General features: G+C 65.0%; 115 protein-coding genes and 1 pseudogene (2 of these 116 cut by a window edge). 95 read left to right on the top strand and 21 right to left on the bottom strand.

Features of this window, described 5'->3' with window-relative positions; all coding sequences use genetic code 11:
- The 7 genes from AOP77_RS01120 to AOP77_RS01090 form a co-directional block, all read left to right on the top strand.
- A protein-coding gene (locus tag AOP77_RS01120; protein ID WP_152649720.1) for a DUF7927 domain-containing protein crosses the window boundary here: on the top strand, window positions 1–226 show its final stretch. It extends 16763 nt beyond the left edge of the window; the window shows 226 of its 16989 coding nt (coding positions 16764–16989); its start codon lies beyond the left edge, outside the window; the stop codon is at window positions 224–226.
- Window positions 227–263: 37 nt separating this feature from the next.
- A complete protein-coding gene (locus AOP77_RS01115; RefSeq protein ID WP_062208218.1) occupies window positions 264–1094 on the top strand; it encodes a patatin-like phospholipase family protein in 831 nt (276 codons plus the stop codon).
- A gap of 50 nt (window positions 1095–1144) precedes the next feature.
- The gene (locus AOP77_RS01110; RefSeq protein WP_084622097.1) at window positions 1145–2299 is read left to right on the top strand and encodes a 1-acyl-sn-glycerol-3-phosphate acyltransferase; all 1155 of its coding nucleotides are present in this window, start codon (window positions 1145–1147) and stop codon (window positions 2297–2299) included.
- A gap of 36 nt (window positions 2300–2335) precedes the next feature.
- Entirely contained in the window at window positions 2336–2806 is a 471-nt protein-coding gene (locus AOP77_RS01105; RefSeq protein WP_084622095.1) for a methyltransferase family protein, read from the top strand.
- Window positions 2807–2886: 80 nt separating this feature from the next.
- Window positions 2887–3270 (top strand): hypothetical protein, encoded by a 384-nt coding sequence (locus AOP77_RS01100; RefSeq protein ID WP_062208212.1) that lies wholly within the window; start codon window positions 2887–2889, stop codon window positions 3268–3270.
- Complete coding sequence (locus tag AOP77_RS01095; RefSeq protein WP_062208208.1) at window positions 3267–3638, top strand: DUF952 domain-containing protein; 372 nt, start codon at window positions 3267–3269, stop codon at window positions 3636–3638. The genes AOP77_RS01100 and AOP77_RS01095 overlap by 4 nt, the downstream gene beginning before the upstream one ends.
- 17 nt (window positions 3639–3655) lie before the next feature.
- Window positions 3656–4399 (top strand): SDR family oxidoreductase, encoded by a 744-nt coding sequence (locus AOP77_RS01090; RefSeq protein WP_062208205.1) that lies wholly within the window; start codon window positions 3656–3658, stop codon window positions 4397–4399.
- A 57-nt stretch (window positions 4400–4456) separates the two neighbouring features.
- Here AOP77_RS01090 and AOP77_RS01085 read toward each other — a convergent pair whose 3' ends face one another.
- Complete coding sequence (locus AOP77_RS01085; RefSeq protein WP_152649719.1) at window positions 4457–5674, bottom strand: PQQ-dependent sugar dehydrogenase; 1218 nt, start codon at window positions 5672–5674, stop codon at window positions 4457–4459.
- Between the two features lie 197 nt (window positions 5675–5871).
- Here AOP77_RS01085 and AOP77_RS01080 point away from each other — a divergent pair, with 197 nt between their 5' ends.
- The gene (locus tag AOP77_RS01080) at window positions 5872–6159 is read left to right on the top strand and encodes a hypothetical protein (protein ID WP_062208199.1); all 288 of its coding nucleotides are present in this window, start codon (window positions 5872–5874) and stop codon (window positions 6157–6159) included.
- An 11-nt stretch (window positions 6160–6170) separates the two neighbouring features.
- Here AOP77_RS01080 and AOP77_RS01075 read toward each other — a convergent pair whose 3' ends face one another.
- Together AOP77_RS01075 and AOP77_RS01070 are read right to left on the bottom strand one after the other, a co-directional pair.
- Complete coding sequence (locus AOP77_RS01075; RefSeq protein ID WP_062208196.1) at window positions 6171–6560, bottom strand: VOC family protein; 390 nt, start codon at window positions 6558–6560, stop codon at window positions 6171–6173.
- Between the two features lie 43 nt (window positions 6561–6603).
- Window positions 6604–8337: an MFS transporter gene (locus tag AOP77_RS01070; protein ID WP_062208193.1), complete on the bottom strand. Its 1734-nt coding sequence runs from the start codon at window positions 8335–8337 to the stop codon at window positions 6604–6606.
- Window positions 8338–8956: 619 nt separating this feature from the next.
- On the opposite strand from AOP77_RS01070, the gene ileS reads away from it, so the two are divergent.
- Window positions 8957–12280 carry an isoleucine--tRNA ligase gene (gene ileS / locus AOP77_RS01065; protein ID WP_236685728.1) on the top strand — a complete coding sequence of 1108 codons (3324 nt, stop codon included), beginning with the start codon at window positions 8957–8959 and terminating at the stop codon, window positions 12278–12280.
- Window positions 12281–12293: 13 nt separating this feature from the next.
- Complete coding sequence (gene cysM, locus AOP77_RS01060) at window positions 12294–13220, top strand: cysteine synthase CysM (RefSeq protein ID WP_062208190.1); 927 nt, start codon at window positions 12294–12296, stop codon at window positions 13218–13220.
- A gap of 52 nt (window positions 13221–13272) precedes the next feature.
- Here the strand turns inward: cysM and AOP77_RS01055 are convergent, their stop codons facing one another.
- Window positions 13273–13878, bottom strand: a complete 606-nt coding sequence (locus tag AOP77_RS01055; protein WP_062208187.1) for a hypothetical protein — start codon at window positions 13876–13878, stop codon at window positions 13273–13275.
- A 141-nt stretch (window positions 13879–14019) separates the two neighbouring features.
- A pseudogene (locus tag AOP77_RS12475) lies at window positions 14020–14127 on the bottom strand (DUF2510 domain-containing protein); the annotation flags it as partial.
- Window positions 14128–14277: 150 nt separating this feature from the next.
- Between AOP77_RS12475 and AOP77_RS01050 the strand changes: the two are divergent.
- Entirely contained in the window at window positions 14278–14769 is a 492-nt protein-coding gene (locus AOP77_RS01050; protein WP_062208184.1) for a hypothetical protein, read from the top strand.
- Window position 14770: 1 nt separating this feature from the next.
- On the opposite strand, the gene AOP77_RS01045 is transcribed toward AOP77_RS01050, so the two are convergent.
- Complete coding sequence (locus AOP77_RS01045; RefSeq protein ID WP_062208181.1) at window positions 14771–15181, bottom strand: DUF2510 domain-containing protein; 411 nt, start codon at window positions 15179–15181, stop codon at window positions 14771–14773.
- Between the two features lie 194 nt (window positions 15182–15375).
- Between AOP77_RS01045 and AOP77_RS01040 the strand changes: the two genes are divergently transcribed.
- On the top strand, window positions 15376–16887 hold the full coding sequence (locus AOP77_RS01040; RefSeq protein ID WP_084622091.1) for a bifunctional folylpolyglutamate synthase/dihydrofolate synthase: 1512 nt from the start codon (window positions 15376–15378) through the stop codon (window positions 16885–16887).
- Between the two features lie 45 nt (window positions 16888–16932).
- On the opposite strand, the gene AOP77_RS01035 is transcribed toward AOP77_RS01040, so the two are convergent.
- Complete coding sequence (locus AOP77_RS01035) at window positions 16933–17586, bottom strand: cyclase family protein (protein ID WP_062208178.1); 654 nt, start codon at window positions 17584–17586, stop codon at window positions 16933–16935.
- 135 nt (window positions 17587–17721) lie between these two features.
- Between AOP77_RS01035 and AOP77_RS01030 the strand changes: the two genes are divergently transcribed.
- The 4 genes from AOP77_RS01030 to AOP77_RS01015 all read left to right on the top strand — a co-directional run bounded on the left by AOP77_RS01030 (window position 17722) and on the right by AOP77_RS01015 (window position 20984).
- Window positions 17722–18366 (top strand): hypothetical protein, encoded by a 645-nt coding sequence (locus AOP77_RS01030; RefSeq protein WP_062211269.1) that lies wholly within the window; start codon window positions 17722–17724, stop codon window positions 18364–18366.
- A 214-nt stretch (window positions 18367–18580) separates the two neighbouring features.
- Window positions 18581–19990, top strand: a complete 1410-nt coding sequence (locus AOP77_RS01025; RefSeq protein WP_062208175.1) for a bifunctional folylpolyglutamate synthase/dihydrofolate synthase — start codon at window positions 18581–18583, stop codon at window positions 19988–19990.
- Entirely contained in the window at window positions 19987–20505 is a 519-nt protein-coding gene (locus AOP77_RS01020) for a DUF4233 domain-containing protein (protein WP_062208172.1), read from the top strand. Before AOP77_RS01025 ends, AOP77_RS01020 begins: the two co-directional genes overlap by 4 nt.
- A gap of 2 nt (window positions 20506–20507) precedes the next feature.
- Window positions 20508–20984 carry a hypothetical protein gene (locus AOP77_RS01015; protein ID WP_062208167.1) on the top strand — a complete coding sequence of 159 codons (477 nt, stop codon included), beginning with the start codon at window positions 20508–20510 and terminating at the stop codon, window positions 20982–20984.
- A gap of 16 nt (window positions 20985–21000) precedes the next feature.
- Here AOP77_RS01015 and AOP77_RS01010 read toward each other — a convergent pair whose 3' ends face one another.
- On the bottom strand, window positions 21001–21507 hold the full coding sequence (locus AOP77_RS01010) for an adenine phosphoribosyltransferase (RefSeq protein ID WP_201774071.1): 507 nt from the start codon (window positions 21505–21507) through the stop codon (window positions 21001–21003).
- 150 nt (window positions 21508–21657) lie between these two features.
- On the opposite strand from AOP77_RS01010, the gene ndk reads away from it, so the two are divergent.
- The 15 genes from ndk to AOP77_RS00935 all read left to right on the top strand — a co-directional run bounded on the left by ndk (window position 21658) and on the right by AOP77_RS00935 (window position 38936).
- Window positions 21658–22077, top strand: a complete 420-nt coding sequence (gene ndk / locus AOP77_RS01005; RefSeq protein ID WP_062208162.1) for a nucleoside-diphosphate kinase — start codon at window positions 21658–21660, stop codon at window positions 22075–22077.
- A gap of 177 nt (window positions 22078–22254) precedes the next feature.
- Window positions 22255–25848 (top strand): chromosome segregation protein SMC, encoded by a 3594-nt coding sequence (smc, locus tag AOP77_RS01000; protein WP_062208159.1) that lies wholly within the window; start codon window positions 22255–22257, stop codon window positions 25846–25848.
- A gap of 460 nt (window positions 25849–26308) precedes the next feature.
- Complete coding sequence (locus AOP77_RS00995; protein WP_062208155.1) at window positions 26309–26605, top strand: hypothetical protein; 297 nt, start codon at window positions 26309–26311, stop codon at window positions 26603–26605.
- A 44-nt stretch (window positions 26606–26649) separates the two neighbouring features.
- Window positions 26650–27810, top strand: a complete 1161-nt coding sequence (ftsY, locus tag AOP77_RS00990) for a signal recognition particle-docking protein FtsY (RefSeq protein WP_062208152.1) — start codon at window positions 26650–26652, stop codon at window positions 27808–27810.
- 9 nt (window positions 27811–27819) lie between these two features.
- Window positions 27820–28710 (top strand): DUF2510 domain-containing protein, encoded by an 891-nt coding sequence (locus AOP77_RS12470; RefSeq protein ID WP_062208150.1) that lies wholly within the window; start codon window positions 27820–27822, stop codon window positions 28708–28710.
- Window positions 28711–28899: 189 nt separating this feature from the next.
- Window positions 28900–30132: an ammonium transporter gene (locus AOP77_RS00980; protein ID WP_062208147.1), complete on the top strand. Its 1233-nt coding sequence runs from the start codon at window positions 28900–28902 to the stop codon at window positions 30130–30132.
- A gap of 2 nt (window positions 30133–30134) precedes the next feature.
- Window positions 30135–30473 (top strand): P-II family nitrogen regulator, encoded by a 339-nt coding sequence (locus AOP77_RS00975; RefSeq protein ID WP_062208144.1) that lies wholly within the window; start codon window positions 30135–30137, stop codon window positions 30471–30473.
- A 24-nt stretch (window positions 30474–30497) separates the two neighbouring features.
- Window positions 30498–32390 (top strand): [protein-PII] uridylyltransferase family protein, encoded by a 1893-nt coding sequence (locus AOP77_RS00970; protein ID WP_084622089.1) that lies wholly within the window; start codon window positions 30498–30500, stop codon window positions 32388–32390.
- Window positions 32391–32418: 28 nt separating this feature from the next.
- The gene (gene ffh / locus AOP77_RS00965; RefSeq protein WP_062208141.1) at window positions 32419–34014 is read left to right on the top strand and encodes a signal recognition particle protein; all 1596 of its coding nucleotides are present in this window, start codon (window positions 32419–32421) and stop codon (window positions 34012–34014) included.
- 8 nt (window positions 34015–34022) lie between these two features.
- Window positions 34023–35156, top strand: coding sequence for an amidohydrolase family protein (locus tag AOP77_RS00960; protein WP_062208138.1), 1134 nt, complete (start codon window positions 34023–34025; stop codon window positions 35154–35156).
- A gap of 61 nt (window positions 35157–35217) precedes the next feature.
- Complete coding sequence (locus tag AOP77_RS00955) at window positions 35218–36576, top strand: ferredoxin reductase family protein (RefSeq protein WP_062208135.1); 1359 nt, start codon at window positions 35218–35220, stop codon at window positions 36574–36576.
- 2 nt (window positions 36577–36578) lie between these two features.
- Window positions 36579–37076, top strand: coding sequence for an FMN-binding protein (locus AOP77_RS00950; protein ID WP_152649718.1), 498 nt, complete (start codon window positions 36579–36581; stop codon window positions 37074–37076).
- Between the two features lie 3 nt (window positions 37077–37079).
- Complete coding sequence (locus AOP77_RS00945; protein WP_084622087.1) at window positions 37080–37865, top strand: FAD:protein FMN transferase; 786 nt, start codon at window positions 37080–37082, stop codon at window positions 37863–37865.
- Window positions 37866–38157: 292 nt separating this feature from the next.
- Window positions 38158–38697 carry a 30S ribosomal protein S16 gene (rpsP, locus tag AOP77_RS00940; RefSeq protein WP_062208126.1) on the top strand — a complete coding sequence of 180 codons (540 nt, stop codon included), beginning with the start codon at window positions 38158–38160 and terminating at the stop codon, window positions 38695–38697.
- A 2-nt stretch (window positions 38698–38699) separates the two neighbouring features.
- On the top strand, window positions 38700–38936 hold the full coding sequence (locus tag AOP77_RS00935; RefSeq protein ID WP_061964368.1) for a KH domain-containing protein: 237 nt from the start codon (window positions 38700–38702) through the stop codon (window positions 38934–38936).
- A gap of 241 nt (window positions 38937–39177) precedes the next feature.
- On the opposite strand, the gene AOP77_RS00930 is transcribed toward AOP77_RS00935, so the two are convergent.
- The gene (locus tag AOP77_RS00930; protein WP_062208122.1) at window positions 39178–39573 is read right to left on the bottom strand and encodes a hypothetical protein; all 396 of its coding nucleotides are present in this window, start codon (window positions 39571–39573) and stop codon (window positions 39178–39180) included.
- 86 nt (window positions 39574–39659) lie between these two features.
- Here AOP77_RS00930 and rimM point away from each other — a divergent pair, with 86 nt between their 5' ends.
- From rimM to AOP77_RS00860, 14 genes are all read left to right on the top strand, one after another.
- Window positions 39660–40217, top strand: coding sequence for a ribosome maturation factor RimM (rimM, locus tag AOP77_RS00925; protein ID WP_062208119.1), 558 nt, complete (start codon window positions 39660–39662; stop codon window positions 40215–40217).
- Window positions 40217–40906 (top strand): tRNA (guanosine(37)-N1)-methyltransferase TrmD, encoded by a 690-nt coding sequence (gene trmD, locus AOP77_RS00920; protein WP_062208116.1) that lies wholly within the window; start codon window positions 40217–40219, stop codon window positions 40904–40906. The genes rimM and trmD overlap by 1 nt, the downstream gene beginning before the upstream one ends.
- 80 nt (window positions 40907–40986) lie before the next feature.
- Entirely contained in the window at window positions 40987–42348 is a 1362-nt protein-coding gene (gene gdhA, locus AOP77_RS00915; protein WP_062208113.1) for an NADP-specific glutamate dehydrogenase, read from the top strand.
- A 176-nt stretch (window positions 42349–42524) separates the two neighbouring features.
- Complete coding sequence (gene rplS / locus AOP77_RS00910) at window positions 42525–42872, top strand: 50S ribosomal protein L19 (RefSeq protein WP_062208110.1); 348 nt, start codon at window positions 42525–42527, stop codon at window positions 42870–42872.
- A 59-nt stretch (window positions 42873–42931) separates the two neighbouring features.
- Window positions 42932–43627: a signal peptidase I gene (gene lepB / locus AOP77_RS00905; protein WP_062208108.1), complete on the top strand. Its 696-nt coding sequence runs from the start codon at window positions 42932–42934 to the stop codon at window positions 43625–43627.
- 4 nt (window positions 43628–43631) lie between these two features.
- The gene (gene rnhB, locus AOP77_RS00900) at window positions 43632–44315 is read left to right on the top strand and encodes a ribonuclease HII (protein WP_236685727.1); all 684 of its coding nucleotides are present in this window, start codon (window positions 43632–43634) and stop codon (window positions 44313–44315) included.
- A 67-nt stretch (window positions 44316–44382) separates the two neighbouring features.
- Entirely contained in the window at window positions 44383–44709 is a 327-nt protein-coding gene (locus AOP77_RS00895) for a DUF2469 domain-containing protein (protein WP_061964381.1), read from the top strand.
- 83 nt (window positions 44710–44792) lie between these two features.
- Window positions 44793–45431 (top strand): TetR/AcrR family transcriptional regulator, encoded by a 639-nt coding sequence (locus tag AOP77_RS00890; protein WP_062208102.1) that lies wholly within the window; start codon window positions 44793–44795, stop codon window positions 45429–45431.
- 12 nt (window positions 45432–45443) lie between these two features.
- On the top strand, window positions 45444–47117 hold the full coding sequence (locus AOP77_RS00885) for an MDR family MFS transporter (RefSeq protein WP_084622085.1): 1674 nt from the start codon (window positions 45444–45446) through the stop codon (window positions 47115–47117).
- 176 nt (window positions 47118–47293) lie between these two features.
- A complete protein-coding gene (locus AOP77_RS00880; RefSeq protein ID WP_062208100.1) occupies window positions 47294–47650 on the top strand; it encodes a YraN family protein in 357 nt (118 codons plus the stop codon).
- The gene (locus tag AOP77_RS00875) at window positions 47647–49164 is read left to right on the top strand and encodes a YifB family Mg chelatase-like AAA ATPase (RefSeq protein ID WP_062208097.1); all 1518 of its coding nucleotides are present in this window, start codon (window positions 47647–47649) and stop codon (window positions 49162–49164) included. The genes AOP77_RS00880 and AOP77_RS00875 overlap by 4 nt, the downstream gene beginning before the upstream one ends.
- Window positions 49161–50522 (top strand): DNA-processing protein DprA, encoded by a 1362-nt coding sequence (gene dprA / locus AOP77_RS00870; RefSeq protein WP_084622083.1) that lies wholly within the window; start codon window positions 49161–49163, stop codon window positions 50520–50522. The genes AOP77_RS00875 and dprA overlap by 4 nt, the downstream gene beginning before the upstream one ends.
- A 109-nt stretch (window positions 50523–50631) precedes the next feature.
- On the top strand, window positions 50632–51558 hold the full coding sequence (locus AOP77_RS00865; protein WP_062208091.1) for a tyrosine recombinase XerC: 927 nt from the start codon (window positions 50632–50634) through the stop codon (window positions 51556–51558).
- Between the two features lie 8 nt (window positions 51559–51566).
- On the top strand, window positions 51567–52409 hold the full coding sequence (locus tag AOP77_RS00860) for a FliA/WhiG family RNA polymerase sigma factor (RefSeq protein ID WP_201774070.1): 843 nt from the start codon (window positions 51567–51569) through the stop codon (window positions 52407–52409).
- A gap of 22 nt (window positions 52410–52431) precedes the next feature.
- Here AOP77_RS00860 and AOP77_RS00855 read toward each other — a convergent pair whose 3' ends face one another.
- Window positions 52432–53007, bottom strand: coding sequence for a peptidoglycan DD-metalloendopeptidase family protein (locus AOP77_RS00855; protein WP_084622081.1), 576 nt, complete (start codon window positions 53005–53007; stop codon window positions 52432–52434).
- Between the two features lie 382 nt (window positions 53008–53389).
- On the opposite strand from AOP77_RS00855, the gene rpsB reads away from it, so the two are divergent.
- Genes rpsB through AOP77_RS00810 form a run of 9 tightly spaced genes read left to right on the top strand, consistent with a single transcriptional unit; the run spans window position 53390 to window position 62029 of the window.
- Entirely contained in the window at window positions 53390–54436 is a 1047-nt protein-coding gene (gene rpsB, locus AOP77_RS00850) for a 30S ribosomal protein S2 (RefSeq protein WP_062208085.1), read from the top strand.
- An 11-nt stretch (window positions 54437–54447) separates the two neighbouring features.
- A complete protein-coding gene (gene tsf / locus AOP77_RS00845) occupies window positions 54448–55287 on the top strand; it encodes a translation elongation factor Ts (RefSeq protein ID WP_062208083.1) in 840 nt (279 codons plus the stop codon).
- Window positions 55288–55333: 46 nt separating this feature from the next.
- Complete coding sequence (gene pyrH / locus AOP77_RS00840; protein WP_062208080.1) at window positions 55334–56083, top strand: UMP kinase; 750 nt, start codon at window positions 55334–55336, stop codon at window positions 56081–56083.
- A 27-nt stretch (window positions 56084–56110) separates the two neighbouring features.
- On the top strand, window positions 56111–56668 hold the full coding sequence (gene frr, locus AOP77_RS00835) for a ribosome recycling factor (protein ID WP_062208078.1): 558 nt from the start codon (window positions 56111–56113) through the stop codon (window positions 56666–56668).
- A gap of 25 nt (window positions 56669–56693) precedes the next feature.
- The gene (locus AOP77_RS00830; RefSeq protein ID WP_084622079.1) at window positions 56694–57866 is read left to right on the top strand and encodes a phosphatidate cytidylyltransferase; all 1173 of its coding nucleotides are present in this window, start codon (window positions 56694–56696) and stop codon (window positions 57864–57866) included.
- A 10-nt stretch (window positions 57867–57876) separates the two neighbouring features.
- Window positions 57877–58992 carry a dual-specificity RNA methyltransferase RlmN gene (gene rlmN, locus AOP77_RS00825; RefSeq protein WP_062208071.1) on the top strand — a complete coding sequence of 372 codons (1116 nt, stop codon included), beginning with the start codon at window positions 57877–57879 and terminating at the stop codon, window positions 58990–58992.
- Window positions 58989–59552: a DivIVA domain-containing protein gene (locus AOP77_RS00820; RefSeq protein ID WP_062208067.1), complete on the top strand. Its 564-nt coding sequence runs from the start codon at window positions 58989–58991 to the stop codon at window positions 59550–59552. Before rlmN ends, AOP77_RS00820 begins: the two co-directional genes overlap by 4 nt.
- Window positions 59549–60703, top strand: coding sequence for a 1-deoxy-D-xylulose-5-phosphate reductoisomerase (gene dxr / locus AOP77_RS00815; protein WP_062208062.1), 1155 nt, complete (start codon window positions 59549–59551; stop codon window positions 60701–60703). The genes AOP77_RS00820 and dxr overlap by 4 nt, the downstream gene beginning before the upstream one ends.
- Before the next feature lie 15 nt (window positions 60704–60718).
- Window positions 60719–62029, top strand: a complete 1311-nt coding sequence (locus AOP77_RS00810; protein ID WP_062208059.1) for a M50 family metallopeptidase — start codon at window positions 60719–60721, stop codon at window positions 62027–62029.
- 23 nt (window positions 62030–62052) lie between these two features.
- Here the strand turns inward: AOP77_RS00810 and AOP77_RS00805 are convergent, their stop codons facing one another.
- A complete protein-coding gene (locus AOP77_RS00805; RefSeq protein ID WP_062208054.1) occupies window positions 62053–62733 on the bottom strand; it encodes an arsenate reductase ArsC in 681 nt (226 codons plus the stop codon).
- 4 nt (window positions 62734–62737) lie between these two features.
- Window positions 62738–63403, bottom strand: coding sequence for an arsenate reductase/protein-tyrosine-phosphatase family protein (locus AOP77_RS00800; RefSeq protein WP_062208051.1), 666 nt, complete (start codon window positions 63401–63403; stop codon window positions 62738–62740).
- Between the two features lie 95 nt (window positions 63404–63498).
- On the opposite strand from AOP77_RS00800, the gene ispG reads away from it, so the two are divergent.
- The 3 genes from ispG to AOP77_RS00785 are packed head-to-tail and all read left to right on the top strand — an operon-like array spanning window position 63499 to window position 67455.
- Window positions 63499–64653, top strand: coding sequence for a flavodoxin-dependent (E)-4-hydroxy-3-methylbut-2-enyl-diphosphate synthase (gene ispG / locus AOP77_RS00795; RefSeq protein WP_062208049.1), 1155 nt, complete (start codon window positions 63499–63501; stop codon window positions 64651–64653).
- Window positions 64650–65603: a GNAT family N-acetyltransferase gene (locus AOP77_RS00790; protein ID WP_062208047.1), complete on the top strand. Its 954-nt coding sequence runs from the start codon at window positions 64650–64652 to the stop codon at window positions 65601–65603. Before ispG ends, AOP77_RS00790 begins: the two co-directional genes overlap by 4 nt.
- Before the next feature lie 52 nt (window positions 65604–65655).
- A complete protein-coding gene (locus AOP77_RS00785) occupies window positions 65656–67455 on the top strand; it encodes a proline--tRNA ligase (protein WP_062211263.1) in 1800 nt (599 codons plus the stop codon).
- Window positions 67456–67556: 101 nt separating this feature from the next.
- On the opposite strand, the gene AOP77_RS00780 is transcribed toward AOP77_RS00785, so the two are convergent.
- Complete coding sequence (locus AOP77_RS00780; RefSeq protein WP_160300023.1) at window positions 67557–68678, bottom strand: hypothetical protein; 1122 nt, start codon at window positions 68676–68678, stop codon at window positions 67557–67559.
- 96 nt (window positions 68679–68774) lie between these two features.
- Here AOP77_RS00780 and rimP point away from each other — a divergent pair, with 96 nt between their 5' ends.
- The 16 genes from rimP to AOP77_RS00700 all read left to right on the top strand — a co-directional run bounded on the left by rimP (window position 68775) and on the right by AOP77_RS00700 (window position 85058).
- Entirely contained in the window at window positions 68775–69278 is a 504-nt protein-coding gene (gene rimP / locus AOP77_RS00775) for a ribosome maturation factor RimP (RefSeq protein WP_062208041.1), read from the top strand.
- Window positions 69268–70320 carry a transcription termination factor NusA gene (gene nusA / locus AOP77_RS00770; RefSeq protein WP_062208038.1) on the top strand — a complete coding sequence of 351 codons (1053 nt, stop codon included), beginning with the start codon at window positions 69268–69270 and terminating at the stop codon, window positions 70318–70320. The genes rimP and nusA overlap by 11 nt, the downstream gene beginning before the upstream one ends.
- 17 nt (window positions 70321–70337) lie before the next feature.
- Window positions 70338–70625 carry a YlxR family protein gene (locus AOP77_RS12560; protein WP_062208035.1) on the top strand — a complete coding sequence of 96 codons (288 nt, stop codon included), beginning with the start codon at window positions 70338–70340 and terminating at the stop codon, window positions 70623–70625.
- A 131-nt stretch (window positions 70626–70756) separates the two neighbouring features.
- On the top strand, window positions 70757–73438 hold the full coding sequence (gene infB, locus AOP77_RS00760; protein WP_062208032.1) for a translation initiation factor IF-2: 2682 nt from the start codon (window positions 70757–70759) through the stop codon (window positions 73436–73438).
- The gene (gene rbfA / locus AOP77_RS00755) at window positions 73438–73875 is read left to right on the top strand and encodes a 30S ribosome-binding factor RbfA (RefSeq protein WP_062208030.1); all 438 of its coding nucleotides are present in this window, start codon (window positions 73438–73440) and stop codon (window positions 73873–73875) included. The genes infB and rbfA overlap by 1 nt, the downstream gene beginning before the upstream one ends.
- Entirely contained in the window at window positions 73859–74866 is a 1008-nt protein-coding gene (gene truB / locus AOP77_RS00750; RefSeq protein WP_062208027.1) for a tRNA pseudouridine(55) synthase TruB, read from the top strand. The genes rbfA and truB overlap by 17 nt, the downstream gene beginning before the upstream one ends.
- Window position 74867: 1 nt before the next feature.
- Window positions 74868–75890: a bifunctional riboflavin kinase/FAD synthetase gene (locus AOP77_RS00745; RefSeq protein WP_236685725.1), complete on the top strand. Its 1023-nt coding sequence runs from the start codon at window positions 74868–74870 to the stop codon at window positions 75888–75890.
- Window positions 75891–75940: 50 nt separating this feature from the next.
- A complete protein-coding gene (locus AOP77_RS00740; RefSeq protein ID WP_439644692.1) occupies window positions 75941–76714 on the top strand; it encodes an amino acid ABC transporter ATP-binding protein in 774 nt (257 codons plus the stop codon).
- A gap of 68 nt (window positions 76715–76782) precedes the next feature.
- Window positions 76783–77649 (top strand): glutamate ABC transporter substrate-binding protein, encoded by an 867-nt coding sequence (locus AOP77_RS00735; RefSeq protein ID WP_062208024.1) that lies wholly within the window; start codon window positions 76783–76785, stop codon window positions 77647–77649.
- A gap of 102 nt (window positions 77650–77751) precedes the next feature.
- Entirely contained in the window at window positions 77752–78405 is a 654-nt protein-coding gene (locus AOP77_RS00730) for an amino acid ABC transporter permease (protein ID WP_062208021.1), read from the top strand.
- The gene (locus tag AOP77_RS00725; protein ID WP_084622075.1) at window positions 78402–79328 is read left to right on the top strand and encodes an amino acid ABC transporter permease; all 927 of its coding nucleotides are present in this window, start codon (window positions 78402–78404) and stop codon (window positions 79326–79328) included. The genes AOP77_RS00730 and AOP77_RS00725 overlap by 4 nt, the downstream gene beginning before the upstream one ends.
- A 127-nt stretch (window positions 79329–79455) precedes the next feature.
- On the top strand, window positions 79456–79725 hold the full coding sequence (rpsO, locus tag AOP77_RS00720; protein WP_084622073.1) for a 30S ribosomal protein S15: 270 nt from the start codon (window positions 79456–79458) through the stop codon (window positions 79723–79725).
- A gap of 393 nt (window positions 79726–80118) precedes the next feature.
- Window positions 80119–82335 (top strand): polyribonucleotide nucleotidyltransferase, encoded by a 2217-nt coding sequence (locus tag AOP77_RS00715; RefSeq protein WP_062208018.1) that lies wholly within the window; start codon window positions 80119–80121, stop codon window positions 82333–82335.
- A 146-nt stretch (window positions 82336–82481) separates the two neighbouring features.
- The gene (locus AOP77_RS00710; protein WP_062211251.1) at window positions 82482–83804 is read left to right on the top strand and encodes a M16 family metallopeptidase; all 1323 of its coding nucleotides are present in this window, start codon (window positions 82482–82484) and stop codon (window positions 83802–83804) included.
- A 28-nt stretch (window positions 83805–83832) separates the two neighbouring features.
- Window positions 83833–84576 carry a 4-hydroxy-tetrahydrodipicolinate reductase gene (dapB, locus tag AOP77_RS00705; protein ID WP_062208015.1) on the top strand — a complete coding sequence of 248 codons (744 nt, stop codon included), beginning with the start codon at window positions 83833–83835 and terminating at the stop codon, window positions 84574–84576.
- A 2-nt stretch (window positions 84577–84578) separates the two neighbouring features.
- The gene (locus AOP77_RS00700) at window positions 84579–85058 is read left to right on the top strand and encodes a hypothetical protein (protein ID WP_062208012.1); all 480 of its coding nucleotides are present in this window, start codon (window positions 84579–84581) and stop codon (window positions 85056–85058) included.
- A gap of 2 nt (window positions 85059–85060) precedes the next feature.
- Here the strand turns inward: AOP77_RS00700 and AOP77_RS00695 are convergent, their stop codons facing one another.
- Genes AOP77_RS00695 through AOP77_RS00680 form a run of 4 tightly spaced genes read right to left on the bottom strand, consistent with a single transcriptional unit; the run spans window position 85061 to window position 87256 of the window.
- A complete protein-coding gene (locus tag AOP77_RS00695; RefSeq protein WP_062208010.1) occupies window positions 85061–85549 on the bottom strand; it encodes a GNAT family N-acetyltransferase in 489 nt (162 codons plus the stop codon).
- 50 nt (window positions 85550–85599) lie between these two features.
- Complete coding sequence (locus AOP77_RS00690; RefSeq protein WP_062208007.1) at window positions 85600–85917, bottom strand: AzlD domain-containing protein; 318 nt, start codon at window positions 85915–85917, stop codon at window positions 85600–85602.
- A complete protein-coding gene (locus AOP77_RS00685; RefSeq protein ID WP_236685724.1) occupies window positions 85914–86633 on the bottom strand; it encodes an AzlC family ABC transporter permease in 720 nt (239 codons plus the stop codon). Before AOP77_RS00685 ends, AOP77_RS00690 begins: the two co-directional genes overlap by 4 nt.
- Complete coding sequence (locus tag AOP77_RS00680; protein WP_062208004.1) at window positions 86621–87256, bottom strand: GNAT family N-acetyltransferase; 636 nt, start codon at window positions 87254–87256, stop codon at window positions 86621–86623. Before AOP77_RS00680 ends, AOP77_RS00685 begins: the two co-directional genes overlap by 13 nt.
- A 225-nt stretch (window positions 87257–87481) precedes the next feature.
- Between AOP77_RS00680 and thyX the strand changes: the two genes are divergently transcribed.
- From thyX to AOP77_RS00645, 7 genes are all read left to right on the top strand, one after another.
- Entirely contained in the window at window positions 87482–88171 is a 690-nt protein-coding gene (thyX, locus tag AOP77_RS00675; protein ID WP_062211245.1) for an FAD-dependent thymidylate synthase, read from the top strand.
- A complete protein-coding gene (locus AOP77_RS00670; protein ID WP_062208001.1) occupies window positions 88168–88680 on the top strand; it encodes a hypothetical protein in 513 nt (170 codons plus the stop codon). Before thyX ends, AOP77_RS00670 begins: the two co-directional genes overlap by 4 nt.
- 79 nt (window positions 88681–88759) lie before the next feature.
- Complete coding sequence (locus tag AOP77_RS00665; protein ID WP_062207998.1) at window positions 88760–89095, top strand: cupin domain-containing protein; 336 nt, start codon at window positions 88760–88762, stop codon at window positions 89093–89095.
- A 71-nt stretch (window positions 89096–89166) separates the two neighbouring features.
- Window positions 89167–90063 carry a 4-hydroxy-tetrahydrodipicolinate synthase gene (gene dapA / locus AOP77_RS00660; protein ID WP_062207996.1) on the top strand — a complete coding sequence of 299 codons (897 nt, stop codon included), beginning with the start codon at window positions 89167–89169 and terminating at the stop codon, window positions 90061–90063.
- The gene (locus tag AOP77_RS00655) at window positions 90064–91746 is read left to right on the top strand and encodes a ribonuclease J (protein ID WP_062207994.1); all 1683 of its coding nucleotides are present in this window, start codon (window positions 90064–90066) and stop codon (window positions 91744–91746) included.
- A gap of 117 nt (window positions 91747–91863) precedes the next feature.
- Complete coding sequence (locus AOP77_RS00650) at window positions 91864–94596, top strand: FtsK/SpoIIIE family DNA translocase (protein WP_084622069.1); 2733 nt, start codon at window positions 91864–91866, stop codon at window positions 94594–94596.
- Window positions 94581–96848 (top strand): putative bifunctional diguanylate cyclase/phosphodiesterase, encoded by a 2268-nt coding sequence (locus tag AOP77_RS00645; RefSeq protein WP_084622067.1) that lies wholly within the window; start codon window positions 94581–94583, stop codon window positions 96846–96848. Before AOP77_RS00650 ends, AOP77_RS00645 begins: the two co-directional genes overlap by 16 nt.
- On the opposite strand, the gene AOP77_RS00640 is transcribed toward AOP77_RS00645, so the two are convergent.
- Entirely contained in the window at window positions 96845–98200 is a 1356-nt protein-coding gene (locus tag AOP77_RS00640) for a CapA family protein (RefSeq protein ID WP_236685723.1), read from the bottom strand. The genes AOP77_RS00645 and AOP77_RS00640 overlap by 4 nt on opposite strands.
- A 55-nt stretch (window positions 98201–98255) precedes the next feature.
- Here AOP77_RS00640 and pgsA point away from each other — a divergent pair, with 55 nt between their 5' ends.
- The 10 genes from pgsA (at window position 98256) to dapF (ending at window position 107013) form a co-directional block, all read left to right on the top strand.
- Window positions 98256–98849 carry a CDP-diacylglycerol--glycerol-3-phosphate 3-phosphatidyltransferase gene (gene pgsA, locus AOP77_RS00635; RefSeq protein WP_062207992.1) on the top strand — a complete coding sequence of 198 codons (594 nt, stop codon included), beginning with the start codon at window positions 98256–98258 and terminating at the stop codon, window positions 98847–98849.
- Entirely contained in the window at window positions 98836–99345 is a 510-nt protein-coding gene (locus tag AOP77_RS00630; protein ID WP_062207989.1) for a CinA family protein, read from the top strand. Before pgsA ends, AOP77_RS00630 begins: the two co-directional genes overlap by 14 nt.
- A gap of 117 nt (window positions 99346–99462) precedes the next feature.
- On the top strand, window positions 99463–99774 hold the full coding sequence (locus tag AOP77_RS00625; RefSeq protein WP_062211239.1) for a helix-turn-helix domain-containing protein: 312 nt from the start codon (window positions 99463–99465) through the stop codon (window positions 99772–99774).
- A gap of 33 nt (window positions 99775–99807) precedes the next feature.
- Window positions 99808–100041, top strand: coding sequence for a DUF3046 domain-containing protein (locus AOP77_RS00620; protein ID WP_062207986.1), 234 nt, complete (start codon window positions 99808–99810; stop codon window positions 100039–100041).
- A 290-nt stretch (window positions 100042–100331) separates the two neighbouring features.
- The gene (gene recA / locus AOP77_RS00615) at window positions 100332–101447 is read left to right on the top strand and encodes a recombinase RecA (protein ID WP_062207983.1); all 1116 of its coding nucleotides are present in this window, start codon (window positions 100332–100334) and stop codon (window positions 101445–101447) included.
- Window positions 101448–101449: 2 nt separating this feature from the next.
- Window positions 101450–101977: a regulatory protein RecX gene (locus AOP77_RS00610; protein WP_062207980.1), complete on the top strand. Its 528-nt coding sequence runs from the start codon at window positions 101450–101452 to the stop codon at window positions 101975–101977.
- Window positions 101978–102033: 56 nt separating this feature from the next.
- Complete coding sequence (rny, locus tag AOP77_RS00605; protein WP_062207977.1) at window positions 102034–103494, top strand: ribonuclease Y; 1461 nt, start codon at window positions 102034–102036, stop codon at window positions 103492–103494.
- 2 nt (window positions 103495–103496) lie between these two features.
- The gene (gene miaB, locus AOP77_RS00600; RefSeq protein WP_062207972.1) at window positions 103497–105086 is read left to right on the top strand and encodes a tRNA (N6-isopentenyl adenosine(37)-C2)-methylthiotransferase MiaB; all 1590 of its coding nucleotides are present in this window, start codon (window positions 103497–103499) and stop codon (window positions 105084–105086) included.
- The gene (gene miaA / locus AOP77_RS00595; protein ID WP_236685722.1) at window positions 105083–106066 is read left to right on the top strand and encodes a tRNA (adenosine(37)-N6)-dimethylallyltransferase MiaA; all 984 of its coding nucleotides are present in this window, start codon (window positions 105083–105085) and stop codon (window positions 106064–106066) included. Before miaB ends, miaA begins: the two co-directional genes overlap by 4 nt.
- A gap of 17 nt (window positions 106067–106083) precedes the next feature.
- Window positions 106084–107013, top strand: coding sequence for a diaminopimelate epimerase (gene dapF / locus AOP77_RS00590; RefSeq protein ID WP_084622065.1), 930 nt, complete (start codon window positions 106084–106086; stop codon window positions 107011–107013).
- Here the strand turns inward: dapF and AOP77_RS00585 are convergent.
- On the bottom strand, window positions 107010–107639 hold the full coding sequence (locus tag AOP77_RS00585; RefSeq protein ID WP_062207968.1) for a class I SAM-dependent methyltransferase: 630 nt from the start codon (window positions 107637–107639) through the stop codon (window positions 107010–107012). The genes dapF and AOP77_RS00585 overlap by 4 nt on opposite strands.
- 52 nt (window positions 107640–107691) lie before the next feature.
- On the opposite strand from AOP77_RS00585, the gene hflX reads away from it, so the two are divergent.
- From hflX to AOP77_RS00570, 3 genes are all read left to right on the top strand, one after another.
- Window positions 107692–109179 carry a GTPase HflX gene (hflX, locus tag AOP77_RS00580; protein ID WP_062207963.1) on the top strand — a complete coding sequence of 496 codons (1488 nt, stop codon included), beginning with the start codon at window positions 107692–107694 and terminating at the stop codon, window positions 109177–109179.
- Window positions 109176–111113, top strand: a complete 1938-nt coding sequence (locus tag AOP77_RS00575) for an ATP-dependent DNA helicase (protein ID WP_062211232.1) — start codon at window positions 109176–109178, stop codon at window positions 111111–111113. Before hflX ends, AOP77_RS00575 begins: the two co-directional genes overlap by 4 nt.
- 72 nt (window positions 111114–111185) lie before the next feature.
- Window positions 111186–111416 carry a hypothetical protein gene (locus AOP77_RS00570; protein WP_061964483.1) on the top strand — a complete coding sequence of 77 codons (231 nt, stop codon included), beginning with the start codon at window positions 111186–111188 and terminating at the stop codon, window positions 111414–111416.
- Window positions 111417–111434: 18 nt separating this feature from the next.
- Here AOP77_RS00570 and lexA read toward each other — a convergent pair whose 3' ends face one another.
- On the bottom strand, window positions 111435–112163 hold the full coding sequence (lexA, locus tag AOP77_RS00565; protein WP_062207961.1) for a transcriptional repressor LexA: 729 nt from the start codon (window positions 112161–112163) through the stop codon (window positions 111435–111437).
- A 204-nt stretch (window positions 112164–112367) separates the two neighbouring features.
- Between lexA and AOP77_RS12160 the strand changes: the two genes are divergently transcribed.
- Together AOP77_RS12160 and nrdR are read left to right on the top strand one after the other, a co-directional pair.
- Complete coding sequence (locus AOP77_RS12160) at window positions 112368–112682, top strand: LysM peptidoglycan-binding domain-containing protein (protein WP_062207958.1); 315 nt, start codon at window positions 112368–112370, stop codon at window positions 112680–112682.
- Window positions 112683–112747: 65 nt separating this feature from the next.
- Window positions 112748–113236, top strand: a complete 489-nt coding sequence (nrdR, locus tag AOP77_RS00555; protein ID WP_062207955.1) for a transcriptional regulator NrdR — start codon at window positions 112748–112750, stop codon at window positions 113234–113236.
- On the opposite strand, the gene AOP77_RS00550 is transcribed toward nrdR, so the two are convergent.
- Window positions 113199–113605, bottom strand: the 3' portion of a protein-coding gene (locus tag AOP77_RS00550) for a DEAD/DEAH box helicase (protein ID WP_269078420.1). Its footprint extends 1612 nt past the window's final position; only the last 407 of its 2019 coding nucleotides appear in the window; the start codon falls outside the window, past its right edge; the stop codon is at window positions 113199–113201. The two genes, nrdR and AOP77_RS00550, sit on opposite strands and share 38 nt — an antisense overlap.

The raw sequence follows: 113605 nt of genomic DNA, 5'->3' as shown, positions 1-113605 counted from the left end.
CTGTGCAATGACCGTCACGCCAGTCGTCACTCCCGTAGTGCCTGGGCCGGAGTTCACACCGCCTCCAGCGCCAGGTCCCGACGGGCCGTCGGGTGGGCTATCTGGAACAGGCGCCGACGTGGCGTTGGCGGCGACGATCTCTGCCATCTTGGTGGCACTGGGCGGGCTCATCGTCCTCGCTGTGTGGCGAGTGCGGCATGGACCTGACCGCGTGCGCCGCGTTTAGTCCATCTCGCGGACACTTGCCCCGCTAGCCTGGGGTCATGACAGTAGGCCTTGTACTTGGCGGTGGCGGCGTTCGTGGCGCGGTTGAAGTGGGAATGGTGCGCGCGCTGTTCGAGGCCGGGGTGAAGCCTGACGTGATAGTCGGCACCTCGATAGGCGCCATCAACGGCGCGGCCGTGGCGGCGAACCCGACGCCCTCGGTGGTCGAGACCATGGAGGCGGCCTGGTCATCGCCCGCCGCAGGAGCCATCTACGGCGAAAGCTGGACGCGCCAGTTGCGTCGACTTGCACGCTCGCGCACCCACCTCAACGACCCAGGCCCACTTCGTGACCTCATCGCCCAAGTCGTCGGCGCGGACGCGCGCTTCGAGGACCTTGCCGTGCCGCTCGCCGTGTGCGCGGCGAGCATCGAGCGAGCCGCCGAGACCTGGTTCGACTCCGGACCCATCATGGACGCCGTGCTTGCCTCCGCCTCGGTGCCAGCGGCGCTGCCTCCCACGGTGATTGAGGGCGAGCACTACATCGACGGCGGTGTGGTCAACTCGATTCCGCTGGGTGAAGCCATCTCACGCGGCGCCGACGAGGTCTACGTGCTTCAGGTAGGGCGTATCGAAGAGCCACTTGTGGCGCCCGCCAAGCCCTCTGACGTCGCCAAGATTGCGTTCGAGATTTCCCGTCGTCACCGCTTTGCCCGCGAACTTGCCCGCGTTCCCGAGGGGGTCGTGGTCCATATCCTGCCGTACGGCGGCAGGCAGGAGGGCGACGAGAAACTAGGCGCCTTCAAGCGACTCGACCAGACGCATCGGCGCATCGAGGCGGGGTACCAGGCGTCGGTGGCATACCTCGCCGAGGCAGGGGTCGGACGGTGACCGAACCGCAGCACGACGGTACCCGCCAGGCACCAGAAGAGGGCAGATCGATGGGTGATACTCGAGCGGGCGCGACAGCAGCGGCCGGAGATACGGCTCCCCACCCCGATCCGCACGGCACCCACGCGCAGCGTCGCCGAGCACGCAGAATCTCTTGGGTCATCCCTCCGGTTTGGGTACGCCGCTGCGTCATTGCTCCGCTGATTGTGTTAGCGGCGTTTGTCTGGCTGCCGCTCGCCGCGTGGCTTGCCGTAATCGTGGCAGGAATCGTGAGCGTGGCGCTCCCCGGCCGTGCCCGAATCCTGCGCGTCCTGTTCATTGCGGGCGTCTACTTGATGTGGGATGCGTTGGCGCTGGTGTGGATGTGGATCATGTGGGTGAGTTCCGGCTTCGGCTGGAAGATTCACGCACCCGTGTTCCAACGCGCGCACTATCGCCTCGCAGGACGCATGCTGAGGTCGCTGTTCACCGCAGCCAAGTGGACTCTGCGCCTCGAGATCAACTTCCAGGACGTCGACCTGGACGCGATGGCACCCGGTCGGCCCATCATCGTGGTGTCGCGTCACGCCGGTCCTGCCGATTCGTTCATTATCGTGGAAGCGCTCATCAACAAGTTCAAGCGCCACCCGGCCATCGTCCTCAAGGACACCCTGCAGTGGGACCCAGCCGTTGACACCCTGCTCAACAGGGTTCCCACTCAGTTCGTCACGCCCTACCGGCGCCGCAAGGCCGGAGCCCCTGGGGGCACCGAGGCGATCGCAGGGCTGGCCTCGGGGCTTGGCCCAGAGGACGCGCTGCTGATTTTCCCCGAGGGTGCGAACGCTACGCCCAAGCGCCGGACCAAGCGCATTGCGGACCTTCGCGCAGCCGGTCACGGCGCACTCGCCGATCGGGCCGAGTCCATGCCACACGTGATGCCGCCACACCCAGGGGGAGTGCTGTCCGCGATGGAGGCGTGCCCCGAGGCCGCCGTGGTGGTGGTCGCCCACACCGGGCTCGAGCAACTGTCCACCGTGCGCGACATCTGGCGCGAGCTACCTACCGATAAGGCAATCACGCTCAGAGGTTGGCTCGCCGACCCAGACGACATCCCCGCGGGACGCGATGCGCGCGAGGAATGGCTGTACTCGTGGTGGGAGCGAGTAGATCACTGGATCGACGAGCACGAACCCAAGTCCCTCGACGGCTCGTCCCGCGCGACCTAGTCCGACAACCCCTCCAGAGGGGCATACGCTGGCGGCATGGCTGACAAATCTTTAGGTGCATGGGCCATGGTTGCCCTGCAAGGACTGCTCTTCCTTCTGGTGGTGGTGGCGGCCCTAGTGCCGACCATCGGTCCGTCGGTGGGGGAGTCGCTTCCTCTCAGCATCGTCTTGATTCTTGTGGGCGCCGCTGGGATGCTCTGGTCGGGTCGCGACCTGGGAGACTCTCTGACGCCTTTGCCTGTACCGAACGGCAAGGGTCTCGCCGCGAAGGGCATCTATAAGTACGCGCGCCACCCCATGTACACCGCCATCCTGCTGATCTGTCTGGGTGTCGCGGTCGGAGCGGGCAAGATCCAGGTGTACGTCGTGGTGCTTGCGCTCGTAGTCTTCTTTGAGGTCAAGACCCGCTCCGAGGAGAGATATCTGGTCAACGTCTATGACGGCTACGCAGAGTACGCGTCACAGACCGGCAAGTTCCTGCCGGGTGTGGGCAAGCGGCGCGCTTAGCACGAGCAGCGTCAAGCCTGCGGGCCCGCGGTCACCGCGCATCGCGTGACGTTTCCCGTACGCAGTGCCACGATAGAGACATGGCGACCATTGAACTGTCCATCGAGGTAGCGCGCCCGTCCGCGGACGTGGCCGCTCGCCTTGAGGCCGCCGGATACGAGTTGTATCAGAGCATCCTGGGGTGGCGCGTGGTCTTCTCGACCACGCTTGGCGGGACCCAGTCGCTGCGTTCCCACGCCCACCTCATCGCGCGCGAACTCATCGCGGATTTTGGTCTTACCTCGCTGACCGAGCCACCCACCGTCAGCCTGCACGATCCGGATGGAGACATCGATCTGAAAATCGCTAGTCTGGTACTCGAGGATGCCCGCCGGGCGTCCGATCCTGACCCGTTACAGATACTGTCGCGTCGCGAACTCAAGCGCATGCAATCGTATGGAATCAAGAAGGCGCCCAATTCATGAATCTCGAGAACCGCGAGTACTACTACCACCTGGCGCTCGCTGAGTTCTGGCCGCCAGCACCGGGTGAGCCCTACGAGCAGTCGACCATCGACTCCACCCTTCAGCAGGAGGGCTACATCCACCTGTCGCGTGCCAGCCAGGTGAGGCACGTCGCGGACAAGTTCTACAAGGGCCGCGAGGACGTCATCCTGCTGACCATCGACTCCGAACTGCTGGACTCGCGAGTCGAGTTCGAGAAGTCTCCCGACCACGAACTGCCGTTTCCCCACCTGTTCGGCCCCATCATGCAGCGTGCGGTCATTCATACCGACCGTGTGCAGCTCGACGAGGACGGCTTGCTGCTCCTCGACCAGTTGCTTCCCGTCTAGTTCAAAGGAACTCAACCATGACCGAGTTGCACGCTGTTGTGACCGGGGCCTCGTCAGGAATCGGTGCAGCGACCGTCCGGCGCCTTGTCGCCGAGGGCTGGGACGTGACCGCCGTCGCGCGCCGCACCGAACGCCTTGCGGAGCTTGCTAAGGATGTGGGCTGCGCGACCTTCACCGCAGACATCACCAGCGACGAGGATGTTGCGGCACTCGCCGCCGAACTCACCGCACGCGGCCCCGTGCACGCCCTGGTGAACAACGCCGGAGGCGCAATCGGCATGGACACCATTGCGGCATCGGAGCTAGATACGTGGACGCAGCAGTACGCGACCAACGTGGTCGGCACCGTTCGCGTCACGCAGGCGTTATTGCCCGCGCTGCAGGACTCGGGGCGCGGTGACGTCGTGATCGTGACGTCCACCGCCGGCCACGAGGCCTACGAGAACGGAGGGGGATACGTCGCTGCCAAAACCGCCGAGGTTGCCATGGCTCGTACGCTGCGCCTGGAGCTCACCGGCACCGGCGTTCGCGTGATCGAGATTGCGCCCGGCATGGTGCACACCGAAGAATTCTCACTGAACCGCTTTGAAGGCGACCAGGCGAGGGCCGACGCCGTCTATCAGGGAATCGAGCCGCTCATCGCGGCCGATGTTGCCGACGCGATTGCCTGGACGCTCACTCGCCCGCACCACGTCAACATTGACCAGATGGTGGTGCGCCCTCGCGAGCAGGGTGGCGCCAACAAGTTGGTCCGGCGCTAACGACGAGACCGGCTGGGACGCCGTTTGAGATAGACGTGCGAACCCACTGGCTCGAAGTTAGGACAGCTCCAACTGATACACGTGGTCGTCCTCGTCGCGCGGTTCGCCGCGGCCGTCGGTGTTATTGGTGACTACGTAGATCGAGCCGTCGGGGCCCAGCGCGACAGACCGAATGCGGCCTAAGTCGATGCCGAGCTTTGCGGGAGTGCCGATGCCGTCCTGAGTAAGCGGAATCCGCCACACGTCCTCGCCGCGTAGTGCCGCAACATAGATCGCGTCGGATGAGATAGTCATGCCGGAAGGTGACGCATCGGCGACGGGCCATTCGGCCACGGGATACGTGATTCCGTCGACAGTCTCTCCGAGCTCAGTTCCCTTGGGTGCGCCCTCGCGAGCCTCGACGCCGGGCCAGCCGTAGTTGTTGCCGGCCACGATGAGATTGAGTTCGTCCGTCGTATTGTGGCCAAACTCGGTGGCGTACATGCGACCATCGGCAGTCCATGCCAGGCCCTCGACGTTGCGGTGTCCCATGGACCACACGAGCGAATCGAACGGGTTGCCCTGGGGGGCGGTGCCGTCGGCCTCAGTCCCGTCAGCGATCACCCGCAAGATCTTGCCCGCGAGCGAGCCCTTGTCCTGCGCGAGGCCGCTGTCGCTGGCATCGCCAGTCGCGATGTAAAGGTAGCCGTCCGGGCCAAAAGCGATTCGCCCGCCGTCGTGGTTCGCCGCGTGCGGAATGCCAGTGAGGACATCGACCGGGGACGACAGCAGCTCACCTGTGAGCGTCATTCGCACCACCGCGTTGCCGTCCGCACGGGTGAGGTAGGCATAGACCGAGGTGGGGTCCGCGGGGCTGATGGCGAGGCCGAGTAACCCGCCCTCACCCTCCGCGTCGACGGAGTTGCGTAATGCCTCCGCACCCGGACCATTCAGCGCCGTCGCGAAGCCGGCGCGGAGGCGCTTGATGGAACCGGTATCGCGCTCCGAGACAAGCATCGATCCATCAGGCATGGGCTCGATGTCCCAAGGGGCGGCGAGTCCGCTCACTACCTTGGACTGGGAGAGGACCGTCGCGGTGGGGGCGCCCTCGATGACGACGCTTGGCACAGGGATGGGGGCAAGCGACCCCGATGCGGAGATGCTGGGTTGCGAGGTGGTGCTGGGCTGCGACGCGGTGGCGGAGCTTGAGGTGTCGGGATCATCCGACGAGCAACCCGTCACAGCGATGAGGGAGGCAAGCGTCGCCACTACAACTGCTGTTTTGCGAATAGTCATCACTTGTTAATGCTACGTACGGTTTTGAGTCAAGACAAAGTTGCGAATCGATACGAAATATGCGTGAAGATCCCGAAGAGCGGGCTGGTTTGCGTAATTTATCCCATTGCCTACCCTCCACCAGGGGTAACAGGCGTAAGTTGGAAAGTGAGTACCGCGGACGTGCCTGTCAGTAGATTGAGCGTGAGGAGCACACCATGTCAGGAATACAGCCGGAATCGAACGCGAATGTGGGCCGCAACACCAGCGACCCGAGTGGCATGCAGCACCCTAACGAGGATGGCGGCGCGCTGCCCCCATCCAGCGGCGAAGACCCCAGCGGCAAGGGCAGCTGGATCGCGTTCTGGGTGGTGATCGCACTTCTCGCTTTGGGCGGGATCGTGTGGTGGCTCGTCGCCTCGGGAGACGATTCCGTGCCGGCGGGCGTGCCTACCTCGACGGCATCGGCGATCGCGAGCGCAGCGGCTGCGCACGCGGGGTGGTGACGCGCTCTTCGTTACGAGATCGCCTCGTCCGTGGTTTCGATGATCGACAGCCAGTTGCCCGCGGGGTCCTTGAACCAGCCGATATTTGGCATGCCCTGTCCCGGCGAGCGCGAGATGCCGTCCGCGCCGGAATCCAGAATCCTTTCGAGTTCGATGCCAGCGTGCTTGAGCATCGCCGCCGCCTCAGTGATGTCCTCCACCATGATGTTGAGCACAGTGTGGCTCGCCGGCACGTGGTCTTCTTTGCCGTAGATCAACACGTGAGTGCCGTTGGCAAACGTGATGTTGAGGTCGTCCCCCACGGCGTGGACCTGAAGTCCTAGTTTGCCCTTGTAGAAGTCCCAGGTGGCGGGGAGGTCGTTGGTGGAGAAGCTCGCGAACCCTGAGTTTGAACCGAACATGACGACGCCCTTTCGTGACTGCGCCGAGGCTCGGCGCCTTCCACTATTCTGCGTCGAAATCGGTGTGCTGTCTGGTCGGGCGGCTCGTCCCGGGCCCCGTGGTGCCAGTGGGATCGGCGTGGCGGTTCGACTGCGGCTTGCGCTTGACCACCCGCGCAGCCCCCGCTCCGGCGCGCGCAGCCCCCGCTCCGGCGCGCTTGGCGACGTCGCGGCTAGCGGTCTTGACCGAACTGGCCTTCCACTTGGGACGCTCGAACTTCTCCTCCGAACGGCGCTTCCACTCGCGGCGGCGGGCACGCAGTGCGTCGCGCTCCTGCCGGGCCATGCGGATGCGTCGCTCTACGTGCAAGCGGCGGCGCATGGACTTGTCCGCGCCAAGAGTCACCACTGCCGCGGCGAATGTGAGTCCGAACGAAACCACCGGGAGCCATGCGATGCCCCAGAGTGCGACGATCGCCGCCCCCAGCATCGGCCCGGCGGCAGCGCCGGCATTCATGGTCATCGTGTACGCGCCGGCGCCAATCTCGGTGCGCCATGGCGTGTGTCGCATGGCCCAGTTCAGCAGCGCGGCGAGCAGGATGGCCCAGCCGGTAGACAGCACTACCTGTGCGGCAATCGCGCTCCACTGTTGCGCGAGAGCGAGAAGCGACCAGCCCAGCATGAGGGCGAGGATGCCGACCGCTACGGTGCGCACGGCACGACGGGCGAGGTACGGCGAGACGGCCAGCGTCGCACCCACGGCGAGCACGCCTCCCAGCGCGAACATCAGCGGCACGGAACCGGAGGTGACTCGGGCCTCGCCCGTGTAGAACGGCACGATGTACGTCCAGGTGCCGCTCATTGCCATGGAAGCCAGGAATGCGACCGCGAGTACCCGCGCGAAGGCGCTCTTCGAGGGTAGGTCACCACGCGCGATGGGCGCGGTCGGGGAGGGCTCGTCGGTGGGCGGGGCGGCAAACTGTTCCGCGGCATCGGCCGTGATGTGGTGCTTGCCCGGCATCGTGAGGGCCATGGCAACAGTCAGGACGACGCCAAAGACCGCGAGCGCCCAGAAGGGCGCCTGCCAGCCGATGCTCTTGCCGGCCACGGTGACCAGGGGAGTGCCGACCACACCGGCGGCGGCGGCGCCCACCAGGATGCGGGTCACACTACGACCGCGCAGGTGCGGGGCGAAGAGTCGGGCGGCCGTGGGGGCGACGATCGCCCAGAAGAGGGCGTGTGCGGCGGCGGACAGGACTCGCCCTGTGGCGAGGTGTGCGACGCTGCTAGCCGTCGCCGCGACGACGACGCCAGCGGTCCAGAGGCCAAGCGTCGAGGTCAGGGTGAGGCGGCGGCTGAGGCGCTGCGTGAGCATCGTCAGCGGCAGGGTCGCGGCAACAATCGTCAGCGCGAAGGCGGTGGCCAGCAGTCCGATGGTCGCGACGGGAATGCCTAGACCAGTGGCGATCTGCGGGCTGAGGGCCACGACGGCAGCCTCGTTAGCACCCATGGCAAACGCACCAACCGCAAGTGCCGCCAGCGCGAGCTTGGCGCGGCGCGGGGTGATGGTGAGCGACTCGAACGACCGCTCGGCAGTGACCGACTCGTCGACGACCAGGGTCTCCATGCCGCCGGCCATCGGAATTGACATCGTCGTGGGCTCGGGGTCGTACCAAGTTTCGTGGGTCGAGTCGACGCCGAACGCCTCCGCAAGTGCGTCGGTTTCGGGTTCCGCGTCTACGTCAGAGGCGGCGAGTGCGGGAATCGGCAGTTCCAGCGTTTGCGTGAGGGGCGACAAAGCAGCAATCCAAAAACTAGGTCAGGTCAGGAGGTGTGTCGCACGCCGATGGTCGCGGCGCGCGATGCGTGGGGCGGCGCCGCCCGGGGTCGAGATATGTGCTCAGTATGAGGTGTTTGGCCTCGAAAAGACAAGCACTACTGGGCCCGCGCACGCGAGTCCCATTGTCACTATCTGTACAACGTCCCGCCCGACAGAATCGTTCTCGTGTGCGGCCTAAAAGTTGTCCCAAATTTGCCCTCGTTTCCCATACCAAACGTTGGCCAAACTGTGGCGGTTTAGGGGCCCACGGCGGGCGCGTCTGGGGATGCTCAGCAATCGCGGATACACTGGTGCGCACAGCGCAGACCCGGCTATCACCGGCGAGCTTCCGGAAGAACGGCGTCGAACGTTGATGCCCAGTAGAACCGGACGGGCAGCCCGTCATAGCGAGAGCAGAGTGGTGCGGCGCCGATGCGCCGGGCAAGCGGGGTGGTACCGCGCGGCTGGTTTTTCCGGCAGGCGTCCTCGCAGCGAGGCTAGATTTCCCGATTCGGGAATTGAGTCGCGCAGAGTAGTTGCCCGTTCCACCCAGGCCAGTTCGTACCCGAACTGGCCGCGCCACCAAAGGACTGCCGCCGTGACCCACGACGCTCGCTACCCGCTGCACCGTACCTCCGCCACCGGAGACGCCGCCGCGATCAGCCCCTCGCCCAGCTTCCCCGCGCTCGAGGAGGAGGTCCTCGCGTACTGGAAGGCCGACGACACGTTCCAGGCGTCCATCGACAACCGTCCCGTGACCTCCGACGGCGGCGAGGAGGGCGACAATGAGTTCGTCTTCTACGACGGCCCGCCCTTTGCGAACGGACTGCCGCACTACGGCCACCTGCTGACGGGTTACGCCAAGGACGTGGTGCCTCGCTTCGAAACGATGCGCGGCAAGCGCGTGGAGCGCCGGTTCGGCTGGGACACGCACGGTCTTCCCGCAGAACTCGAGGCCGAGCGCATCCTAGGTATCACCGACAAGAGCCAGATCGAGGAGATGGGGATCGCCGCCTTCAACAAGGCATGCCGCGACTCCGTCCTGAAGTACACCGACGAGTGGGAGACCTACGTCACGCGCCAGGCGCGTTGGGTGGACTTCGAGAACGACTACAAGACGCTCGACGTGACGTACATGGAGTCCGTCATCTGGGCGTTCAAGTCCCTGCACGACAAGGGCCTGGCGTACGAGGGGCACCGCGTGCTGCCTTACTGCTGGCGCGACGAGACCCCGCTGTCCAACCACGAGCTGAAGATGGACGACGACGTCTATCAGATGCGCCAGGACCCCGCGCTGACGGTGCTGCTGCCGCTGCTCGACGACCAGGGCGACCGCGCCGTGGTGGACGGCAGGCAGGAGTCGCTCATCATCTGGACCACCACACCGTGGACCCTGCCGTCCAACCTCGCGACCGCCGTGGGCCCGGACATCGAGTACTCGGTGGTCGAGCCTGGCTCCGAGTCGGACTTCTCCGGCCAGCGAGTCATCTTGGCCACCGCCCGTATTGGTGCCTATGCCCGCGAAATCGGCGAGCTGGCCGCGGAAGGCGTCGAAGCATCGGCCGCAAACGCCGTGGTCGTGCGCACCGTCCTGGGACGCGAACTGGAAGGCAAGCGGTACCTGCCCCCGTTCGGCGAGTTCCGAGGCCGCGACAACGCCCACCAGGTGCTGGTCGCGGACTTCGTGACCACCGAGGACGGCACCGGAATCGTCCACCTCGCCCCCGCGTTCGGTGAGGACGACATGAACGTCTGCCTCGCCGCAGGAATCGAGCCAGTCATCCCCATCGACTCGCGCGGCCGCTTCACGCACGAGGTGCCGCCGTACCAGGGACAGCAGGTGTTCGAGGCGAACACGCAGATCATCACGGACCTGAAGGCCGGCGGCGTGGTGCTGCGTCACGAGACCTACGACCACAGCTACCCGCACTGCTGGCGCTGCCGCAATCCGTTGATCTACCGCGCGATCGGCTCGTGGTTTGTCCGCGTCACCGAGTACCGCGACCGCATGGTCGAGCTGAACGAGGAAATCACGTGGGTTCCCGAGCACATCAAGGAGGGTCAGTTCGGTAACTGGATCTCGAACGCGCGCGACTGGTCCATCAGCCGCAACCGTTACTTCGGCACGCCGATCCCCGTGTGGGTCAGCGACAACCCCGAGTTCCCGCGCACCGACGTGTACGGCTCGCTCGAGGAGATCAAGCGCGACTTTGGCCGCCTGCCGCTCAACGAGGACGGCGAGCCCGACCTGCATCGCCCGTACATCGATGACCTCACGCGGCCCAACCCTGACGACCCCTCCGGCAAGTCGACGATGCGCCGCATCACCGACGTGTTTGACGTGTGGTTCGACTCGGGCTCCATGCCGTTTGCCCAGGTCCACTACCCGTTTGAGAACCGTGAGTGGTTTGAGAGCCACAACCCCGCCGACTTCATCGTGGAGTACATCGGCCAGACGCGTGGCTGGTTCTACGTGATGCATGCCTTGTCCACCGGGCTGTTCGACCGCCCGGCGTTCACCACATGCATCAGCCACGGAATCGTGCTGGGCTCGGACGGCCGCAAGATGTCCAAGTCGCTGCAGAACTACCCGGATGTGCAGGACGTGTTCGACCGCGACGGCTCCGACGCGATGCGTTGGTTCCTGATGTCCAGCCCCATCCTGCGCGGCGGCAACCTGGTGGTCACCGAGGAAAGCATCCGCGAGGGTGTGCGCCAGGTCATGCTGCCCATGTGGAGCACGTACTACTTCTTCACGATGTACGCGGGTGCCGCCAATGGTGGCGTCGGCTACGTCGCCAAGGCCGTGGCGGACGGAGCCGCAGCCGGCTTGCCCGTCATGGACCGGTATGTGCTGGCCAAGGCCTCCGAGCTGGTCGCGGACGTGACGCGCCAGATGGAGGAGTTCGACATCCCGGGCGCCTCCGAGTCGATCCGCGTCTTCTTTGACCTGCTCACCAACTGGTACGTACGCACGCAGCGCGACCGCTTCTGGGATGAGGACACCGACGCGTTCGACACGCTGTTCACCGTGCTCGAGACGCTCATGCGCCTGAGCGCGCCGTTGCTGCCGCTGCTGACCGAGGAGATCTGGCGCGGGCTGACCGGCGGGCGCTCCGTGCACCTGACGGACTTCCCCACGGCGCCCGCGGCGTGGAGTGACTCGTCGCTGGGTGGCGTATCTCTCAAGGACGCGATGGACCAGGTGCGCGAGGTGGTCTCGACCGCTCACGCGCTGCGCAAGAAGGAGCAGATCCGCGTGCGTCAGCCGCTGTCGTCTCTCGAGGTCGCCGTCGCCGACACTGACTCGATGGCACCCTACGGCGAGCTGGTCGCGTCCGAGCTCAACGTCAAGGCCGTGCGCTGGGTGACCGCGGAAGAGTTCACCGCCGCGCACCCCGTGGAGCAGCGCCTGAACGTCAACGCGCGCGCCGCAGGCCCCCGCATCGGCAAGTCGGTGCAGGCGGCCATCAAGGGCTCCAAGACTGGCGACTGGTCGGTTTCGGCCGATGGTGTGGTCACCTCGGGCGGCATCGCTCTGGTCGAGGGTGAGTACGATCTGGCCACCGTGATCGGTGCGGCGGACGATGCGCAAGTAGGCCCGTCCGCGGCCGCAGTTTTGCCCTCCGGCGGCTTCGTGCTGCTCAACACGGAGCTGACGCCGGAACTCGAGGCCGAGGGCTACGCCCGCGACATCGTGCGCGCCGTCCAGGACGAGCGCAAGAACGCGGGGCTCAACGTGTCGGACCGCATTCGCCTGCAGCTCACCGTTCCCGCCGCCCGCGTCGCGGCCGTCGAGGCTCACACGGAGCTGATCGCGGGGGAGACCCTGGCCCAGGATCCGGTGACGGGCGCCGCTCAGGTGACCGTGGCATCGGGCGAAGTATTGGCAGTTTCCGTGACCAAGAGCAACGCGCGATAGCGAGTTGGTTGTCGTGGCGAGCGAGAATCCCGACCCGAGCCGATACGCGACGGTCGAGTCGGTGGTGGGCAATACGCCACTGGTGCGGCTCCAGCGGCTCGTATCCGGCGACGGGGGCTCGCTGGTGCTCGCCAAACTCGAGGGCAACAATCCTGCGGGCTCGGTGAAGGACCGTCCAGCGTTCGCGATGATTGCAGCGGCGGAGGCCGCCGGCGCGTTGCTTCCGGGCGCGACCCTTGTCGAGGCGACCAGCGGCAACACTGGAATCGCGCTCGCGGCCGCTGCGGCCGTCAAGGGTTATCGCATGATCTTGGTGATGCCCGCGGGGTCGTCGCGCGAGAGGTTTTCGACCATGCGCGCCTATGGGGCCGAGATCGTGGAGACCGACCGGGACCGGGGGATCGAGCATGCTCGGGACGTCGCAGAGCAAATCGCGTCGGAACAATCGGCGCTTCGCCTTGACCAGTTCGCGAATCCCGCGAATCCGGCGGTGCACCAGGCGACCACCGGGCCCGAGCTATGGCAGCAGACCGGCGGAACACTGACACACGTGGTGTCCTCGATGGGGACCACGGGCACCATCACGGGGCTGTCCAAGTCGCTCAAGACGTTGTCACCGCAGGTGAAGGTGATTGGGGTTCAGCCCGCGCCCGGCTCGCAGATCGCCGGAATTCGTGCCTGGTCACCAGGGTACTTGCCTGCGATCTACGACCCGACGCACATCGACGAGATCCGGACCGTCAGCCAAGAACGAGCCGTTGCGACCACCCGCGACCTCGCGCGTCACGAGGGGCTGCTCCTCGGTGTGAGCTCGGGCGGCGCGGCCGCGATCGCGCTCGACATTGCCCGTGAAAACGCTGGCGCCACCGTCGCGTTCATCGCGTGTGACCGCGGGGACCGCTACCTGTCCACGGGAATCTTTGACGACGAGACCGGATAACGGTGGCCTCGCCTCACTGCGCAATCCTTCCGACTCGTGGCCACGGCTCAGTTCAGGAACAGTTACCGGGCCCGGACCCACGCGCGCTCGACATCTGAAAGTCCTTGATGTCACCTGAGGGCGCGGTGACCCACATGCACCATTGGTCATAGCTCGACGAGGTCCATCCTCCGAACTCCACGCCATCCGTGATGGCTAGCCGTGCGTGTTCGCCCTGGGGACTGCTCAACACATATTCACGGCCCTCGGCCGTCACCGTGGCAATCTCGCGGTTCTCGATCTCATATAGCGCCACCTCACTCCCGAAGTTGCGCACGTCTGCGTGAGCCGCTCTGTCCGCAGTCTGGCCTCCGCCCGTGGCCGCCGTCACCGGGGAGTCGGCACTCGTGTTGAGGTCGTCGCTGGCGTTGAGGGAGGTCAGCAGCAGGCTGCCACCAATAGCGAGTGCCACGGCACCGAGGACGATGGCAGCGACAGTGCCGCTGCCGATTCGCGACGAGCGGGTGGGGGCGGGCGCCGTGTACCTGACGGGTGCCGTGAGAGCCGGCATCTCGTAGTCCGCGGAGGTCGAGACGTAGGAGGGATTCGCGTCCGTGGAGGGCGAACTCTGTGCAGCGGCGTACTGGGTCAGTGGTGCCGACGTGAACTCCTGACTCATATGGAGGTCAATGGGTATGAAGCTCTGCCTCTCAAAGGAGCCGGGGGTGCTCGACGGGAGCGGCGTCGCTTCGCCAGGGTGCACGGGGTGCGCCCGCGCGTTGAACGCCGGCGCCGGGGGCGCGGGAGGCGCCGCTAATAGCGCTGGAGCCCTCCGTGTTGTCCACGCTGAGCCGTCCCAATAGCGTTGGAATCTCGGTTGGTCGGGGTCGAGGTACCAACCCGACGGTGCTTGAGACGCGTCGGACACGTGTTTCCTCCTCGGGACTATTGCGTCCGACCCTAGTGCTGGCACCCGCGATGCGGGAAGCACTGTGTGATGAACTCGGCATTCGGTACAACGCGTGGTCGTGTCAGACCCAGGTGGAATATTGAGGGTGGCTCGAGAGGAGAGTCATCCATGAACGGTCGTCGGTTCAACCACCACAGCCTCAGCACCCCGCGTCGCCTCTCCGGTGTAGGGGGAGAGTGTGACGCGGCGCGCGTCGTCGCCTCCGCCCATCCGGTGTTCTCGGGTCGCTCGACACACGCCAGACTGCCAGCGGAATCCGTCACCTCCAGCTTTGGCGTCGCATGGCAGCACGCGGGTGCTGCCCTCCGCGAGGTCACGTCTCTGAACGTGACGACCGCCGCGTACCGGATGGCGCTGATGCGCGCACTCATGCTCTACGAATGCGCCATGGACCTGGCGGTCTCGAGCAGTGACAAGCACCGGTTGCAACTCGACATCGAGGCGCTCGAACGCAACCTCGAAGTCGATTGGCGCCACGTGTTAGCGGTGGAAATCCGGTATGCGGATGACAGCACCGAGATCGTGAACCTCAAGGTGGACCCGGAAGCCGCGCGCAAGTTTCAGGAGGCCAAGCATTTCCGCCTCATCGGCAACGAATGAGCTAGCTGGGCAAGCCGCCCGTGAGCAGCATGCTGCCGCCAATGGCGATCACAATGGCGCCCACAAAGATCAGCACAATGGTGCCCCGGCCAATCCGGCGGCTGGGACGCTCGGGCGCAGGAGCCCGCTGCTCGGAAGTGGGGAACAGGTCACTCGACGCCTGGGCCGGCGCAGGTGGTTCGCTCGGTGCTGTGGCGGCTGTGGCGGCTGTGGCTGCTGCTGGCGCTACGGCCTCAGTTGTCATGGAGGATGTCGCAGACCCGGCTGCTTGGTGCTCGGCGGCGGTGACCGGGGTGATTCCCGGCGCGGGCGCCGTCCTAGTGGTCCACGCGGCTCCGTCCCAGTAGCGCTGAAGCTCCTGGTTTTCGGGGTCTAAGTACCAACCCGATCGTGGTGATGCGACGTCTGACATGTTGCCTCCCTCAGGCCCCCGTTTTGTCTGACCTTAGTTGGTTGCGGCGCGTGTGCATAGAGGCGCGTGAAGGGATCGTCGGGTTGGTCGGTCACTGGCCATTTATCAGGGGCTTTTCGCGAGGCCTGCAGCCTTAGAAAATTTGTTCCGATTTCGGTCGTCAGCACGGCAACTCTTGCCTCACAATAATTGCCATGACCCCCGCAGTTTTCCCCGGGCTGAGCCTGGATGACGCTGAGCGTGAGATCCACGCACACATTTTCTCCCGCACTCCCGAGCAGGACCACGACGCTAAGCTCCACCGCGTCGCCCAGGCCCTGACCCAACTAGGAAATCCTCACGAGCGGCTCCGTGTCATCCATGTGACCGGCACTAATGGCAAAACCTCAACCAGTCGCATGATCGAGTCGCTTTTGCGCGCGAGCGGGTTGCGCACCGGGCTATTCACTTCGCCTCACCTGACCACCTTGCGTGAACGCATCATGATCGGGGGAGCTCCGATGCAGCAGGAGGCGTTGGTGCGACTGTGGCAACGAGTTGCGCCTGCCATTCACGCCGTCGACTCCGCCTCGATCCAGGCGGGCGGTCCACGGATGAGTTTCTTTGAGGTGCTCACCGTGCTGGGCATGGTCGCCTACGCCGATGCAAGTGTTGACGTCGCGGTCATCGAGGTGGGCATTGGGGGTCTGCGGGATGCGACCAACGTGGTGACGGGTGAGGTCGCGGTTCTGACACCCATGGCAGAGGACCACTCCGACTACTTCATCGGGGGGTTGCCTGGCATTGCCGCAGAAAAGTCCGGGATCATTAAGCACGGTGCCGCGGTGGTCAGCGCGCTTCAAGACGACGTTGCGGCCCACGTGATCTCCGGCCATGCGGCGTCGCGCTCCGCTTCGGTGTTCTGGGAGGGTGGCCACATGTCCGTGGACGACTGCCGGGTGGTGACCGGTGGGCAAGTGGTGACTCTGCGGACCGCTGCGTGTACCTACGTCGATGCCTTCGTGCCGCTGCACGGCGAGTTTCAAGCACAAAACGCATTGGTAGCACTCGCGGCGTGCGAGGTGTTTCTAGGCCAGGGAATTCCGCGTTCGCTTGACCTGGCCGCCGTCTCGCGGGGTTTTGCGGCGGCAACTAGCCCGGGACGCCTCGAGGTACTCGCGCAGCACCCCACCGTCCTGGTGGACGCGGCGCACAACCCGCATGGCGTGGCGGCGCTCGTGGCGGCGCTCGGTGAGACGTTCGTCTTCGACACGGCGGTGGGAGTGGTGGCCGTCCTTGCTGACAAGGACTCCGATGGGATACTCGCCGGGCTCGAGCCAGTGATCGATCACGTGGTCATCACGCGTACCGAGTCGGTGCGTGCCATGGACGTTACCGAACTCGCCGCAGCCGCGCGGGTGGTCTTTGGCAGCTCACGCGTCAGCGAGACCGCGGACGTGCCCGCTGCGATGCGCTTGGCGACGCAGTTGGCGACGGACGCTCAGGGCAACAACAACGGGGTAGTGGTGGCGGGGTCGATCACGCTGGTAGGGGAGGCCCGGCGCCACGTACACAGCGCGGCAAATGCCCTCGGGGCCGCCGATGTCGCGAACGCTGCCGATCTGCCAGTGGCCGTTGCGTCCGCCTTGCTGAAGCACGGCGAGCCCAAGTCCGGAGACACCACTGACGCGTCGGGCACATCGGAGACGGAGCCCCAGCCCGCGTAGCGCTCGGATCTGAGGAATGCGAGGCGGGGCAAGGTCCGGTGGTCGTCACCAGGTCGCGACGGCCCTCACCGGCGAGGTCGCGAGCCCCTCAAAGTTAAGTGGCGTCGCGGTAAACAGGAAGCCATCCCGTGGCAACTGTTCAAGTCCGCGCAGGTGCTCGACGATCGGGATTCCTGCGGACAGCAACGCAGTGTGAATAGGGCGCTCGTTGCCCTCAGTCGAGTCAATGTTCACCGAATCGATCCCCACGATCGAGGCACCGCCGTCTACCAAGGCTGTCGCGGCGCCGACGGAGAGGTGCGGGTGGCCGCCCAGGTACTCGGCGGTGCCGAAGCGAGTGTCCCAACCGGTGCGGACCACCACGGCCTTGCCGCGCACGTCCAAGCCGGCCACCGCATCGGCCGCGAGCACGACGCCTTGCTCCCAAGGCGCGTCGATGACAACCCCTGGAACGTTGACGAGCCGCTCGAGCGGGAGCGATGCGATATCTGCGCCGTCCTCGAAGCGGTGTAGCGGCGCATCCAGGTAGGTGCCGGTGCCGCCGATCATGTCCAGGTGTGAAAACGAGAACGTGGTGCCCTCCGCGTAGAGTCCGCGCGTGTCGGCATGGGTCTTCCAGAAACCGATGCGCGGGCCGGGCTGGCCGGGCGTGGTGACGGTGGCATCGGCAATGCGGTGGCTGAGATCGGCAACGGGCATGCCCCGATGCTAGCGCCAGCGGGCCTGCCCGACTCTCACGCGCGCTGGTGGTACATGAGTGCGAGATCTGGCTGGATATCCGCGGTCATGTACTGGTACAAAGCGGTGACGGCGCAAGGTGGGTACGGTTCGAGCATGGCAACTTCATCGCAGGGCAACAGGCGAGCGGTCAAAGTCTCATGGGCGACGTACCGCGAGTCGATCGGGGACAGGTCGCCGCTATTTGCGGAGGTGGCGCGGGCGTGGGCGCCCAAGCGTGCACTGTATGCGGGAAGCTATGTGGACCTGTCGCCCGCCACCGCAATTCCCGCGGTGACGTTTCTGGACATGGACCGTCGCGCCGCAAAGTATTTTGCCGAGAGCGACCTCGTCGCGTCAGAGCTCGAGGGCCGCGTTGCGCCGAAGCAGACTCCGGAGGTGGATTTTGTGCAGGGCGTCTACACCGCGCCGCTCGACGTGCCGGAGCAGGGGTTCGACTTGTTGATCTCACTGTATGCAGGCCCGGTATGGGACCACTGCCAGCAATATCTCGTTTCTGGCGGGCTGTTGCTCGCCAACACGAGCCACGGGGACGCCAGCATCGCGGCGCTCGACCCCCGGTTGACGTTGGTGGGCGTCGTGCAGCATCGGGACGGCGTCTGGACCCTGTCTGACTCGGCGCTCGACGAGTACTTAATCCCTAAGAAGCCCGCACTGGCCGACGCGGACTTGATCCGCGCGGACGGGCGCGGGCTCTCCTACACCAAGCGGGCGTGGGCATACCTTTTCCAACTCGAGTAGAAGCGAAGGCGAAGGCACGCGCCCGCATTGTTTAGGGGCGCGCACGGGTCCTCGCCCCACCGCATCTCGCCCCGCTTCGCCCCACCAACGCCCCAGCGCGCTGGGAGTACTTACGTGCGGATCCTGGCCCGATCTCGGCGCTCCGCCGCTTTGGGGAGACAAGGGCACGGCGGTGAGTGGGGCGCGCGCGGGAGGTCATGGGAGACTTGACGCCATGACTGACCCCAATGCCGACCTCGCGCTCGGCGGCCTCACCCTCGACGAGGCCGAACGCGAAATCTACTCCCACATCCTGTCCCGCAACCCCGAGCACGACTTCGACCCCAAGATCTCGCGCGTGCGCGAGGCTGTCGAACTGCTCGGCGACCCGCAGCGTGCCTTTAAGGTGATCCACCTCACGGGGACCAATGGCAAGACGTCGACAGCGCGCATGGTCGAGTCCCTGGTGCGTGAGCACGGGCTGCGCACGGGGCTTTTCACGTCCCCGCACCTCTCGAGCGTGCGCGAGCGCATCCAGATTGACGGCGAGCCCATCGCACAGGACGAGTTTGTGCGCCTGTGGCGGGACGTCGCGCCCATCATTCATATGGTCGACGCGAGGTCCGCTGAAAAGGATGGGCCGCGCCTGAGCTTCTTTGAGGTGCTGACGGTGCTCGCGTACGCCGCGTTCGCCGACGCGCCCATCGACGTCGCCGTGATCGAGGTGGGCATGGGCGGGGCATGGGATGCGACCAACGTCGCCGACGGTGACGTCAGTGTCATCACTCGCGTCGCTCTTGACCACCAGCAATGGCTGGGCGATGACCTCGCGGGCATCGCGCTAGAAAAGTCCGGCATCATCAAGCCCCACGCCACCGCGGTCATCGCCGAGCAGTCCGAATCCGTCGCGCCGGTGCTCATCAAGGCCGCCGCCGAACGTGAGGCCCGCGCGCTGTGGGAGGGCGATGACATGGAGGTCGTCGACCGCCAGCCGGGAGTAGGTGGCCAACTGGTGACCCTACGCACTCCCGCCGCGCGCTACGAGGAACTGTTTGTGCCCCTGTACGGCGAGTACCAGGCACACAACGCGCTGCTGGCAGTCGTCGCGGTCGAGTCGCTGCTCGCCGACGGTGGCCCACTTTCAGCCCTGAACGGCGAGACGCTCGAGGCCGGCTTCGCCGCCGTGACTTCGCCCGGCCGACTCGAGGCCGTGCGTACCTCACCCATGATCCTGGTGGACGCAGCTCACAACCCCGCGGGTATCGACGCGCTCGTGGGCGCGATCGAGGAGTCCTTCGCGTTCGAGGCGCTCGTCGGCGTGGTCGGCATCCTGAGCGACAAGGACGCGGAGGGCATCTTGGCCGGGCTGGAACCGTTGCTCGACGAGGTGGTCCTCACCGCATCGGCGTCCGCGCGAGCCATCCCCGTAGATGAGCTCGCCGAGATCGCCGAGAAGTTGTTCGGCGAGGACCGCGTGCGTAGGTCAGAATCACTGCCCGATGCCCTGGACCAGGCAGTACAACTTGCCGAGGCGGAGCACGACATGGGCGCAGGCGTGCTCGTCGTCGGGTCCGTCACGGTGATCGCCGAGGCCCGCGTGCTGCTCGGGGCGGACAATCGCAAAGGAACGGGGCGCGCCCGGTGACCGACTCGACTGAGCCCACCCAGCCCATCGGTGAGGCTGACACGACTAACCCGGCCTCGGCATCGGCCGAACAGGCGCCGGAAGGTGCGGTGAAGCCGCAGCGTCCCGCGACCCTGACCTTCACCCAGGCGGTCTTGGGACTGCAGGCACTTGCGGCGCTGTTCGCCACCCTCGTCACGTGGGGACTGTCGCGCACCACCGAGGTCTCGCTCACCGCCGGATGGATTTGGGCCGGCGGCGCCGTGCTGATGGTGGCGCTGTTCTACGTCGCCGGCAAGCAGAAGCAACGCTGGGGTCGCGTCGCAGGCTGGATCCTGCAGATCCCCATGATCGCCGCGGGAGTCATCCTCCCCGCTATCGCAGTCATCGGCGTGATGTTCCTGGTGCTGTGGATCATGGGCCTGCGCATCGGCGGTCGCATTGACCGTGAGCGCGCCGAGCGGATCGAGGCGCAAGGTGAGGCTACAGTCGGGGGCACGCGAGACGGCGAGGACGCCGACGCGACAGGGGAGTGACAATGAGCGCGTTCATATGGAAGATGGCTGGCGCGTTGGTCGCCGGGCTCATCGGAATGAGCATGTTGTTTTGGGCGCTCGAGAAGACCTCGCTGACGGCGCTCGCGGACGGGGGCAACGCAGAGACCGCGCGTGCGCCGTTCTCCGTGTATCTGGTGCTGTTCGCGGGACTGCTGCTGATCAACTTCTCACTGTTTTTTGCCGTGGTGCGGTGGTCGAGGTTCCTGCGAGAGCACCCCAACACCAGCCAGATGCCACTATGGCTCGCGATCATCATCGTGGTCGTCGCGGCCAGCGCGCTGATCGCCGGCATCGCGATTCACGCCGCCTGGCTCAATGACCAGGACCCCGTGCCGGTGACTGTCAATGAGGGTCTCATCCTCTATGAAGTCGTGATGGGCGCGCTGGTACTGATCCCGCTCGTGCTCGTGGGGGTGCGCTGGGCGCCCGGGTACAAGCGGCCAATCAGCGAGATCTAAGTCCGATTCTGCTGAGCTAGACCAGGACCACGGACTCCACGTCATAGTCCGCGAGGACGCCACGACCCGGCAGCGCCTCGATCTCCATGAGGAAACTGAAACGCACGCTAGCCGCGCCGGCCGTGAGCAGCATCTTGGCGACTGCGGTCGCCGTGCCGCCAGTCGCGAGCACGTCGTCCACGACTAGGACGTGCTTGCCCGCAATTCCGGCCGGATTCATGACTAGTTCGCTTGCGCCATACTCGATCGTGGCATCGGCCTCGAGGAGTTCGCCGGGCATCTTGCCCTTCTTGCGAATCATTGTCATGCCCACTCCGAGGTCCTGTGCGACCACCGGGGCGAAGATGAAGCCACGCGCGTCGACGCCGGCCACGATGTCCACCTGGGTGCCGGCGGCGGGCTTAAGCGCGTCGCATGCCTCGCGGAACTTGTCGGGGCTCGCCAGAATAGGCGAGATGTCGTAGAAAAGGATTCCCGGGACGGGGAAGTCGGGGTACGTGTCGAAGTCGGCGAGAGTAATCACGGGCTCCATCCTCCCATTGCCGCGACAAAAGTAACCACGAGGTGAACATGGCGCCTCCGCGAGCAGAAAATTCAACCATTTGCTGAACGCTGGAGGGGGAGACTGCGGCCGAGGACCGTAAATACTTGCTTGGCTAGTAGGCTCGCGGGCATGACTGAACGCACTCTGATCCTTGTCAAGCCCGATGGAGTCCGCCGTGGACTGTCCGGAGAAATCCTGCGCCGCGTGGAGGCCAAGGGGTACTCGCTCGTCGCCGTCGAGCTCCGGCAGGCCACTCCCGAGTTGCTCTCCGAGCACTACGCCGAGCACGTGGGCAAGCCGTTTTACCAGCCGCTGGTCGACTTCATGATGGAGGGCCCGACGCTGGCGATCGTCGCCGAGGGCAACGGCGTCATCGAGGGCTTCCGCTCCCTCGCGGGAACTACCAACCCCACCTCCGCGGCGCCCGGCACCATCCGTGGAGACCTGGGCCGCGACTGGGGCCTCAAGGTTATGCAGAACCTGGTGCATGGCTCGGACTCCGAGGAGAGCTCGGCGCGCGAGATCGGCATCTGGTTCCCCAGCCTGTAGTCCCGCGGGGCGGTGTGGTCGGCGCACGCGCGCTCGCACCGCGGCCCCGCCCGCTATTGGTCCGATTTCGCACACGCTGAGCGCCGCTGGCGCGCTGGTGGTCCGTTTTGGTACACGCTCGCGCCCGAAACCCCTGGCTTGCGTCGCATCGGGCGCAAATTCCCCTAGGCTGACACCGTGTATCTCAAGACGCTGACGCTTAGGGGCTTCAAGTCCTTTGCCTCGGCGACCACGCTGGAGTTCGAGCCAGGAGTCACCTGCGTGGTGGGTCCCAACGGCTCGGGCAAGTCCAATGTCGTGGACGCGCTCGCATGGGTGATGGGCGAGCAGGGCGCCAAGACACTTCGCGGCGGCAAGATGGACGACGTCATCTTCGCTGGCACCTCAGGCCGCGCGCCGCTGGGCCGCGCCGAGGTCGCGCTCACCATCGACAACACCGACGGCGCGCTACCTATCGATTACACCGAGGTCACGATCAGCCGCACGCTGTTCCGCTCGGGAGGCTCCGAGTACGCCATCAACGGCACGTCATGCCGGCTGCTCGACATCCAGGACCTGCTGAGCGACTCGGGGCTGGGCCGCGAGATGCACGTGATCGTGGGCCAGGGCCAGCTCGACGCCGTGCTGCGGGCGACCCCCGAGGAGCGCCGCCACTTTATCGAGGAGGCTGCCGGCATCCTCAAGCACCGCAAGCGCAAGGACAAGGCGCTTCGCAAGCTCGACGCGATGCAGGCCAACCTCACGCGCGTGCAGGACCTCACGGGTGAGATTCGCCGTCAGCTCGGCCCCTTGGGCAAGCAGGCGGAGGTCGCGCGCCAGGCGCAGACCATTCAAGCCGATGCTCGAGACGCCAAGTCACGACTGCTCGCCGATGATCTGTCGCAGTTGGGCAATTCACTCGAGCAGGAGCAGGCCGACGAGACCGCGCTACTCGAGCGCCGTGCTGCGGTCGAGAAGTCCCTTGCCGAGATGCGCGACCGCCTCGCCGAGTTGGAGCGAGCATCGGCTGAGGCGACGCCCGCCCTGACCAAGGCCAACGACACGTACTACCGGCTCAGTTCGATTCGCGAGCGGTTGCGCAACCTCGCGGCACTCGCCGACGAGCGCGTGCGGATGCTGGGCTCCACCATCGATCACTCGCCGCCCACCGACCTGGTGGACCTGGACGAGCAGCTCGAGCGTGCGCGCGCAGCAGGCGAGGAACTCGCGGCCGAGGTCGTCGCCGCCGCGGAGGCACTCACCGTCGCCGAGGCCGGTCGCACCGACGCGGAAGCCGTAGCGGAGACCTCCGAGCGCCACTTGGCGAACCTCTTGCGCTCTGTCGCGGACCGGCGCGAGGGGGTGGCCCGCATCGCGGGAGACGTTGCCGCCCGGCGCTCGCGCGTGGAGGCCGCTGAGGCCGAGATTGGCCGCCTCAACGAGGCGCTCGCCGCAGCCATCAAGCGCGGCAACGACGCCACCACCGAATTTCAGCACCTCGAGACTTCTGTCGCCTCCGTCGAGGACGGCGAGGAAGACCTCGACGAGGCACACGAGGCCGCCACCGAGGAGTGGGAGGACGCTAAGAGCGCCCTCAGCGATCTCAAAGACAAGCTCAACACCGCGATGCGCGAGCGCGATACTTGGTCCGCCAAGGCTGAGGCGCTCGAACTGTCGCTGGCCCGCAAGGACGGCGCCGGCGCGCTGCTGGGCGCGAACGTGCGCTCCGTTCGCGGCACCGTGGCCTCCCAGATCGAGGTCCACGCGGATGCTGAGGATGCGATCGCCGCGGCCATGGGGCCGCTCGCCGACGCGCTCGCCGTGAACTCGGTGGAGGACGCCGTCGACGCGATCCGCTGGCTGCGCGACGAGGATGCCGGCCGCGCCAGGTTTGTGGTCGCCAACGTCGATGCCGTTGTCACCAATCCCACCATCTCCCTTCCTCACGGCGCGGCCTGGGCATCGGACCTGGTCAGCGGCGCCGCGGGCATCGTCGATACGGTGCGTGCATTCGTCTCTGGCGTCGTGGTCGTGGACGACCTGGCCGCCGCCCGCGCGGTTGTCAACGAGCACCCCGAGGTCACGGCGGCCACTCGCCGCGGAGACATCCTGGGCTCACGCAACGCCTCCGGTGGCGCCGGGGATGCACCCTCCGTGCTGCACATGCAGGCCGCGCTCGACGAGGCGAAGACCAAGCGCGCCGCCGCGACCGTCGTAGTCGAGGCCACTCAGTTCGAGACCCGCGCGGCCGAGGAGCGCGAATCCGCGGCCCGCTCGCACCATGGCATCACCATGGAGCGCCTGAACGAGTCCGACGCGCGCATGGCCGCAGTCGCAGAACAGTTGGGACACTTTGGCGCCCAGGCCCGGGCCGCGAAGGGCGAGGCCGAGCGGCTCACCGTGCAGCTCGAGGAGGCTGCGGTACGCATCGCAGGGGACCAGGAGACACTCACTGGTCTCACCGAACGGCTCGCGGCCGCGCAGGCAGCACCTGAGCAGACCGAGACGGACACCATCGCGGCCCAGGCGCAGCGCGATACTCACGCACAGGATGCGGTTGCGGCCCGTGCCCGAGAGACCGAGGCCCGGCTCGCGCTGCGCACCGCCGAGGAGCGTGCACGTGCCCTGACCGCCCGCGCCGAGTCACTCGAGCGCGCCGCCACCGCCGAGCGCGACGCCCGCGCCCGCGCCGAGGAGGCGGCCAAGCGCCGCGAGCGTCAATCTCAGGCCGCGCGCGAGGTCATTCAGGGCGCCAACGACACGCTCGCCCAGATTGATGTCTCTGTCCAACGGGCGGACGATGCGCGGGCGGCCGCCGAGCAGGCACGAACCGAACGCTCCGGGCAGCTGTCCGAGGTGCGGCGCGGGGTCGAGGAGTACGCCGAGGAGTACCGCCGCCTGACTGACGACGCCCACAAGGACGAGGTAGCTCGCGCTCAGCAGAAGGTGCGCCTCGAGCAGCTCGAGCAGCGCGCCATCGACGAGCTCGGAGTGGACCCCAAGCAGCTGATCGAAGAGTTCGGGCCGCACCTACCCGTGCCGCGCCGACGGGACGATGCTGCGGTTGACTCCGGCGTCGAGGGCACGGAAGGCGACGGGGACACCGAGGAAACTGAAGTATCGGGCGTGCCGTATGTGCGCGAGCAGCAGGAGAAGCGGCTGCGGCAGGCCGAGCGTGCGATGAACCAGCTGGGCCGAGTGAATCCACTCGCGCTCGAGGAATTCGCGGCGCTCGAGGAGCGACACAAGTTCCTCACCGACCAGCTCGCGGATGTCAAGAAGTCGCGCGAGGACCTCATGGAGATCGTTCGTGAGATCGACGAGCGAGTCGAGCAGATCTTTGTCGAGGCGTACAACGACACCGCCGCGCAGTTCGAGCGGATCTTCCCGCGTCTGTTCCCAGGAGGTGAGGGCAAACTGATCCTCACCGACCCGGCGAATATGCTCACGACGGGCCTCGAGGTCGAGGCGCGTCCGGCCGGCAAGAAGGTCAAGCGGTTGTCGCTGCTGTCCGGCGGCGAGCGATCGCTGACCGCGGTCGCGATGCTGGTGTCGATCTTCAAGGCGCGCCCCAGTCCGTTCTACGTGATGGACGAGGTCGAGGCGGCGCTAGACGACGTCAACCTGGGCCGGCTGCTGGAGATCTTCACGGAACTACAAGAAGACAGCCAGCTGATCGTCATCACGCACCAGAAGCGCACCATGGAGATTGCGGATGCGCTGTACGGCGTGACCATGCGCGGGGACGGGGTCACCACGGTGATCAGTCAAAGGCTCAAGGAGTCTGAGTAGGTTCCGATCCAGATCGGACCACCAGCGCACACACAAGCGTCAGACCGTGCGAAATCGGACCAATAGAACGGTGCTCTGAGTTATTGGGCTGGTAGGGGCGTAAGTTGCGGATATCCCCTTATGTTTGTGGGGCAAACCCGATAGACTCGCTCCCGACGTCGTCGCAGCCGTCGCCGTTCACCGTCGCGGTGAGCGCGCTCTGATCGCTCGTTTCACGCAACCGATCCGGTAGCCACCACGCCGCGTCCGCGAGAACCACTCACCAAAGCCGCAGGGGACACCCGACTGCGTGGATGGAATTGAGTAGACACCGCCCGCGTTGCCCCACCAGGCAATGCCGGTTGACGGCTGCCGGGAAGTCGGTGCTCCCATGCCACCCTTTTGGGGGGCTTGCGCAAGGACTGATCGCGAGAGACGATTTGTCCTATATGAGAAGTGTCTAGTTTTGAAGGAGTGGTAAATGTTCTCGAACATGGAGTCAACGCTCACCATCGCGTTCATCCTGTCTGCCATCGTCTTCATCGCGGCTGTCGCCGCCGAGGGGCGCGGCCAGCACCTGCTAAGGATCATGCTTGGGCTCGAGGGCGACCGTGGCAAGGAACAGCTCTTCGCCGACGTTGACCGCCAGGACAATAACCTTCGACTCGTGACGGACATGTCACGCCTTGAAGAATTCAGCCGCGACACCACCGAGATTGAAGTGTCGGCAGCGATTGACGCGGAACTCAAGCGCGGCAAGGGAAACGCCGCCGCCTGAGCGTCGACGTGACGCAGACCACCCGCACCTGACACACTGACGCCGTGGATATTTCATGGATTCCTGGTGACCAGGACGCAATCGTCGCCGCAATTGCCGGCGTCGCCATTCTTGTCGCGGGTGCCGCGGTCTTCGTCACGAAGAGTCGTGACCGCCGAGATCTCGATACCTTCACACCGCCGGCCAAGCCGAGTGATGATGCCACCACACCCCCGGCGGGTTCCGAGACCGCCTCAGGCACCGCGCCAGCACAGCCAGAGGTCCAGCCTCCGGCAGCAAAGGGTGACCGTCCAGAAGATCCCGACGCCCGCTTCGCGCGACTGCGATCGCGCCTTGGCGGTGGCCTAGGAGCCGGTCTCCTCTCCATCTTTGGACGCGGCAAGCTCGACGCCAACGCTTGGGACGAACTTGAAGAGACGCTACTCCTCGCGGACGTAGGACCGGCGGCCACGGATGACATCCTTGCGGCACTCAAGGCCCGCCTGTCACGTGAGCCGGACGTGGAGCCAAAGCAGGCTCTGCACGACGCGCTCCTGGATATCGTCGACCCCACGCTGGACCGGTCACTCTCGCTCGGCACTCCCGGGGCGGGGGAGGGCACCACGGCCATCGTGGTGGGAGTCAATGGCGTGGGCAAGACCACCACCGTGGGCAAGATCGCTCGCGTGCTGGTCGCCGAGAACTACTCGGTGGTACTTGGCGCGGCGGACACGTTCCGCGCCGCGGCCGCGGACCAACTTGAGACCTGGGGCTCGCGCGTAGGCGTGCCCGTCGTCCGCTCCCACAAGGAAGGCGCGGATCCCGCGTCGGTCGCCTTCGAAGCTGCCGACAAGACCCGGGCCGATGGCGCGGACGTGCTCCTCGTCGACACCGCCGGCCGCTTGCAGAATAAGGCCGGGCTCATGGACGAGCTGGGCAAGATCGTCCGTGTGGTCTCCAAAGTTCGTCCGCCTAGCGAGGTGTTGTTGGTGCTCGATGCGACTACTGGACAGAACGGCCTCAGCCAGGCGCGCATCTTTGGTGAGGTGGCGCCGCTGACCGGCATCATCCTGACCAAGATGGACGGCACAGCAAAGGGTGGCATTGTTATTGCCGTGCAGCGCGAGCTCGGAGTTCCCGTGAAATTCCTGGGGCTGGGCGAGGGCGTCGACGACCTGGCACCATTCGACCCGCGGCAGTTCGTCGACGGCCTCCTAGGCGAGTAGAGGATCATCATGCCTGAGACGCCTGCCAATTGGTACGACGATGGTTCGGGGCGCCTGCGTTACTGGGATGGCCAAGCCTGGACCGAGCACTTCGCGGACACGTACGTGCCTCCGGCCCCTGCTGCGCCCCCTGCCGGTCAGGCGCCACCCGCGCAGCAGGCGCAGCATTACCAGCAGGCCCCATACTCCCACCAGGACCCCCAGGCCTCGCAGGGGTTCGGCCCCGCTCAGCCATCGGCGGCTGCGGCTCCGCAGGGCTACGCGCCTCAGTCGTGGGCTGATGCCCCAGGCACTCAGGAACAGTACTCGCCTGCGTACGCGGAGGGTCGGGTTGGTGACTACGACGACCCGTTCGCCATGCCTCCGCGTCACGATGCTAATCGGGCCGCGGCATCGGCGCCGCGAAAGAAGCTACCCGGTTGGGGGCTCGCGCTGATCATCGTGGGTGTCCTGGTAATTCTTGGCGTCATTGTCGGTGTCGTAATGCTGATCGTGAATGCGGTCCGCGGCGCGGCAGACTTCAACGACTCGGTCTTTAGCGACTTCGAGGATCCTTACGCGGCGACAGTGCCGTACGAACTCGAGCACGTGTACTGGGAGCTCGACGCTGCGTACCGCAACGACTCGTGTACAAGCCTTCAGGAAGTCACTACGCCCAACTACTTTGAATCGCTTGGGCTCGACCCCACGTCATGTGTCGGTGTATTCAGCCTCGATGAGGCGGAGACTGGGTTTGAGGGAACCCCCGAGTCGGGCAGCATCACGGGCAATCGAGCCACCCTAAGTGCCTATGAGACGTACTCGCTCGACGGCGAGTTCTATGGCGGCGAGGCCGTGTACACCCTCGTGAACGTCGACGGCGAGTGGCTGTTCGACTCTCTCGAGTACCCGGAGGACTAGCCGTCTGCTGGCGGCGTCAATGGTGACAAACCGGCGGAATGTCCGTATTTCGCACCCCTCGCAACACACCTTTTACCGCAGTGGCTCCTTTGTAACGCTCCCGAAACATTGGGGCCGTTCGCGCGAAACAGTTCTACGCGACTCTGTTTCTTGACTAGCCGAGTGGCTGGGAAAAGGAGAATACGGAACATGGATAGCGGCAATATTGCATGGCTGCTGACTTCCGCTTCACTCGTGCTACTGATGACGCCTGCACTGGCGTTGTTCTACGGTGGCATGTCGCGAAGCAAGTCAGTCCTCAACATGATGATGATGAGCTTTGGCGCGATGGCAGTCGTCGGCGTAGCTTGGATCTTCGTCGGAAACAGCATCTCAGTAGGAGATTCGATGGCGGGTGGACTCTTCGGAGACCCAACTTCGGACCTCTTCCTCAACGCCTCCTGGGTCTCCGGTGACGGCGAGGCTCTCATCTCAACCGGCTTCGGTGCCACCTTCGCCATCATCACCGTCGCGCTGATCTCGGGATCGATTGCCGACCGCGCGAAGTTCAGCGCCTGGCTCGTCTTCGCCTTCCTGTGGGCGATCTTTGTTTACTCTCCCGTCTCGCACTGGGTCTGGGGCGGCGGAATCCTGAGCGACGCTGGTCCCATCTTCAACGCAGACTGGTACCCCCAGGACTTCGCCGGTGGAACCGTGGTTCACATCAACGCGGGGGTCGCTGGCCTTGTGTTGGCACTTCTCCTCGGTGTCCGTAAGGGCTTCGGCAAGGAGCCCTTCAAGCCTCACAACCTTCCGTTCGTCATGCTCGGTGCAGCACTGCTGTGGTTCGGCTGGTTCGGATTCAACGCTGGCTCGGCTTTCGCCGCTGACGATTCAGCCGCTGCCGCCTGGGTCAACACCACCGCAGCAACGGTTGCCGCCATCCTCGGTTGGTTGCTCGTAGAGAAGATCCGTGACGGCAAGGCCACCTCGCTTGGTGCCGCTTCGGGTGTTGTTGCTGGTCTAGTCGCCATCACGCCTGCTGCAGTCGCAGTGGACCCGTGGGGCGCTCTAATCATCGGTGTACTCGCCGGTGTGTTCTCTTCGCTGGCAGTTGGCCTGAAGTACAAGTTCGGATACGACGACTCGCTCGACGTAGTGGGTGTCCACCTGGTCTCAGGTCTCTGGGGCACCGTTGCCATCGGCCTGATCGGTACCACCACGTTCGGCGCCTGGGACGGACTGTTCCTCGGTGGCGGCTTCGGCGGGCTCTGGGCGCAGATTGTTGCGGCCGGCGTCACCATCGGTTACTCCGCAGTCGCTACGCTGATCATTGGCCTGGCAATTAAGTACACCATGGGCTTCCGAGTCTCCGAGGAGATCGAAGTTGCCGGGATCGACCTCGCCGAACACGGCGAGACCGCATACGAGGAGGCTAAGTAACTATGAAGCTAGTCACAGCAATCATTCAGCCGCACCGCGTTGACGAGGTCCGTGCAGCCGTCGAGGCAGCTGGCGTCAAGGGTGTGACGGTCTCCGAGGCTGCCGGTTACGGCCGCCAGAAGGGCCACACCGAGGTCTACCGCGGTGCCGAGTACACGGTTGACCTGGTTCCCAAGACCCGTCTTGAGATCCTCGTCGAGGATGCCGATGCTGCCATCGTGACGGAGGCCATCGTCTCCGCTGCGCAGACCGGCAAGATCGGTGACGGCAAGGTCTGGACGGTGCCCGTCGATGACGTGGCTCGAGTCCGTACCGGTGAGCACGGCGCAGACGCGCTGTAATCGCACCGCCGCAACGACATAAAAATGGAGCCCCACGCTAGCGACGCTCGCGATGACTCCCACGCTGAGGTCCCGCATCCCCCTGGGGTGCGGGACCTCAAGCGTGAGCGGCGCGAACTTGCCGCACAGCTCTACCGCGACAAGGTGCCCGGCCCGTCGCGGCGGCTCGCGCTGTCCGGCCTTGCGTTCACCCGCCTCGCCGAGCACTGGAACCTGATCACCGACGGCCTGACCGAGGGGGCGACACTCGGCGCCGTCGGCAGCATCGGACGCGGCGACGCCGGACCTGAATCAGACCTCGACTTAGTGCTGATTCACGACGGCAGCACCTTCTCGAAGGAAGAGTTGGCCGACCTCGCAGAGCGTCTTTGGTATCCCATCTGGGATGCGGGCCTCGAGCTCGACTACTCGATGCGCTCCATCACCGAGTGTCGCCAGGTGGCGTCCAAGGACCTGGCCGCCGCGGCCGGGCTACTCGACCTGCAGGCTATCGCTGGCGATGACGCGCTCGCCAAGCACGCGCGTGCCGCGATCTACCAGGACTGGCGTTCCGCCGCCCGTCAGCGCTTCCCTGAACTTCTCAGCAACTCCCGCGCACGTGCCGAACGTCACGGTGAGCTTGCCTACTTGATCGAACCGCATCTCAAGGAGTCCCGTGGCGGTCTGCGCGACTGGATGAGCCTCAAGGCGCTGTCCGCCACCTGGCTCACCGACAAGCCCCACGGTGCGGTCGATGCTGCAGGCAACTACCTGCTCGACGTTCGCGACGCGATTCAGACGGTGACGGAACGGCCGCAGAACGTGCTGGGCCGACACATCGCCGGCGACGTCGCGGACCTGTTGGGCGAGGTCGATCCCGATGAAGTGCTGGCCAAACTTGCCGAGGCCGGCCGCACCATTGCGTACGCCCTCGACACCACCGAACGAGGGGCGCGCCGCTCACTCGAGCGCTCCGGCATCGGCTCGCGAGGCTGGAAGGCCCGCCGCCGCGGTGGCCCGCCTCGCCACGTGCCGGTCGCTACCGGACTGATCGACGTGGATGGTGAGCTGGCCCTCGCCCCTCACTACGATGCGAAGTCCGACGCCCTGTTGCCGTTGCGCGCCGCCGCGACCGCCGCGCAGACCGGGCTTACCTTCACGCCCAACCTGTTGGCAACCTTGGAGACCTGCCCGGATCTGCCGGAGCGGTGGCCCCACGAGGCCCTCGAACATCTCCGTGACCTGCTGGGCGCGAGCGCCCACCTGGTGTCCGTGTGGGAGGCGATCGACCTCGCGGGACTCGCGGTGCGATGGCTCCCCGAGTGGGCCGGAGTGCGCAACCGCCCGCAGCGCAGCCCCGTGCACCGCTACACCGTGGACAGGCATTCGATCGAGGCCGTAGTGCTTGCCGGCAAGGCGCGACGGCACGTCGAGGATGCGGACCTGCTGCTATTCACCGCGTGGTTGCACGACATCGGCAAACGCCCGGGCGCGAAAAATCACTCGCTCGACGGCGCAGATCTGATTCCGAGCATTGCAAACCGCTTGGGACTGTCGGAAGCCTTCGCTCACGACATCGAGGTGCTGGTGCGTCAGCACCTGACCCTCGCGCAATTTGCCACTACGCGTGACCTTGACGACCCGCAGACAGTAGCCGACCTGCTGGCCGCCGTGGAAGGACGCGAGGACCTGCTCGAGGTGCTCCGCGCCCTCACCGAGGCGGACGCTAGAGCCGCGGGCCCTAAGGCGTGGACCGCCTGGCGCGAGACGCTCATCTCTGATCTCACCAACCGTGCCAAGCAGGCCCTCGCCCAGGGCCACCTGGATGGCGAAAGCCTTCCCCCAGCATCGGCCGATCTTGATCCGCCGGCCGTGGACCCGGGCATCCTGGACGGAAGTGCTCCGGAACCTAGGAAGTTGCCGCCCCGGGTAGGCTAGAACGCAAGTCTTTTCTGAAAGGGCACCAGTGTTCGCAAACCTCTCCGACCGTCTGACATCGACCTTCCGCAACCTCCGCGGCAAGGGACGCCTCTCCGAGGCCGACATCGACGGCACCATACGTGAAATTCGTCGCGCCCTGCTCGACGCCGACGTCGCCGTCCCCGTAGTCCGTACGTTCACGGGCAACATCCGCGAGCGCGCGCTCGGCATGGAGGTCTCCGAGGCCCTCAACCCGGGCCAGCAGGTCGTCAAGATCGTCAACGAGGAGCTCGTCGCAATCCTGGGTGGCGAGACCCGCAACCTCAAGTTCGCGAAGAATGGGCCCACGGTCATCATGCTCGCGGGTTTGCAGGGTGCCGGTAAGACCACCCTGGCCGGTAAGCTCGCGCACTACCTCAAGCAGCAGGGCCAGACGCCGCTGCTCGTGGCCGCCGACCTTCAGCGCCCCAATGCCGTGACGCAGCTACAGGTAGTCGGCGAGCGCGCCGGCGTGCCCGTGTTTGCGCCCGAGCCGGGCGTCACCCGCGAGGGAGAGAAGCAGCGCGGCAACCCCGTCAAGGTCGCCAAGAAGGGCCTCAAGGAGGCTCAGGCCAAGCAGCACTCAGTGGTGATCGTTGACACCGCCGGACGCCTTGGTGTCGACGCCGAGCTCATGAAGCAGGCGGGGGATATTCGTAAGGCTATTGAGCCCAACGAGGTCTTGTTCGTCATTGACTCCATGATTGGCCAGGACGCGGTCAACACGGCCAAGGCGTTCCAGGACGGCGTGGACTTCACCGGTGTGGTGCTTACCAAGCTCGACGGTGACGCCCGCGGTGGCGCGGCGTTGTCCGTCGCGGAGATCACCGGCCGGCCCATCATGTTTGCCTCCACGGGCGAGAAGCTCGACGAGTTCGAAGTCTTCCACCCCGACCGCATGGCCTCGCGCATCCTCGACATGGGAGACGTGTTGTCGCTCATCGAGCAGGCCGAGAAGGCGTTCGATGAGGACGAGTCCAAGCGCATGGCCGACAAGGTCGCGAAGGGAGAGGACTTCACCCTCAGCGACTTCCTCAGCCAGATGCAGCAGCTCAAGAACATGGGCTCGATGAAGAAGATGCTGACCATGCTTCCGGGCATGGGACAGATGCGCGACCAAATAGACAACTTCGATGAGGCCGAGTTGGTGCGCACCGAGGCGATGATTCAGTCGATGACGCCCGCCGAGCGTGACAACCCCAAGATCCTCAACGGCTCGCGCCGCCTGCGTATCGCCAAGGGTTCCGGAACCTCGGTCGCCCAGATCAACACTCTGGTCAAGCGCTTTGGCGACGCCCAGCAGATGATGCGTGCGATTGGCCAGGGCGGCGGCATGCCGCAGATGCCCGGCGCCGGCGGCGGTCCTGGTGCTTACGGCGGAATGCCCGGAGGCAAAAAGTCACGCGGCAAGCAGGCTCCGCAGCGCAAGGTCAAGGGCAAGAGCGGCAACCCCGCCAAGCGTGCGCAGCAGGAGGCGGCAGCCAAGACGGGTGCGAGTGCGGCGCCAGCGGGCAGCGCGTTCGGACTCAGCGGCGCGCAGGAGCCCAAGGATGTGGATCCCGCCCAGTTGAACGCCGACCTCGGCAAGTACCTGGGACGTTAGGCGCCCCTATGGCTCGCCTGCACCTCACCGGTACCGTGGTGGTCGACGCCGCCACGCAGCACGGTGAGGCGTGGGTGGTCGATGGCCGCATCACCTTGACGCGGCCGGTGGTGGCCGATGCTACCGCCGATGGCGATTCGACGGGCGACGATTCCTGGGAAGAGATTTCCGGGGTCGTCCTTCCCGGGCTGGTGGACGTGCATTGTCACATTGGGCTCGACTCTGGTGGCGCCGTGGACCCGGAGATTGCCTTGAAGCAGGCCGTGGTGGACCGCGACGCAGGCACCCTGCTCATCCGCGATGCGGGCTCGCCAATCGACAACTCCTTTGTCCAGGCGCACGACGAACTTCCTCGCCTGATTCGCGCTGGCCGGTTCATCGCCCGTCCCAAGCGCTACCTGCGCGGGTACGGCCGTGAGATCGAGGTAGCTGACCTGGTGCGAGTGGTGGTTGAGGAGGCCAGGCGCGGCGACGGCTGGGTCAAGATCATCGCCGACTGGATTGACCGCGAGACCGGGGACCTGGAGCCGCTGTGGCCCGCGGAAGTGCTGGGAGAGGCCATCGCGGCCGCCCATGCATTGGGGGTTCGTGTCACGGCACACACGTTCGCCGCAGAGAGTATCGACCCGCTCCTGGACGCGCGCATCGACTGCATCGAGCACGGCACGGGCATGAATCGCGCGCAGATGGATCGGGCGGCGGCCGCCGGGGTGCCGGTGGTGCCCACGCTGCTGCAGGTCGCCAACTTTGAGGGTTACGCGGCGCAGGGGAGGGAGAAGTTCCCCGCCTACGCCGAGCGCATGCAGCGCATGTACGACAACCGCTTCGCGCAGGTGCGGGCCTTCCGCGAAGCCGGGCTGACGCTGCTGGTGGGCACGGACGCGGGCGGGACCATCGGCCACGGCGCGATCGCCGAGGAGGCGGAACTTATGGTCCAGGCGGGCATTCCCGCCCCCGAGGTAGTTGCGGCGGCCTCCTGGTCCGCCAGGGATTTCCTGGGCGCACAGGGCCTCAGTGAGGGCGCTAGCGCGGACTTCGTGGTGTACCCGCGAGATCCACGTGAGGACATCACCGTCCTGCGGGAGCCTTCCGCCATCGTGCTGCGCGGCAACGTAGTGGCGAGTTCCGGAACCGCGACCTAGTGGGCCGACGCAATCCACACGACGCCGGCACGCGAACAGTTCTTATACCTAGGAGGGCCACATGACCGTGATAGACGTGGCGCGTGATCGCGCCTCTCGCGCGGCACGGCGCAGCCTGTGGTCTGATGCGCTCGAGGCCGCGATGTGGCTCGCGGCGGTCGCCGGCATCGCATTCATGATCGCCAGCGGGGGATTTAGTACTGCGACGGCCGCGAACTGGTGGAATACGTTGGGACGGTCCATCGGCATTGTTGCCGCGGTGATGATGATGACGCAGGTGCTGTTGGCCTCGCGTGCGCCGTGGATAGAGAAGGTCATTGGTCACGACCGCGCCATCGCCAAGCACACTCGCCTGGGCAAGGTCGCGATCCTGTTGATGTTCGTGCACCTGATCTTGATGACGGCGACCACCGCCGCCTTTGACGGCCGATCCTTTGTCGAGCAGACCATCCAATGGCAGAACTACGGCTGGTTCATGCTGTTCGCACAGATTGCTGCCGTGAGCTTCCTAGTGGTGTTGGCGACGTCGCTCGCCGCAGTCCGCTTGCGCTGGCGCTACGAGCGCTGGCATGCCGTTCACCTGCTGGTCTACGTTGGGGTGGCCTCCGCGGTCCCGCACCAGTTCCTCGAAGGCAGCACCTTTGTTGGCGGTGGTGTCGCGTGGTGGTTCTGGGCAGCGCTGTGGACTGTAAGCATCGGCTCATTTATCGTTTTTCGCCTGGTGCGTCCAGCAGTCCTTGCTGGCCGGCACCGCCTAGTGGTCGAGTCCGTCGACACTCGGGGCGACGGCTCGACGACGCTCACGATCGCCGGGCGTGACGTCGACAGACTGCGTGCGCAGGCCGGGCAGTTCTTCCTGTGGCGCTTCCTCAGCCCGGGGATGCGCTGGCAGTCCCACCCGTACTCACTGTCCGCGGCGCCGGGTAACCGCCTGCGCATCACGGTGAAGGACTCGGGCGACGGCTCAGGCCGCGTGGCCCACGTGCCCGTGGGCACGCGGGTGATGACCGAGGGGCCACTGGGCATCTTCACCCACTCGCGCCGCGCGAAGTCAGCGCTCCTGTTGGTCAGCGCCGGCATCGGCATCACCCCAGTGCGGTCGATGCTTGAGGCCGTCGAGCCTGGTGATGACTGCACCGTGGTGGTGCGCGTGCGCTCGCGTGCCAACGCGCCCTTGCTCGACGAGGTTGAGGCACTGGCGGAAACCAAGGGCGCCACGTTGCACGTGCTTGAGGGTCGGCGCGGCGAGACCTGGGGCACTGAGCACGCGCCCGTGACCATCGGCCAGTTTGTCGCCGATGCCGCGTCCACAGATGTCTATGTGTGCGGCCCGCCCGGTTGGGCGACAGCCGTTGCGGCCGATGCTGCCGCGGCCGGCATACCCGCCGAGGCCATTCATCGCGAAGAATTTGGGTGGTAGCAATGAGGACTTCAAGAAAGCTGATGGTGGGCGGAGCTTCCGTAGTGATTCTTGGTGCGGGCTTTGCTGCTGCGCCCGAGGCGGCCGTGCTGGAACTCGCAGACCCGGGTGCGGATAGCCCCTCGGGAGTCACACCCCCACCGGCTCCCACCCCCACGGCGGTTCCAGACGAGATGCCGGTGCCCGAGGCCTCTACGACTCCGGACGTCAGTGCGGGAGCGACGGACGGGACCTACCCGGGCCCAGTCGTCTCCAACATTCGTGGTGACTACCAACTGCAGATCGTGGTTGCCGACGGCGTCGTGACCGACGTCGAGTTCCTCGCGGCGGGCACTGAGGCCGCTGAGTCGGTGTCTATCAACGCGATGGCACTTCCAGTTCTTCGCGAGGAGATCCTGGAGGCGCAGGATTGGGACGTGGACTACGTCAGCGGCGCCTCGTTCACCTCGCCCGCGATGGTCGAGTCGGCCCACGGTGCCTTCGATGACGCTGGCTTGTAGGCCATGAGGAAACCACTCAAGCGCCGCACGGTGACGGCGATGGCGATGGACTTCACGCTGGACGTGCCGGAGTCCGTCTCGGATAGTGCACTGGACACGGTGATGCCGTACATCGAGTCCGACCTGCAGTGGGCGGATGCCATTTTTAGTCTCTACCAGCCTGATTCCCAACTGTCGCGTCTAGGTCGTGGCGAGGCGAGCATCGGCGAATGCGTGCCCGCTGTTGCCGAGGTCCTCGACCTCTGTGAGAAGTACCGCGAAGAGACGAGCGGAGCGTTCGATGCCCGCAGGCCCGACGGAGTTATCGATCCCACGGGAATCGTCAAGACGTGGGCCATGGAACGGGTGCGGTGGCGTTTCCAATTACTGGGGGCATCGGCGTGGCTGTGGGGATGTGCCGGCGACGTGACGGCGCAGGGACGTCCAGATGCTGTGGGGCCGTGGCGCGTCGGCATCGCCGACCCGCGTGCTGGCGGCGCGACTGTCGACGCGGTCGAGCTCGGCGCCGTCGAGGCAATCGCGACCTCGGGTACCGCTCACAGTGGTGAGCACATCTGGGATCCGCGAAAGGGACGCGCGGACACTCACTTCGCCCAGGCCTCGGTCGCCGGCAGCGACCTGGTGCAGTGCGATGCGTGGGCCACGGCCATCATGGCGGGCGGGCGCAAGGTGGCGCTCGCGGCGCAGGCCGAGGGGCTACACGTGCTGACCTGCGCGGTGCGTGAGGGCAAGGTCTTCGCGGAACGTAGCCCCGGCTGGCCGCGGATGCAGAATGCTGGTCGAGAGTGACTCGGTCCAATAAGGCGTGAAGGTGACGCTGTCGGACGTCCACGAGACCAGCTTCAAGCTCGATGCCGAGGTGCGGGGCGCCTTCGAGTAGTGTGCGGAGGCGGGAAGCCAGCCACGGCATCGGCCGGCATGATTGCTGTGGTTGCCCATGGTCCGCGCGATCTGGCACAATAGGGCGCTGGTGATTGCGGCCCTCTAACCCGCATGAACCAATTCGTCTTGCCAGCAGCATCGTTCGATATCCCCGAACGCTGGGTGCAGGCTCACACCGAATATAAAAGGAGATACAGCTATGGCTGTCAAGATTCGTCTGAAGCGTTTTGGTAAGAAGAAGGCGCCTTTCTACCGCGTCGTCGTCATGGACGGCCGCGCGAAGCGCGACGGTAAGGCCCTCGAAGAGATCGGCATTTACCACCCGCTGAACAACCCCTCGATCATCGAGATCAACTCCGAGCGTGCGCTCTACTGGCTCTCAGTTGGCGCACAGCCTTCCGACCAGGTGCGCAAGCTGCTGACCCTCACGGGCGACATGGGCATCCACCAGGGTGACAAGAACGCCAAGAGCACCGTTGAGCTCGCAGCTGGCAAGGTCAGCGCCGAGGACCAGATCAAGGCTCACGCTGACGCCGCCGAGAAGCTCAAGGCTGCGAAGGCCGAAGAGAACGAGAAGGCCAAGAAGGAAGCCGAAGCGGAAGCTAAGGCTGCTGAAGAGGCAGCCGCAGCAGAGGCTAAGGCCGCTGAGGCAGAGAAGCCCGCAGAGGAGGCTCCTGCCGAGGACGCCGCCGCTGAAGAGGCACCTGCCGCCGACGCCGCAGAGGCCGAGGAGAAGTAACCGTGACCCTCGACGCCCTGGAGTACCTGGTCCGTAGCATCGTCCGCAACCCGGACGACGTGCGCGTCACCGAGCGCTCCGGGCGTCGGGGAACCACCCTTAACGTGGTGGTTCACCCTGACGACCTTCCCCGCGTGATTGGTCGTCGCGGACGTACTGCGTCCGCCATCCGCACCGTCGTGGAGGCCATTGCCCGCGACGACGTGAGGGTCAACATTGTTGACGTAGCACCGCGCTAACCGGCTTCCCGCGCCCCAGCACCAATCCGGGTTCGCAGCGCCCAACCCCGTAGCGGTCCCTAAACCTACGTTTTGAGCGGCTGATTTAATCTGGCGGTCCGCAAATGTACGGGACCAGTTCGGCTCGGGATGGCGAACCGCGCGGGCCAACGCGCACAATGGGACCGCCAGAAAAATCTGGCGGCAAAATACGCGCAGTTTGGGACCGCTATTGGGTGAGTCCCGCAGATCAGAGTGCCAGCTAGCGGCGGAAGAACGCTGAGGCTCGCTTGGTGGTCAGCAACGCGATGATGCCGAGTGCGAAGAGCAACGAGGCGACGAGCATCGGAACGTTGGCGTCGTCGACCTTGACCAGCGCATAGATATCGAGCACGGCCCGGATAGTCATGGTGAGGATGACCAGGAAGCGCACCAGACGTGACCCGCCGGACAGCGCGACGGCGAGGATCGCCATGAACAGTCCGATGCCGAGCGATATCCAGCCGTAGAGGGCGCCATCGCCGTCCGCGGTTGCGCTACTGGGGTTGGCGACTGCCCACAGGAGGAGTCCGCCACCCACGGCGCTGCCGAGCGCGGAGAGCCACATCAGCACGACGACGAGGGTGACACTACCTGGACGGACTGCTGTCGAACTCATGACTCTCCCCATTTTCAGGCACGTTGACGTTTTTTCGATAGTAGTGCGCGCAACGCCTCCGTGCGCGGGTGATTTAGGCTTGAGTCATGAAACTTACTGTTGCCCGCATTGGCCGAGCGCACGGACTCAAGGGCGAGGTAACTGTCGAGTTGCATACCGACATCCCCGAGGAGCGCCTGACGGCGGGCGCGAGGTTCGACACGGAACCCGCCGCGTCAGGGCCGCTGACGGTGGTCAAGACTCGCACGCAGGCCGGCCGCTGGTACGTCGTGTTCAAGGAGATCACCTCCCGCGAGCTCGCCGACGCCGCACGTGGCGCGGAACTCGTCATTGAGGGCGAGGAGTCCGACGAGGATGACGCCTGGTACATCCATGAACTTGTGGGGCTCGCAGTGGTGCGACTCGACGGCACCGAGGTTGGAAAAGTCGTGGACCTGCAGACGATGCCCGCCCAAGATTTGCTCATCGTGAAGCAGTCCAGCGGTGAACGAGCCATGATTCCGTTCGTTGACGAGTTTGTGCCGGAGGTGGACATCGACGGCGGTCGCGTCGTCATCACGCCGCCGTATGGACTGCTGGCGGGCGAGGAGCCCGAGGCGACCGGTGAGACCCACGGCACCGCCACCGGCGACGGTGACAACTAATGCGCATTGACGTCGTCACGATCTTCCCGGAATTCTTTGGCGTCCTCGACGTGTCCTTGCTAGGCAAGGCACGCCAGGCGGACCTTGTCGAAACCTACGTTCACGACCTGCGCAGTTGGACCACTGACAATCACAAGACCGTGGACGACTCGCCCTTTGGCGGAGGTGCCGGCATGGTCATGAAGGCCGATGTGTGGGGTAGGGCGCTCGACGATGTGCTCCAGCCAGGTGGTCACCTTCTGGTGCCCAGTCCCGCGGGCGTGCCTTTCACCCAGGCGATGGCGGCGGAACTCGCCCAGGCACCGCAGATTGCCTTCGCGTGCGGTCGCTACGAGGGCATCGATGCACGGGTCGCCGAGCACTATGCGGCGGCCGGCTTCGCCGTCACCGAGGTGTCACTCGGTGATTACGTGCTCAACGGGGGAGAGGTGGCAGCCTTCGCGATGATCGAGGCCATCACGCGTCTCATTCCCGGCTTCATGGGCAATGCCGAGAGCATTGTCGAGGAGTCGCATTCCGACGGACTGCTCGAGTACCCGAGTTACACGCGACCCGCGTCTTGGCGCGACCTCGAGGTCCCGGAGATCCTGCTCAGCGGCCACCACGGCAAGATCGAGCAGTGGCGCCACGAACAGCAACGTGAGCGCACGCGTGAGCGTCGCCCCGACCTACTCCCGCCACTCGACTAAGGCAAATATCCCCTGCCCACCCTGTGTAGGCTCGGTGGAATTTACGTTCGCCACAGGGGCACGCACACCGAAGGATTCACATGAGCGATTACGCCGCACGACTACTCGCCACCGTCACTGCTAAGGACCCTGGTGAAGTCGAGTTCCGACAGGCGGTCGAGGAGACCGTGGAGTCTCTAGAACTGGTCCTGGAGAGGCACCCGGAGTTCGTCACTGAAAAGATCCTCGACCGCATGATCGAGCCCGAGCGCATTATTACCTTCCGCGTGGTGTGGACGGACGATGCCGGGGAGGTTCAGGTCAACCGCGGCTACCGCGTCGAGATGAATAGCGCGCTCGGGCCGTACAAGGGCGGCCTGCGCTTTCACCCCTCGGTCAACTTGGGGGTTCTCAAGTTCCTCGCGTTCGAGCAGGTTCTCAAGAACTCGCTGACCTCGTTGTCGCTCGGAGGTGGCAAAGGCGGCAGCGACTTTGACCCCAAGGGCAAGTCCGACGGCGAGGTGATGCGCTTCTGCCAGTCGTTCATGACTGAGTTAGCCCGCCACATCGGCCCCAACACCGATGTGCCTGCGGGCGACATCGGCGTGGGTGCCCGCGAGATCGGCTACCTGTTCGGCCAGTACAAACGACTTCGCAACGAGTTCACCGGCGTGTTGACGGGCAAGGGCCTTGACTGGGGTGGGTCGTTGATCCGTCCGGAGGCCACGGGCTACGGCTGCGTGTATTTCGCAGAGGAGATGCTGCACACGCGCAAGGAGCGGTTCGACGACAAGATCGCGCTCGTGTCGGGTTCAGGAAACGTCGCCCAGTACACGGTGGAGAAGCTCATCGACCTCGGAGCGACGGCCGTCACCGTTTCCGACTCCAGCGGATACATCTACGACGAGGCGGGAATCGATCGAGAAAAGCTGGCCTGGGTCAAGGAGATCAAGAACCAGCGCCGCGGTCGTATCTCCGAGTACCTCGACAAGTATCCAGACGCTGTGTTCACGCCCGTGAATGGCGACGCGGACCACAACCCGCTGTGGGACCACGAGGCCGACTGTGCCTTCCCCTCCGCGACTCAGAACGAGATCAACGGTGCCGATGCCCGCAACCTGGTCAAGAATGGTGTGCAGCTGGTCGCCGAAGGCGCCAACATGCCCTCCACGCTGGAGGCGGCGCACGTGTTCCTTGACGCTGGCATTCTCTATGGCCCAGCGAAGGCGAGCAACGCAGGCGGCGTAGCGGTATCTGGCCTCGAGATGGCGCAGAACAGTGCGCGGCTATCCTGGACCAGCGGCGAGGTCGATTCGCGGCTGCGGTCGATCATGGCCACCATCCATCACCGCTGCCAGGCGGCGGCGGACGACTTTGGGACTCCGGGCAACTACGTCAACGGCGCGAATATTGCCGGTTTCTTCAAGGTTGCGAACGCGATGCGCGCGCAGGGAGTCGTCTAGTCCCCGCGAAGGCTCGTGTACAGGCTTCAACCTGTGGCAGAATAGACCCTCGGTGCTCACGACGCATTGGCCTGCCACAGGGGGCCCATGCATCATTCGATGCGCATCACCACCTATTGATTGCCGTAAGGCAGATACCGCGCGGGACCTGTGGCGTGTGCGAGGAGAGATAAGTCATGCAGAAGCTTGACGCCATTACCGCGGACCTGCTCCGCACTGATATGCCAAACTTCCGGGCCGGCGACACTGTCAAGGTCCACGTGAAGGTCATCGAGGGCACCCGCTCGCGTATCCAGGTCTTCCAGGGCATCGTTATCGCCCGTCAGAGCCAGGGTGTCGCAGCGACGTTCACCGTCCGTAAGGTCTCGTTCGGTTGCGGTGTGGAGCGTACGTTCCCCATCAACGCCCCGACGATCGACCACGTCGAAATCGTGAGCCGTGGCGACGTCCGCCGCGCGAAGCTCTACTACCTGCGCGGCCTTCGTGGCAAGGCAGCTCGTATTCGCGAGAAGCGCGAGAACTAAACATCAGCACCACCACCGACGCGCCGGCGGACGGGCAGCAGCCCTCCGCCGGTCGTCGCGTGTGGCTGTGGGTACGCGAACTCCTCATCATCATCGCGAGTGCTTTGCTGCTCTCGCTGATCATTAAGACTTTCTTCTTCCAGTCGTTCTGGATTCCGTCAGAGTCGATGGAAGACACACTGGTTGACGGTGACCGAATTCTGGTGACCAAGTGGCGCCCGGGTCCCCTGGAGCTACGCCACGGCGACATTGTCGTGTTCAAGGATCCGAATAACTGGCTACGCCACGATCCCGCTGACGATCCGACCGGCCTGCACAAGGTTGGCAACGAGATTCTCACTTTTACGGGTCTGCTGCCCGAGGATGCCGGCGAACACCTCATCAAGCGCGTTGTCGGCCTTCCCGGCGATACCGTCACCTGCACCGACCCTGAGGACAAGGTTCACGTCAACGGTACGGCGATCGACGAGCCCTATATCAAGCCTGGAACCGAGCCCTGCGGCCGCGAGTTCGAGATCACCGTGCCCGACGGCTACCTCTGGGTAATGGGCGATAACCGCGACAATTCCGCGGACTCCCGCGCGCACATGGGCGAGCCCGGCGGCGGCACCATTCCCATCGACAACGTCGTGGGCACCACGTTTGCGGTCGTGTGGCCGTTGAGCAATTGGACCGGGCTAGGCAACCCCTTCACCGACGCGACCGCTCCGCCGCCCCCCGTCTCCACCAGCCACGTTCCCACCACGGCGAATTAGAGCGATGCCCGTCTCGCTCGAGCATGAGGCCGTTCTCTGGGACGCTGGTGCGCGTGTGGTCGTTGGGATCGACGAGGTTGGGCGCGGTGCACTTGCCGGCCCCGTCTCGGTGGGCGTCTGCGCGCTCGAGCGGTGCGAAACGTGGCCCGAGGGCCTGGCGGACTCTAAGTTACTGAGCCCGAAGAGGCGCGTCGCGATGAACGAGGTGCTCGCCGACTATGGGGCCGCCCGTGCAGTCGGTCACGCCTCGCCGCAGGAGATTGACGATCTCGGCATCAATGGCGCCCTGCGCCTGGCTGGCAACCGAGCACTCGCCGCCGTCGCGGCATCGGGCGTAGTGGTTGATGCCATCCTTTTGGACGGCAAGCACGACTGGCTGACGCCTCCCGCCGACGACCTCTTCGCAGCATCGGCCGATGCTGCGGCTGGCGAAGCGGAAGCCTCGCCCCTGCCTCCGGTCACCATGGTGATTAAGGGAGACAACCTGTGCGCCTCGATCGCCGCGGGCTCCGTGATCGCGAAGGTCGAGCGCGATGGCCTGATGGCGGCTGCCCACGAGCAGCATCCTGAGTATGGCTGGGACGGCAACAAGGGCTACGGCGCCGAGGGTCACCTCGACGCGATTCGGAAGCTCGGCGCGACGGACCACCACCGGCGCTCCTGGAAGCTGCCAGAGCGCGAAAACTAGGCCACCGCGCGAGCCCAATGCGGCGCGCCAGGTGCGCTCCCGGGCACTTTGTGACCATGATGGACACGTGAGTAGCGAAGACCTCGAGAATTATGAGACAGACGCCGAGCTAGCGCTGTACCGCGAGTATCGCGACGTGGTGGGCCTGTTCCAGTACGTCGTCGAGACGGAACGCCGGTTCTACCTGGCAAACAAGGTAGACCTGCAGGTCAGGGCCTCGGGCGGCGACGTCTACTTCGAGGTGGTGATGGCCGACGCCTGGGTGTGGGACGTCTACCGCTCCGCCCGGCTCGTGAAGAACGTCCGCGTGGTGACGTTCAAGGACGTCAACATTGAGGAGCTCTCACAGGACGAGGATGCGATTCCCGACATGAGGCAATTGCGCAGTAAGTAGTACCGCACCGCCACTTCCCGCTTGCCACTCGTTGCAGAGTCTGCAACAATGCAGAGTATGCAACGAGATGGAAGTGACGCGCGATGAGTGAAGTGGGCCTAAGGGAACGCAAGGTGGCAGAGAGCCGCCTACGCACCGAGCACGCGGCGATCGACCTGTGCCTCGAGCACGGTTTCGCGGCCGTGACGGTTGACATGATCTGCGATGCTGCCGAGATCTCGGCGCGTACGTTTTACAACTACTTTGGCACCCGCGAGGCGGCGCTCCTGGGAGACAGCAAGCCGATGCCGAGTGAGGACGCCATTCAGGCTTACACGGCCCGCACCGGAGCGAGCGAGGTTGAGGAATTCGCGACCCTCATCGCCCAGACGTTCAACAGTGCGGACATTGACCGGGACTTGGTCCGTAAGCGCCGCCAACTGATGGATATCTCGCCCGAACTCGCCACGTTGAACTTTGCGCGCGTGACTGAGGCGCGGGGTCACTACGCCGACATCGTGTCGCGCCGCGTCGCCGTCGTGGAACCGTCTCTTTCAGCCCAGGAGCGCACCACCCGGGCGCAGTACATTGTCGCCCTCACCATGGGCGCCATGCAGGTCATCGGCCGCGGCTGGCTGCACGGACACACGGACATGTCCATCCAGGAATACCTCCGCGAAGCCTTCGTCACTATTCGTCACATTACCCAGACTCTTCGCCCAACCGGCGAGAGCACTTCTTAAAGGGAGACCCCTATGAGTAACCAAACCGAGGCGTCGCCGACCGCGACCGCCGAGGAGACCCCGGATCGCAAGCACATCCTGCTTGTCTTTGTAGGTCTCATCCTGGCAATGCTGCTCGCAGCACTCGACCAGATGATTTTCTCCACCGCACTGCCCACGGTTGTTGGCGAGCTCGGCGGAGTCGAGCACATGCTGTGGGTGACCACGGCGTACATCCTGGCCGCGACCATCATGATGCCGGTTTACGGCAAGCTTGGCGATCTCTTTGGCCGCAAGCACCTCTTCATTTTTGCGATTTCGATCTTCATGATCGGGTCAATTGTCGGAGGCCTCGCGCAGAACATGCCGGAGCTGATTGCCGGCCGCGCCATTCAGGGCCTCGGCGGCGGTGGCCTGATGATTCTGGCGCAGGCGATCATCGCCGACGTCGTGCCCGCCCGCGAGCGTGGCAAGTACATGGGAGTCATGGGTGGCGTGTTCGCCCTGGCCTCCGTGGCCGGCCCACTGCTGGGTGGCTACTTCACTGAGTCGCTGGACTGGCGCTGGTGCTTCTGGATCAACATTCCACTCGGCATCGCCGCGATTGTCTCGGCCATGATGTTCCTGCACCTGCCCAAGCGTGACCAGGGCAAGCCCAAGATCGACGTGGCCGGAATGATCACCCTGGCCGTGGCATCGTCCGCCATCGTTCTTGCCACCTCTCTCGGAGGCAACACCTACGCGTGGAGCTCATGGCAGATCATAGGCCTCTTCGCCACTGGAGTTGTGGTCGGAATAGTGTTTGTGTTCATCGAGAAGCGCGCCGCTGAGCCCGTCATGCCGCTGTACCTGTTCAAGAACCGCAACTTCAACCTCACGACGGGTGCGGGTCTCATCACCGGTATCGCGATGTTCGGTGCGATGGCGTACATGCCTACGTACATGCAGATGGTCACCGGAGTGACGGCCACCCAGGCCGGACTGCTGATGATCCCAATGATGGCCGCCATGCTCATCACGTCCATCAGCTCGGGCCAGTACGTGACTAAGACGGGAACCTACAAGTTCCTGCCCATCATGGGTTCGGTATTCATCGCTCTCGGCCTGTTCCTGCTGTCCACCATGACGCCGGACATGGCGCTATGGATTCGTTGCGCCTACCTCGCGGTGATGGGTCTTGGCCTCGGCCTGACCATGCAGATCCTGGTGCTCATCGTGCAGAATTCATTCCCCGCCAAGGCAGTGGGCACCGCGACCGCGGCGAACAACTACTTCCGTCAGATTGGAGCCTCCGTTGGTTCCGCTGCCGTGGGTAGCCTGTTCACCTCGCACCTGATCAACCTGCTGGGTGAGCGCCTGCCCGCAGGTGTGGGAACCGAAGCCGACCTGAACTCGCTGGTTCCGTCCGCCGTGCAGGACATGCCCGCTGAGATCCAGGACGCGATTGTCAGCTCGTACAACGACGCGCTGACCCCCGTGTTCTTGCTGATGGTGCCGCTGCTCGCGGTGAGCTTCATCCTGCTGCTGTTCGTCAAGCAGGAGAAGCTCGCGACCACCATCGAGCGTGACGTGGTGCCGGAGTCTTTCGAGATCGACGGTGGCTCTAGTGCCTACCTCGATACTCGTGAGCTCGAGACCGTTGGGGCCCGGGTAGTCGACGAGAGTATCGACTCCTCCGCGGCGCCGGGGACTGGCTCTACGAGATAGCTAGCTCCAGCACAGAATCTAGCCCCCGTGGCTCGGCGAGAAGCCGACCCGCGGGGGATTTTCTGTGTACGGACTGATGTGCACAGGCAGCGTTGGTTGAGAGGCTTTCCGCCGATGCTGCGGCCGGGTCTCTCTGGCACTTCCCGATGCGTGAGGCTCGCCTCAGGAGGTGGCACATGGCCGCGAAGGACGAGGTGGGTCGCTACGGCGAGGACGTGGTGGCGAGGGGGCTGAGCGAGCAGGGGTGGGAGGTGCTGGCGCGCAACTGGCGATGCCCCGACGGTGAACTGGACATTATCGCGGTTGACGGCGGCGACCTGGTGGCGGTCGAGGTCAAGACGCGGCGCGGCAGTGCCTTCGGAAGTCCGCAAGAGGCGGTGACGTGGCGCAAGTTGCACAGGATACGCCGGCTCATTGCCGCCTGGCTCGCGTCGCAGGACAGGTCGTTTCCGGGCGTGCGGGTGGACGTAGTTGCGGTGACGGTGGCGCGCGCTGGGGCCGCGACCGTCGAGCACCTGAGGGGTGTCGAGTGATAGGCCGCACGAGGTCGATCGCGCTTGCGGGTCTCGCCGGCCACGTGATCGACGTAGAGGCGCACATGGCAGCCTCGCTTCCGGCATTCGCGGTGGTGGGATTGCCCGATGCCTCACTGAGCGAGTCGCGGGACCGCGTGCGGGCGGCGGTGACCAGTTCGAGTCTGGCGTGGCCGACGCGGCGCATCACGGTCAATCTCTCTCCGGCATCACTGCCCAAATCCGGGTCGCTGACGGACCTCGCGATAGCGGTCAGCGTCATGGCCGCCGCTGGAATGGTCGACGCCAGCGTCGCGGCGCGTGCGGTTCATCTCGGAGAATTGGGACTCGATGGCCGGGTGCGGCCGGTGCGTGGGGTCCTGCCTGCGGTGGTGGCGGCCGTCGAGGCGGGTCACCCGCGAGTCGTCGTGCCGGCCGGCAACGCGCGCGAGGCGCAATTGGTCCCGGGGGCTGAGGTGCACGCGGTCGCGTCGCTGGCTCAACTGGCTCACGACTACGGAAACGAGGATGCCGAGGCCTCGTCGCTTGAGGCGGTGTCCGCGCCGGTAGTGGGATCGCACGCGCGGCGAGAGCTGGATCTCGCGGAAGTGCGGGGTCAACGGGAGGCACGGTGGGCTCTCGAGGTCGCTGCAGCCGGCGGACACCACCTGCTCATGCTTGGCCCTCCCGGTGCGGGGAAGACGATGCTCGCGTCGCGGTTGCCCACGATCCTGCCGGATCTCAATGCGACGGATGCGGTGGCCGCGACCGCGGTGCACTCGCTAGCGGGCACATTCGACCCCGAGTTGGGGCTGCTGTCGCGACCGCCGTTCGAGGCCCCGCACCACAGCGCCTCGGCGGCATCGATTGTGGGCGGCGGGTCGTTGATGGCCCGTCCTGGAGCGATCTCTCGTGCGCATGGAGGGGTGTTGTTCCTCGACGAGGCGCCCGAGTTTCCGTCGCGAGTGTTGCAGACGCTGCGTCAGCCGCTCGAGGCCGGCGAGGTGGTGCTCCATCGCGCCCAAGGTGCGGCACGCTACCCGGCGAGGTTCCAACTCGTGCTGGCGGCCAACCCCTGTCCGTGTGGACGCTTCTATGGCACGGGCGTCGACTGCTCGTGCACCGCGATAACTCGGCGGCGGTACATGGGTCGGCTGTCGGGGCCACTTCTCGATCGGATCGATTTGCATGTGGACGTGCGCCCGGTGCGCCGCGACGCTGAGGATGACGCTGAGTCGAGCGCGGTGGTCGCCGCGCGGGTGAGGCAGGCGCGAGACGCGATGCGTGACCGATTGGGTACGCATGGGTGGGCCGTGAACTCACAGGCGACGGGAGCGTGGCTGCGTGCCAATACGCCCCGTGACGTCATGAAACCCGTCTATGGGGCGATGGATAGGGGCGCACTCACGGCGCGTGGGGTGGATCGAGCGCTACGGGTGGCGTGGACGTTGGCCGACCTCGCGGGCGCCGTCACCCCCAACGCCGATCACGTCAATCAGGCGATGACGTTGCGCACGCGAGAGCTGTCGTCATGAGCGGGGATGCCGTGGGAAGACCCCTCGCGGGCGCAGGGGCAAACTCCGTCGTGGGAGAAGGCAGGCGGGCAAGCGTCAACCGAATGCGGGCCGCGGACGAGGGCCCCGATTCAAGCGTTGCCAATGCGGATGCGCTCGTGGCGTGGAGCGCGCTCGCCGAGCCCGCGGATCAGGGGGCCGCATGGCTCGTAGCGATGCTGGGGCCGGCTCGGGCGCTGAACTGGGTGCGGCTGGTGGCCGCGAACCCGGTGAGCGCAACGATGGAACTCGTCCAGATAGCGCCGCAACAACAGGTCGATGAGGCCATCAAAATCAGCGAGAAATGGGTGGCGCGGCTCGACGTGGCGAACTCCGAGCTGCACCGCGAACGCGCGGCCAAGTGCGGCGCGCGGGTGGTAGCCAGGGGGTCACAGGAATGGCCGGTGTGCCTCGACGATCTGGGCCCGCTCGCACCGTTCGCACTGTGGGTGCGCGGCTCGGGGAGCCTGGCGGAGCTTATGGGCACGGGGATCGCGATCGTGGGCGCGCGATCCGCGACGGCATATGGCGAGCACGTGACGTCAACCATCGCCGCAGAGATAAGTGACAGGGGATCGACGGTGGTGTCGGGAGGCGCCTACGGAATTGACGCGGCCGCGCACCGCACCGCGCTCGCGGTTGGAAATCCCACGGTGGCAATCATGGCCGGCGGCGTCGATCGGCTCTATCCGGCGGGCAACGCGGAGCTGCTCGAGCGGGTGCTGGACGGGGGAGTGGCGGTGAGTGAAGTGCCGCCCGGTTACGCCCCACACCGCGCGCGCTTCCTGTCCCGCAATAGGCTGATCGCCACCGCACGCGGGACCGTGGTGGTCGAAGCGGCGGTCAGGTCCGGTGCGTTGAGTACCGCGCGCCACGCCGCGGCAATGGTGCGCCCGGTGGGTGCGGTGCCTGGTCCGGTCACATCGGCATCGTCCGCCGGTTGTCACGGCCTCGTTCGCGACGGGCTCGCATCCTTAGTGACCAGCGGCGCCGACGTGCTCGCGATGGTCGAACCTATTGGAGTGACGGTTGCGGCGAGTGGGCTGGGCACTGCGGGTTCAGCGGAGGTCGCCCGCGGGACGGGCGGGGCCGGGGAAAAGGTGACGACGGGTCGGGGCACATCCGACACCAGCACCCTCGCCGCGGTCCAAGAGTTTGCCGACCCCAGGCAACGCCAGGCCTACGGGGCGCTCGGCAGGCGTCGAGCAACCATTGAGGACGTCGCCAGAGAAGCCGGATTGACGATAACCGAGGCCCGGGCTGCGCTTGGTGGCCTGGAAATCGAGGGTATGGCACGACGCGATGCGGGCCTGTGGCGCCGTCAGAGTCGGCAAACGTGAACAAATATTCGGACATAACCGGACAAACTGGGGTCTATTCGTGAAACTGATGTGACAATTGTTACTTAAGGGGTTGATTTGACGGGTGTGACGGTGCCAGAGTGTCGTTATGCCGATAACGCAGGACGTAGCCACCAGCGAGTTGCTCGCGCGCTTTGAGCGCCATCTGGTGCATCAGCGCGGTCTTGCGGCCAATACTGTGCGGGCCTACCTGGGGGATCTTGCCCACCTCGTCAACTTTTCCTGTGGCGGCGATGACGTCGACCAGACCTTGCGATCACTCAGCATTGCTGAGTTGCGCGCGTGGCTCGCCGCAATGTCGACCGACGGACTGAGCCGCACCACCCTCGCCCGCCGGGGAGCGTCGGTGCGCGCGTTCTATGCCTGGGCCGAGGACGCCGAGGAGATTACTCCGAACCCGGCAGCACGCCTCGCCTCGGCCCGCCCGGCCTCCACGATTCCCACCGTCATGAGCCCGGCCGACGTCATCACGTTGCTGCACGCAGCTCAAACTAGGGCCGACGACGGCAATCCGCTGCACCTGCGCGACTGGGCCGCCGCGGAAATGCTCTACGCGACCGGAATGCGCGTGGGCGAACTTGCTGGCACGAATGTGGGCGATGTTGACCTCGATGAGCACCTTGTGCGCGTCATGGGCAAGGGTTCCAAGGAGCGAGTGGTGCCCTTTGGGGTTCCGGCTGCACTTGCCGCGACCGCATGGCTTGAAAGCGGACGACCACAACTCGTGAGCGACGTGACCGACTCAGCGTTTCTGCTGGGACGGCGCGGACACCGCGTCGACCAGCGGCAGATCCGCGAATCTATCCATCAGCTGTGTGCGTTCGCCGAGATCGGCGACATCGCACCGCACGGGCTGCGACACACCGCGGCCACGCACCTTCTGCACGGCGGATCAGATCTCCGCTCGGTCCAGGAGGTGCTCGGTCACGCCAGCTTGACCACCACGCAGAGATACACGCATGTGTCCGCAGAACGCCTACGGGCCACCTACCAACTCGCGCACCCGCGCGCTTAGGGAGAACAATGTCCACGCTCAACACAGTGTCCACGGAACTGGCGGAGTCGCCCGCTTCGATGGCCGCACATCGGTTTGAGACGCCCGTAGTTGACTCAACTGTCCAGTGGTGGGATCAACTCGCCCACGGCGATGACACTGCTCGTCGAGAGTCGCGCGACGCACTCATCACGCACTTTGCACCGCTCGTGACGCAGGTCGCGTCGCGGATGATCGGGCGCCTACCCGACACCGTCGAGTTGGGTGACCTGGTCTCCTACGGAATGTTTGGCCTCATCGATGCCATCGAGAAGTTTGAGCTGGATCGCGGCTTCAAGTTCGAGACCTATGCCTCCACCCGCATTCGCGGCGCCATCATCGATGAACTCCGGGCGGCAGACTGGGTTCCCCGTTCGGTGCGTTCTAAGGCACGAACCGTCGAGCAGGCCACCCGCACCCTTGAACAGGAATTGATGCGCCCCATTACGGACAGCGATGTCGCCGAGCGGGTCGGCTGGCGCACCAACGAGGTGCGTACCGTGCGAGCACAGGTCGCGCTGAGTCACGTGGCGGCGCTCGACTCGCTCGGCACCTCTGACTCCGACACATCTGCCATCGACACGGTCGCCTCGCTGTCAGTGCCTGGAGCATCGACATCTGTCGAGGCGCGCGAGACTCGCTCCTTGCTTGCGACCGCGGTCCAGGATGTTCGCGACCGTGAGCAGGAGGTCCTGCGTTTGTACTACTACGAGAACCTCACCCTTTCTCAGATCGGGCAGATCCTCGGGGTGACAGAATCCCGGGTGAGCCAGATCCACTCGGGTGCTGTGCGTAAGTTGCGCGAGTCCCTGCTGAAAACCGGTGCGTTCTAACCTCTGACTACTCACATGAGGGTCACTCCGGCGAACCCTTCAGTGGAAGCAATACGATCGGCCCGTAGCCCTCAAGCCAGTCCAGCGGATTGACGTAAACATCGCGATCGCGCAGACCCCAATGCACGCACGTCAGCGGCTTACAGTGGCTCGCATCCGGAGCGTCGGAGACCGTGCCTACCTCCTCACCGCGGAGGACTTGGTCTCCCACCTGAAGGCCCGATGACACGGGCTCGAGCGATGCGCTTAGGCCAACGTCCAGGTCAATGCTGAGCACCGGGCGGTTCACGACAATCCCTGTGAATGCCACCGTGCCGGCGCCGGGGGAGCGCACCACACCGTCTGGATCAGCCCGCAGGTCGATGCCACGGTGGCCTGCATCCCATCGCTCGGGCGGTGGGTCGAACAGGCGCGCAGCCCGCATCGGCGTCACCGGTGATGCGAGCACCGGGCGAGCCGAACCAGCCAGGTCCGCAACGGTGACCGCCCCGACGACACCGGTTGACATGGACTCTGCCTCCGCCTGGGCGGAGCCGAGCCCCACGCAGGTGAGTGCAATTGCCAGCGACAACGCGACCAAGCCCCGGGTATGTTTCATGGCTTAAGGGTCGCTGCCCGGCCGGCCCCAGCATCGGCCGGCGGTAGCATCGGGGGACCGGGCGCCTGCCCCGAAGGCCTGTGCACCAAAGCCGCGCAACGCCCGCACACCCAAGGTCGCGCGCATGCCACGCCGTCAGGTAACATTGACCCTGCATTCGGCATGCCCGAATGACATCGCGCATCATTCGCTTTTCACTCATGCCGCAAGGTCGGGGTGATAGCGCCGGGATGGCAAGGTCCGAGTTCGCTCGGTGCCAGACCGCGTTGATGCTAGGGGCCGACTCAACCGAGGAAGCCATCAACCGAACCATCGGGTGAGTTCTCAGAGCAAGCCCGAACCAAACAAGCACGCCGCAACGGCGTGCAGATAAGGATGCGCAATGGCCGTCGTGACCATGCGCCAGCTGCTCGATTCGGGTGTTCACTTTGGACACCAGACCAGCCGCTGGAACCCCAAGATGAAGCGCTTTATCTTTACCGAGCGCAACGGCATCTACATCATTGACCTGCAGCAGTCGCTCGCCATGATCGACAACGCCTACACCTTTGTGCGCGACACCGTCGCTCACGGTGGCACGGTGCTGTTTGTCGGCACCAAGCGTCAGGGCCAGGAGCAGATCGCAGAGCAGGCCGCTCGCGTGGGCATGCCCTACGTGAACGAGCGCTGGCTCGGCGGAATGCTGACCAACTTCCAGACCGTCTCGAAGCGCGTCACGCGCCTCAAGGAGCTCGAGCTCGTCGACTTCGACGACGTCGCAGGCTCCGGTCGCACCAAGAAGGAACTGCTCATGATGCGCCGCGAGCGCGACAAGCTCTCGAAGGTGCTGTCCGGTATCCGCGACATGCCCAAGGTTCCCTCCGTCGTGTGGATCGTTGACACGAACAAGGAGCACCTGGCGGTTGACGAGGCACGCAAGCTCGGCATCCCCGTGGTCGGAATCCTCGACTCCAACTGCGACCCTGACGACGTCCAGTACGGCATCCCCGGAAACGACGACGCCATCCGCTCGGTGGGCCTGCTCACCCGCGTGATCGCTGACGCTGTGGCCGAGGGCCTCAAGATTCGCCACACCCCCAAGGCTGGCGAAGACGCTGAGGCAACCGGCGAGGCCGAGCCTCTGGCCGAGTGGGAGCAGGAGCTCCTCGACGGCAAGAAGGACGACGCCAAGTCGGACGATGCTAAGGACGAGGCTCCCGCAGCCGACGCCAAGGCTGACGACGCCGCCGCAACCGAGGCCCCCGCGGCCGAGGAGAAGGCCGCAGAAGAGAAGCCTGCCGCCAAGAAGGCTGCCCCTAAGAAGGCCGCAGCCAAGAAGGACGACGCTGACGAGGCCAAGGCTGACAAGCCTGCCGCTAAGAAGCCGGCTCCCAAGAAGCCCGCGGCCAAGCCTGCTGCTGACGCAGCGGCTACGACCGACGAGAAGTAAGGAACCCATTTATGGCGAACTACACCGTTGCTGACATCCAGACGCTCCGTGAGCGCACTGGCGCGGGCATGCTCGACGTCAAGAAGGCACTCGACGAGGCGGACGGCGACCTAGACGCCGCCGTTGACATCCTGCGCGTGAAGGGCCTCAAGGGCGTGACCAAGCGCGAAGGCCGCTCGGCTTCCGAGGGCCTCGTCCTGACCTCCATCGACGACGTCGACGGCGGCCAGGTGGGCACGCTCATCGAGATCAACTCCGAGACCGACTTCGTGGCGAAGAACGAGAAGTTCCTCGCTCTCGCGGAAAAGGTTCTGGCAGCCGTGGTGGCTGCCGGCGCGGACTCTGCCGAGACGGCCCTCGCGGCCGACGTCGACGGCAAGCCCGTACAGGAGTTCATCGACGAGAACGCTGGCATCCTGGGCGAGAAGATCGTCCTGCGTCGCGTTGCTCGCATCGAGGCTCCCGTCGTCAAGGAGTACCTGCACCGCACCAACAAGGACCTGCCCGCGCAGGTCGGCGTGCTGGTCGGAGCAGACGCGAAGGCAGGCGAGGTCGCACGCGACATCGCCATGCACATCGCCGCGTACTCACCCACGTACCTCAACCGCGATGCAGTTCCGGCCGATGTGGTCGCGAACGAGCGCCGTGTTGCTGAGGAGACGGCACTTGGGGAAGGTAAGCCTGCGGCTGCCATGCCCAAGATCGTCGAGGGTCGCATGACGGGCTTCTTCAAGGAGAACACCCTGGTTGACCAGGCTTTTGCGAAGGACCCCAAGACCACGGTCGGTAAGGTCATCGAGAACACTGGCGGCGAGGTTTCGGCCTTCGCTCGCTTCCGTGTGGGAGCCTAACCACAACAGCTTTTCTATAAACGCGCCGCGCCTTCAGGAGGAATTGATGCCCGAGAACAGTGATCTGGTCCCGGAGGTCGATTCGACTCCCACGGCGCGGCGCGTTTTGCTTAAGCTCAGCGGGGAGATGTTCGGCGGTGGGTCCGTGGGTCTCGACCCCGACGTCATCTCCCGCGTCGCCCGCGAGGTCGCCGAGGCCGTTGCAGGCGGTGTCCAGGTCGGCATCGTCGTAGGAGGCGGAAACTTCTTCCGTGGCGCGGAGCTGTCGCAGCGTGGCATGGAACGTGCGCGCGCGGATTACATGGGCATGCTGGGCACCGTAATGAATGCCCTCGCCCTGCAGGACTTCCTCGAGCAGGCAGGCGTAGACACCCGCGTGCAGACCGCCATCACCATGGGCCAGGTGGCCGAGCCCTACATTCCCCGGCGCGCGATGCGCCACATGGAGAAGGGCCGCGTCGTAATCTTCGGTGCTGGCGCCGGCATGCCTTACTTCTCTACCGACACGGTCTCCGTCCAGCGCGCACTCGAGACGCGTTGCACCGAGGTACTGATGGGCAAGCACGGCGTCGACGCCGTTTACACGGCGGACCCGCGCGAGGATGCCAGCGCTGAGCGCCTCGAACATGTCACCTACTCCGACGCCCTCCAGCAGGGCCTCAAGGTCATGGACGCGGCGGCGTTTAGTCTTTGCATGGAAAACAGCCTCCCGATGGTCGTGTTCGGCCTCGAAGAGCCTGGAAATGTGACGCGCGCCCTGATGGGTGAGAGAATCGGGACCTTGGTGACGGCGTAGCGCCGTCACCCCTTTAAGGAGACAACTGTGATTGACGAGATCCTCCTCGATGTCGAGGAAAACATGGACCAGGCCGTCGAGGTCGCCAAGGACAACTTTGCGAAGATCCGCACCGGCCAGGCGTCGGCTGCGATGTTTGCGAACATCACCGTGGACTACTACGGCGCACCCACCGCGCTGCAGGCACTCGCTGCGATCAACGTCCCCGAGGCACGCACCGTCATGATTACGCCCTACGACGCGGGTGCCAAGAAGGACATCGAGACGGCACTGCGCAACTCCGACATGGGCATCAACCCGTCGGATGATGGCAACGTCCTGCGTGTAAACATGCCGCAGCTCACGGAGGAGCGCCGCCGCGACTACGTGAAGCTCGCAAAGCAAAAGGCAGAAGACTCACGCGTCACGATTCGCAACATGCGCCGCAAAGGTAAGGACCTCATCGATGCGGCCGTCAAAGACGGTGACGTAGGCGAGGACGAGGGCTCGCGAGGCGAGAAGGACCTCGACGCACTCACCAAGAAGCACGTGGACGCCATTGACGCACTCCTTTCACACAAGGAGAGCGAACTGCTCGAGGTCTAGCCCCCGAGATTCGCTAACCACCACCATGAAGTGGACCAGACGTCGCGGTACTCCGTCGGCGAGCGATCCGGAACGTACGCCGGCGGTTTCACCGCCGGCGCACTTCGTGCCCGTCAACCCGAAGAAGACGGCCGATGCTGTCCAGCCTTCTTCCGCAGGACAGGTGCGTCTTTACCCCGCGTCCACGCCCGGTTCGGGTGCGGAGTCTGGTGTGAATTCTGAGCGCTCGGTGCCGGATCTGTCGACCTGGTCCGATGACGACGCCACGGACCCGGTCGTTCCCGATTCAATTGCGCCCGAGGTTCAGCACGTCGAACCCTTCAACGAGCTGGGCGAAGCGGTTACCGACTTCGAGGAGACCATCCCGGTCCCCACTCCGCGCAAGGGCCGCAATATGCCGGCCGCGGCTACCGTCGGCATTCTTCTGCTCGGAATCGCCGTCGCGGCCGCCTGGTACGACCCCCGCATCTTTGGGCTGCTGCTCTACTCCTTCCTGTTTGCTGGTGTAGTCGAATGGCGAAACGTACTGCGCAAGCAGGCCCAACGCCTGTCGCTCGTCCCGATAGCGATCGCGACTTTCGGAATGGGAGTGGCCATTTGGTATGGCGCCCAGCAGGGACCTGGCGCCGCGGAGGGCCTGGTCGTGGCGATGCTTGTCGGCTGTGCAGGCATGGTGGCTTGGCGCGTCGTCGACGAGCGCATCGAGAACACCTTCTCCGAATCCGTGGGCAGCATATTTGCCTTGATGTGGATCCCCTTCCTGGGGTCATTCTTGATGCTGCTCGAAGTGGCGCAGGATGGCTGGCAACGGGTCATCATTTTGGTTGTCGCGGTGTCCGGTAACGACACCGGTGCGCTCTTCAGCGGGATGGCATGGGGCAAGCACAAACTGGCCCCTCGAGTCAGCCCAAAGAAGACCTGGGAGGGGGCCATTGGCGGTCTCATCCTCGGCACAGTGTGCGCCGGGCTTGTGTCCTACATCTTCTTTGACGGACAATGGTGGATTGGAGTCGCGGCCGGAGTAGCCGCGGCGATAGCTTCGATCATCGGCGACCTCGCCGAATCCGCGCTCAAGCGCGACATGGAGGTCAAGGACATGAGCGGGATCATTCCCGGTCATGGAGGAATCCTTGACCGGATCGATTCATTGTTAGTTGCTGGCCCCGCGGTGTACGTGGTGTTCGCCATATTTATGTGATGAGGACAACATGACCGACCGCCCCGTACTGCAGATGGCCGCCCCCAAGCGAGGCAAGAAGGCCCCGCGCCACTTTGCCGACCTCAACGCCGCCGACCGCATCGAGGCGCTCAAGGAGATCGGTCAGCCCGGCTTCCGCGCTAAGCAATTGGCGACGCACTACTACAGCCACCTCACGACCGATGCCGCCGACATGACCGACCTGCCAGCGGGGGTTCGCGAGGAGATCGCCACCGCGATGTTCCCCACCCTGATGAGCCCCGTGCGTACGCTCGAGGCCGACGGCGGCGAGACGGTCAAGACGCTGTGGAGCCTGCACGACAACGTCAAGGTCGAGTCCGTCCTGATGAAGTACCCGGAAAGGGCGACGTTGTGCGTCACCAGCCAAGCGGGCTGCGGAATGGCCTGCCCGTTCTGTGCCACTGGCCAGATGGGCTTGACGCGAAATTTGTCCTCCGCGGAGATCATCGAGCAGGTCCGCCTTGCTGCACGTGCCTCGCGCGACGGATCGCTGGGCGAGCCTGTACGCCTGTCCAACGTGGTGTTCATGGGCATGGGCGAGCCGCTCGCGAACTACAAGGCCGTCATGGAGACGGTGCGCGCGCTAGTGGCGCCAGAGCCCAACGGCTTCGGGCTGTCCGCGCGGCACGTCACGGTGTCCACCGTGGGTCTTGTGCCTGCTATCGACAAGCTCACCAAAGAGGGCATCCCCGTGACACTCGCGGTGAGCCTGCATGCGCCCGACGACGAGTTGCGTAACGAAATCGTGCCGATCAACACGCGCTGGAGCGTAGACGAGACGCTCGACGCCGCTTACCGTTACTACGCCGAGACCGGCCGTCGCGTCAGCATCGAGTATGCGCTGATCCGCAACATGAACGATCACGGCTGGCGTGCCGACCTGCTGGGCGAGAAGCTTAAGGCTCGCGGCGATGGATGGGTGCACGTGAATCCCATCCCGTTGAACCCCACTCCAGGCTCGATCTGGACGGCATCGGACCCCGCGGTTGAAAAGGAATTCGTCAGAAGGCTCCGTGCTCACGGGATTCCCACGACGATCAGGGATACTCGTGGTAGCGACATCGACGGCGCTTGCGGTCAACTGGCCATCAAGGAGAATGAATGAACGACCTCTTTCCCCGCACCAACGCTCTGCGTCTGGGTTACAAGCCTGAGCAGGTAGCGGCGTTTTTTGACGAGGCGCGCCTCGCATACGAGCGCCCGGGCAGCCCCGAGGCGGAGGTATCGCAGCTGGACGTGCGTCGCGCGGCCTTTGACCTCAAGCACGGCGGCTACTCCACCGCGGCAGTCGACGCCGCGCTAGACCGACTAGAACTCGCCTTCGCGGAGCGCACCCGTGACATCTATGTCCGTGCGCACAGCCAGGATGAGTGGATGGCTCACCTCGCCGAACGCGCACAGGTGCTGTACCCACGTTTGCGCCGGCCGGTGGGAGAGAGGTTCGCCCACCCCGCGACCTTTAAGCACGGCTATGACGTCCGCCAGGTTGACGCCGTCATGGCGCGGATCACCGAGTTCTTCGACACGGGTGCGCCGCTCGAGGCGGACGAACTCCGTGCCATCGCCTTCTCTACGAAGACGGGCACTCGTGCCTACGACGAGCGCACCGTCGATGCCTTTATCGCCCGCACCGTCGACATCTTGTTGGGTGTCATTCCCGCATGACGTCCCGCACCATCGCGCTACTGGGCTCGACGGGCTCGATCGGCACTCAAGCTATCGACGTCATCGAGCGCAACCGAGATGAGTTCGACGTTGTCGCGATTGCGGCCGGCGGCAATGATCCCGCCGCTGTCATCGCTCAGGCTCGCGCGCTCGACGTGCGCACTGTTGCGGTCGCCGATGTTGCGGCAGCCGAGCGCATCGGCGCGGCTTTGCCGGGCGTCGAGATTCTCGCAGGAGCCGATGGCGTGGTGGCGGTTGCAGGCATCGGCGCCGACGTGGTCCTCAACGGCATGACGGGCTCAGTGGGCCTGCGTCCCACTCTTGCCTCCCTTGCCGCCGGCAGCACGCTCGCCCTCGCGAACAAGGAGTCCCTGGTCGCCGGGGGAGCGCTGGTCAACGCGGCCAAGCAGCGCCCCGACCAGATCGTGCCCGTCGACTCGGAGCACTCTGCGTTGGCGCAGGCTCTGCTGGGCGGCACCCATGCTGAGGTCAAGCGCTTGGTCGTGACGGCATCGGGCGGCGCGTTCCGGGGCAAGACAAGAGCCGACCTGGTTGATGTCACGCCTGAACAGGCGCTCAATCACCCCAACTGGGATATGGGCCCCGTGGTGACCATCAACTCCGCGTCCATGATGAATAAGGCGCTCGAGGTGATCGAGGCGCACCTGCTGTTCGACATCCCCATGGAACAAATCGACGTGGTGGTGCACGCGCAGTCAATAGTGCACTCCATGGTGGAGTTCGTGGACGGCTCCACGCTGGCGCAGGTGTCCCCGCCGGATATGCGCCTGCCTATCGCGCTCGGGCTGACGTGGCCCGCCCGTGTGCCCGGGGCCATCGACGGCATGGACTGGACGCAGGCACAGCAATGGACCTTCGAGCCGCTCGACGAGGAAGCGTTCCCCGCGATCCGCGTGGCTCGAGCCGCGGTCGCCGAGTCGCCGCTGCACCCTGCTGTCTTTAACGCAGCGAACGAGGAATGCGTCGCCGCATTCGTTGCAGGAAAGTTGCCCTTTCTCGGGATCGTTGACACGGTGCGAAGCGTTGTCGAAAAGTACGAGGCGCCCGCCGAGATCACTCTCGAGGCTGTGGACGCCGCCGAGTCGTGGGCGCGAGCCCAGGCCGCCGCTGTCATCGCGGCGCGAGTGTAGAAGCAGAGGACGGACATGGCGCAGGTCGTAGGCATCTTGGTATTGGTGCTCGGATTGTTGATTTCAATCGGGCTGCACGAGATGGGTCACATGATTCCCGCCAAGAAGTTCGGCGTGCGCGTGAGCCAGTACTTTGTGGGTTTTGGCCCCACGCTTTGGTCCCGCCACGGCAAGGAGACCGAGTACGGCATCAAGGCGATCCCGCTCGGCGGCTACGTAAAGCTTGTGGGCATGATTCCTCCTGAAGATGCCGTCAAGCCGCTCAAAGTCAGGGGCCGCATCGCGGAGATGATCGGTGACTCGCGCGCGGCATCGACCGAGGAGATCTTGCCGGGGGAGGACCACCGGGCGTTTTACCACCTGGCCTGGTGGAAGAAAGTCATCGTGATGGCCGGGGGGCCCCTGGTCAACTTAGTCCTCGCGCTCATCCTTTTCACCACCGTGCTGGTGGGCTTCGGCACGCCGACCGCGACGCTGACCGTGAATGAGACCGTCCCCTGCATCCCAGCCGTTGGGTCAATCGAATGCGAGGCCGGGGATCCGCTGTCTCCCGCGGCGGAGGCGGGCCTTGAGCCGGGTGATCAGATCACCGCGATTGACGGCGTCACCGTGACTGAGTGGCCCGAGCTCACCGAGTACGTCGCCGCGAACCCTGGCAAGACCATGCCGTTGGACGTCATCCGCGACGGCCAGGACGTAGAACTTACGGTCAGGCCCACCGAACGAGAACGCGCGGTGACCGACGCCGACGGCGTCGCGGTGACCAATGCATCGGGCGATGTCGAGACTGAAACCGTGGGCTACTTGGGCGTGGCGCCCGAGGTCGTGAACCAACCGCAGGGCATCGGTGCCGGTGCTGCGCTTACGTGGAACTACCTGGGCAAGACTTTCAACGTCGTGTTCCACCTGCCCCAGAACCTTTATCACGTCACGCTGGCGGCACTGGGGCAAGAGGATCGCGACACGCAGTCCGTCATCGGGGTAGTGGGCGTGGGGCGCATCGCCGGCGACGTCGCTTCCGCCGATGTCGAGGGTTATGGGCTGGGAGAGAAGATCGCGGACATGCTGATGCTGCTGGGCGGGCTGAACCTAGCGCTGTTTGTGTTCAACATGATTCCGCTGGTCCCGCTCGACGGCGGGCACATCGCGTCGGCCGTGTGGCAGGCCATCAAGAACGGCTGGGCTAAGGCGCGTGCGCTGCCCAAACCGCGACCGGTGGACGTGGCGCGCATGATGCCGCTCGCGTACGGGGTATTTGGGCTGTTGCTGGTGATGGGGCTGGTGTTGATCGTCGCCGACATCGTCGCGCCCGTGAGTGTGACCTAGCCCTCCCCAGCGCCATGGCGCCGCTACGCGAGTGTCGACGCATCAGTAGCTTCGACGTCTACATCGAGGTCTTCAAGTAGCGCGCGCACACGGCGTTCGATCTCGTCGCGCACGGGCCTCACATTCTCGATGCTATTGCCGGGCGCGGCATCAAGGTCCCAGTCCAGATAGCGCTTGCCCGGGTAGACGGGGCAGGCATCGCCGCAACCCATGGTGACGATGACATCGGCCGCCCGTAGCGTCTCCTCGGTCCACGGCTTGGGGAATTCACCAGTGATGTCAATGCCCACCTCGCCCATCGCCTCCACTGAGAATTGATTGAGAGAGTTACCAGGCTCAGATCCGCCGGACCACGCGATGGCGCGGTCCCCGGCGAACTTCTCAAAGAAGCCGAGCGCCATCTGTGACTTTCCTGCGTTGTGCACGCAGAGGAAGAGGACCACCGGCTTGCCGTCGGTGACAAAGCCTTCGACGCGGCTGAACGCGTGCAGGCGCTGGCGCGCAAACCGCTCGGCGAGCAGGGGCAGGTAGTTGGTGACCTTGGCGTTGCCGGCGAACTGGTCATATGAGGTCGCGAGGAAGTTCTCAATGGTCTCTCGACCAAAGACGCCATCAAAGTGGTCCTCGAGGCGCGTTGCGGCGGTCTCTAGGGCGTGGGTTTGGTCAATGGTCAGAGTGTGTTCGCGAAATAGTGGGTTAGTCATGGCCTTATCCAATCGAGAGGGCGTCAGCAAGGCGAGCGACGCGAGGGTTGATGGTTTCTAGTGCTTTGGTGAAATCGGCAGGGCTGCCTGGCGCGGGATCGGGAATCGACCAGTGGAGGTCGATGAGGTCTCGGCCCAGCTCCTCGAATGCCTGGTCGCACACAGCGATGACGATGTCGCCTTCGCGCAGTACTTCTGATGCCGATTGCGGCCGAGCGGAGAGCGGGGAGAGTCCCTCGTTGGCGAGTGCGGCTGCTGCGAGTGGATGGACTCGGGCCGCCGGGACCGTGCCGGCAGACGCGACAGGTACGTCGGTCCGGCTTGCGAAGAGGCTAGCCGCAAATTGGGATCGTGCCGAGTTGGCGGAGCAGACAAATACCACTCGGGCACCCGTCGGAGCCAGGGCCTGTGCTGCCGTCGCGGCGACAATGGGGTTATCCCAGGCGAGGGTGAAGTAAGAGCGGCGAGCGTCGCCATCCGATCGGCGCCGGCGGACCACGTCCGCCTTCTCCAGCCACGCGAGGTGATGGGCCAAAAGACTGGGCTGCTGACCGGTGCGGGAGGTGAGTTCCTTGGGGGAGAGATCGTCCAGGGCAAGCGCGTCCACTATCGCGAGGCGATTCGGTTCCGCGAGGGCGGCGAGCACATCCATGCGAGTTAGTTCAACCATGGTTGAAACAATACCAGACGCTCTCGATGTCGTCCTCTTACCCCGACGCGTGAGTCGGGAACATCCGAGGTGGGCGAGTGGTTGATACTAGAACTATGACTGCTATTGGACTCGGAATGCCGGCCATGCCGCCGGAGACGCTTAGCCCCCGTAAGAAGACCCGCAAGATCAAGGTCGGCACGGTGGACGTGGGCGGAGACGCACCTGTCAGTGTGCAGTCGATGTGCACTACTAAAACCACCGACATCAACGCGACGCTGCAGCAGATTGCGGAGCTCACCGCCTCCGGCTGCGACATTGTGCGCGTGGCGGTTCCCACACAGGACGACGCCGACGCGCTCCCCGCGATCGCCAAGAAGTCCAACATCCCCGTCATCGCAGACATCCATTTCCAGCCTAAGTACGTGTTTGCGGCCATCGAGGCCGGCTGCGCTGCAGTGCGCGTGAACCCGGGCAACATCCGCAAGTTTGATGACCAGATCAAGGAGATCGCGCAGGCAGCCAAGGACCACGGCACCTCGATCCGCATCGGCGTCAATGCCGGATCGCTGGATCCGCGCTTGCTCAAGAAGTACGGCAAGGCCACCCCCGAGGCGCTTGTCGAGTCCGCGGTATGGGAGGCCAGCCTGTTCGAGGAGCACGACTTCCACGACTTCAAGATCTCCGTCAAGCACAACGACCCCGTCATCATGGTGAAGGCCTACGAGATGCTGAGCGAGCGTGGCGACTGGCCGCTGCACCTCGGCGTGACCGAGGCTGGCCCCGCGTTCCAAGGCACCATCAAGTCCGCCACAGCGTTCGGCGCGCTACTCAGCCAGGGCATCGGCGACACCATCCGTGTTTCCCTGTCCGCGCCTCCAGTTGAGGAGGTCAAGGTCGGTATACAGATTCTGCAGAGCCTGAACCTGCGCCCACGCAAGCTCGAGATCGTGTCGTGCCCGTCGTGTGGCCGCGCTCAGGTGGACGTCTACGAGCTCGCCGAGAAGGTGACCGCGGGCCTCGAGGGCATGGAAGTGCCACTACGCGTCGCGGTGATGGGTTGCGTCGTGAACGGTCCCGGTGAGGCCCGCGAGGCCGACCTGGGTGTCGCATCGGGCAACGGCAAGGGCCAGATTTTCGTCAAGGGCGAGGTTATTAAGACCGTGGCCGAGAAGGACATCGTGGAGACCCTCATCGAGGAGGCCATGAAGATCGCCGAGACCATGGAACCCGTCGAGGGTTCCTCGCCAAAGGTGATGGCCGCACAATGACCGATTCGCTGCTCAGGCGCGCACAGCACTCGCTGGCGCCCCTGCAGCGGCGTGACCTCGATCAGGCGCTTGAATGGTGTGCGCAGGACCCAGTCGGCAACTGCGTCCTCGCGATGCACCTTGAGACCGCGCGCGACTCCGGCATCGTCCCCCCGTACCTATGGGCCGTGAAGCGCCGTGGCAGTCGTGGACTGCCGGGTATGAACCGCGAGAGCGTCGGCATCATCTGGAACGGCGCCAATCTGACGGCACTCATTCCCGAGGCGGACAATGCTGTGGCTGGCAGTGGCACTTTTTCCACCGATGATGTCCGCGCGGAGGTCGCGGCGGCGATGGTGGGCAGGCTCAACCGTCCCGCCGCCCTGGTCGGTAGCGCGGATCTGATGCTCGACCTGTGGGGTCGAGTGGAGCCGTGGTGGGGACCCGCGCGCGAGGTGCGCGACCGGCAACTGTCGATGGCCTTGGCGACTGGCCCCAAGCATGTAATGAGCGACGGCTCGGGGCTCGAGCTCGCAGCGGTGCGCCCGGCGACCATGGCTGACTACGATCTATTGCTGCCCGCCTCAGTCCACATGTTTGTGGGGGAGGTGGGTTACGACCCGATGCATCACGGGCGTGCGGCGTACGAGGACCGGCTGCGTGCCTTAGTGCGCGGCGGACGGGTGTTTGCGCAGTTCGGCACGCTCGAGAGGCGCAGGCAGGTGCTGTTCAAGGCAGACGTAGGCGCCGTGGGGTGCAACGTCGCTCAAGTGCAGGGAGTATGGGTACACCCCGCCGTGCGTGGACGCGGACTGTCCAAGGCAGGGATGGCCGCAGTGGTCGAATCTGTGCGCGCGACGATCGCTCCCACGGTGTCGCTGTACGTGAACGACTTTAACGCCCCCGCAGTGGCGGGCTACCGTGCGGTGGGCTTCGAAGAGGTCGGGACCTTCGCGACTGTCATGTTCTGACCCGCGCTCGTGACAGGCCACGTGCGCCAGTAGGCTTAGCCCCATGTTGCGCATGTCTACTCTCTTTCTCCGTACCCTCCGTGAAGACCCCGCCGAGGCGGAGGTCGCTTCGCACAAGCTGCTGGTTCGCGCGGGCTACATTCGTCGTGCCGCCCCCGGCATCTATACCTGGCTGCCGCTGGGCCTGCGGGTGCTCGCCAAGGTCGAGGCCATTGTCCGCGAAGAGATGGAGGCCTCCGGTGCGCAAGAGGTTCACTTTCCCGCGCTGCTACCCAAGGAGCCCTACGAGGTCACGGGCCGTTGGGACGAGTACGGCCCCAACCTGTTCCGTCTTCAGGACCGCAAGGGCACGGACATGCTGCTCGCGCCCACCCACGAGGAGATGTTCACCCTGCTCGTAAAGGACCTGTACAACTCGTACAAGGACCTGCCGCTGACGATCTTCCAGATCCAGAACAAGTACCGCGACGAGGCCCGCCCCCGCGCGGGGCTCCTGCGCGGGCGCGAGTTCATCATGAAGGACGCGTACAGCTTCGACATCGACGATGCCGGGCTCGAGGCCTCCTACCAGGCACAGCGCGACGCCTACGTGCGCATCTTTGACCGCATGGGCCTCGAGTACGTCATCGTTACGGCGACGTCGGGAGCCATGGGGGGCTCCAAGTCCGAGGAGTTCCTGAGTCCCACGCCCATCGGCGAGGACACCTATGTGCGCTCGCCCGGTGGCTACGCCGCCAACGTCGAGGCAGTCACCACTCCGGTGCCGGATGCGATTGATTTCTCCGATGCCCCCGCGGCTCACGTCGAGGACACGCCTGAGACTCCCACGATTGACACGCTCGTGGATGCCGCGAACGCGCTTCACCCCCGCGCGGACCGTCCCTGGACCGCGGCGGACACGCTCAAGAACGTGGTCATCGCCGCCACCAACCCCGCAGGCGAGCGGGGCATCCTCGTAGTGGGGCTGCCCGGCGACCGCGCCGTGGACATGACGCGCCTTGAGGCCGCTCTGGCCCCTGCGACCGTGGAGCCCGCGACTGAGGAAGACATCAAGAAGCACCCCGAGCTCGTTAAGGGGTACATCGGACCCGGCGTGCTCGGTCCCCAGGCGAGGCCCGCGGACGTCGAATTCTTGTCCGCCGAGGACGCGACGATCCCGTACCTGCTGGACCCGCGCATCGTCCCAGGTACCCGCTGGATTACCGGCGCCGATGCGCCCGGCAAGCACGTCTTCGAACTCACCATGGGTCGTGACTTTGTTGGCGACGGTGTGATTGAGGCTGCCGAGGTACTCGCCGGCGACGAGGCTCCCGATGGCTCGGGCCCGCTCGAGCTCGCACGCGGCGTCGAGATCGGCCACATCTTCCAGCTGGGCCGCAAGTACGCTGAGGCCCTGGACCTCAAGGTGCTAGACGTCAACGGCAAGCAGCAGGTCGTCACCATGGGTTCGTACGGTGTGGGCGTCACGCGCGCACTCGCCCTGCTCGCGGAGAACAACAACGACGAGCTGGGTCTCAAATGGCCCACGCACGTTGCTCCGTATCACGTGCACGTGATCGCAGCCGGCAAGGACGACGCGATGCACGACAAGGCCGAGGCGATCTCCAAAGCTCTCGAGGCCGACGGCATCGAGGTCTGCTACGACGACCGTCCCAAGGTGTCGCCGGGCGTGAAATTCAAGGATGCCGAGCTCATCGGCGCGCCCTTCACAGTGGTCGTGGGCCGCGGACTGGCCGATGGACACGTGGAGTTTAAGGTGCGGGCCACCGGCTCGAGCGAGAACCTGCCCGTCGACGACGTCATTGAGCACGTGGCCGCCGCAGTGCGTGCCGATCTGTCACAAACTGTGTAACTGCTGGCGTGGCGGGGATCGGACCAACAGGGCGCTCGGACCCCCTGAAAAGCGTGCCAAAACGGACCAATAGAAGCGCGGGGTGCTGGGGTGCCCGGGTGCTACCCGACGGGTTGAAGTCCGGGTAGCACCGGGAACTTGTCCGGGGTGAAGCCAGGCTGCAACGACCCCGCAGCGAAGGCGTCGAACGCCGCGTTGAGTATCCACCCGCGGTTCTCGGTAGTCACGCCGTCCAGCATGGCTGCATAGCTTGTGCCCAGCGCAAATTCGGTCTCCCTGGCGGTCACCGCGCGCGACAGCGCCGTGTCAACCAGGGTGGGAGGAACGTCGTACAGCTCCTGCCGGCGGTCCTGGTCCCCGGCAAGAGCGCCGAACTCATCCGCACGCGCCGCATGAATGTCACGGCGAGCGAGTGCATTGGCGCGCTCCTCACCTGCGGACTTGGCGGCGATGACCTCGTAGAGGAACCGCGCCCGGTCGTGTGCCACGGCGAGGTCGCCGAGGGTCACAGGGGAGATGGCGTCGGCGCTGGCGGGGAGGAACGCATCTCCAAGGTCGACGCTGGTGGGCAGGACCCGTTCGTCGGCGGTCACGGGGATGGGCTCCGGGGAGGCACTCACCGCCGGAATCGCGCTCTCGCTCGTGGATGGTTCGCCGGTCACGTTCGGCTCTGGCTCACCCGGGAGCGCGCCGCTGGGTGACGCGAGAGGGGTGGGCGATGGTGTGGGCTGCAGGGTCTCGGCCAAGGCGGTGTTCTGTGCCCACCACAGCGCGAAAGCGTGCGTGAGGCCCATGCTGGACTGCAAGAGTGCAAGATTTGAGTCGGTGGTCGTGGTCGCGGTCTCCAGGGCTCCCTCACGCGCCTGCGTGACCGCGTCGTCAAGAGAACCGGTGAACGGGGAGGGCGACGGGGCGGGGGAGGGAGTCGCGACATAGACGCCGCCCAGCGCCTCCAGATGTGCGGGGGCAGCCTGGGCTTCGATGGACGCGAGATCGGATGCAGATACTCCATCGCTTGAGCCTGAACCAAGAACGTCAAGCACATGCTGCTCGCGCGCGGCAGCATCGTCGCGTTCAAGGGTGACCGCGTCGGCAGACGGGTACACGACGGGCTCCTTCTCGAGGTGCCAGGAACAGCCGGCAACCCCCACGACCAGCGCGCCGGCAAGCAGCACCGCGGACCACGGTCGGACGGTAGAGTTGGTGGCTCGGCGGGCGCTCATGTCCGCCATCATGACATGCACTTGGCCTGGGCTTAGACTGTGTCCTGACGAATTTAAGAAACGGAGCGCGCATCCGCGCGCGGGGAGGCGATGACTATGGACATCTCACGCCAGATTGCCGACCTCGCGACACCCGGGGCCCAAGCCGCCGGGTTGGTCGTCGATGGGGTCGCCGTCTCACCGGCGGGAAAGCGCACACGCGTTCTCATCACGCTGGATCTGCCTGAGACCGAGGTGGGCTCCGCCAGCCTAGACGCGATTGCGGTGGCATCGCGCGCGATTGGCGCGGCGCTGGACGAGGCAAACGTCCCCAAGAACGAGTACACGCTCGAGGTCTCCACCCCGGGAATCGACCGCCCACTCACCGAGCGTGGCCACTTCATGCGCGCGCGCACCCGCTTGGTCACACTCGACCTCGCAGAGGGCGCGACGGCCACTGGCCGCATCGTGGATGTCGAGGACGATGCGGTGGTGCTGGAGACCGCCGGCGAGCGCGTCTCGTATGCCCTGAACGACATCGCTGACGGGCGGATCGAAGTTGAAATGAAGAAGTTGAAGAACGCGAAGTTTGAGGAAGAGGACGCACCCGATGGACATTGATATGCGTGCCCTGCAGGGGCTCGAGAAGGAAAAGGACATCAAACTCGGCGTCCTGATTGACGCAATCGAGCAGGCGCTCCTGTCCGCGTACCACAAGACTCCCGGCGCGTACTCTCTCGCTCGTGCTCACTTGGACCGCGCGAGCGGCAAGGTGTCGATCCTGGCCCGCGAGGAGAATAAGTCCGAGGAGGGCGAGCTCGTCGACCTGTCACCAGAGTTCGACCACACTCCGGCCGACTTTGGCCGTATCGCGACCTCGACGGCCCGTCAGGTGATCTTCCAGCGCCTGCGCCAGGCGGGAGACGACGCCGTGCTGGGCGAGTACGCGGATAAGGAAGGCCAGCTGGTTTCCGGCATCATTCAGCAGAGCGCGGACCCGCGTAACGTGCACCTAGATATGGGTGACGTCGAGGGCCTGCTGCCGGCTCACGAGCAGGTGCCCACGGAGACCTACACGCATGGCGAGCGGCTGCGTGCGTTTGTACTCGATGTCTCGCGGGGCATGAAGGGCCCCTCGATCACGCTGTCCAGGACCCACCCGGGCCTAGTCCGCAAGCTTTTTGAACTCGAAGTGCCCGAGATCGCCGACGGCACGGTGGAGATCATGAGTGTCGCCCGTGAGGCGGGCCACCGCACCAAGATGGCCGTCCGCGCGACTATCCCCGGGGTCAACCCCAAGGGAGCCTGCATCGGTCCCATGGGCGCGCGAGTGCGTGCCGTCATGAGCGAACTGCACGGCGAGAAGATTGACATTGTCGATTGGGATGAAGACCCGGCGACCTACGTGGGCAACGCGCTTTCTCCGTCCCGCGTCGTCTCAGTCACGGTGGTCGACCTCGAGGCTCGCGCCGCCCGCGTGATTGTCCCCGATTTTCACCTGTCACTCGCGATCGGCAAGGAGGGGCAGAATGCCCGTCTCGCCGCGCGATTGACGGGCTGGCGCATCGACATTCGCTCAGATGAGGCGCCCGATGGCGCCGCGGGACCTGACGCGGTGGACGGAGATTCTGCCGAATCCGACGCGCCCGGTGCCGCCCACTAGCGCAACCCGGTAGACTGATGACGCTGAGCAGCCAGCCGCTGGCATCTCGCACCCCCGCGTCGGACCCCTCTGGGCCGGTGCGGACGTGCGTGGGATGCCGGAAGTTGGACGCTCAGTCGGTCCTGATGCGAGTGGTATTAGACGGCAACCTTGTGGTGGCCGATTTGAACCGTTCGTTGCCGGGGCGAGGCGCGTGGCTGCACCGCAGCGACGAATGCCTTGCAACGGCGCTTCAGCGTCGAGCCTTTGGACGCGCATTTCGCGCCCCACAGGCAGACGCCTCCGGCATCACGCTGGAGAGCTAAGAGACCGTGCCCTTGATGACCATCGATAGAACGGGACGAAAGCCCATGGCAACCCGATGAGTGCCTCACGATGAGTACCCAGCAGTAACGATGGTTCGACCCTGTCTTGGTCGAACCAAGACAGGAGAATTGTGGCAAAGCCCCGCGTCCATGAGATCGCGAAAGAGCTCGGAGTATCGAGCAAGGACCTAATCGCCAAGCTCACCGAAATCGGTGAGTACGTGAAGGGTCCGTCTTCCACCCTTGAAGCACCAGTGGTGCGCAAGGCGAAGGAGGCATTCCCGGCACCCGCCGAGAAGCCCGCCGAGGCCCCCAAGCCCGCAGCGAAGAAGCCTGCGGCACCCAAGCCTGCCGCCCCCAAGCCTGCCGCCCCCGAGGCGCCGGCTAAGGAAGTGGCTCCCGCAGCATCGGCGCCCGCACCTTCGGCACCGGCAGCGGCAACACCCGCAAAGCCGGCCGATGCCTCCGCACCCGCGGACGCCTCGGCTGACGCTCCTGCGGCAGCAGCCAAGACCGATGCTCCGACGCCCGGCGACATGCCGCGTCCGCGTCCGCGTCCGGGCGGCAATAACCCGTTCTCGGACAAGGCGGGGGCTCCTCGCCCGCGCCCCCGTCCGGGCGGCAACAACCCCTTCCAGGCTCCTCGCCCGCAGGGTCGTCCCGGCGGTGCGCCGGGCGGTCGTCCTGCAGGTGCAGGTGGCGCACCCGGACCTCGTGGCGCACGCCCGACCCCGGGTCAGATGCCCGCTCAGGCACCCAACCGGGGTGCACCCGGCCGCGGTGGCCCAGGCGGCGCACCCGGTGGAGCTCCTGGTCGTCCCGGTGGATTCGGCGGCCCCGGTGGCCGTCCGGCCGCAGGTGGACGTGGACGTGGCGGTGGCACCGCAGGTGCCTTCGGTCGCCAGGGAGGCAAGCCTGCACGTTCGCGCAAGTCGAAGCGCGCGAAGCGGGCCGAATACGAGCAGAGTCAGGCGCCCGCCATTGGCGGCGTCAACATTCCTCGCGGTAACGGTGAGACGCTGATCCGTCTTCGCCGCGGCGCGACGTTGGCTGACTTTGCCGAGAAGATTGACGTGATTCCCGCGTCGCTCGTGACCGTGCTGTTCCACCTTGGTGAGATGGCAACTGCGACGCAGTCGCTGGATGAGGACACGTTCGCGACGCTGGGTGCCGAGCTGGGTTACAAGATCCAGATCGTGTCGCCCGAGGAGGAGGACCGCGAGCTGCTCGAGGACTTCAACATCGACATCGACGCCGAACTTGAGGCGGAGACCGATGAAGAGCTCGAGGCACGCCCGCCGGTCGTCACCGTCATGGGTCACGTTGACCACGGTAAGACGCGCCTGCTGGACGCAATCCGCCACGCCGACGTGATCTCCGGCGAGGCCGGCGGCATCACGCAGCACATCGGTGCTTACCAGGTCCACCACGAGCACGAAGGCGTCAACCGCGCCATCACGTTCATTGACACCCCGGGTCACGAGGCGTTTACCGCCATGCGTGCCCGTGGCGCCAAGGTCACCGACATCGCGATCCTCGTGGTCGCTGCCGACGACGGCGTCATGCCTCAGACCATTGAGGCCCTCAACCACGCACAGGCGGCCAACGTGCCGATCGTGGTTGCGGTGAACAAGGTCGATAAGGAAGGCGCCAACCCTGGCAAGATCCGCCAGCAGTTGACCGAGTACAACTTGGTTGCTGAGGAGTACGGCGGCGAGACCATGTTCGTTGACGTGTCCGCGATCCAGAACAAGAACATCGACGCGCTGCTCGAGGCCGTACTGCTCACCGCAGACGCCGGTCTTGACCTGCGAGCGAACCCCAACAAGGACGCTCGCGGTGTGGCCGTCGAGGCTCACCTGGACAAGGGACGCGGTGCCGTCGCGACGGTGCTGGTCAACTCCGGAACGCTGCGTGTGGGCGACTCGATCGTCGCGGGTACGGCTCACGGCCGTGTGCGTGCGATGTTCGATGAGCACGACCAGCCCGTGAAGGAAGCCCTTCCCGCCCGCCCGGTGCTTGTGATCGGCCTGACCTCGGTGCCCGGCGCCGGCGACACCTTCCTGGTGGCCGACGACGACCGTACCGCCCGTCAGATTGCGGAGAAGCGCGAGACGGCCGAGCGGGCAGCTCAGCTGGCCAAGCGTCGCAAGCGCATCAGCCTTGAGGACTTCAACCAGGCCCTCGAAGATGGCAAGGTCGACACGCTCAACCTCATCATCAAGGGTGACGTCTCCGGTGCCGTCGAGGCACTCGAGGACGCGTTGCTCCAGATCGATGTGGGCAAGGAAGTCGACCTGCGCATCATCCACCGTGGTGTGGGTGCTGTCACGCAGAACGACGTCAACCTTGCCACGGTCGACAACGCGATTATCCTCGGATTCAACGTTCGCCCCGCCGAGCGTGTCCAGGAACTCGCGGACCGCGAGGGCGTCGACATGCGCTTCTACTCGGTCATCTACCGCGTTCTCGAGGACGTCGAGGCGTCGCTCAAGGGCATGCTCAAGCCCGAGTTCGAGGAGCGTCAGAGTGGTGGCGCCGAAATCATGGAGATTTTCCGTAGCTCCAAGTTCGGAAACATCGCAGGTTGCCTTGTGCGCACCGGAACGATTCGTCGCAATGCGGCGGCTCGCGTGGTCCGTGCCGGCAACGTCATCGGCGAAGCGAAGATCGACACGCTGCGCCGTTTCAAGGACGATGCAACCGAGGTCAAGGATGGCTTCGAGTGCGGTATTGGTCTTGGCAAGTTCAACGACATCCAGGTCGGAGACGTCATTGAGACGTTCGAGATGGTGGAGATTCCGAGGACCTAATGGTTGATTCCGCACGCGCACTCAAGCTCGCTGGCACGATCAAGAGGATCGTTGCCGGCGCGCTTGAGAACGACATAAAAGACCCCCGATTGGGATTCGTCACCGTCACCGACGTTCGGATGACGGGCGACCTCCAGCAGGCGTCCGTGTTCTACACCGTCTTTGGCGATGAGGAACAACAGGCTTCCACAGCAGCGGCCTTGGCTTCGGCCAAGGGCCGGCTGCGGTCGCTCGTGGGTGGGCAGCTGGGCATTCGCCTGACTCCCACGCTCGACTTCTACCTCGACGCGGTGCCGGAGACGGCCGCCTCGCTCGAGGAGTCGTTGCAGGCCGCGCGACTGCGGGATGAGGAGCTCAAGCGTATGCGCGAGGGCGCCAAGTTCGCAGGCGACGAGGACCCTTACAAGCACCCCGAGTCCGATGACGAGGACGCCTAAGCCCGAGCCGGTTCCCGGCATCGTGGTGGTCGACAAGCCTCAGGGCTGGACCTCCCACGATGTCGTAGGCCGCATGCGCCGTCTCGCGCAGACCAAGAAGGTTGGTCATGCGGGCACGCTCGATCCCATGGCTACCGGCGTGCTGGTGATCGGGATCGGCAAGGCCACCAAGTTGCTCACGTACTTTGTGGGCCACGGCAAGACCTACGACGCCACCATTCGGCTCGGTCAGTCCACCGTGACTGATGACGCCGAGGGTGACGTCCTGGTGACGGCCGATGCTTCCGACGTTTCCGACGAGGCGATCGCCGATGCCGTGGCTGGGTTACGTGGCGAGATTCAGCAGCGCCCCAGCTCGGTGAGCGCCATCAAGGTGGACGGCCAGCGCGCGTACAAGCGCGTGCGCGACGGCGAGGACGTGGAACTGCCGACCCGTCCCGTGACGGTCTCGCGCTTTGACGTGCTCGACGTGCGCCGAGACGGCGCCCTGGTCGACATCGACGTGAGCGTGGACGTGTCCTCGGGCACCTACGTACGCGCGTTGGCGCGCGACCTGGGCGACTCACTCGGGGTGGGCGGTCACCTGACCGCGCTGCGTCGTACCGCGGTGGGAGACATCTTGCTTGGGAGCGCCCACTCGCTCGAGGACTTGGGCGCGCTCGTCGACGACGGCCAGCGACTGCCGTTGCTCCCGCTCGCCGATGCCGCGGCATCGGCCCTGCCCGTCGTGACCATCGACGCCTCGCAAGCCCGGGCCCTGGGCTTCGGCCAAGCAATCAAGGTCGCTGAGCCAGCCACGGCATCGGCCGGCGTGATTGCCCCCGACGGGGGAGAGGTGGCAGCAATTTCTACCGCCGGCATTTTGGCCGCGATCCTGCGTCCGCGCGGCGGCAAGCTCGCGCCCGTCGTGGTGTTCGAGACGAGTTCTTCGGAGGCGCCGCTAAGCGCGGCAACTGACAGCGACAACGGCGCGGCGGTAGACAATGGCTGACGTGACTCGTGACCAAGGCACCATGACACCGCAGGCAATGACGACCTGGCGGTCGCTTGCGGATGTCCCCACCTCACTCGGCCCGACCATCGTGACGCTGGGCAATTTTGACGGTGTCCACCTTGGCCACCAGGCGGTGCTGACGCGCATGGTCGCAGACGCCCGCGAACGGGGCCAGGTCGCGATCGCGATGACCTTTGACCCGCACCCTAAGGCTGTGCACGATCCCGCGCACCCACCAGTGCTCATTACTGGCACGCAGGACAAACTCGAGCGCCTGGAAGCGACCGGACTCGACGGTGCTTTGGTGGTGCGTTACACGCTCGACTTCGCTCAGCAGACTGCGGAGGAGTTCGTGGTTCGCTACCTGGTCGAGGGACTGCACGCCGCCACGGTAGTTGTAGGTCAGGACACGCGTTTTGGGCGCGGCAACGCCGGTGACGTGGAGACCATGCGAGACCTGGGCCGCAAGTACGGGTTTGCGGTAGAAGTGATTGACGACGCCTGCGCGGTTTCCCAGTCTGGGCGCCGCTGGTCATCCACCTGGGTGCGCGAATTGCTCGAGTCGGGTGACCTTCGCGCGGCGACGGATGTATTGGGACGCCACCACCGGCTGCGAGGAACCGTGATTCATGGGGACGCGTTGGGTCGCACCATTGGCTTCCCGACGGCAAATTTGGACGTTTCCGCCGGCATGATCCCGCGCCACGGTGTGTACGCGGGATGGCTGACAGTCATCGACGCATGTGACAACGCCCTTGCGAAGCCCCTGGTCGACACGCGGATGATGGCGGCGGTGAGTTTGGGCCACAACTACACCGTGGGTGGTAGCGACTTGCGCGTCGAGGCCTTCGCGTTGGACGCGGTGGGAATCGATATTTATGACACCCAGGTCGCCCTTGACCTGGTCCAGTGGCGCAGGCCGATGCTGGACTTTGGGTCACTCGAGGCTCTCACCGCTGCGCTCGACGAGGACGTCACGTGGACCCGCCAAGTATTAAGCCAAGGTCACGATTCGTGTTAAATCCCCGTTAACCCTGGCATTCGGCCAGTTTTAGGGGCTACAGTCTTTAGATGGACAAGGCCAACGACGCAATGCCGCAGGGTGACCACAAGCCTCTCGTAGTTCTCAAGGACGTGAACAAGCACTTTGGCGAGTTGCACGTCCTTCAGAACATCAACCTCACGGTCGGTGAGGGCGAGGTAGTCGTGGTGATCGGGCCATCGGGATCCGGCAAGTCGACACTGTGCCGGGCCATCAACCGCCTCGAGACCATCGACGACGGCTCTATTACGCTCGACGGAGTCGAGGTACCTGCCGAGGGCAAGCAACTCGCTCAGCTTCGCGCCGATGTCGGCATGGTGTTCCAGTCGTTCAACTTGTTTGCGCACAAGACCATTCTGGAGAACGTCACGCTAGGTCCCATGAAGGTCAAGGGAGTCAAGAAGGCGGAGGCCAAGGAGCGGGCCATGAAGTTGCTCGAGCGCGTGGGCATCGCGGCACAGGCCGACAAGTTCCCGGCGCAGCTATCAGGCGGGCAGCAGCAGCGAGTCGCGATCGCGCGGTCGCTCGCGATGCAGCCCAAGGTGATGCTCTTTGACGAGCCCACCTCCGCGTTGGACCCCGAGATGATCAACGAGGTCCTCGACGTCATGACAGACCTGGCGCACGAGGGCATGACGATGATCGTCGTGACCCATGAGATGGGCTTTGCTCGTAAGGCCGCGAACCGTGTGGTCTTCATGGCCGACGGCCAGATTCTGGAAGAGGCGGAGCCGGAGCAGTTCTTCACGAACCCCCAGTCCGAGCGTGCCAAGGACTTCCTCTCCAAGATTCTGACTCACTGAGTCCTGGCCCACCCCACAAGTTGCAGTGCCGGTCAGGGAGACCCCCGGACCGTAGAAAAGGAGATCACATGAACACCAAGATCAAGTTGGCGGCGCTGGCAGCGACCGCCGTAATCGCGCTTAGCGCGTGCTCTTCCGACAGTGGCGACGGCGCTGAGGACGTTGACGCGTCATCGTTCCCCGAAGGCTCGACGATGGCCAAGCTCGCAGATGCGGGTGCCATCACCATCGGTACCAAGTTCGACCAGCCCCTGTTCGGCCTCAAGGCTCCCAGCGGTGACCCCGAGGGCTTCGACGTCGAGGTGGCAAAGATCATCGCCGCCAAGCTCGGCATCGAAGACTCTGGCATTACCTGGGTTGAGACCGTCTCCGCGAACCGCGAGCCTTTCATCGAGGGTGGACAGGTCGACATGGTGGTCGCGACGTACACCATCAACGACGACCGCAAGGAAGTGGTGTCCTTCGCCGGACCGTACTACAACGCCGGTCAGGCACTCATGGTGCTTGCCGACAACGAGGACATCACTACCCCCGATGACCTCGCGGGTAAGAACGTCTGCTCCGTTGAGGGCTCGACCCCCGCACAGAACATCGCGGACAACTACCCCGATGCGAACCTCGTGCTGTTCGGTGCTTACACCGACTGCCTCGAGCCGCTGCGCAACGGTGCAGTCGACGTAGTGACCACGGACAACGTCATCCTCGCGGGTTACGTCTCCGAGTCTGACGGCGAGTTCAAGGTTGCTGGCGAGCCGTTTACCGAAGAGCCCTATGGAATCGGCGTCGGACACGACGACACCGACTTCCGCATGTGGATCAACGACGTGCTCGAGGAGTCCTTCGAGGACGGCTCGTGGCTCGATGCCTGGAACGAGACTGCAGGCACGGTTCTTCCTGAGCCGACCGCTCCTTCGGTTGACCGCTACGAAAACTAGTCAGTAACGGGCCCTCGGCGCGCTCCCTCATGGAGCGCGCCGAGGCGACCTTCTGACGGGGCGGCTGCGCGGCCCCACTAAGCACGTAACTCGGAGAGGACTATGGGAGCACTGATAGACAACGCCGACGTCGTTTGGACGGCGTTCAAGATGACGTTGTGGCTGTCGGTATCCGCCGGTGTCCTGTCCTTCATTTGGGGCGTCATGCTGGCCGCTTTTAGGGTTTCCCCCATCGGGCCCCTACGGACATTCGGCACGGTTTACGTGAACATCTTCCGTAACTCGCCGCTGACTCTAATCTTCCTAGTGATGCTCAACCTCGCGGTCCCAGTGCTAGGGCTGCACGTGGGTCTGGGCGTACCCATGGCGATCATCTCGCTGACCCTCTACACCTCCACCTTTGTGTGTGAGGTGGTGCGCTCCGGTATCAACTCCGTGGGTGTGGGCCAGGCCGAAGCCGCCCGCTCCATCGGGCTCACCTTCTTCCAAACTCTGAGCCAGATTGTGTTGCCGCAAGCCTTCCGCTCGGTGATTCCGCCGCTCATTAACGTCTACATCGCTCACGTGAAGAACACCTCGGTCGCGGCCGGATTCGCGGTCTTCGAGCTCACCGCGTCCGCACAGCGCCTCGCGAATGGCAACCCTGCCGACGTGGTTGGTGTGTTCGCCGGAATTGGCCTGTGCTACCTGGTGATTACCCTGCCCATGGGCATCGCGAGTCAGCGCATCGAGCGAAAGGTGGCGATCGCGCGATGAGCAACGAAACTTCCGTGCTCTATGAGGCACCCGGACCGCGAGCCAAGGCTCGCGACAAGATCTTTACCGTCGTCTTTACGCTGTTCTTTGTTGGGCTCCTAGCGTGGGCCGGCTACACCGCCTACAAGAACGGCATCTTCGATGATCGTTGGGCAGTGCTCTGGGACCCGCCGCGTGGGCAGTCAGTGGATGACGTCTGGATTACCTCGATCCTGATGAGCGGCATCTGGGGCACCCTCAAGCCGGTTCTCATCGCGATTCCGATCGCCCTCTTGCTCGCGCTGGTCTTGACGATTCTCCGCCAGTCCCCGTTTGCCGTCGCGCGCATCCCCGCGCGCGTCGTGACCGAGGTCTTCCGCGGCATCCCCGTGCTGCTCATCATGTACTTCGGCGTCATTGGCCTCAATATCGATCCGTTGTGGGCCGTGGTGCTGGGACTCGTGGTCTACAACATGGCAGTGGTCGCGGAGATTCTGCGCGCTGGAATCGCCGCGTTGCCGAGCGGTCAGAAGGAGGCGGGCCTGAGCATCGGTCTGTCACCTCTTCAGACGTTGCTCCGCATTCAGTTGCCTCAGGCGGTGCGCATCATGCTTCCCGCGCTCATCAGCCAGATCGTGGTGCTGCTGAAGGACTCGTCGCTGGGGTTCATCATTGGCTACTCCGAGCTCCTCAAGTCCGCGAAGGACAACTACAACTTCTTCGGTGAGTCCACCAAGGTGGTCTTCATCACCGTGGTTGCCGTGCTGTACATCCTCATCAACATGTCAGTGTCGAGACTTGCGACGTACATCGAGGGTCGCATGCGGACCAAGAGCAAGACGGTCGCGGGGCTTCATGTGGAGGGCAAGGCCGACGGTCCGCCCGGTGGAGTGACAGCAGCGGGTATTGGTGCCAACACACGCACCGGGGATAGCGCCTTCTAGCGCCGTGGTGGTGGTCGAGCGCCGCTTCGGGTAGCATTGACCGTCGCCGTATAACGGCCGCGGATCCCAGTGCCCCGGAGAATATGCCCGGGTGCGCCGCGCAACAAGACATCAAAAGGAGACTGCTGTGCCGCTTACCCCTGAAGTCAAGAAGTCCATCATGACCGATTTTGCCCGCTCAGAAGGCGACACCGGTTCTCCCGAGGTTCAGATCGCGATGCTCTCGCAGCGCATCCTTGACCTCACCGAGCACCTCAAGGAGCACAAGCACGACCACCACACGCGTCGTGGCCTGCTCCTCATGGTCGGTCAGCGCCGTAACCTGCTGAACTACCTTCAGCGCGTGGACATCGAGCGTTACCGTGCACTCATCGAGCGCCTCGGCCTGCGCCGCTAGTCACAGCTTTATACAAGAGCCCGGTTGCTCCTCCCGCAAGGGAGTCGAGCGGCCGGGTTTTTGTTTTTGCGGCCCGGCGCGCGAGGCGCGGAGGACCGTGCCGATATAGCGGTCCCTCAACGTACGTTTCGCGCACATGTAATTTGCTGGCGGTCCCGCGGTGCACGGGCCCCGTGTGGGGCATCCCTGATAGCATAGAAACGGCTCTCCACTGTAGGCAGAGCCGCACACATACACCTGGCAGGCAAGTAGAACGCTGGTCCTCGGTGGTGATGGGCAGACTCTCCGCGAACTCTCGTGGACTACTTCTGAGCATTTCGACTGACGATCAGTGGCGGCATAAGGTCGCTAAGTTCGCATCCCCTGCTTCACAAATTAAGGAGAAACTTCCACATGGAAGGTCCCGAAATTCAGTTCGCTGAAGCCGTTATCGATAACGGCAAGTACGGCACCCGCACGGTGCGCTTCGAGACGGGCCGTTTGGCCCAGCAGGCAGCCGGCACGGTCGCCGCTTACCTCGACAACGACACCATGCTGCTGTCGGCCACCACGGCCGGCAAGCACCCCCGCGAGGGCTTCGACTTCTTCCCGCTGACGGTTGACGTTGAAGAGCGCACCTACGCCGCCGGCAAGATCCCCGGCTCGTTCTTCCGTCGCGAGGGTCGTCCCTCGACCGACGCGATCCTGACCTGCCGTCTCATCGACCGCCCGTTGCGCCCCACGTTCGTGTCGGGCCTGCGCAACGAGGTCCAGGTCGTCGTGACCGTGCTGGCCATCAACCCCGATGACTCGTACGACACTCTCGCCATCAACGCAGCGTCGGCTTCGACGCAGCTCTCCGGCCTGCCCTTCACGGGTCCCGTCGCCGGTGTGCGCATTGCGCTGATCGACGGCCAGTGGGTCGCGTTCCCCAAGTACAGCCAGATGGAGCGTGCCGTGTTCAACATGGTCGTCTCCGGCCGCATCGCTGGCGACGACGTCGCCATCATGATGGTTGAGGCTGAGGCAACCGACGACTCGTTCGACCTGATCTCCGAGGGTGCCCAGGCTCCCACCGAGACCGTCGTCGCCGAGGGACTCGAGGCCGCCAAGCCGTTCCTCAAGGCTCTGTGCGACGCTCAGATTGAGCTCGCCGGCAAGTCGCAGAAGGCTCCCAAGGAGTTCCCCCGCTTCCTTGACTACCAGGACGACGTCCTCGCGGCAGTCACGGCAGCCACCGAGGCAGACCTGTCTGCAGCGCTCAAGATTGCCGACAAGGCAGAGCGCGAAGACCGCCTCGATGAGATCAAGGACGCGGCTCACGCCGCTCTTGACGCTCAGTTCGAGGGTCGCGAGAAGGAAATCTCCGCAGCGGTTCGCGCCGTCACGAAGAAGACCATCCGCCAGCGCGTCCTCACCGAGGGCATCCGCATCGACGGCCGTGGACTCAAGGACATCCGTCCGCTCGCGGCAGAGGTCGGCCCCATCCCGCGCGTGCACGGTTCAGCTATCTTCGAGCGCGGAGAGACCCAGATCATGGGTATCACCACGCTGAACATGCTGAAGATGGAGCAGCAGATCGACTCGTTTGGCCCCGAGAAGAAGAAGCGCTACATGCACCACTACAACTTCCCGCCGTTCAGCACCGGCGAGACCGGCCGTGTGGGTAGCCCCAAGCGCCGCGAGATCGGTCACGGTGCGCTCGCCGAGCGTGCCTTGGTGCCCGTCCTCCCGTCGCGTGACGACTTCCCCTACGCCATCCGTCAGGTGTCCGAGGCCCTCGGGTCCAACGGTTCCACCTCGATGGGTTCCGTCTGCGCATCGACCCTCGCCATGCTCAACGCTGGTGTGCCGCTGCGCGCCCCGGTTGCCGGCATCGCCATGGGCCTCGTGTCCGACACGGTTGACGGAGAGACCCGCTACGCGGCGCTGACCGACATCCTCGGTGCCGAGGACGCGTTCGGCGACATGGACTTCAAGGTCGCAGGTACCTCGGAGTTCATCACCGCGATCCAGCTCGACACCAAGCTCGACGGACTTCCGTCCTCGGTGCTCATCGGTGCACTCGACCAGGCCAAGGATGCTCGTATCCACATCCTGGGCGTCATGGCGGAGGCTATCTCCGAGCCCGACGAGATGAGCCCCTTCGCTCCTCGCGTCATCTCGGTGCGCGTGCCCGTTGACAAGATCGGTGAGGTCATTGGCCCGAAGGGCAAGATGATCAACCAGATCCAGGACGACACTGGCGCTGACATCTCGATTGAGGATGACGGCACCGTGTTCATCGGCGCAACCGACGGCCCCTCGGCCGAGGCTGCCCGCGCGGCGATCAACGCGATCGCCAACCCGCACGTGCCCGAGGTCGGCGAGCGCTTCGTGGGTACGGTCGTCAAGACCGTCGCCTTCGGTGCCTTCGTGTCCCTCAGCCCCGGCCGCGACGGACTGCTGCACATCTCGCAGATCCGCAAGCTGGTCGGTGGCAAGCGCGTGGAGAACGTCGAAGACGTCCTCTCCGTGGGTCAGAAGATTCAGGTCCAGATCGGTGAAGTTGACCCGCGCGGCAAGCTGTCGCTCGAGGTCGTCGAAGAGGCCGGTGCCGAAGGCGCCGACTCCGAGGGTGACGACAACTAGTCGCCACTGTTCACTAGACGGTTCACGAGGCCGCCGGTTCCCGCAAGGGACCGGCGGCTTCGTCGTTTCCCGGCCCGTCCAGGTCCCGCTGACGCGGGGAGCGAAAATGTGCGGCAGCATCGGCCGCCGGGGTTAGGCTCGTGACCATGCCTCATGCCCTCCCACTTGTCTCCGCCGAGTCCATCGGCTCCTCCATCTCGATCGAGCAGGACCACGGCGCGGTGGTGCGCCGCAGTGTGCTGCCGGGCGGGGTGAGGGTGTTTACCGAGCAGATCCCCGGAATGCGCTCCGCCACGATGGGGGCCTGGGTGGGAGTGGGGTCACGCGACGAGACTCCCGAGCATGCCGGCTCTACGCACTTCCTCGAGCACCTGCTCTTCAAGGGCACCAAGCGCCGCAGCGCGCTGCAGATTGCCGAGGCCTTTGACCGCGTGGGCGGCGAGTCCAACGCGATGACCGCCAAGGAGTTCACCTGCTACTTCGCGCGGGTCATCGACACCGACCTGCCGATGGCGATCGACGTCATCCTCGACATGGTCACCAGCCCCAAGCTGGACCGCGACGAGTTCGAGATGGAGCGCGGCGTCATCCTCGAGGAGATCGCGATGAACGACGACGACCCGGGCGACGTGGCCCACGAGAAGTTCACGGAGTTGGTCTTTGGCGGGCATCCGCTTGGCCGGCCCATCGGCGGCACCCCGGACATTATCCGTTCCGTGACGCGCGACGCGGTGTGGGATCACTACAAGCGGCACTACGTTCCGGAGGGACTGATCGTGACGGCCGCCGGGGGAGTCGACCACGACATCGTGTGCGCTCAGGTCATGGCGGCGCTAGAACTGGGCGGCTGGGACGTGACCTCGCAGCGCGCGCCGCTGGCCCGCCGCGACTCGACAAACGAGGTGACGGCCACCCAGGGAGGCGACCTCAGCATCGTCCGCGATTTTGAGCAGGCCCACGTCGTGATCGGCTCGCGTGGCTTCAAGGCCAGCGACGACCGCCGCAACACCCTGGCAGTCTTCAACACCATCCTGGGCGGCGGCATGTCCTCGCGCCTTTTCCAGGAGATTCGCGAGAAGCGCGGCCTGACGTATTCCGTGTACTCGTTTGGCGCCCCCAACGCCGACGCTGGCTTATTTGGCATGTACGCCGCCTGCACGCCGGGCAAGGCAGACGAGGTGTCGCGCCTCATGGTCTCCGAGCTCGAGCGCATGGCTGAGGGTGTGACGGACGAGGAGATGGAGCGTGCCATCGGCCAGCTGAGCGGCTCAACTGTGCTGCGCCTCGAAGATTCATACTCGCGCATGTCGCGGCTTGGGAAAGCTGAACTGGTTTACGGCGAGTTGTGGAGCATCGGTGAGGTGCTGGACCAGGTGCGGGCCGTGACGGCTGACCAGGTAGTGGGGCTCGCCGCGGAACTTGCCGGACGCCAGCGGACTGCAGTCCGTGTGGGTCCGGGCGCGGTTTGAGGCCCTTTCGCGCAAGTAAGGTGGACGCATGATTAACGTAGCTGTGCTGGGCGCCTCGGGGCGCATGGGAACCCACGTCGTCAACGCCGTCTCCGCGGCCGAGGACCTGAGCGTGGTCGCGACTCTCGATGTCGGCGACGACATCGCCGCTGCCGCGCAGGCGCAGGCGAATGTGGCGGTTGACTTTACTGTGCCGTCCGCCACGGAGGCGAACGTCCATGCGCTGATCGACCTCGGCATCAGCGCCGTGGTGGGTACCTCGGGCTGGACCCAGGACGCGCTCGAGCGCGTTGAGGAGCACCTGCGTGAGCGCCCCGACCTGGGTGTGCTAATTGCCCCCAACTTTGCACTCGGCGCCGTGCTCGCGATGCGAATGTCGGCGCTCGCGGCCAGGTACTTCGAGTCCGTCGAGGTCATCGAGCTTCACCACCCCGACAAGGTGGACGCGCCCTCCGGTACCGCGGTGCACTCCGCCGCGGGCATCGCCGCTGCCCGTGCGGAGGCTGGCATCGCCGCTTCGCCCGATGCGACCGAGGACTTCGCCAACGGCGCGCGTGGCGCGGACGTCAACGGCGTGCGCGTGCACTCGGTGCGCCTGCGTGGACTCGTGGCGCACGAGGAGATCCTGATGGGTAACCCAGGCGAGCAGTTCACCATCCGTACCGACTCGTTCGACCGCGTGAGTTTCATGCCCGGCGTGCTGCTGGGAATTCGCGAAGTAGGCAACTACTCGGGGTTGACGGTCGGACTCGACAAGTACATGAGCCTGTAGAGATGAAGCTCATGCGCAACCGCGGCTTCCTGGCCGCCGTCGCTATCACGTTGATTCTGGCGCTGTACTTCGTCTTGATCGCCAACCAGGCACTTCTCTTTCTGGGCTCCGACGAGCTGGTGGCTAAGGGAATCGGCGCAGCACTGCTGTTCCTACCGTTGCTTGGCGCCTGGTACCTCGTGCACGAGTTCCGGCTGGGCACTACCGTGCAGCAGATGGCGGACACGCTGGATAGCGAGGGCCGACTGCCCATCCACGATGGCGAGACCACGCCCAGCGGCAAGCTCACGCGCGAGTCCGCCGAGGCGGTCTTTGAGGTGGCGTCGCGTCAGGTCGAGGGCTCCCCAGAGGACTGGTCCGCGTGGTTCCACCTTGCGTACGCCTATGAGGCTGCGGGGGAGCGGTCCCAGGCCCGCAAGACGTTGCGTCACGCCGCGGATCTGTTTCGTGCCGAGCGCAAGGCCACCCGCACCGACGCCTAGGGCTAGACCTCGGCGCGCCAGAGCCGTTCGATCAGGTCGCCGTTTGGCCCCTCGAGGGTGCGGCGCACGCCGCCCTCGCCCAGTCCGGCCGTCTGAAGAAAGGCCTCACGAGCCTCATCACCCTCGAGTGCCCAGGCACGCACTACGGGTGCATTTCTGATGCGCAGCGTGTCAACGCAGGCGGCCATCAGGCGCGATCCGTGACCCTGGCGGCGGTGCTCCGGTGCCACCTCGAGCGCGATGATGTCGCCGGCCGCGGTCATGGCCGCGAAGCCCACTACGCGCGGGCCGTCGCAGGCTGCGAACATGCGGTCGTCGCGCGTAGGCGGAGACTCGATCGCCGCACCCCAGGTATCGCGCACCTCGTTCGCGTCCAGCGCATCGACCGCCTCGTCGCCAAGCGTCTCGCGCCACGCGGCGAGCTGGATCGCGGCGAAGGCGTGCTCGTCGCCGAGCACGGCAGGACGGGCGGAAACATCGGCAGTAGGCATGCCCTCAAGCGTACGCGGCACACACGCCGTGGCCGAACGAGCCCTTGGCGCTAGAAGATCAGCCTCAATACAGCGGCGACGGCCGCGGCAGCCACCACCACGACGATGAATGGGGCGCGCATCCATAACAGCACCGCGGCGACCGCGACGGCGACTACCCGCGCGTCGAACACAATTGCGCCGTCCGTCGTGAACGCCTGCACCGCGAACAGCGCGAAGAGCAGGGCAACCGTGACGTAGGCCGCGATTCGGTGCACGCGCGGGTTTTCCAGGAACCGCTCGGGGACCACGTGGCCCGCGTATTTAGTCGCCCATGCCAGCAGCCCGGCGCCCACGATCGCGACCCACATCCACAGGTACGAGGTCATTCGGGCACCTCGTCCCTAAACTTGGGGGCGCGCCATCCGACCGCGATGGCGACCAGGGCGGCGGCCAGAATCGGCACTCCTGCCGGGGTCACCGGGGTGAGCAACAGCGCCAAGACGGCCGATGCCCCCGCCACCGCTTGAGCGGGACGCGAGGCCAGGCGCGGCCACACCAGGCCGAGAAAAGCGGCGGCAGCTGCCGCGTCGAGGCCCCAGTCTGCAGGGTCGCCAATGCGCTCGCCGACCAGCGCTCCCACTACCGTGATCGTGTTCCACAGGATGAAGACGCCCACGCCGGTCCACCAGAAGCCCGCACGCCGCGCCTCGAGGTCATCGGCAGGCTGGGCGAGGGAGACGGCCGTCGACTCGTCGATGGTCATGTGCGCCGCCCACACGCGCCGCAGCCCGCTCATGGGGCGCAACACGGGCGCGAGTCCCACCCCATAGAAGCCGTTGCGCAGCCCCAGGAAAGTGGATGTCGCAACGGCAGCCGCTGCGCCGCCTCCGGCGGCGATCACGCCTACGAAGGCGAACTGTGAGCCGCCGCTGAAGACCAGCAACGAAAGCGCCATCGTCTGCCACACGTCGAGCCCGGCCGCGACCGATAGCGCACCAAAACTGATCGCGTAGGCGCCGGTCGCGACGGACACTGAGACTGCCTGTTGGCGCGCGGGATCGAGCCCGCGCAGGCTCAGCCTTCCCGGATTCAGGCGGGCCAAGCGATGTCCTCGCCGTCGGCGTCGGCCAAACTGGGTCGCGGGAACGCCGTAACGGGGGAGTCAGGGGCGACGGCGGTCATCGCCCACACCTCAGTCAGTTCGCGGCCGACCTCCGCTCCTGGTGGCTCGGTCCGTACCCCAACGCGCGCATAATCGAGTGACTGCGGCACCCCCCGGCTACGCGTGTTTGCTGGGTCGCAGCACACCTGAACGCGATCAGCGCCGGCGACTCCCAACGCCACCTGCGTGAGTGCAGCGGCGACCTCTCTCATCAGCCCACGGCCTTCAGCATCGGCCGCGAGCCAGTAGCCAATCTCGAGGAGTCCAGGCTCGGCACGGGGGTGCAAACCCGTGCCGCCCAGTAGTGCACCCGAGGAGCGGTCGAACATGCCCATCGTGAAGTCCTCGCCGGCGTCAAACCGTGTGCGAAAGTGCGCGAGCAGGTTGCGGCGGGTCTCGATGCTCTGCGGCTCGTCCCAGGCCCACGGCATCCACTCGCGCAGGCGCACGTGGTTGACGGCCATGGCAGCGTCCATCGCCTCGGCGTCGGTTACCTCGTAGGCGCGCACCGCGACTCGCTCGGTCACGATGCGGTGGGGAACCACTCGAGGCATGGCTGGCATGAGTCCATCCTGGCACGGAGAGTGAAACGCCCCTCACTCGAGCAACCCCGCGCGCTGGCAGTCACTGAGTGCGGATCCTGAGGGAAGAACCGCACTCAGTGACTCCTAGGAATCGCGACGGGGTGGGGGAGTCCGCCTCACGCGTGCCGTGCGTCCCCGCCTCATGCGGACAGCGCTAGGCTGGGCGGCGTGAGCGAGACATCCGAAATCGAATTCAAGTCCCACATGACTGTCGAGTTGGTGCGCGCGAACGCGCAGGACGCCGACGTGCTGTTCGCGGCGCGCGTGTCCACCAAGGGCGAGCAGTCGCTCGAGGACGTCGACGCCGACGCCTCGAAGAGCGCGGGGCTAATCAACTACCTGATGCGCGACCGCCACGGCAGCCCGTTCGAGCACAACTCGATGACGTTCTACGTGCAGGCTCCCATCTTTGTCTTCCGCGAGTTCATGCGTCACCGCATCGCGAGCTACAACGAGGAGTCGGGTCGCTACCGCAACTTGCGTCCGGTGTTCTACACTCCCGCCCCCGAGCGCAAGCTCGTCCAGGTCGGCAAGCCCGGGGCGTACAGCTTTGAGGACGGTACCGCCGAGCAGCATGCGCTGGCCGACGCGGAGATTCGCTCGAGTTGCACGCACGCCTACGAGGCGTACCGGCGCATGCTCGATGCGGGCATCGCGCGCGAGGTCGCACGTGCGGTCCTGCCGGTGAACACTTATAGCTCCATGTACGTCACCATGAATGCCCGAGCACTCATGAACTTCTTGTCCCTGCGCACCACGCGCGAGGGCACGCACTTCCCCTCCTTCCCTCAGCGCGAGATCGAAATGGTCGCGGAGCAGATGGAGGACGAGTGGGCCAACCTCATGCCGCTGACCTACGCGGCCTTCAACAAGAACGGACGCGTCGCACCATGACCGAGGACACCAAGAAGAAGAACACCATCCGCACCATCGCGGTGGTGACTCTGATCGCACTCACGCTGGGACTCGTGGGAGGCTGGGCTATTGCCGCCGCCACCACCGCAAAGACTGACGAGGGTGACGTCTGGGTAGTGCAGTCGCAGACCGCCTCGGTCTCCACGGAGGCGGTAGAGCTCGACAACGTGGGCGGCTCGGTGCTGCAGGTCAGCGTCGAGGACGGCCGGGAGGTCAACGCGGTGTCTATCTCGCAGCTCGTTCAGGACTGGGATAGTGAATTCGCAGACACCATGCCCCGCGCCGTCATCACCGGCGTGATTGACGGTAAGAACCACTCGCTGATCGTCAACCTGGGCAAGCCCACCGCTACAGCGACGTCAATCACCTTTGAGGGCTCCACCATTGTGGGAGGCGGACTCGCAGCAACGGACTTCAAGGCCGCCACGCTGCTGATCGATAACAAGGGTCTGGTCGAGGCCAAGCTCAAGGAGTCGCAGACCAGCTAGTCGACTCGCGTCTACGCGGCGCTCGTGCCACGATGTAAGTGCCCGCCCGGCGCCACGGGCCACTGATGAAAGGCATGCCATGACTAGCGTGAATCTCCTCGAAATCGCCCAGAAGCACCTTTCCGAGGCGCAGGAGGCGGGCAATGGTCGTCACTCGGAAACCGTTTATGGCGGTCGCGAGCACGACCTGCGCCAGACCTTGATCTGCATCACCGAGGGTCATGGGCTTAATGAGCACGCCAGCCCGGGTGAGGCCACGGTGCAGGTCCTCGTGGGCGCCATTGAAATTACGGCTGGCGAGGACGTGGTTCGCCTGGCCCCGGGCGACTACTACATCATTCCGCGGCTGCGCCACTCCGTACATGCCCCAACAGATGCCGCTTTCCTGCTGACGGTGGCGACTCGCGCGCAGTAACTGGCTTTCGGCCGATGCTGCGGCGGCCCCGGCGGGCAGGCGCGGCGTGGCGTACGCGGTAAGTTAGGCACATGACCTCTGCTCAGCGCCCCTTTGGCACGGTGCTCACCGCGATGGTGACCCCAATGTTCGACGACGGAACCATCGACATCAAGGGTGCACAGAAGGTTGCCAATTATTTGGTCGATCACGGCAGTGACGGCCTGGTGATCTCTGGAACCACGGGCGAGGCACCCACCACACACGCGCCTGAGAAGGAAGATCTCACGCGCGCGATCGTCGAGGCTGTGGGTGACCGCGCTACCGTCATTGCCGGCGCGGGCTCCAATGACACCGCTCACGCGGTCATGATGGCGGCCCAAGCCCAGGAGTGCGGGGCGGATGGCGTGCTCGCCCTAACGCCGTACTACTCGAAGCCATCGCAGGCGGGCGTGGTGGCCCACTTTAAGGCGATCTGTGACGCCTCTGACCTGCCGGTGATGCTCTATGACATCCCCGGCCGCACCGCGATGGCGATCGGCGACGACGCCTTCGACCAGATTGCCGCGATCCCTACGGTGAGGGCACTGAAGGATGCGACGGGAGACGTGGCCCAGGCTAAGTCCCGCATCGAGCGCTCGGACGTCGTCTGGTACTCGGGCGACGACCCGTTGACCCTTGAATTTTTGCGAGTGGGCGCCGTGGGCGTCGTCTCGGTCGTGAGCCATGTGGCGGGGGAGTGGGTGCGCGACATGATCGCCGCTCACGACGCCGGCAATACTGCGCTTGCTGACGAATTGAACGAACGCATCGCACCGGTGACTGACGCGATCATGTCACCCGGTCCGGGCGCAACTATGGCCAAGGCCGGAATGCAGGCGCTTGGCGTCCTGAGCGGGCGCCACATGCGACTGCCGCTGCTCCCGGCCACCTCCGAGGAGTACGACTCCCTCACCGCGGTACTGATTGCCGCAGGATTGAAGAACTAAGTGAACTTTCACCCCGAACTAAAAGCACCCCCCGCGCTCAACCCCGACGCCCTGCGCATCGTCCCCCTGGGGGGACTGGGTGAGGTCGGCCGCAACATGGCCGTCTTCGAGTACCGCGGCAAACTGCTTATCGTCGACTGTGGCGTGCTGTTCCCCGAGGACAACCAGCCAGGCGTGGACCTGATCCTGCCGGACTTCAGCTACATCGAGGACCGGATGGACGATGTCGAAGGAATCGTGCTGACGCACGGCCACGAGGACCACATCGGCGCCGTGCCGTACCTGTTGCGCCTGCGTCGCGATATCCCGATCATCGGCTCGCAGTTGACCCTTGCATTTATCGAGGCCAAGCTCAAGGAGCACCGCATTACTCCCGTCACCCTCGCGGTGAAGGAAGGCCAGAAGGAGAAGCTGCACGACTTCGACCTGGAGTTCGTCGCCGTTAACCACTCGATTCCCGATGCGCTGGCCGTCTTCATCCAGACGCCAGCCGGTTCCGTGCTCCACACTGGCGACTTCAAAATGGACCAGCTGCCGCTCGACGGCCGCATCACCGACCTGCGCGGCTTCGCTCGTCTGGGCGAGCAGGGTGTGGACCTGTTCATGGTCGACTCGACCAACGCGGAGAGCCCAGGCTTCACCATGAGCGAGGTGGAGATCACCCCGGTCCTGGACCAGCAGTTTGGGAACGCCTCAGGCCGCATCGTGGTCGCGTCGTTCTCCAGTCACGTGCACCGCGTGCAGCAGGTACTCAATGCGGCCCACGCGCACGGCCGCAAGGTGGCGTTTGTGGGTCGCTCCATGGTGCGGAATATGGGTATCGCCTCGGAGATGGGCTACCTCGACGTGCCGCAAGGTCTCGTGATCGACGCCAAGAAGGCGGACGATCTGCCTGCCAACAAGGTGGTTTACATGTGCACCGGCTCGCAGGGCGAGCCCATGGCCGCGCTCAGCCGCATGGCCAATCTGGACCACAAGCTCAAGGTGGGCCAGGGCGACCTGGTGATCCTCGCATCGTCCCTGATCCCGGGCAACGAGAACGCTGTCTTCCGCGTGATCAACGGCCTCATGCGTCATGGAGCGACGGTGGTTCACCAGGGCAGCGCGCGCGTCCACGTGTCCGGTCACGCCAGCGCCGGCGAGCTGCTCTACTGCTACAACATCGTGCGACCCAAGAACGTCATGCCAGTTCATGGCGAGGTCCGTCACCTGCTCGCCAACGGCAACCTGGCCATGAAGACCGGTGTGCCCAAGAACAACGTGGTGTTCGCAGAGAACGGCGTCGTGGTCGACCTGCAGAACGGCAAGGCCAAGGTCGTGGGCGCCGTCGAGATGCACAACGTCTACGTGGACGGCTCGTCGGTGGGAGAGATCACCGACGCCGAGCTCAAGGACCGCCGCATCATGTCGGAGGAGGGATTCGTGTCCGTGTTCGCGGTCATCGACTCCTCCAACGGCAAGGTGGTCTCGGGGCCCACTGTGCACGCGCGCGGCATCGCGGAGGACGACAGCGTATTCGACGCGATCCTGCCCAAGATCAAGGCGGCTCTCGAGGAGTCGGCGGCAGGCGGATCCACGGATAACCACCAGCTTCAGCAGGTGATGCGCCGTACGCTCGGACGCTTCGCCGGCACCAAGCTGCGTCGCCGCCCCATGATCATCCCGATCGTCATCGAAGCTTAGTGCGCGTACCGCACGGGCCCGCCCAACTCAAAGGCCCGTGCGGTTGCGCTCGCCGATGCTGGCGCGCGCGGCATGGCAACCGCGCCTTGTCCGATGTGAGGAGTAGCGTCCTGGAACATGGCACAGTCACGTCCAGCTCGCACTGCCCCCAAAGGGGCTAAGCCCCGCCCGCCCGCAAAAAAGAAGCAGGCTGAACAGCCTCCCACGCTCGTACGCGGCATCAAGTCTGCGGGCGCTGGCGTCTCGCACGCCGTGGGGGGATCCGTCCGTCACATCGGCCATGGCGCCCGCGACGTGAGCCCGGAGGTGCGTCGAGATGGCCTCGCCATCACGCTGCTGATTTTCGCGATCATCGTCGCGGCACGCGAATGGTTTGGGCTGTCGAGTTGGGCTGGCACCGCCGTCCACTTTGTCGCAGCCGGGATCTTCGGGGTTCTCGCCGTCGCCATGCCAGTGGTGCTGCTCGTGATGGCCTTCCGCCTGTTCCGGGCCCCGCAGGAAGGGCACACCAACAATCGCATCGCACTGGGCGTCCTGATGCTGTCGGTCATTGTGGACGCCATCATTCATATCGCCAAAGGTGCTCCTTCTCCCAAGGCTGACGGGATGGACGCGCTCCAGTCCGCCGGCGGCATCATGGGCTTCATCGTGGGGACCCCTCTTGCAGCGATTCTCACCAGCGGTCTCGCGGTGGTGGTGCTGGTGTTGCTCGGCCTGTGGTCGGTACTCATCATCGCTGGTATCCCGCTACGTGAGGTAGGAACGCGCGCACGCCATCTGTTCGGGCGTGACGACATCGTCGATGACGACCCAGAGCTGGACCTGCCCGAGCATCGGACGCTGGCACGCTCAGGGGAGAAGCCAGTCAAGCAGCGCAAGCCCCGGCTCATAGATCGCGCTCGAGACAAGATGGCTGGCACGGCGGCTGAGGACCAGCGCCGCCTCGATGGCTATGAGGCCGATGAAGCCTTCGCCGCGGCTGCCGCCATTGACGGCGATCCGTTCGACGACATCATCGACCCAGGTGGCGAGCACCGCGCCGCGCTGGCGCGAGCCGAGGCGGAAGCGAAGGCCGCGGCCCAGGCCAAGCGCGACGCCAAGGCCGGCATCAAGGCGCCCGCAGCCGAGGACGAGGAAATGTCCCCCACCACGGTGTACTCCGGTGAGGGCGTCTCTCCGTACGACGTCACGGAGGTCATCGAAACCTCGGCGGAGGCCGCGGCTTTAGCCGCCGCGGCATCGGGCGCAGCCAAATCTGAGCTCCGCGCGCCCGAGTCAACCAGCATCGTGCCCGCCGGTGAGCAGGGCCAGCTCGAAAACTCCAACCCGTATGTGCTGCCAGACCCGAGCATGCTGGTTGCCGGAGCGCCGCACAAGACTCGGTCGGCGGCCAACGACCGCGTCGTCGAGTCCCTCAAGAGCGTCCTCGAGCAGTTTGGCGTGGACGCCACAGTCACAGGATTCACCCGCGGTCCCACCGTGACACGCTACGAGGTCGAGCTGGGCCACGGTGTCAAAGTCGAGAAGATTACCCAGCTGTCTAAGAACATCGCCTACGCGGTCGCCAGCGCGGATATCCGTATTCTGTCGCCCATTCCGGGCAAGATGGCGATCGGGATCGAGATCCCCAACGTGGACCGGGAAACTGTAGCGCTAGGCGATGTGCTTCGCTCGCAAGTGGCGATCAAGAACGACCACCCCATGGCGATCGGCATCGGCAAGGACGTCGAGGGCGGTTATGTCATGGCGAACCTGGCCAAGATGCCGCACTTGCTGGTTGCTGGAGCTACCGGTGCCGGTAAGTCAAGCTTTGTAAACTCCATGATCACGTCCATCCTGATGCGCTCGACGCCGCAGGAGGTGCGCATGGTGCTCGTGGACCCCAAGCGGGTGGAACTCACGATGTACGAGGGAATCCCTCACCTGATTACGCCCATCATCACTGACCCAAAGAAGGCCGCACAGGCCCTGGAGTGGGTGGTGAAAGAGATGGACATGCGCTACGACGACCTGGCGCTGTTTGGCTACAAGCACATCGACGACTTCAATAAGGCGGTCCGCGCGGGCAAGGTCAAGCCGCTGCCGGGCTCAGAGCGCAAGATCACCACCTATCCGTACCTGTTGGTGATTGTCGATGAGCTCGCGGACCTCATGATGGTCGCTCCGCGCGACGTCGACGAGTCGATTCAGCGCATCACGCAGCTCGCCCGTGCCGCCGGCATCCACCTAGTGCTGGCGACGCAGCGTCCGTCGGTCGACATCATCACGGGAACCATCAAGGCCAACGTGCCGTCCCGCCTCGCCTTCGCCACGTCATCGCTTGCTGACTCGCGCGTCGTGCTCGATATGCCCGGCGCCGAGAAATTGATTGGCCAGGGAGACGCGCTGTTCTTGCCGATGGGGTCCTCGAAGCCGATGCGCGTTCAAGGGGCGTGGGTAACGGAGACGGAGATTCACGAGGCAGTGGAGCACGTCAAGAACCAGGCTCAGCCGCAGTTCCGCGACGACGTCATTCAGACCACCTCGTCAGCCGTGGTGGCGGAGGACATCGGGGATGACCTCGACGACCTTTGCGCTGCGGCAGAGTTGGTCATCACCACCCAGCTCGGGTCGACGTCAATGCTGCAACGCAAGCTCAAAATGGGCTTCGCCAAGGCCGGCCGCCTGATGGACCTTTTGGAGAGTCGGGAGATCGTAGGACCCTCGCAGGGTTCTAAGGCGCGGGACGTGCTGGTCATGTCCGACGATCTCGCAGGAACGCTAGCGATTCTCAGGGGCGAAACACCGGCTAGTGTAAGCATTGAAGACGTCGACGACGACGCTGAGGAAGGGCCATGGGCGGACTCGTAGATCTGTTTCAGCAACCAAGCTTTGTCGTTGCTGTCACCTGCCTGTTGGTAGTGCTCGCACTCGCAGCCTTTTATTACTTCTGGCGTTCGCACAAGGAACGTAAAGCGCACGACGACGCACTGACCCATGAGCGCGAGTTGCGCCAGCAGTTTGACGCTGTCATGTCATCGGCACGTGACGGAGTCATTATCTCCCGCTCGACTGGTGAGATCGCAATGATGTCCGACATGGCCGCGCATATCCTGGGTTTGAACGCGGCCGATGCTGTGGGCAAGCCCGTGATGAGGCTTCCCGTGCGCGCGCTCGACGCCCATATGCATCCGCTCCTCGTCAACGAGGCGTTTGCGCCAACGGAGCCTGGCCAGTCACGTGTCGTGGGTGTTCCCGGTCGCCGAGGCGCGGATGACGTCCGCTGGATTCAGGTGCGCACCGCCAACGTCGAAAGCGAGCACGACGGCACGACGATTACCGTGACGACCATCATGGACACGAGCGGGCTTCGGGAGGCCGCGGAGGCCCTCAACCGCTCGGACATGCAGTTCCGCAAGGCGATGGAGAATGCCCCCACCGGGATGGCCCTTGTTGACCTTGAATGGCGTCTCATGGAGGCAAACCGCGCCTTCGCGGAGATGATGGGTTCGACGGTGGCCGCGTTGCGCGGGACCCCGTTCTCGGCGTTGTCTCACCCACAGGACTTGCAGGCCGAGCACGACCAGCTCCAGCGGCTCTACGACGGTCACCAGAACCACTTCTCGCTAGAGAAGCGCTACGTACGGGCAGACGGGAACGTTGTGTGGGCCGTCCTCGACGTGGGGCTGGTGCGCTACGCAGGTGGAGCGCCGGATCACTACGTAGTTCAGGTGCGCGATTCGACTGACGACCGCATGCATTCCGAGCTCCTGGCGCACCGGGCGATGCACGATCCGCTGACGGGGCTCGCAAACCGTACGCTGCTGCACGATGTGCTCCAGCAGGTCCTCGAGCAGCCCGACGCGCAGGGCCGAGCTGGTGTCATCGCGGTGGACCTCGACGGCTTCAAAGGGCTCAATGATCGCTTTGGCCACGCGACAGGAGATAACGCACTTGTGCATGTTGCGGGCGTGCTTCGCTCGGCCACCGCTGGGCGTGGCACGGTTGCACGCATCGGCGGCGACGAGTTCGTGATTGTGGTTCAGGACGACGACTGTGCGAAGGCGCTGTTTGAGATTGCCGGTGCGATTCACACGGGACTCAAGCAGCCTCTTCAGGTCAAGCGCCACCTCATCACCGTCAACGCCTCACTGGGAATAGCGATGGCGGACGAGTCGACAGTTGATGGGGGAGCGCCTGCGTTGCTGAGTGCAGCGGACGCGGCCATGTACCGCGCCAAGTCCTCAGGCAAGTCGCGCACCGAGGTCTTCGACATTTCTATGCGTGCCTCGACGGACACCCATAGTGCCCTTGCCGCGGAACTCGCGCGGGCCATCGAAAACGGCGACCTGGTGCTGCACTACCAGCCGGTCCTTGAACTTAGTACCCGTACGGTAGTGGGCTACGAGGCGCTGGTGCGTTGGCAGCATCCCACCCGCGGTTTACTGCTACCGGGCGCATTCCTACCGCTCATTAATGACAAGAAGCTCTCCGTGGTCCTTGGTACTGCGCTCGTCGATCAGGCTGCCGGATTCCTGGCGCGCGTGGCGAGCGACACCGCGTGGGTGTCGCTTAATGTGTCCGCCGACCAGTTGGGTGACTCGGAGTTCGCTGACCGCGTTCTCAGTACCATTGGCCGTCACCGCCTGAGCGCGCAACGCATCGTGGTAGAGCTCACCGAGGCGTCCCTGGTGGCGCCAAACACGCGCATCCGTCACGAGTTGACGGAGTTGCGCAATGCTGGGGTCCCCATCCTTTTGGACGACTTCGGCACCGGAGTGTCGCCGCTAAGTTACTTGCGCGACCTGCCCGTATCTGGTGTGAAGTTGGACATGTCCTTCGTCGCGGGCATCCCTGAGGATCCCGCGGGAGCTCGGGTATCGCGCGCTTTAGGCGCACTCGCCCGCGAACTAGGCCTCGCAACCATCGCGGAGGGTATCGAGACTGAGGCGCAGGCACGGTTCCTCAGTAATTGCGGATGGCGCTACGGCCAGGGTTGGCTCTTTGGTGTAGCTCAGCCGGCGGCTGCCATCTTCGCAGCCACAACAGAATTCTCCACCAGCATGATCGACCCGTTGCCACAGGAGGACACGGTCGATTCCAACGTCGAGTCGCCCCGCTAATTCTTGCCGCGTGGCACCCAGTACGAGTCGTCGGCGAGCGGCTCGGCAGGCTCGGTCCGCTCTGAAGCCTGAGTACCGGCGGCGTCGCTCACGCGTTTGAGGCGGGCTGCCACGTCTTGCGCGGTGAGAGTCTCGGTGCCGTCGGGGATGTCGCGTAAGACGTGCATCTCATGACCGTCGCGTCGGTCAACGGTGACGGCAGTCCACTCGACACCGACCCCTACGTCGTCCTCCGGTGATACGTCAAAGGTGGCGGTGAGCAAGATCCCCGAGTCGGTGTTGGGCACGCAACAATTAGAATCCTGGTTCGACACGTAGTTACCGAGCCCAAAGGCGGTCCACATGCCATCGCCTGTGGGGCCGCCGGGGAGTAGTTCGATGGGCTGTGGCACGTGAGCGTGGTGTCCGACGTATAGGTCAACGAGGCCGGAGGCCGCAATCTTCTCGGCAATCGATCGCTGGGCCGCGGTTGGTTCGGTCTGATACTCAACGCAGCAGTGTACTGACGCGATGACGACGTCGGCGCCAGCATCGCGCGCCTCCTGAGCACGGTCGATGATGGGCTGTGCGTCCTCCGCGTTGGCATCGAAGGTGTTGACGGCCCAGGGCTTGCCCTCGGGCTTGGGTAGGCCGTTGAGTCCGTATGCGAACGAGATATTCGCGACCGTAATCAGCCGGTCGCCAGCGCGCACCCGATACATCTGTACGGAGTTGGCCTCATCCTCAGTCCGGGCGGACCCGGCGTGGCCCATCCCGACATTGTCGAACTCTCCCAGGGTGGCCTCAATGCCGGCAAACCCTCGGTCTACCGTGTGATTCGAGGCGGTCGAGCAGCCGTCCCAGCCCTGGTCCTGAAGCGCCCCAACGATCTCCTTGGGGGCACCAAAGATGGGATACCCACTTGGCTGAGTCCCGGGAGGCGCCACTGGCACTTCAAGGTGGCACAGAGCGAGATCGGGCCCGGACACGTAACCGCGTACCGGATCCATCAGCCGGTTAAAGTCGTACCCGTCCGAGGTCTTAGCGGAGTTCAACACTGGGCCATGGGTGAGTACATCCCCAGCGGCCGCGAGAGTGAAGGCGACCGACTCTTCGGCCGGCATCTTGTTGACCTGGCTCGCGGGAGCGGGGGGCGGTACAGCTGTGTCCGCGGCGGCATCGGGCGTCGACGTGCCACTGGCGGACGTGTCCGGCCCCGCGACGGCGGTGGACCCAGTTTGTGGGGACGACGTGTTCACACCCACGACGATCCCTGTGGCGACGACGGCGATGACGCCGAGTGACGCCATCAGCCATAGGCCGATGCTCGTGCGCGAGCTCGTGGAATGCGAAGGCGCGCGCGAGGGAGACATGCCCACCATTATCGCCTGTGAGGTAGCGGGGCAGGTACGCCAGTAGGGTGAACCTGTGAGCGCAGCCCTTCCGAACATCCTGACGGCCCTCCGCCTAGTGGCGGTGCCGGTGATGGTGCTGCTTTTGTTGGCTGACGACGGCGCCGAGGGTCCCGACCGTTGGTGGGGGCTGCTTGTGTTCCTGATCGCGGGCGCCACGGACTTCCTAGATGGTTACCTGGCGCGCCGTTGGGCGGTGGTCTCGACGTTTGGCAAGCTTGCGGATCCAATTGCCGACAAGGTACTAATTTTGGCCGCTTTGGCGATGATCTCGCTGATCGATGGCATCGGCTGGTGGGCCCTTATCGTGCTCGCGTTGCGCGAGATCGCCGTGACAGTGGGTCGCCTCATGGTGGCCGGGGACACCGTTATTGCCGCGTCACAGGGGGGCAAGATCAAGACTGCGCTCCAGGTGGTCGCAATCACGCTGTTCCTGTGGCCGAACGCGGCCCCATGGGTAGATGTGGTGGCTTACGTGCTGCTGGTCGCCGCGGTCTTGCTCGCGCTCGTGACGGGGTACGACTACATGCGGCGCATCGTCGCCGCCCGTCGGCATCAGCGTGCAACCGAGGGCGGGCATCAGGGGAGCCGTCCCGATGTGGCGGCCTGAACCAGCACACGTCCTTGACGTCGCACGTGAGGGCGGATGGCTCTTGGGGTCGGCCGAGTCACTCACCGGTGGTGCCCTCAGCGCGGTTCTGACTGCCGTACCTGGAGCATCCGATGTGTGGCGCGGTGCGATTGTGGCGTACAACGCCGACGTGAAGAGGGACCTTCTCGGTGTACCGGCGAGCGTGCTCGATGCGGTGGGAGTGGTTTCTGCTGACACAGCACTTGCGATGGCTCACGGCGCGCGGGCCCGGCTTGGCGTCGACATCGCGGTCTCGACTACGGGAGTCGCAGGACCGCAGGCACACGGCGGCAGAAAGGTGGGGGTGGTGTTCATCAGTGTGGTGGGGCCAGGCCTTGCACGCGTCCAAGAATTCGCCTTTGCGGGTAGCAGGGAGGCCGTCGTTGAAGGGGCCATTGACGCAGCTTTGGCGGCGTTTTTGTCCGCCATGGGCGGACGCACCGCCGAGGCGCCTGGAATTAGGGAACAACTCTGAGGTAATGTGCGTTGTGTCAGCATGAACCAAGGAACCACGTTCAACAAGAAGAGCACCGCGATTCCCGCGAGGGGTGCGGCGCTTCCCAAAGCGAACGTCACTGGAAGGGCGGTGCGTATGCCAATATTGCGCAATGAGATCGGCGATGTACTTCGCGATGCCCGCCTGCTGCAGGGCAAGACCCTGCGCGACATTTCCTCGGGAGCCCGAGTGTCGCTCGGCTACTTGTCCGAGGTTGAACGCGGTCAGAAGGAAGCGTCGTCTGAGTTGCTTTCCTCCATCTGCGAAGCCCTCGACGTTCCGATGTCAGCAATCCTCCGCGAGGTCTCAGGACGCTTCGAAACGGCAGAGTCGCTTGCAGACGTCGCAGTAATGCCGTCGATCCCGGACACTGTGCCCGAGCTGCTTAGCTCGATGCGCGCTCGCTGACATCTCGCATCAGCGAGGAAATGGAGCAAGGCCGTGAGGCTCAGCGAGTTCTGGGAGCTGATGGATCACGTGTTTGGCGAGGCGTATTCACGCACCCTGGCGCGCGAGCTCGCGCTCGACGAGTTGGACTCCCGAACCGCCGCGCAAGGGCTTGAGGACGGCTTTGACCCCAGGGACGTGTGGCACGCCATCTGCAATCAGATGCAGGTTCCCGTCGCGCGCCGCGACGGTGGAGACCGCGAGCGAATGGTGCCTCCGCCCCGCTAGTGGGTGACGGCCTAACCTGTCCCGCACGATGCGCCCCCAGGGGCATGAACCTGACGTCAACTCATGCGGGTTCTCAGAATACGGCGTGTCGCTTCCATTCGAACACTCGTTCGATTACTGTGGTGCACAAGACGTGGAGCGAACCTCGGGGCCGTCTATTTGAGAGCCCGAGAAGCGCCGATGTCAGTGGCGCAACATAGCGTCGTACTTGGACATGAACTACTCGAGTAAGGCACTTGCCTCACGCGGGTTACCCACACGCAGGGCACTGACAAGATTGGACACAGACCATGGCTGGAACCCCAGACCGCTCTAAGGCACTCGAGGCGGCACTCGGACAGATTGACCGCCAGTTCGGCAAGGGATCGCTGATGCGACTCGGCGACAGCCAGAAGGTCGCCATCGCTGCGATTCCGACCGGCTCCATCGCGCTGGACATCGCACTTGGCGTAGGCGGCCTTCCTCGTGGACGCGTCGTCGAGATCTACGGCCCCGAGTCCTCCGGTAAGACCACCGTGGCGCTTCACGCCGTCGCCAGCATGCAGAAGCAGGGCGGCACTGCGGCCTTCATCGACGCGGAGCACGCTCTCGACCCGGAATACGCCAAGAAGCTGGGGGTCGACACCGACAACCTGCTGGTCTCGCAGCCGGACACCGGTGAGCAGGCGCTTGAGATCGCTGACATCCTGATCCGCTCGGGCAGCGTCGACATCCTCGTCATCGACTCCGTCGCGGCCCTGGTACCCAAGGCCGAGATCGAGGGCGAGATGGGTGACAGCCACGTGGGTCTGCAGGCTCGACTCATGTCGCAGGCACTGCGCAAGATCACCGGCGCAATTGCCCAGACTGGCACTACCGCGATCTTCATTAACCAGCTGCGCGAGAAGATCGGCGTGTTCTTCGGCTCGCCGGAGACCACCACAGGTGGCAAGGCACTCAAGTTCTACGCCTCGGTCCGCCTCGACGTCCGACGCATCGAGACTCTCAAGGAGGGAACCGACGCGGTCGGTAACCGTACCCGCGTCAAGGTCGTCAAGAACAAGGTCGCGCCGCCGTTCAAGCAGGCCGAGTTCGACATCCTCTACGGCCAGGGCATCTCCGCCGAGGGCGGCATTATCGACCTGGGCGTCGAGCACGGCTTCGTTAAGAAGTCCGGCTCCTGGTACACCTACGAGGGCGATCAGCTAGGTCAGGGCAAGGAGAATGCCCGCACCTTCCTCAAGGACAATCCGGAGCTCGCCATCGAGATTGAGCAGAAGATCAAGTCCAAGCTCGGTATTGGCGTGGTGGCGTTCGACGAGTCGGCCGCAAAGCCGCAGGTTTCCCCAGAGGACGTGGCGGAGGCTGCGGCCGCAGCTGCGCCCAAGGCTAAGCCTGCCGCCAAGAAGGAGCGGAGCTCCTTCTAGGTATGGCCCCTCGCACTCGGCAGGACTCCACCGCCACGACACCGGTGGAGTCCGCCGAGCGCGCTCGGGAGATGGCGCTACGAATCCTTGGAAGCGCACCGCGCTCGGCTGAGCAACTGCGCGAGGGATTGCGCAAGCGCAATGTCGTTGAGCCCGTTATCGAAGAGATTATCGAGCGCTACATCGAGGTGGGACTGCTCGATGACGCACAATTGGCCGCGACGGTTGCCCGCACCCGCCATCACGAGCGGGGTACCTCACGCAGGGCCATCGGTGCCGAACTTCGCCGTAAGGGCTTCGAACAGTCCGACATCGATGCCGCGCTCGGCCAGTTTGACGATGACGATGAGTTCGAACGAGCCAGGGAGTTGGCACTCAAGAGGTGGGAGAAACTTGCCGGACTTGAGTATGAGGTGCGGCTTCGCAGGACCGTTGGCATGCTCGGGCGGAAGGGTTACGCTCCGGGTGTGGCTTTTGGGGTTGTGAAATCCCTGGATAATGCCGATAGTGAGGACACGCGTTCTCTGTGATCGCGCGTCGCGGGTGAGGGCTTGCGTCTGGGCAGGTGTCGAGGGGAGTGGGGCGGATGTTGCAGTCAACCATCATTGTGCTGCTTCTTGGCGCCTCCCTCATTGCACTCCTTCTGGTCATGTTTGCGCGCCGCGAGGCCAAGGCCATTCGTGAGGCCGCGCAACGAGAGACCAAAGACGTGCGCGAGGACGCCCGTCAGCGAATTGCTGAGGCGAAGCATCGTGAGGAACGTGCGTTGCTGCGCGAGAAGGAGACTGCCGAGGAGCATCGAAACGCACAGCGCTACGCACGCAACCTCGAAGAGCGCGTCGCTATGGTCGCTAAAGATGAGAAGCGTGTCGCGGCCGAACGGGAGCAACAGCGGACGGCCCACGTTGAGGCCATCGCCTCGCTAGCTGGCACCACGGCCGAGGAGGCCAAGGCGGAGCTCGTAGCGAGGTTGACGGGTGGAGCCCGCGCCGATGCTGCCGCCGAGGTGCGACGTATTGAGAAGGTCGCGAAACGGGACGCCGATGAACGCGGGCGCAAGATTCTCGTGGACGCCATGCAACGCCAGGCCGCGCCCACGGCCGCAGAGGCCTCAGTGACCTGGATCGACCTGCCTTCCGAGGAGATGAAGGGTCGGATCATCGGCCGTGAAGGCCGCAATATTCGGGCGTTTGAGGCGCTTACCGGGGTGAACGTCATAGTCGAAGAGGGCGTGAACGCGGTTCAACTGTCCTGCTTTGACGTGGAACGGCGCGAGATCGCCGAAGTCACGCTCGCCGCACTCGTCGAGGACGGCCGCATCCAGCCACAGCGCGTCGAGGCCGCCTACGCACGCGCCGTCGCGGGCGCCGCGCAGCGTCACCGCGATGCCGGCCTGGATGCCCTCGAGGCGGCCAAGGTGAAGGGCGTTCCTCAGGAGATTGTCGACACGCTCGGCCTGCTGCGACTGCGCAGCTCCTATGGCCAGAACGTGCTCGCGCACCTGGTGGAGACCGCGCAGATTGCCGCTGATATTGCAGTCGCGGTGGGCGCGGATGTGGAGACCACTCGCCGAGGTGCGTTCCTGCACGACTTGGGTAAGGCGTATAGCCACGAGCGCGAGGGCACGCACGCGGCGATTGGCGCGGAAATTGCCGAGCGGGCCGGAGAGACGGACACCGTGGTAAACGCGATCGCCGCCCACCACGACGAGGTGGAGCCCGCGAGTATCGAGGCAATCATCGTGCAGGTGGCGGACGCTATCTCCGCCTCGCGGCCAGGTGCGCGGCGAGAGGACGTGGAGCACTACGTCGAGCGCATGAACCACCTCGAGACGTTCGTGAGCGAACACGCCGGCGTCAAGAAGGCGATTTCCATGGCCGCTGGCCGCGAAGTGCGTGTGGTCGTGGAGCCTGACGAGGTGGACGATGAGGGCACGCGGGAACTGGCGCGTACAATTGCTGATCACATCAGCAAGGAATTTAACGTTCCCGGAGAGATCAGAGTGACGGTGATTCGCGAACTACGCGCGGACGCCGTCGCAGGATAGGTATGACCCAGACGCCCCTCGCCAGCACCGCACCACTCGCCTCAGCAGATTTGACCGCCGTAGAGGCGACTTCAGCGCCCACCTATGTGGTCAGGACGCTTGGCTGCCAGATGAACGTGCACGATTCGGAGCACATGGCGGGCTTGCTCGAGGGCGCCGGGTACATCGCCGCCCCTGAGTCCGCCGAGATCGCTGATGTCGTCGTCATCAACACGTGTGCAGTGCGCGAGAACGCCTCAGGTAAGTTGTACGGAAACCTAGGCCAGCTGGCGTCCATTAAGGCAGTGAATCCCGGGATGCAGATCGCTGTGGGCGGCTGCCTCGCGCAGAAGGACCGTGGGGACATTGTCAAGCGTGCCCCCTATGTGGACGTGGTCTTCGGGACGCACAACATCGACGTGCTTCCTGTCCTTCTCGAGCGTGCGCGCCACAATGCCGAGGCGCAGGTCGAGATCGAGGAGTCACTCAAGGTCTTCCCCTCAACCCTGCCGTCGCGTCGAGACGCCATTGCCTCGGCCTGGGTGTCGATCTCCGTGGGTTGCAACAACACCTGCACCTTCTGCATCGTCCCCTCGCTGCGCGGCAAGGAGCGTGACCGCCGCCCCGGAGAGATCCTGGCGGAGATCAACGCGCTGGTCTCGCAGGGCGCCGTCGAGGTCACGCTGTTAGGCCAGAACGTCAACAGCTACGGCGTGGAGTTTGGCGATCGGGGCGCATTCGCCAAGCTGCTGCGCGCCTGCGGCGAGATCGAGGGGCTTGAACGCGTGCGATTCACCTCGCCCCACCCCGCCGCCTTCACCGACGACGTGATCGATGCGATGGCCGAGACTCCCAACGTGATGCCCAGCCTGCACATGCCGCTGCAGTCAGGCTCGGATGCAGTGTTGCGAGCGATGCGCCGTTCGTACCGCTCCAGCAAATTCCTAGGGATCCTCGACAGGGTGCGCGCCACAATGCCCGATGCCGCGATCACCACCGACATCATCGTGGGATTCCCTGGCGAGACCGAGGCGGACTTCCTCGAGACAATGCGCGTGGTCGAAGCCTCGCGCTTCGCCAGCGCCTACACGTTCCAGTATTCACCTCGTCCTGGCACGCCCGCCTTCGAGCTCGAGCCGCTTCCCAAGGAGGTGGTTCAGGAACGCTTTGTGCGCCTGCTGGACCTACAGAAGCGCATCGCGCTCGAGGAGAACCAGGCCCTCGTGGGCACCACGGTGGAGCTGATGGTGCTTGACGGGGCTGGCCGCAAGGACGACGCCTCAGAGCGCATGACGGGCCGCGCGCGGGACAACCGCCTGGTGCACTTCAGCCTGCCCGATGGTGTGGCCGGCACCGACGCCGCGCCGCGCCCTGGTGACATGGTGACGGTTGACGTCACGTATGGCGCCCCGTTCCACTTGGTCGCGGACTCCGTCCTCGAGGGGGGCAACTACTCGGTTCGGCGCACTCGTGCGGGGGACGCGTGGGACTCGGTACAGGCAGGCGACCACGAGCACGCCTCCGGCGGCTGCGGCGATGCGTGCGGGTCCGGCGGGGGGACACCGGGCGCTCCGGTTGGCCTCGGAATGCCTAGCCTGCGCCGCAACCCGTGACCAAACCTGCTGGCGGCGCGAACGTGCCCCCGGCATCGTCCGCAAGCGGCGCGCCTGAGGTGATAGCGGTGGTAGGGGCGACCGCGACGGGCAAGTCCGCGATCAGCATTGGGATCGCCGAGCACCTCATCGCGCGGGGGACCCCCGCCGAGATCATCAACGGCGACGCAATGCAGTTCTACCGCGGCATGGACATCGGCTCCGCGAAGTTGCCCATCGCGGACCGACGGGGGATCGTCCACCACCTGCTGGACACGCTCGACGTGTCGCAGGACGCGACGGTGGCTCAGTTCCAGGATCAGGCTCGGGCGGCGATCGATGGTATTCACGCCCGTGGAGGTCGCGCCATCGTGGTGGGCGGCTCCGGGCTGTACTTGAGGGCACTGCTCGACAAGTTTGAGTTCCCGCCCACGGATCCCGAGGTGCGCGCAAAGTTCGAGACTCGCGCCGCGGTAGAGGGCCCTGGTGTGCTTTACCGCGAACTGCTCGCAGTGGATCCTGAAGCGGCAAGCAAGATTCAGCCACAGAATGCCAAGCGGATTGCGCGTGCGCTCGAGGTCATCGAGATCACGGGAGAGAAGTTCTCTAGTTCGCTACCCGTGAAGGAGTATGCGATTCCGGCCGTGCAGGTGGGCCTGCGAGTGCCGTACGACGTGCTGGACGAACGCATTGACGCGCGCGTTGACCAGATGTGGGCCGACGGCCTCGTGGATGAGGTGCGCCGGCTCGAGGAGCAGGGGATTCGCGGCGCGATCACGGCTCGCAGGGCAGTGGGCTACGCGGAAACGCTCAGTCACCTTGAGGGCGAACTGACCGAGCGTCAGGCAATTGACCTGATTGCGCAACACACGCGCCGGCTGGCGCGCAAGCAGCACCGCTGGTTCGGACCGGACGACCGGGTGAACTGGGTAGACGGCCCCGTGGACCCGGACGACGTTCCGCGCGCCGTGGGCGACGCGATTCGGGCCGCAGGGCTCTGACTGCGTAGGCTGTTGGCATGCCTGAGACCCCTACGTCTGACCAGACGCCGACCGCCACTGACACCCGCCCGCTAGGCACCCTGGCTGGCTTACGTTTCACCAAGGGGCACGGCACCCGAAACGACTTCGTGTTGGTCTTTGATGAGCACGGCGACGTGGACGTCACAGGGGAGATGGCGCGCGAGTTGTGCGACCGCCGCGGCGGCATCGGTGGCGACGGCCTCATCCGCGCCGTGCGCGCGGGCAAGCTCGACGCGGGCGCAGACTTCGCGCCCGACATGTGGTTCATGGACTACTGGAATGCCGACGGTTCAACGTCGGAGATGTGCGGCAATGGCGCGCGCGTGTTCGCGGCCTATCTGCAGCGCGAGGCGGACGAAGACCTGAGCACGGGCCTGACCATCGGGACCCGCGGCGGCACACGCACCCTCACGGGGCTAGAAAACGGCCTGTACGCGGTCGGCATGGGCACGTGGACCCTCGGTGAGGCACCGGAGGGATTCGATGCTGAGGTGACAGCACAGGGCCTCGCCCACCCCCATCCCGCGTTGAGCGTGGACGTGGGCAACCCGCATCACGTAGTGGCACTGGCGTCCCTCGAGGCGCTCGAGGCGCTGGACCTCTCCAACGCTCCGGTGGTTGAACCCGTGCCTGCGGAGGGCTCCAACGTGGAGTTCGTGGTGACCCGCGGTGGATCGTTGGTCAATGGAGAACCGCGCGGCAGGGTGCGCATGCGAGTACACGAGCGCGGGTCGGGCGAGACTCAGTCCTGCGGCACGGGCGCTTGCGCAGTGGCCCTTGCGGTGCGCGAATGGGCAGGTGAGGCCGCACCAGACGTCTGGGACGTCGAGGTGCCCGGTGGCCTGGTCACGGTGCGCATTGTTGGCGACCAGACCGTGCTGGAGGGCCCCGCGGCTCTGATCGCCGACGGTGTTATCAGCGCCTAGCCGGCGCGCGTGAGCCGCAGCACCCGGAAGCCCTTGGAACTGCCAAGCTTCTCGAGGTGACCCCACGGGCCTACCTCGTCGCGCTGGGCTGTGATCCACGTGGCTAACGAATCGGCGCCCAAGTTCTTCTGCACCACCAGGTGCGCCTCGCCGCCGGGCTTGAGCCGCGGGATCCAGGCCGTGAGCAGGTCGTGAAGAGCAGGCTTGCCAATGCGAATAGGCGGGTTGGACCAGATGGCGTCGAATCGAGCGTCGACCGCCACAGCATCGGGCGTGGTGGCGGTGATGGCACCGAGCTCGTGACGAGAGCCGATGCGCTCTGTGTTGCGTCGCAACAGGTCTAGCGCGCGCTCGTTGACATCGACGGCAGTCACGCGTGTCTGGGGGTTGGCCAGCGCGGCAGTGAGCGCGATGGGTCCCCAGCCGCAGCCGAGGTCGAGCAGGTCGCCGGCTGGTGGAGTCGGTAGGTAGCGCAGTAGCACCCCGGTGCCGGCGTCGACGTGGCCGGGGGAGAAGATTCCTGGTGCCGTCTCGACGTCGATGTCGTACCCCGCAAGGGTCACGGGAATGACGCGTCGCTCGTCGGCGGACGCGGGCTGGGCAGTGAAGTAGTGGTCGTCGCTCACGGTAAGCGAGCGTACCCCGCGCCGCGCGGCAGGGTGCGACAATAGGGGGAGTATGAATGAACCCCACGAGACCGAACTGCCCGAACCTTCCCGCGCCGATGCGGTGATTGACCGCGTCCTATCGCGCGAGGGGACGGCGATTGGCGCCGGCGGCACTGCGAAGACCGACTACGACGGCGACCAGCTGGACCGCGAGGAACGGGCCGCGCTGCGCCGCGTGTACGGTCTCAGCACCGAGCTCGAGGACGTCACCGAGGTCGAGTACCGCAAGCTGCGCCTTGAGCGCGTGGTCTTGGTGGGCCAGTACCAGCGCGATCTCGCCGATGCCGAGGTGGGGCTGAGGGAGTTGTCCGCGCTCGCGGAGACGGCCGGTTCCGAGGTGCTCGACGGGGTGCTGCAGCGCCGAGCGCACCCAGACCCCGCCACCTACATCGGCAAGGGCAAGGCCCTCGAGGTCAAGGCCATCGTCGCCGAGGTGGGTGCGGACACGGTCGTGGTCAACGACGAGCTCGCGCCCAGCCAGCGGCGCGCACTCGAGGACGTCGTCAAGGTCAAGGTCATCGACCGCACCGGGCTGATTCTGGATATCTTCGCTCAGCACGCCAAGTCCAAGGAGGGCAAGGCTCAGGTCGAGCTCGCCCAACTCGAGTACCTGTTGCCGCGCCTGCGCGGTTGGGGTGACTCCATGTCCCGCCAGGCCGGTGGCCAGGTGGGTGGCGCCGCCGCCGGAATGGGCTCGCGCGGACCGGGTGAGACCAAGATCGAGTTGGACCGTCGCCGCATTCACACCCGCATGGCGATCCTACGCCGCCAAATCAAGGCGATGGCGCCCGCGCGCGAGGTGCGCCGCGACCGTCGCCTGGCGCTGCCGAACGTCGCCATCATTGGTTACACCAATGCCGGAAAGTCCTCGCTGCTGAACCGCATCACGGGGGCGGGAGTGCTGGTCGAGAACTCGCTGTTCGCGACCCTTGACCCCACCGTGCGGCGCTCGCAAACCCCTGATGGACGCGAATTTACCGTCTCGGACACCGTCGGCTTTGTACGCAACCTGCCTCACCAGCTGGTCGCCGCATTCTCCTCGACCCTGGAGGAGGCCGCGAACGCAGACCTGATCCTGCACATCGTCGACGCGGCTCACCCGGATCCCGAGGGCCAGATTACTGCCGTGCACACCGTGCTCGCGGACGTGCCTGGGGCCTCGGATGTGCGCGAGGTGCTGGTACTTAACAAGTCCGACATCGCTGACCCCGAGACCTTGATGCGCCTGCGCTCGCGACGCGATCAGACCATCGACGTGTCCGCCATGACGGGTGCGGGCATCTCCGAACTGATGGACGTCATCGCGGAAGCACTCCCGCGCCCGTCCGTGCGCATCGACCTGACGGTGCCCTATACGCGCGGTGACCTGGTGAGTGAGATCCATCAGCACGGTGAGGTGTTGCTGGAGCGGCACGACGCCGATGGCACGTGGATGGAGGCCCTCGTCGACGAGTCACTCGCCGCGCGGTTGCACGCCGCGGCGGTCGCTCCGGCGTGAGCGACGACGTCACGGCGTTACTCGCCAAGGCGATTGCCGCGCTCGGAGGGCAGGAGCGCGACGGGCAGCGCGACATGGCGGTTGCCGTCGATGAGGCCATCGCTACTCGGGAGCATGCGCTCATTCAGGCAGGCACGGGAACAGGTAAGTCAGTCGGCTACCTAGTACCCGCGGTGGTTCATGCGGTGCGCACCAAGAAGCGTGTGATCGTCTCCACGGCCACGCTCGCCCTTCAACGCCAGGTCTATACAAAAGACCTTCCGCAGGTCGCCGATGCCTTGGCAGAGGACCTAGGAGAACAACCCCGGATCGCGCTGTTCAAGGGCCGTAGTAACTACCTGTGCGTGCACAAGATGGCGGGCGGCTACCCCGAGCCGGACGATGACATGCTGCCGTTCACTTCTGGCCCTACCAGCGACCTCGGCAAACAGGTGGCCCGCATCAATGAGTGGGAGAAGGAGACTGAGACGGGCGACCGCGACGACCTGGTTCCCGGCGTCTCCGGCCGTGCGTGGGCGCAGGTCAGCGTGTCTGGGCGCGAGTGTCTCGAGAAGAAATGCCCCATGATCGACGAGTGTTACTCGCAGAAGGCGCGCGACGAAGCGGCGAAAGCCCACGTGGTGGTGACGAACCACGCGGTGCTCGGCGTTCAGGCGACCAGCCACGACATGCTGGGGGAGCACGACGTCTTGATTGTCGACGAGGCTCACGAGCTGGTGCAACGCATCACGTCATCAGCCACACATGAACTCACCGTGGCGGCAGTCGACAGGGCCGCACGCTCGGCCCGCAGGTGCGGAGTCACCACCGAGAATCTGGACACGGCGGCACGCCGGCTTGATGGCGCCTTGGGTGACTCGGAGAACGGCCGTCTGCGTATGGGCCTTCCGGAGGCTCTGGCTGAAGCGGTCGAGCTGATCCGCGGCGCTGCACGTGCGGCGCTGACGCAAGTGGGCAAGGTCACCGAGGCCGCGGGTGGTTCGGCCTCCAAGATCGCGATGGCCGCTCTACAGGAGACCTTCGACGTGTGCGAGGAACTCCAGGGAGAGCACGGCAAGTATGTGATCTGGCTCGCCCCGGCGGATGGCGACTATGAGGCCCCCCGGCCGTCGCGCATCGTCGCTGCGCCGTTGGACGTAGCGGGCCTTATCAAGGGTGGTTTGCTTGAAGGCAAGGCCACGGTCTTCACGTCCGCCACCCTCGCGCTGGGTGGGAAATTCGACGCGATGGCGCGACACTTGGGTCTCGATGGCCCCACGTCTATGGACGCGGGTAGTCCCTTCGATTACTCGAAGGCCGGCATCCTCTACGTCGCGTCCCACCTGCCGCGCCCCGGCCCCGGCGGAATCTCGGCCGAGGCCTTGGACGAGATGGAAGAGCTCATCCGTGCCGCGGGTGGGCGCACGCTGGGCCTGTTCTCGTCGCATCGTGCCGCGCTGGCCGCGACAGAGGCGATGCGTGAACGACTCGACTTTCCCGTGCTTTACCAACTAGACGACCAGGTATCGACGCTGGTCGAGCAGTTCCGAGAGGATCCGCGCGCGTGCCTCTTTGGTTCGACCTCCCTGTGGCAAGGCATCGACATCCCCGGCCCGTCCTCGTCGCTCGTCATCATTGACCGCATTCCGTTCCCGCGACCGGACGACCCCGTGTCTCAGGCGCGCACCGAGGAGGTGGGGAGACGAGGGGGAAATGGCTTCATGGCCGTGTCCGCGACATCGGCCGCGCTATTGATGGCGCAAGGCGCCGGCCGCCTGATCCGCGGCGCCGAAGACCGGGGCGTCGTTGCGGTGCTTGACTCGCGCTTGGCAACCGCGCGATATGGTGGCTTCCTTGCCAAATCAATGCCCCCGCTGTGGCCGACGAACGACCGCGAAAAGGTGCTAGACGCGCTCCGCAGGTTGGACGCGGCGGCAACGGCCAACGGCAGTTGAATTCCAGGCACTAGTTCTGAGCTGCACCCCATAGGCTGTAGTCGAGTTGACCGTCTTCAAGGAGCTGACACGATGACTGAGAACGAACCGTCCGAGGAGTTTGTCCGTGGCCAGCTGGCCGAGCGCGAGCGTTTTGCCGCCTACCTCGAACACTTCATGACAACCAGTCGTGCCAAAGCGGAAGCCGCGGAGACCGAGGAGTCTCGCGTCTATCAGACCACCATCGCGAATGCGATGCAGGCGATGCGCCGTGCCATCAATGGCGGATTCCACTGGCTTGATGGTTGGCGCGACTCGAAGTAGCGACAACCGGCGTCTCGGTTAGAGGCGCCGCATCACCGAGACGACTTTGCCCATGATGGTGGCGTGGTCGCCGTCGATCGGCGTGTAGGCGGGGTTGTGGGGCATGAGCCACACGTGACCGTCGCGCTGGCGGAATGTCTTGACCGTCGCCTCGTCGTCGAGCAACGCTGCGACGATGTCGCCGTTCTCACAGGTGTTCTGCTTGCGCACCACTACCCAGTCGCCGTCGCAAATAGCGGCGTCGATCATCGAGTCCCCAGATACCTTCAGCATGAACAGGTCGCCGTGGCCGGTGAGTTGCGTGGGGAGAGTGAAGACATCCTCCACGGCCTGGTCCGCGAGAATAGGCCCACCGGCGGCGATGCGCCCGACCAGCGGCACGCTTGAGACGTTCTCATCAACAGCAACGACGGGCGCCGATGCCGTGGGGAACTCCTCGACCGACTCGCCGTCCGCAATGGGCTCGCCTGGCATGACGACTTCCATGGCGCGGGGCCGGTTGGGGTCGCGGCGCAGGTAGCCCTTCTCCTGCAGCGTGCGCAGTTGGTGAGTCACCGAGGACGTCGAGTTGAGACCGACGGCCTCTCCAATCTCACGCATGCTCGGCGGGTAGCCGCGATCTGCGACGGCGTCGCGGATGTGCTCCAGGATCTGGCGCTGGCGCTCGGTCAGCGTATCGCCCCCGCCAACGTTGGGGAACTGATGAATGGTCGCTCCGCCATTTGCGTGGTTCGCCTCGTCACTCATGAGTGTTCCCTCTCCTCTAGGTCTTGAACCGCACGGTTTGGCGGGCCCGCAGTTGTCAGACCCTCGTGATGCTCTTAAGACATGACGGTAGGGCACGCCGAGCATTTAATCAAACATATGTTCGAGCGTGTCTTGCATATGTCGGCTCTTGATGTTAGAAATAGAACATGTGTTCGACGAACACGTGTTCGAATGGAGGAAGTCATGAAGATCTACGCACCGCAGAACCCCGTAGCCCGCGCCAAGCGCGCCGCCTTGGTGGTCGTGCTCCTAGCCGTCGCAGTAGTGGTCGGTCCTCAGGCATTCGCCAACGACACGTCCGCCGACGCCTCGACGGGGGCAGTCGCCGCCGATACGTACGTCGTGATGCCGGGCGACACCCTGTGGGATATCGCTAGCTCGATCACGCCTAGTGGAAATGACGTCCAGGCGACGGTAGGCGCAATTCAGCGTGTGAACGTGATGGATTCCTCGGCGTTGCGCGCGGGTCAGGAACTCCTGCTCCCGTCCGTGGCTTAGTCCTTTACGCGAGGCGCAGGCGAGCTGGTTCGCAGACGTCTCTGTCTGCATGGGACAATGCGGGCATGCACTGTCCCTTCTGTCGCCACACTGACTCCAAGGTCGTCGACTCGCGTACCTCGGACGATGGCGCATCCATCCGCCGCCGCCGCGAATGCCCCTCGTGCGGCAGACGCTTCACTACCGTGGAAACCGCGAGCCTGTCTGTCCTGAAGCGAGCAGGAGTTTCCGAGCCCTTCAGTCGCGAGAAGATCATGTCCGGTGTGAAGAAGGCTTGCCAGGGGAGGCCCGTCAGCGAAGACGACCTCGCCCTCTTGGCCCAAAAGGTTGAAGAGTCAATCCGGGCCAACGGCCAGGCCGAAATCAACGCCCTGGACATCGGTCTTGCGATCCTGCCGCCCCTGCGCGAGCTCGACGAGATCGCATACCTTCGCTTTGCTAGTGTCTATCAGGCGTTCGAGACACTCGACGACTTCGATGCGGCTATCGCACGGCTACGCGCAGAGGATGCTGCGGCTACTTCTTCTTCGGACGAGGCTTCCCACTCCGATTAGATGTCTTCTTAGGCTTCTTGCCCTTGCCAGGAGTGTCGTTGACGGCCTTGGGCTTCTTGGGCCCGTCGAACTTCTTGCCGCCGCCAGAGCCACGGTCGTCCCGGTCACGCGGGGGCTTGGAGTCCTTGCGGTCCCATGAGGAGGACTTCGCAGGACGGTCGTCACGACCAGTAGGTCGACCTGAGCGGTCGTCGCGGTTGTACGAGGGACGCTCGTCGCGGCCGCTGGAACGGCCCGAGCGGTCGTCGCGGCTGTACGGCTTACGGTCAGATGAGCCACGGTCGTCGCGGCCGTAGGGCTTGCGGTCGTCCCGGTCACGCGAGGGCTTGGAGTCCTTGCGGTCCCATGAGGAGGCCTTCGCAGGACGGT

Source organism: Demequina oxidasica (assembly GCF_000975115.1).
Taxonomy (GTDB): domain Bacteria; phylum Actinomycetota; class Actinomycetes; order Actinomycetales; family Demequinaceae; genus Demequina; species Demequina oxidasica.
This window is presented reverse-complemented; position numbering and strand designations above follow the sequence as displayed.

Bases quoted from the DNA above. Each gene is read 5' to 3' on its own strand.
- AOP77_RS01040 (WP_084622091.1), top strand. From the start codon at position 15,376: ATGACCCCCGCAGTTTTCCCCGGGCTGAGCCTGGATGACGCTGAGCGT.
- nrdR (WP_062207955.1), top strand. From the start codon at position 112,748: ATGCACTGTCCCTTCTGTCGCCACACTGACTCCAAGGTCGTCGACTCG.
- AOP77_RS00880 (WP_062208100.1), top strand. From the start codon at position 47,294: ATGGCCGCGAAGGACGAGGTGGGTCGCTACGGCGAGGACGTGGTGGCG.
- AOP77_RS12160 (WP_062207958.1), top strand. From the start codon at position 112,368: ATGAAGATCTACGCACCGCAGAACCCCGTAGCCCGCGCCAAGCGCGCC.
- AOP77_RS00950 (WP_152649718.1), top strand. From the start codon at position 36,579: ATGAGGACTTCAAGAAAGCTGATGGTGGGCGGAGCTTCCGTAGTGATT.
- AOP77_RS01115 (WP_062208218.1), top strand. From the start codon at position 264: ATGACAGTAGGCCTTGTACTTGGCGGTGGCGGCGTTCGTGGCGCGGTT.
- rimM (WP_062208119.1), top strand. From the start codon at position 39,660: ATGAAACTTACTGTTGCCCGCATTGGCCGAGCGCACGGACTCAAGGGC.
- AOP77_RS00955 (WP_062208135.1), top strand. From the start codon at position 35,218: ATGACCGTGATAGACGTGGCGCGTGATCGCGCCTCTCGCGCGGCACGG.
- AOP77_RS01095 (WP_062208208.1), top strand. From the start codon at position 3,267: ATGAATCTCGAGAACCGCGAGTACTACTACCACCTGGCGCTCGCTGAG.
- AOP77_RS01035 (WP_062208178.1), bottom strand. From the start codon at position 17,586: ATGCCCGTTGCCGATCTCAGCCACCGCATTGCCGATGCCACCGTCACC.
- rnhB (WP_236685727.1), top strand. From the start codon at position 43,632: ATGCCCGTCTCGCTCGAGCATGAGGCCGTTCTCTGGGACGCTGGTGCG.
- AOP77_RS00820 (WP_062208067.1), top strand. From the start codon at position 58,989: ATGAACGACCTCTTTCCCCGCACCAACGCTCTGCGTCTGGGTTACAAG.
- AOP77_RS01025 (WP_062208175.1), top strand. From the start codon at position 18,581: ATGACTGACCCCAATGCCGACCTCGCGCTCGGCGGCCTCACCCTCGAC.
- AOP77_RS00665 (WP_062207998.1), top strand. From the start codon at position 88,760: ATGACTAGCGTGAATCTCCTCGAAATCGCCCAGAAGCACCTTTCCGAG.
- AOP77_RS00645 (WP_084622067.1), top strand. From the start codon at position 94,581: ATGGGCGGACTCGTAGATCTGTTTCAGCAACCAAGCTTTGTCGTTGCT.
- thyX (WP_062211245.1), top strand. From the start codon at position 87,482: ATGACTGTCGAGTTGGTGCGCGCGAACGCGCAGGACGCCGACGTGCTG.
- AOP77_RS00800 (WP_062208051.1), bottom strand. From the start codon at position 63,403: ATGGTTGAACTAACTCGCATGGATGTGCTCGCCGCCCTCGCGGAACCG.
- rpsP (WP_062208126.1), top strand. From the start codon at position 38,158: ATGGCTGTCAAGATTCGTCTGAAGCGTTTTGGTAAGAAGAAGGCGCCT.
- AOP77_RS00735 (WP_062208024.1), top strand. From the start codon at position 76,783: ATGAACACCAAGATCAAGTTGGCGGCGCTGGCAGCGACCGCCGTAATC.
- AOP77_RS00865 (WP_062208091.1), top strand. From the start codon at position 50,632: ATGCCGATAACGCAGGACGTAGCCACCAGCGAGTTGCTCGCGCGCTTT.
- AOP77_RS00570 (WP_061964483.1), top strand. From the start codon at position 111,186: ATGACTGAGAACGAACCGTCCGAGGAGTTTGTCCGTGGCCAGCTGGCC.
- AOP77_RS01085 (WP_152649719.1), bottom strand. From the start codon at position 5,674: ATGACTATTCGCAAAACAGCAGTTGTAGTGGCGACGCTTGCCTCCCTC.
- hflX (WP_062207963.1), top strand. From the start codon at position 107,692: ATGAATGAACCCCACGAGACCGAACTGCCCGAACCTTCCCGCGCCGAT.
- dprA (WP_084622083.1), top strand. From the start codon at position 49,161: ATGAGCGGGGATGCCGTGGGAAGACCCCTCGCGGGCGCAGGGGCAAAC.
- gdhA (WP_062208113.1), top strand. From the start codon at position 40,987: ATGAGCGATTACGCCGCACGACTACTCGCCACCGTCACTGCTAAGGAC.
- dapA (WP_062207996.1), top strand. From the start codon at position 89,167: ATGACCTCTGCTCAGCGCCCCTTTGGCACGGTGCTCACCGCGATGGTG.
- AOP77_RS00805 (WP_062208054.1), bottom strand. From the start codon at position 62,733: ATGACTAACCCACTATTTCGCGAACACACTCTGACCATTGACCAAACC.
- AOP77_RS01105 (WP_084622095.1), top strand. From the start codon at position 2,336: ATGGCTGACAAATCTTTAGGTGCATGGGCCATGGTTGCCCTGCAAGGA.
- AOP77_RS01055 (WP_062208187.1), bottom strand. From the start codon at position 13,878: ATGAGTCAGGAGTTCACGTCGGCACCACTGACCCAGTACGCCGCTGCA.
- AOP77_RS01110 (WP_084622097.1), top strand. From the start codon at position 1,145: ATGGGTGATACTCGAGCGGGCGCGACAGCAGCGGCCGGAGATACGGCT.
- AOP77_RS00975 (WP_062208144.1), top strand. From the start codon at position 30,135: ATGAAGCTAGTCACAGCAATCATTCAGCCGCACCGCGTTGACGAGGTC.
- AOP77_RS00700 (WP_062208012.1), top strand. From the start codon at position 84,579: ATGAAGCTCATGCGCAACCGCGGCTTCCTGGCCGCCGTCGCTATCACG.
- AOP77_RS00680 (WP_062208004.1), bottom strand. From the start codon at position 87,256: ATGCCAGCCATGCCTCGAGTGGTTCCCCACCGCATCGTGACCGAGCGA.
- AOP77_RS12470 (WP_062208150.1), top strand. From the start codon at position 27,820: ATGCCTGAGACGCCTGCCAATTGGTACGACGATGGTTCGGGGCGCCTG.
- AOP77_RS00610 (WP_062207980.1), top strand. From the start codon at position 101,450: ATGGCCCCTCGCACTCGGCAGGACTCCACCGCCACGACACCGGTGGAG.
- AOP77_RS00730 (WP_062208021.1), top strand. From the start codon at position 77,752: ATGGGAGCACTGATAGACAACGCCGACGTCGTTTGGACGGCGTTCAAG.
- AOP77_RS12560 (WP_062208035.1), top strand. From the start codon at position 70,338: ATGACGCTGAGCAGCCAGCCGCTGGCATCTCGCACCCCCGCGTCGGAC.
- AOP77_RS00785 (WP_062211263.1), top strand. From the start codon at position 65,656: ATGTCTACTCTCTTTCTCCGTACCCTCCGTGAAGACCCCGCCGAGGCG.
- pyrH (WP_062208080.1), top strand. From the start codon at position 55,334: ATGCCCGAGAACAGTGATCTGGTCCCGGAGGTCGATTCGACTCCCACG.
- tsf (WP_062208083.1), top strand. From the start codon at position 54,448: ATGGCGAACTACACCGTTGCTGACATCCAGACGCTCCGTGAGCGCACT.
- AOP77_RS00945 (WP_084622087.1), top strand. From the start codon at position 37,080: ATGAGGAAACCACTCAAGCGCCGCACGGTGACGGCGATGGCGATGGAC.
- rny (WP_062207977.1), top strand. From the start codon at position 102,034: ATGTTGCAGTCAACCATCATTGTGCTGCTTCTTGGCGCCTCCCTCATT.
- rimP (WP_062208041.1), top strand. From the start codon at position 68,775: ATGGACATCTCACGCCAGATTGCCGACCTCGCGACACCCGGGGCCCAA.
- AOP77_RS00995 (WP_062208155.1), top strand. From the start codon at position 26,309: ATGTTCTCGAACATGGAGTCAACGCTCACCATCGCGTTCATCCTGTCT.
- AOP77_RS00960 (WP_062208138.1), top strand. From the start codon at position 34,023: ATGGCTCGCCTGCACCTCACCGGTACCGTGGTGGTCGACGCCGCCACG.
- AOP77_RS00640 (WP_236685723.1), bottom strand. From the start codon at position 98,200: ATGTCTCCCTCGCGCGCGCCTTCGCATTCCACGAGCTCGCGCACGAGC.
- AOP77_RS00630 (WP_062207989.1), top strand. From the start codon at position 98,836: ATGTGGCGGCCTGAACCAGCACACGTCCTTGACGTCGCACGTGAGGGC.
- AOP77_RS00780 (WP_160300023.1), bottom strand. From the start codon at position 68,678: ATGAGCGCCCGCCGAGCCACCAACTCTACCGTCCGACCGTGGTCCGCG.
- AOP77_RS00790 (WP_062208047.1), top strand. From the start codon at position 64,650: ATGACCGATTCGCTGCTCAGGCGCGCACAGCACTCGCTGGCGCCCCTG.
- AOP77_RS00670 (WP_062208001.1), top strand. From the start codon at position 88,168: ATGACCGAGGACACCAAGAAGAAGAACACCATCCGCACCATCGCGGTG.
- AOP77_RS01080 (WP_062208199.1), top strand. From the start codon at position 5,872: ATGTCAGGAATACAGCCGGAATCGAACGCGAATGTGGGCCGCAACACC.
- AOP77_RS00715 (WP_062208018.1), top strand. From the start codon at position 80,119: ATGGAAGGTCCCGAAATTCAGTTCGCTGAAGCCGTTATCGATAACGGC.
- AOP77_RS00710 (WP_062211251.1), top strand. From the start codon at position 82,482: ATGCCTCATGCCCTCCCACTTGTCTCCGCCGAGTCCATCGGCTCCTCC.
- AOP77_RS00740 (WP_439644692.1), top strand. From the start codon at position 75,941: ATGGACAAGGCCAACGACGCAATGCCGCAGGGTGACCACAAGCCTCTC.
- AOP77_RS00695 (WP_062208010.1), bottom strand. From the start codon at position 85,549: ATGCCTACTGCCGATGTTTCCGCCCGTCCTGCCGTGCTCGGCGACGAG.
- AOP77_RS00980 (WP_062208147.1), top strand. From the start codon at position 28,900: ATGGATAGCGGCAATATTGCATGGCTGCTGACTTCCGCTTCACTCGTG.
- AOP77_RS00970 (WP_084622089.1), top strand. From the start codon at position 30,498: ATGGAGCCCCACGCTAGCGACGCTCGCGATGACTCCCACGCTGAGGTC.
- recA (WP_062207983.1), top strand. From the start codon at position 100,332: ATGGCTGGAACCCCAGACCGCTCTAAGGCACTCGAGGCGGCACTCGGA.
- miaB (WP_062207972.1), top strand. From the start codon at position 103,497: ATGACCCAGACGCCCCTCGCCAGCACCGCACCACTCGCCTCAGCAGAT.
- AOP77_RS01045 (WP_062208181.1), bottom strand. From the start codon at position 15,181: ATGTCAGACGTCGCATCACCACGATCGGGTTGGTACTTAGACCCCGAA.
- AOP77_RS01100 (WP_062208212.1), top strand. From the start codon at position 2,887: ATGGCGACCATTGAACTGTCCATCGAGGTAGCGCGCCCGTCCGCGGAC.
- AOP77_RS00725 (WP_084622075.1), top strand. From the start codon at position 78,402: ATGAGCAACGAAACTTCCGTGCTCTATGAGGCACCCGGACCGCGAGCC.
- AOP77_RS01050 (WP_062208184.1), top strand. From the start codon at position 14,278: ATGAACGGTCGTCGGTTCAACCACCACAGCCTCAGCACCCCGCGTCGC.
- dapB (WP_062208015.1), top strand. From the start codon at position 83,833: ATGATTAACGTAGCTGTGCTGGGCGCCTCGGGGCGCATGGGAACCCAC.
- rlmN (WP_062208071.1), top strand. From the start codon at position 57,877: ATGACCGACCGCCCCGTACTGCAGATGGCCGCCCCCAAGCGAGGCAAG.
- AOP77_RS00885 (WP_084622085.1), top strand. From the start codon at position 45,444: ATGAGTAACCAAACCGAGGCGTCGCCGACCGCGACCGCCGAGGAGACC.
- truB (WP_062208027.1), top strand. From the start codon at position 73,859: ATGACGAGGACGCCTAAGCCCGAGCCGGTTCCCGGCATCGTGGTGGTC.
- dxr (WP_062208062.1), top strand. From the start codon at position 59,549: ATGACGTCCCGCACCATCGCGCTACTGGGCTCGACGGGCTCGATCGGC.
- rpsB (WP_062208085.1), top strand. From the start codon at position 53,390: ATGGCCGTCGTGACCATGCGCCAGCTGCTCGATTCGGGTGTTCACTTT.
- ispG (WP_062208049.1), top strand. From the start codon at position 63,499: ATGACTGCTATTGGACTCGGAATGCCGGCCATGCCGCCGGAGACGCTT.
- AOP77_RS00830 (WP_084622079.1), top strand. From the start codon at position 56,694: ATGAAGTGGACCAGACGTCGCGGTACTCCGTCGGCGAGCGATCCGGAA.
- AOP77_RS00690 (WP_062208007.1), bottom strand. From the start codon at position 85,917: ATGACCTCGTACCTGTGGATGTGGGTCGCGATCGTGGGCGCCGGGCTG.
- AOP77_RS01015 (WP_062208167.1), top strand. From the start codon at position 20,508: ATGAGCGCGTTCATATGGAAGATGGCTGGCGCGTTGGTCGCCGGGCTC.
- rbfA (WP_062208030.1), top strand. From the start codon at position 73,438: ATGGTTGATTCCGCACGCGCACTCAAGCTCGCTGGCACGATCAAGAGG.
- nusA (WP_062208038.1), top strand. From the start codon at position 69,268: ATGGACATTGATATGCGTGCCCTGCAGGGGCTCGAGAAGGAAAAGGAC.
- AOP77_RS01090 (WP_062208205.1), top strand. From the start codon at position 3,656: ATGACCGAGTTGCACGCTGTTGTGACCGGGGCCTCGTCAGGAATCGGT.
- dapF (WP_084622065.1), top strand. From the start codon at position 106,084: ATGCCTGAGACCCCTACGTCTGACCAGACGCCGACCGCCACTGACACC.
- trmD (WP_062208116.1), top strand. From the start codon at position 40,217: ATGCGCATTGACGTCGTCACGATCTTCCCGGAATTCTTTGGCGTCCTC.
- ndk (WP_062208162.1), top strand. From the start codon at position 21,658: ATGACTGAACGCACTCTGATCCTTGTCAAGCCCGATGGAGTCCGCCGT.
- AOP77_RS00860 (WP_201774070.1), top strand. From the start codon at position 51,567: ATGTCCACGCTCAACACAGTGTCCACGGAACTGGCGGAGTCGCCCGCT.
- AOP77_RS00650 (WP_084622069.1), top strand. From the start codon at position 91,864: ATGGCACAGTCACGTCCAGCTCGCACTGCCCCCAAAGGGGCTAAGCCC.
- lexA (WP_062207961.1), bottom strand. From the start codon at position 112,163: ATGAGTGACGAGGCGAACCACGCAAATGGCGGAGCGACCATTCATCAG.
- AOP77_RS01030 (WP_062211269.1), top strand. From the start codon at position 17,722: ATGGCAACTTCATCGCAGGGCAACAGGCGAGCGGTCAAAGTCTCATGG.
- AOP77_RS00890 (WP_062208102.1), top strand. From the start codon at position 44,793: ATGAGTGAAGTGGGCCTAAGGGAACGCAAGGTGGCAGAGAGCCGCCTA.
- AOP77_RS00930 (WP_062208122.1), bottom strand. From the start codon at position 39,573: ATGAGTTCGACAGCAGTCCGTCCAGGTAGTGTCACCCTCGTCGTCGTG.
- AOP77_RS00625 (WP_062211239.1), top strand. From the start codon at position 99,463: ATGCCAATATTGCGCAATGAGATCGGCGATGTACTTCGCGATGCCCGC.
- AOP77_RS01075 (WP_062208196.1), bottom strand. From the start codon at position 6,560: ATGTTCGGTTCAAACTCAGGGTTCGCGAGCTTCTCCACCAACGACCTC.
- rplS (WP_062208110.1), top strand. From the start codon at position 42,525: ATGCAGAAGCTTGACGCCATTACCGCGGACCTGCTCCGCACTGATATG.
- AOP77_RS00855 (WP_084622081.1), bottom strand. From the start codon at position 53,007: ATGAAACATACCCGGGGCTTGGTCGCGTTGTCGCTGGCAATTGCACTC.
- AOP77_RS00810 (WP_062208059.1), top strand. From the start codon at position 60,719: ATGGCGCAGGTCGTAGGCATCTTGGTATTGGTGCTCGGATTGTTGATT.